General features: G+C 69.9%; 99 protein-coding genes and 3 pseudogenes (1 of these 102 running past the window's edge). 63 read left to right on the top strand and 39 right to left on the bottom strand.

The genetic code is table 11. The features are described 5' to 3' along the window. Positions 1-213 precede the first annotated feature (213 nt). Positions 214-738: pseudogene (locus RHM57_RS03985) on the bottom strand (DUF1003 domain-containing protein); the annotation flags it as partial. Further along, positions 725-2,056: a magnesium transporter MgtE N-terminal domain-containing protein gene (locus RHM57_RS03990; RefSeq protein WP_134449548.1), complete on the bottom strand. Its 1,332-nt coding sequence runs from the start codon at positions 2,054-2,056 to the stop codon at positions 725-727. The pseudogene RHM57_RS03985 and the gene RHM57_RS03990, both read right to left, overlap by 14 nt. A 54-nt stretch (positions 2,057-2,110) precedes the next feature. On the opposite strand from RHM57_RS03990, the gene RHM57_RS03995 reads away from it, so the two are divergent. Next, a complete protein-coding gene (locus RHM57_RS03995) occupies positions 2,111-2,758 on the top strand; it encodes a general stress protein (RefSeq protein ID WP_134449549.1) in 648 nt (215 codons plus the stop codon). 101 nt (positions 2,759-2,859) lie between these two features. Here the strand turns inward: RHM57_RS03995 and RHM57_RS04000 are convergent, their stop codons facing one another. Further along, on the bottom strand, positions 2,860-4,407 hold the full coding sequence (locus RHM57_RS04000) for an aminopeptidase P family protein (protein WP_174774611.1): 1,548 nt from the start codon (positions 4,405-4,407) through the stop codon (positions 2,860-2,862). A 105-nt stretch (positions 4,408-4,512) separates the two neighbouring features. Between RHM57_RS04000 and RHM57_RS04005 the strand changes: the two genes are divergently transcribed. Then, the gene (locus RHM57_RS04005) at positions 4,513-5,382 is read left to right on the top strand and encodes a PHP domain-containing protein (RefSeq protein WP_134449551.1); all 870 of its coding nucleotides are present in this window, start codon (positions 4,513-4,515) and stop codon (positions 5,380-5,382) included. Between the two features lie 171 nt (positions 5,383-5,553). Here RHM57_RS04005 and RHM57_RS04010 read toward each other — a convergent pair whose 3' ends face one another. Beyond that, complete coding sequence (locus RHM57_RS04010; protein ID WP_134449552.1) at positions 5,554-7,083, bottom strand: DEAD/DEAH box helicase; 1,530 nt, start codon at positions 7,081-7,083, stop codon at positions 5,554-5,556. 186 nt (positions 7,084-7,269) lie between these two features. On the opposite strand from RHM57_RS04010, the gene RHM57_RS04015 reads away from it, so the two are divergent. Further along, positions 7,270-8,016 carry a ferritin-like fold-containing protein gene (locus tag RHM57_RS04015; RefSeq protein WP_134449553.1) on the top strand — a complete coding sequence of 249 codons (747 nt, stop codon included), beginning with the start codon at positions 7,270-7,272 and terminating at the stop codon, positions 8,014-8,016. 104 nt (positions 8,017-8,120) lie between these two features. On the opposite strand, the gene RHM57_RS04020 is transcribed toward RHM57_RS04015, so the two are convergent. Both RHM57_RS04020 and RHM57_RS04025 read right to left on the bottom strand, forming a co-directional pair. Further along, the gene (locus RHM57_RS04020) at positions 8,121-8,429 is read right to left on the bottom strand and encodes a hypothetical protein (protein WP_134449554.1); all 309 of its coding nucleotides are present in this window, start codon (positions 8,427-8,429) and stop codon (positions 8,121-8,123) included. A gap of 7 nt (positions 8,430-8,436) precedes the next feature. Then, positions 8,437-8,661 (bottom strand): DUF3107 domain-containing protein, encoded by a 225-nt coding sequence (locus tag RHM57_RS04025; RefSeq protein ID WP_134449555.1) that lies wholly within the window; start codon positions 8,659-8,661, stop codon positions 8,437-8,439. Positions 8,662-8,759: 98 nt separating this feature from the next. Here RHM57_RS04025 and RHM57_RS04030 point away from each other — a divergent pair, with 98 nt between their 5' ends. After that, a complete protein-coding gene (locus RHM57_RS04030) occupies positions 8,760-12,185 on the top strand; it encodes an ATP-dependent helicase (RefSeq protein ID WP_322140717.1) in 3,426 nt (1,141 codons plus the stop codon). Next, a complete protein-coding gene (locus RHM57_RS04035) occupies positions 12,182-15,682 on the top strand; it encodes an ATP-dependent DNA helicase (protein ID WP_322189596.1) in 3,501 nt (1,166 codons plus the stop codon). Before RHM57_RS04030 ends, RHM57_RS04035 begins: the two co-directional genes overlap by 4 nt. A gap of 353 nt (positions 15,683-16,035) precedes the next feature. Here RHM57_RS04035 and RHM57_RS04040 read toward each other — a convergent pair. Then, a pseudogene (locus RHM57_RS04040) lies at positions 16,036-16,728 on the bottom strand (phosphotransferase); the annotation flags it as partial. 92 nt (positions 16,729-16,820) lie between these two features. Between RHM57_RS04040 and nudC the strand changes: the two are divergent. The 7 genes from nudC to RHM57_RS04075 all read left to right on the top strand — a co-directional run bounded on the left by nudC (position 16,821) and on the right by RHM57_RS04075 (position 27,734). Next, entirely contained in the window at positions 16,821-17,843 is a 1,023-nt protein-coding gene (gene nudC, locus RHM57_RS04045; RefSeq protein ID WP_134559129.1) for an NAD(+) diphosphatase, read from the top strand. Next, on the top strand, positions 17,834-19,549 hold the full coding sequence (locus RHM57_RS04050) for an ATP-dependent helicase (protein ID WP_134449559.1): 1,716 nt from the start codon (positions 17,834-17,836) through the stop codon (positions 19,547-19,549). Before nudC ends, RHM57_RS04050 begins: the two co-directional genes overlap by 10 nt. 933 nt (positions 19,550-20,482) lie before the next feature. Then, a complete protein-coding gene (locus RHM57_RS04055) occupies positions 20,483-21,970 on the top strand; it encodes an SDR family oxidoreductase (RefSeq protein ID WP_134449560.1) in 1,488 nt (495 codons plus the stop codon). Between the two features lie 9 nt (positions 21,971-21,979). Next, entirely contained in the window at positions 21,980-23,863 is a 1,884-nt protein-coding gene (locus RHM57_RS04060) for a DUF2207 domain-containing protein (RefSeq protein WP_322136172.1), read from the top strand. Further along, on the top strand, positions 23,863-24,192 hold the full coding sequence (locus RHM57_RS04065; RefSeq protein ID WP_241975349.1) for a DUF6804 family protein: 330 nt from the start codon (positions 23,863-23,865) through the stop codon (positions 24,190-24,192). The genes RHM57_RS04060 and RHM57_RS04065 overlap by 1 nt, the downstream gene beginning before the upstream one ends. A 226-nt stretch (positions 24,193-24,418) precedes the next feature. Continuing rightward, positions 24,419-26,599 (top strand): DEAD/DEAH box helicase, encoded by a 2,181-nt coding sequence (locus RHM57_RS04070; protein WP_134449561.1) that lies wholly within the window; start codon positions 24,419-24,421, stop codon positions 26,597-26,599. Between the two features lie 106 nt (positions 26,600-26,705). Further along, the gene (locus RHM57_RS04075) at positions 26,706-27,734 is read left to right on the top strand and encodes a 6-phosphofructokinase (protein WP_134449562.1); all 1,029 of its coding nucleotides are present in this window, start codon (positions 26,706-26,708) and stop codon (positions 27,732-27,734) included. 141 nt (positions 27,735-27,875) lie between these two features. On the opposite strand, the gene RHM57_RS04080 is transcribed toward RHM57_RS04075, so the two are convergent. Then, positions 27,876-28,130 carry a mycoredoxin gene (locus RHM57_RS04080; protein ID WP_134449563.1) on the bottom strand — a complete coding sequence of 85 codons (255 nt, stop codon included), beginning with the start codon at positions 28,128-28,130 and terminating at the stop codon, positions 27,876-27,878. A gap of 38 nt (positions 28,131-28,168) precedes the next feature. Between RHM57_RS04080 and RHM57_RS04085 the strand changes: the two genes are divergently transcribed. The 3 genes from RHM57_RS04085 to RHM57_RS04095 all read left to right on the top strand — a co-directional run bounded on the left by RHM57_RS04085 (position 28,169) and on the right by RHM57_RS04095 (position 30,361). Continuing rightward, complete coding sequence (locus tag RHM57_RS04085) at positions 28,169-28,642, top strand: 8-oxo-dGTP diphosphatase (protein ID WP_134449564.1); 474 nt, start codon at positions 28,169-28,171, stop codon at positions 28,640-28,642. A gap of 199 nt (positions 28,643-28,841) precedes the next feature. Further along, a complete protein-coding gene (locus tag RHM57_RS04090) occupies positions 28,842-30,032 on the top strand; it encodes an inorganic phosphate transporter (protein WP_134449565.1) in 1,191 nt (396 codons plus the stop codon). Beyond that, complete coding sequence (locus RHM57_RS04095; RefSeq protein WP_134449566.1) at positions 30,029-30,361, top strand: peptidase; 333 nt, start codon at positions 30,029-30,031, stop codon at positions 30,359-30,361. The genes RHM57_RS04090 and RHM57_RS04095 overlap by 4 nt, the downstream gene beginning before the upstream one ends. A gap of 181 nt (positions 30,362-30,542) precedes the next feature. On the opposite strand, the gene RHM57_RS04100 is transcribed toward RHM57_RS04095, so the two are convergent. Next, positions 30,543-31,820, bottom strand: coding sequence for a uracil-xanthine permease family protein (locus RHM57_RS04100; protein ID WP_134449567.1), 1,278 nt, complete (start codon positions 31,818-31,820; stop codon positions 30,543-30,545). Positions 31,821-31,878: 58 nt separating this feature from the next. On the opposite strand from RHM57_RS04100, the gene RHM57_RS04105 reads away from it, so the two are divergent. From RHM57_RS04105 to RHM57_RS04120, 4 genes are all read left to right on the top strand, one after another. Then, positions 31,879-33,501 (top strand): carboxylesterase/lipase family protein, encoded by a 1,623-nt coding sequence (locus RHM57_RS04105; RefSeq protein WP_134449568.1) that lies wholly within the window; start codon positions 31,879-31,881, stop codon positions 33,499-33,501. 137 nt (positions 33,502-33,638) lie between these two features. Continuing rightward, entirely contained in the window at positions 33,639-35,069 is a 1,431-nt protein-coding gene (locus tag RHM57_RS04110; protein WP_370294594.1) for an NCS2 family permease, read from the top strand. A gap of 113 nt (positions 35,070-35,182) precedes the next feature. Beyond that, positions 35,183-35,530 carry a hypothetical protein gene (locus RHM57_RS04115; protein WP_241975350.1) on the top strand — a complete coding sequence of 116 codons (348 nt, stop codon included), beginning with the start codon at positions 35,183-35,185 and terminating at the stop codon, positions 35,528-35,530. A gap of 72 nt (positions 35,531-35,602) precedes the next feature. Next, positions 35,603-36,532, top strand: a complete 930-nt coding sequence (locus RHM57_RS04120; RefSeq protein WP_322136171.1) for an alpha/beta hydrolase — start codon at positions 35,603-35,605, stop codon at positions 36,530-36,532. A gap of 106 nt (positions 36,533-36,638) precedes the next feature. Here the strand turns inward: RHM57_RS04120 and RHM57_RS04125 are convergent, their stop codons facing one another. The 3 genes from RHM57_RS04125 to RHM57_RS04135 form a co-directional block, all read right to left on the bottom strand. After that, entirely contained in the window at positions 36,639-37,382 is a 744-nt protein-coding gene (locus RHM57_RS04125) for a glycosyltransferase family A protein (protein WP_322136170.1), read from the bottom strand. Positions 37,383-37,461: 79 nt separating this feature from the next. Continuing rightward, on the bottom strand, positions 37,462-38,337 hold the full coding sequence (locus tag RHM57_RS04130) for a fumarylacetoacetate hydrolase family protein (RefSeq protein ID WP_134449571.1): 876 nt from the start codon (positions 38,335-38,337) through the stop codon (positions 37,462-37,464). 29 nt (positions 38,338-38,366) lie between these two features. Beyond that, positions 38,367-40,238, bottom strand: coding sequence for an AlkA N-terminal domain-containing protein (locus RHM57_RS04135; protein ID WP_322136169.1), 1,872 nt, complete (start codon positions 40,236-40,238; stop codon positions 38,367-38,369). Positions 40,239-40,410: 172 nt separating this feature from the next. On the opposite strand from RHM57_RS04135, the gene RHM57_RS04140 reads away from it, so the two are divergent. Together RHM57_RS04140 and RHM57_RS04145 are read left to right on the top strand one after the other, a co-directional pair. Beyond that, positions 40,411-41,631, top strand: coding sequence for a PrsW family intramembrane metalloprotease (locus RHM57_RS04140; RefSeq protein WP_134558835.1), 1,221 nt, complete (start codon positions 40,411-40,413; stop codon positions 41,629-41,631). A 211-nt stretch (positions 41,632-41,842) separates the two neighbouring features. After that, positions 41,843-42,214, top strand: a complete 372-nt coding sequence (locus RHM57_RS04145; RefSeq protein WP_166788266.1) for an FKBP-type peptidyl-prolyl cis-trans isomerase — start codon at positions 41,843-41,845, stop codon at positions 42,212-42,214. Between the two features lie 33 nt (positions 42,215-42,247). On the opposite strand, the gene RHM57_RS04150 is transcribed toward RHM57_RS04145, so the two are convergent. Further along, positions 42,248-42,532 carry a DUF167 domain-containing protein gene (locus RHM57_RS04150; protein ID WP_241975325.1) on the bottom strand — a complete coding sequence of 95 codons (285 nt, stop codon included), beginning with the start codon at positions 42,530-42,532 and terminating at the stop codon, positions 42,248-42,250. Between the two features lie 67 nt (positions 42,533-42,599). Between RHM57_RS04150 and RHM57_RS04155 the strand changes: the two genes are divergently transcribed. Beyond that, on the top strand, positions 42,600-43,007 hold the full coding sequence (locus tag RHM57_RS04155; RefSeq protein ID WP_134449574.1) for a hypothetical protein: 408 nt from the start codon (positions 42,600-42,602) through the stop codon (positions 43,005-43,007). Between the two features lie 28 nt (positions 43,008-43,035). Here the strand turns inward: RHM57_RS04155 and RHM57_RS04160 are convergent, their stop codons facing one another. The 4 genes from RHM57_RS04160 to RHM57_RS04175 form a co-directional block, all read right to left on the bottom strand. Then, the gene (locus RHM57_RS04160; RefSeq protein ID WP_134558836.1) at positions 43,036-43,881 is read right to left on the bottom strand and encodes an SDR family oxidoreductase; all 846 of its coding nucleotides are present in this window, start codon (positions 43,879-43,881) and stop codon (positions 43,036-43,038) included. Beyond that, a complete protein-coding gene (locus RHM57_RS04165) occupies positions 43,881-44,306 on the bottom strand; it encodes a pyridoxamine 5'-phosphate oxidase family protein (protein ID WP_134449576.1) in 426 nt (141 codons plus the stop codon). Before RHM57_RS04165 ends, RHM57_RS04160 begins: the two co-directional genes overlap by 1 nt. 153 nt (positions 44,307-44,459) lie before the next feature. Beyond that, positions 44,460-44,729 carry a protealysin inhibitor emfourin gene (locus RHM57_RS04170; RefSeq protein WP_134449577.1) on the bottom strand — a complete coding sequence of 90 codons (270 nt, stop codon included), beginning with the start codon at positions 44,727-44,729 and terminating at the stop codon, positions 44,460-44,462. Beyond that, positions 44,726-45,826 (bottom strand): M4 family metallopeptidase, encoded by a 1,101-nt coding sequence (locus RHM57_RS04175; protein WP_134561035.1) that lies wholly within the window; start codon positions 45,824-45,826, stop codon positions 44,726-44,728. The genes RHM57_RS04170 and RHM57_RS04175 overlap by 4 nt, the downstream gene beginning before the upstream one ends. 107 nt (positions 45,827-45,933) lie before the next feature. On the opposite strand from RHM57_RS04175, the gene RHM57_RS04180 reads away from it, so the two are divergent. Further along, positions 45,934-46,827 carry an LLM class flavin-dependent oxidoreductase gene (locus RHM57_RS04180; RefSeq protein WP_134563920.1) on the top strand — a complete coding sequence of 298 codons (894 nt, stop codon included), beginning with the start codon at positions 45,934-45,936 and terminating at the stop codon, positions 46,825-46,827. Between the two features lie 108 nt (positions 46,828-46,935). Here the strand turns inward: RHM57_RS04180 and RHM57_RS04185 are convergent, their stop codons facing one another. The 3 genes from RHM57_RS04185 to nirB are packed head-to-tail and all read right to left on the bottom strand — an operon-like array spanning position 46,936 to position 51,937. Next, positions 46,936-48,090 carry a uroporphyrinogen-III synthase gene (locus RHM57_RS04185; RefSeq protein WP_134449580.1) on the bottom strand — a complete coding sequence of 385 codons (1,155 nt, stop codon included), beginning with the start codon at positions 48,088-48,090 and terminating at the stop codon, positions 46,936-46,938. 40 nt (positions 48,091-48,130) lie between these two features. Next, entirely contained in the window at positions 48,131-49,246 is a 1,116-nt protein-coding gene (cobA, locus tag RHM57_RS04190; RefSeq protein WP_134558838.1) for a uroporphyrinogen-III C-methyltransferase, read from the bottom strand. A 3-nt stretch (positions 49,247-49,249) separates the two neighbouring features. Continuing rightward, positions 49,250-51,937 carry a nitrite reductase large subunit NirB gene (gene nirB, locus RHM57_RS04195; RefSeq protein ID WP_322140719.1) on the bottom strand — a complete coding sequence of 896 codons (2,688 nt, stop codon included), beginning with the start codon at positions 51,935-51,937 and terminating at the stop codon, positions 49,250-49,252. A gap of 224 nt (positions 51,938-52,161) precedes the next feature. Here nirB and nirD point away from each other — a divergent pair, with 224 nt between their 5' ends. The 22 genes from nirD (at position 52,162) to RHM57_RS04305 (ending at position 72,189) form a co-directional block, all read left to right on the top strand. Then, positions 52,162-52,506: a nitrite reductase small subunit NirD gene (nirD, locus tag RHM57_RS04200; protein ID WP_134449583.1), complete on the top strand. Its 345-nt coding sequence runs from the start codon at positions 52,162-52,164 to the stop codon at positions 52,504-52,506. An 81-nt stretch (positions 52,507-52,587) separates the two neighbouring features. Further along, positions 52,588-53,985 (top strand): MFS transporter, encoded by a 1,398-nt coding sequence (locus RHM57_RS04205; RefSeq protein WP_134449584.1) that lies wholly within the window; start codon positions 52,588-52,590, stop codon positions 53,983-53,985. A gap of 126 nt (positions 53,986-54,111) precedes the next feature. Continuing rightward, entirely contained in the window at positions 54,112-56,259 is a 2,148-nt protein-coding gene (locus RHM57_RS04210; protein ID WP_134561041.1) for a molybdopterin oxidoreductase family protein, read from the top strand. Next, positions 56,252-58,072, top strand: a complete 1,821-nt coding sequence (locus RHM57_RS04215) for an NAD(P)/FAD-dependent oxidoreductase (RefSeq protein ID WP_322140720.1) — start codon at positions 56,252-56,254, stop codon at positions 58,070-58,072. Before RHM57_RS04210 ends, RHM57_RS04215 begins: the two co-directional genes overlap by 8 nt. Positions 58,073-58,172: 100 nt before the next feature. Then, a complete protein-coding gene (locus tag RHM57_RS04220; protein WP_322140721.1) occupies positions 58,173-59,402 on the top strand; it encodes an AI-2E family transporter in 1,230 nt (409 codons plus the stop codon). A gap of 156 nt (positions 59,403-59,558) precedes the next feature. Next, the gene (locus RHM57_RS04225; RefSeq protein ID WP_134558589.1) at positions 59,559-60,416 is read left to right on the top strand and encodes a class II fructose-bisphosphate aldolase; all 858 of its coding nucleotides are present in this window, start codon (positions 59,559-59,561) and stop codon (positions 60,414-60,416) included. A 3-nt stretch (positions 60,417-60,419) separates the two neighbouring features. After that, on the top strand, positions 60,420-61,238 hold the full coding sequence (locus tag RHM57_RS04230) for an HAD-IA family hydrolase (RefSeq protein WP_134558590.1): 819 nt from the start codon (positions 60,420-60,422) through the stop codon (positions 61,236-61,238). Continuing rightward, positions 61,235-61,882: a dihydroxyacetone kinase subunit DhaL gene (gene dhaL / locus RHM57_RS04235; RefSeq protein WP_322136159.1), complete on the top strand. Its 648-nt coding sequence runs from the start codon at positions 61,235-61,237 to the stop codon at positions 61,880-61,882. Before RHM57_RS04230 ends, dhaL begins: the two co-directional genes overlap by 4 nt. A gap of 74 nt (positions 61,883-61,956) precedes the next feature. Then, positions 61,957-62,952 (top strand): dihydroxyacetone kinase subunit DhaK, encoded by a 996-nt coding sequence (gene dhaK, locus RHM57_RS04240; protein ID WP_322136158.1) that lies wholly within the window; start codon positions 61,957-61,959, stop codon positions 62,950-62,952. A gap of 27 nt (positions 62,953-62,979) precedes the next feature. Then, entirely contained in the window at positions 62,980-63,621 is a 642-nt protein-coding gene (locus RHM57_RS04245; RefSeq protein WP_134561029.1) for a maleylpyruvate isomerase N-terminal domain-containing protein, read from the top strand. Positions 63,622-63,724: 103 nt separating this feature from the next. Continuing rightward, the gene (rpsO, locus tag RHM57_RS04250; RefSeq protein ID WP_134449591.1) at positions 63,725-63,994 is read left to right on the top strand and encodes a 30S ribosomal protein S15; all 270 of its coding nucleotides are present in this window, start codon (positions 63,725-63,727) and stop codon (positions 63,992-63,994) included. A gap of 214 nt (positions 63,995-64,208) precedes the next feature. Beyond that, positions 64,209-64,511 carry a hypothetical protein gene (locus tag RHM57_RS04255; RefSeq protein ID WP_134561028.1) on the top strand — a complete coding sequence of 101 codons (303 nt, stop codon included), beginning with the start codon at positions 64,209-64,211 and terminating at the stop codon, positions 64,509-64,511. Beyond that, positions 64,511-65,494 (top strand): FAD:protein FMN transferase, encoded by a 984-nt coding sequence (locus tag RHM57_RS04260; protein WP_134449593.1) that lies wholly within the window; start codon positions 64,511-64,513, stop codon positions 65,492-65,494. Before RHM57_RS04255 ends, RHM57_RS04260 begins: the two co-directional genes overlap by 1 nt. Further along, positions 65,491-66,048, top strand: coding sequence for a ferric reductase-like transmembrane domain-containing protein (locus tag RHM57_RS04265; RefSeq protein WP_134561026.1), 558 nt, complete (start codon positions 65,491-65,493; stop codon positions 66,046-66,048). Before RHM57_RS04260 ends, RHM57_RS04265 begins: the two co-directional genes overlap by 4 nt. Then, a complete protein-coding gene (locus RHM57_RS04270) occupies positions 66,045-67,286 on the top strand; it encodes an NADH-ubiquinone oxidoreductase-F iron-sulfur binding region domain-containing protein (RefSeq protein WP_322136157.1) in 1,242 nt (413 codons plus the stop codon). The genes RHM57_RS04265 and RHM57_RS04270 overlap by 4 nt, the downstream gene beginning before the upstream one ends. Continuing rightward, entirely contained in the window at positions 67,283-67,543 is a 261-nt protein-coding gene (locus tag RHM57_RS04275; protein WP_134449596.1) for a ferredoxin, read from the top strand. The genes RHM57_RS04270 and RHM57_RS04275 overlap by 4 nt, the downstream gene beginning before the upstream one ends. Positions 67,544-67,607: 64 nt before the next feature. Next, positions 67,608-68,567: a DUF4232 domain-containing protein gene (locus tag RHM57_RS04280; protein ID WP_322140722.1), complete on the top strand. Its 960-nt coding sequence runs from the start codon at positions 67,608-67,610 to the stop codon at positions 68,565-68,567. Then, positions 68,564-68,791, top strand: a complete 228-nt coding sequence (locus tag RHM57_RS04285) for a hypothetical protein (protein WP_322136155.1) — start codon at positions 68,564-68,566, stop codon at positions 68,789-68,791. Before RHM57_RS04280 ends, RHM57_RS04285 begins: the two co-directional genes overlap by 4 nt. A 122-nt stretch (positions 68,792-68,913) precedes the next feature. Continuing rightward, entirely contained in the window at positions 68,914-69,342 is a 429-nt protein-coding gene (locus tag RHM57_RS04290) for a hypothetical protein (RefSeq protein ID WP_134561024.1), read from the top strand. Further along, on the top strand, positions 69,336-69,620 hold the full coding sequence (locus tag RHM57_RS04295) for a helix-turn-helix transcriptional regulator (protein ID WP_134449598.1): 285 nt from the start codon (positions 69,336-69,338) through the stop codon (positions 69,618-69,620). The genes RHM57_RS04290 and RHM57_RS04295 overlap by 7 nt, the downstream gene beginning before the upstream one ends. Continuing rightward, complete coding sequence (locus RHM57_RS04300; protein ID WP_134558599.1) at positions 69,617-70,594, top strand: NAD(P)-dependent alcohol dehydrogenase; 978 nt, start codon at positions 69,617-69,619, stop codon at positions 70,592-70,594. The genes RHM57_RS04295 and RHM57_RS04300 overlap by 4 nt, the downstream gene beginning before the upstream one ends. A gap of 62 nt (positions 70,595-70,656) precedes the next feature. Beyond that, positions 70,657-72,189, top strand: coding sequence for an amino acid permease (locus RHM57_RS04305; protein ID WP_134449600.1), 1,533 nt, complete (start codon positions 70,657-70,659; stop codon positions 72,187-72,189). 118 nt (positions 72,190-72,307) lie between these two features. On the opposite strand, the gene RHM57_RS04310 is transcribed toward RHM57_RS04305, so the two are convergent. Next, positions 72,308-74,014 carry an alpha-glucosidase gene (locus RHM57_RS04310; protein WP_322140723.1) on the bottom strand — a complete coding sequence of 569 codons (1,707 nt, stop codon included), beginning with the start codon at positions 74,012-74,014 and terminating at the stop codon, positions 72,308-72,310. Between the two features lie 157 nt (positions 74,015-74,171). Here RHM57_RS04310 and RHM57_RS04315 point away from each other — a divergent pair, with 157 nt between their 5' ends. The 4 genes from RHM57_RS04315 to RHM57_RS04330 all read left to right on the top strand — a co-directional run bounded on the left by RHM57_RS04315 (position 74,172) and on the right by RHM57_RS04330 (position 78,988). Further along, positions 74,172-75,167: a dihydroorotate dehydrogenase gene (locus RHM57_RS04315; RefSeq protein ID WP_322136154.1), complete on the top strand. Its 996-nt coding sequence runs from the start codon at positions 74,172-74,174 to the stop codon at positions 75,165-75,167. After that, positions 75,164-76,084 (top strand): dihydroorotate oxidase electron transfer subunit, encoded by a 921-nt coding sequence (locus RHM57_RS04320; protein ID WP_198413617.1) that lies wholly within the window; start codon positions 75,164-75,166, stop codon positions 76,082-76,084. The genes RHM57_RS04315 and RHM57_RS04320 overlap by 4 nt, the downstream gene beginning before the upstream one ends. A gap of 142 nt (positions 76,085-76,226) precedes the next feature. Further along, complete coding sequence (locus RHM57_RS04325) at positions 76,227-78,509, top strand: polyribonucleotide nucleotidyltransferase (RefSeq protein WP_134449603.1); 2,283 nt, start codon at positions 76,227-76,229, stop codon at positions 78,507-78,509. A gap of 143 nt (positions 78,510-78,652) precedes the next feature. Beyond that, on the top strand, positions 78,653-78,988 hold the full coding sequence (locus RHM57_RS04330; protein WP_134449604.1) for an ArsR/SmtB family transcription factor: 336 nt from the start codon (positions 78,653-78,655) through the stop codon (positions 78,986-78,988). Between the two features lie 30 nt (positions 78,989-79,018). Here RHM57_RS04330 and RHM57_RS04335 read toward each other — a convergent pair whose 3' ends face one another. The 7 genes from RHM57_RS04335 to RHM57_RS04365 form a co-directional block, all read right to left on the bottom strand. Continuing rightward, entirely contained in the window at positions 79,019-80,596 is a 1,578-nt protein-coding gene (locus tag RHM57_RS04335) for an NADH-quinone oxidoreductase subunit C (protein ID WP_322136152.1), read from the bottom strand. Next, positions 80,596-82,314 (bottom strand): proton-conducting transporter membrane subunit, encoded by a 1,719-nt coding sequence (locus RHM57_RS04340; RefSeq protein WP_322140724.1) that lies wholly within the window; start codon positions 82,312-82,314, stop codon positions 80,596-80,598. Before RHM57_RS04340 ends, RHM57_RS04335 begins: the two co-directional genes overlap by 1 nt. After that, positions 82,314-82,970 carry a hypothetical protein gene (locus RHM57_RS04345; protein ID WP_134449605.1) on the bottom strand — a complete coding sequence of 219 codons (657 nt, stop codon included), beginning with the start codon at positions 82,968-82,970 and terminating at the stop codon, positions 82,314-82,316. The genes RHM57_RS04340 and RHM57_RS04345 overlap by 1 nt, the downstream gene beginning before the upstream one ends. Before the next feature lie 8 nt (positions 82,971-82,978). Next, positions 82,979-83,977, bottom strand: a complete 999-nt coding sequence (locus RHM57_RS04350) for a respiratory chain complex I subunit 1 family protein (RefSeq protein WP_134449606.1) — start codon at positions 83,975-83,977, stop codon at positions 82,979-82,981. Continuing rightward, entirely contained in the window at positions 83,977-85,995 is a 2,019-nt protein-coding gene (locus RHM57_RS04355; RefSeq protein WP_134558602.1) for a proton-conducting transporter membrane subunit, read from the bottom strand. Before RHM57_RS04355 ends, RHM57_RS04350 begins: the two co-directional genes overlap by 1 nt. After that, entirely contained in the window at positions 85,992-86,477 is a 486-nt protein-coding gene (locus RHM57_RS04360; RefSeq protein ID WP_134561020.1) for an NADH-quinone oxidoreductase subunit B family protein, read from the bottom strand. Before RHM57_RS04360 ends, RHM57_RS04355 begins: the two co-directional genes overlap by 4 nt. A 107-nt stretch (positions 86,478-86,584) precedes the next feature. Continuing rightward, the gene (locus tag RHM57_RS04365; RefSeq protein ID WP_134449609.1) at positions 86,585-87,100 is read right to left on the bottom strand and encodes an Lrp/AsnC family transcriptional regulator; all 516 of its coding nucleotides are present in this window, start codon (positions 87,098-87,100) and stop codon (positions 86,585-86,587) included. Positions 87,101-87,286: 186 nt separating this feature from the next. On the opposite strand from RHM57_RS04365, the gene RHM57_RS04370 reads away from it, so the two are divergent. Then, positions 87,287-87,961, top strand: coding sequence for a VOC family protein (locus RHM57_RS04370; RefSeq protein WP_322140725.1), 675 nt, complete (start codon positions 87,287-87,289; stop codon positions 87,959-87,961). A gap of 7 nt (positions 87,962-87,968) precedes the next feature. On the opposite strand, the gene RHM57_RS04375 is transcribed toward RHM57_RS04370, so the two are convergent. Further along, positions 87,969-88,475: a glutathione peroxidase gene (locus RHM57_RS04375; protein ID WP_134558605.1), complete on the bottom strand. Its 507-nt coding sequence runs from the start codon at positions 88,473-88,475 to the stop codon at positions 87,969-87,971. A gap of 330 nt (positions 88,476-88,805) precedes the next feature. Between RHM57_RS04375 and RHM57_RS04380 the strand changes: the two genes are divergently transcribed. The 4 genes from RHM57_RS04380 to RHM57_RS04395 all read left to right on the top strand — a co-directional run bounded on the left by RHM57_RS04380 (position 88,806) and on the right by RHM57_RS04395 (position 95,002). Next, positions 88,806-90,494: a ribonuclease J gene (locus RHM57_RS04380; protein WP_322136145.1), complete on the top strand. Its 1,689-nt coding sequence runs from the start codon at positions 88,806-88,808 to the stop codon at positions 90,492-90,494. Positions 90,495-90,589: 95 nt separating this feature from the next. Continuing rightward, on the top strand, positions 90,590-92,695 hold the full coding sequence (locus RHM57_RS04385) for a transglycosylase domain-containing protein (RefSeq protein WP_166790621.1): 2,106 nt from the start codon (positions 90,590-90,592) through the stop codon (positions 92,693-92,695). A gap of 120 nt (positions 92,696-92,815) precedes the next feature. Continuing rightward, positions 92,816-93,418 (top strand): NADPH-dependent FMN reductase, encoded by a 603-nt coding sequence (locus RHM57_RS04390; protein WP_134449613.1) that lies wholly within the window; start codon positions 92,816-92,818, stop codon positions 93,416-93,418. Positions 93,419-93,559: 141 nt separating this feature from the next. Next, entirely contained in the window at positions 93,560-95,002 is a 1,443-nt protein-coding gene (locus RHM57_RS04395) for an HNH endonuclease signature motif containing protein (protein ID WP_322136142.1), read from the top strand. 36 nt (positions 95,003-95,038) lie between these two features. On the opposite strand, the gene RHM57_RS04400 is transcribed toward RHM57_RS04395, so the two are convergent. Further along, on the bottom strand, positions 95,039-96,676 hold the full coding sequence (locus RHM57_RS04400) for a peptide chain release factor 3 (RefSeq protein ID WP_134446920.1): 1,638 nt from the start codon (positions 96,674-96,676) through the stop codon (positions 95,039-95,041). 228 nt (positions 96,677-96,904) lie between these two features. On the opposite strand from RHM57_RS04400, the gene RHM57_RS04405 reads away from it, so the two are divergent. From RHM57_RS04405 to RHM57_RS04415, 3 genes are all read left to right on the top strand, one after another. After that, a complete protein-coding gene (locus RHM57_RS04405) occupies positions 96,905-97,975 on the top strand; it encodes an aldo/keto reductase (RefSeq protein WP_134446922.1) in 1,071 nt (356 codons plus the stop codon). Between the two features lie 81 nt (positions 97,976-98,056). After that, positions 98,057-99,412 carry a M16 family metallopeptidase gene (locus RHM57_RS04410; RefSeq protein WP_134446924.1) on the top strand — a complete coding sequence of 452 codons (1,356 nt, stop codon included), beginning with the start codon at positions 98,057-98,059 and terminating at the stop codon, positions 99,410-99,412. 69 nt (positions 99,413-99,481) lie between these two features. Next, a complete protein-coding gene (locus RHM57_RS04415; protein ID WP_134446926.1) occupies positions 99,482-100,084 on the top strand; it encodes a histidine phosphatase family protein in 603 nt (200 codons plus the stop codon). Positions 100,085-100,126: 42 nt separating this feature from the next. Here RHM57_RS04415 and RHM57_RS04420 read toward each other — a convergent pair whose 3' ends face one another. Beyond that, complete coding sequence (locus RHM57_RS04420) at positions 100,127-100,648, bottom strand: GNAT family N-acetyltransferase (RefSeq protein ID WP_134559764.1); 522 nt, start codon at positions 100,646-100,648, stop codon at positions 100,127-100,129. Between the two features lie 108 nt (positions 100,649-100,756). Here RHM57_RS04420 and dapB point away from each other — a divergent pair, with 108 nt between their 5' ends. Both dapB and RHM57_RS04430 read left to right on the top strand, forming a co-directional pair. Continuing rightward, the gene (dapB, locus tag RHM57_RS04425; RefSeq protein WP_134446930.1) at positions 100,757-101,590 is read left to right on the top strand and encodes a 4-hydroxy-tetrahydrodipicolinate reductase; all 834 of its coding nucleotides are present in this window, start codon (positions 100,757-100,759) and stop codon (positions 101,588-101,590) included. Continuing rightward, on the top strand, positions 101,587-102,030 hold the full coding sequence (locus RHM57_RS04430) for a tetratricopeptide repeat protein (protein ID WP_134559762.1): 444 nt from the start codon (positions 101,587-101,589) through the stop codon (positions 102,028-102,030). The genes dapB and RHM57_RS04430 overlap by 4 nt, the downstream gene beginning before the upstream one ends. A gap of 28 nt (positions 102,031-102,058) precedes the next feature. On the opposite strand, the gene RHM57_RS04435 is transcribed toward RHM57_RS04430, so the two are convergent. From RHM57_RS04435 to RHM57_RS04470, 8 genes and pseudogenes are all read right to left on the bottom strand, one after another. Then, positions 102,059-102,475, bottom strand: coding sequence for an ATP-binding protein (locus RHM57_RS04435; RefSeq protein WP_322140726.1), 417 nt, complete (start codon positions 102,473-102,475; stop codon positions 102,059-102,061). After that, positions 102,468-102,800, bottom strand: coding sequence for an STAS domain-containing protein (locus tag RHM57_RS04440; protein ID WP_322136139.1), 333 nt, complete (start codon positions 102,798-102,800; stop codon positions 102,468-102,470). The genes RHM57_RS04435 and RHM57_RS04440 overlap by 8 nt, the downstream gene beginning before the upstream one ends. Continuing rightward, positions 102,797-104,751 (bottom strand): annotated as a pseudogene (locus RHM57_RS04445) (glycosyltransferase). Before RHM57_RS04445 ends, RHM57_RS04440 begins: the two are co-directional and overlap by 4 nt. Positions 104,752-104,779: 28 nt before the next feature. Then, positions 104,780-107,329, bottom strand: a complete 2,550-nt coding sequence (locus RHM57_RS04450) for an OpgC family protein (RefSeq protein ID WP_322189597.1) — start codon at positions 107,327-107,329, stop codon at positions 104,780-104,782. Between the two features lie 207 nt (positions 107,330-107,536). Further along, the gene (locus tag RHM57_RS04455; RefSeq protein WP_134559753.1) at positions 107,537-108,427 is read right to left on the bottom strand and encodes a TIGR01777 family oxidoreductase; all 891 of its coding nucleotides are present in this window, start codon (positions 108,425-108,427) and stop codon (positions 107,537-107,539) included. A 15-nt stretch (positions 108,428-108,442) separates the two neighbouring features. Further along, on the bottom strand, positions 108,443-108,868 hold the full coding sequence (locus RHM57_RS04460) for an OsmC family peroxiredoxin (RefSeq protein WP_134446935.1): 426 nt from the start codon (positions 108,866-108,868) through the stop codon (positions 108,443-108,445). Positions 108,869-108,967: 99 nt separating this feature from the next. Beyond that, complete coding sequence (locus RHM57_RS04465; RefSeq protein ID WP_134559751.1) at positions 108,968-109,483, bottom strand: DUF4395 domain-containing protein; 516 nt, start codon at positions 109,481-109,483, stop codon at positions 108,968-108,970. Continuing rightward, positions 109,473-109,961: a thioredoxin family protein gene (locus RHM57_RS04470; RefSeq protein WP_322136137.1), complete on the bottom strand. Its 489-nt coding sequence runs from the start codon at positions 109,959-109,961 to the stop codon at positions 109,473-109,475. The genes RHM57_RS04465 and RHM57_RS04470 overlap by 11 nt, the downstream gene beginning before the upstream one ends. 84 nt (positions 109,962-110,045) lie before the next feature. On the opposite strand from RHM57_RS04470, the gene RHM57_RS04475 reads away from it, so the two are divergent. From RHM57_RS04475 to RHM57_RS04490, 4 genes are all read left to right on the top strand, one after another. After that, complete coding sequence (locus RHM57_RS04475) at positions 110,046-111,254, top strand: glycoside hydrolase family 26 protein (RefSeq protein ID WP_241975414.1); 1,209 nt, start codon at positions 110,046-110,048, stop codon at positions 111,252-111,254. Positions 111,255-111,302: 48 nt separating this feature from the next. Then, positions 111,303-112,280 (top strand): 4-hydroxy-tetrahydrodipicolinate synthase, encoded by a 978-nt coding sequence (gene dapA, locus RHM57_RS04480; RefSeq protein ID WP_322140728.1) that lies wholly within the window; start codon positions 111,303-111,305, stop codon positions 112,278-112,280. Positions 112,281-112,308: 28 nt separating this feature from the next. After that, positions 112,309-113,985, top strand: coding sequence for a ribonuclease J (locus RHM57_RS04485; protein WP_322136134.1), 1,677 nt, complete (start codon positions 112,309-112,311; stop codon positions 113,983-113,985). An 89-nt stretch (positions 113,986-114,074) separates the two neighbouring features. After that, positions 114,075-115,343, top strand: partial view of an FtsK/SpoIIIE family DNA translocase gene (locus RHM57_RS04490; RefSeq protein ID WP_134559741.1) — the 5' portion only. The gene runs 1,728 nt beyond the window's last position; only the first 1,269 of its 2,997 coding nucleotides appear in the window; its start codon is at positions 114,075-114,077; its stop codon lies off the right edge, out of view.

A 115,343-nucleotide genomic window follows, 5' to 3' on the forward strand; every position in this document is an offset into this window, starting at 1 on the left:
CCTGGCGGATGCCGGGGGTGAGGCGGGCGTTGCCGGTGCGGCTGATGGTGCGGGTACGGCTGACGCAGCTGGTGCGGTTGTGGGTTCGACGCCCCGTGCCGTCGCCTGCGCCGTGGCGGTTGCCCTGTCCTGGCCTGCCTCGCGGTCGTGGTCGTGGTCGTGGTCGATTTCCCGCTCGCGGTCGCCCTTGCGGGAGCGTTTGCGGCTGCGCTTCTCCTCGTCCTCACGCTGTTCGAGGTTCTCGAGCAGGGCGCGGAGTTCGCTGCGGAGGAAGTCGCGGGAGGCGAGGTCCTTCATGCCGAGGCGGAGGGCGACGACCTCGCGGGCGAGGTACTCGGTGTCGGCGAGGTTGCGTTCGGCGCGCTGCCGGTCCTGTTCGAACTGGACCCTGTCGCGGTCGTCCTGACGGTTCTGCGCGAGCAGGATCATCGGGGCGGCATAGGAGGCCTGCATCGAGAGCACGAGGGTGAGTGCGATGAAGCCGAGCGCGACGGAGTCGAAGCGCCATGCGACGGGGGCGAGGGTGTTCCAGCCCATCCAGAAGAGAACGAAAAGCGTGAGCCCGAGCAGGAACCACGGGGTGCCCATGCCGCGGGCGATGGCCTCTGTCAGCCGGCCGAAACGGTCGCTCGACGGCCGGTCGCGGTTGCGATTGCGGTTCCTGGTTCGCGACAGGGGAGCGACGCGCAGGCCCTTGGGCGAGTCGAGGCGTTGATCCGAGCGATCACTTCGGGCCATTGCCGGTCCTCCGTCCGTGTGGCAGCGGGATACTTCCCGTCTTCAGCTCGCTGCGGGCGGCTGCCCGGCGGCGTACATCGTCATTGCCGTCGTGACTTCGCCAGTCGTCTGGCAACAGGTAGTCGAGGACATCGTCAATTGTCACCACCCCGACGAGTCGGTGGTTGTCGTCGACAACGGGAACGGAGACGAGGTCGTAGCTCGCGAGGATCCGGGTGACCTCCGCGGCCGAGGTGTCTGCGGTGACGGGGTCGAGACCCTGGTCGAGCAGCGTGCCGAGGCGCTCGTGCGGCGGGTAGCGCAGCATCCGCTGGAAATGCACCATGCCGAGGAAACGGCCGGTCGGCGGCTCGTACGGCGGGAGGGTGACGCAGATCGCAGCTCCGAGCGCTGGCGCGAGGTCGTGGCGGCGGATCAGGGCGAGGCCCTCTGCGACGGTCGCGTCGGCGGAGACGATGATGGGCTCCGTCGTCATCAGGCCACCGGCCGTGTCCGGCGCGTAGGTGAGCAGGAAGCGCACGTCGTCGGCTTCCTCCGGCTCCATCAGGTCGAGCAGCTGCTCGCCGTGTTCCTCAGGCAGCTGGGCGATGAGGTCGGCTGCGTCGTCCGGTTGCATGTGGTCGAGCACGTCGGCGGCGCGGGCGTCGCCGAGCCGGGTGAGGATGGCGACCTGTTCGGTCTCCGGCATCTCCTCGAGGACGTCGGCGAGGCGGCCGTCGGGAAGCTCGCTCGCGACCTCGTGCATGCGCTCGGGCGGAAGGTCGAGCATCGTGTTGGCGAGGTCGGCGGGCTTGAGGTCGGAATAGGTCGCGATGAGCTGCTCGGCGGACTGGGCCTGGCCGACGGTGGTCTTCTCGCGGACGTCGCTCCAGGTGGCGAACGTCGTCGCGCCCTTCGCGAAGAGGGACACGCTCGCCTTGGGACGGCGGACGAAGAGCTGGGCGATCTCCCAGGCTCCCTGCTTGGTCTCCTCGATCGACACGTCCTCGACGGTCGCCTCGCCGGAGCCGTCGTTGAAGATGACCTCGCGGCCCAGGAGCTCGGCAATGACGCGGACCTCGCCGCCGCGCTGTTCGAAGCGGCGCACGTTGATCAGGCCGGTCGTGATGATCTGGCCGGAGCCGATGCTCGTTACCCGGCTCATCGACACGAAGACGCGGCGCTTGCCCGGGATTTCCACAATGAGTCCGACCGCGAGGGGCGGATCGTCTTTTCGGTAGACCACGAGCACGTCACGGACCTTGCCGACGCGGTCGCCCGCGGGGTCGAAGACGGAACACCCGGCCAATCGGGCGACGAAGACTCTGGTGGCAGTCACGTTACAAATGTAGGCCACCTGCGGCCCTTCGGCGTGCTGTGGAAGAATGGCGGCATGAGCAATCAGAACCCTTTTGGCAATCGCGGTCCGGCCCTGTTCCCCGTTTTACCCAAGGGCGAGGTGCTCGCGACCTATGAGACGTATGCCGAGGCGCAGGCCGCAGTCGACACCCTGGCGAAGGCTGATTTCCCGGTCAAGCAGCTCTCAATCGTCGGCAACGACCTCAAGACCGTCGAGCGAGTCACCGGGAAATTGACCTGGGGACGCGTCGCCCTCGCCGGTGCGGCCTCCGGCGCCTGGCTCGGAATCTTCTTCGGCCTGTTGTTCTTCATCTTCTCGCCGACCGGGGCTGGACTGCCCTTCGTCCTCGCTGCGGTGCTGATGGGCGCCGGATTCGGGATGCTGTTCGGTGTTGTGAGCTACGCGCTCAACCGCAGGCGCCGTGACTTCACCTCGACGATGCAGGTGATGGCGAGCAACTACCAGATCATCGTCGAGGCCGCGCTCGTGAACAAGGCGCGCAACCTCCTGCACGGCACAGTGGAACCCGTCGCGGTCAGGTCCGTCGATCCGGAGCCTGCCCAGCCGGAGCCCACGGCCCCGGCGGCCCGTCCGGACCAGCCTGCCCCGCCGTACGGCCAGTTCGCCCCTCCGGCGGTCACGCCCGCCCCGGAAGCCTCGCCCACCGCATCCACCGACTAGCCGCAGCTCCACAGCCCACGCAGGCTCGCGAAGGCGGGTGAATCGTCGGTTTGACCTCGTGAGAACGACGATTCACCCGCTTTCGCGGCGGGTGAGGCGGGTCAGGCGGTGAGAGAGGCGATCCAGGCCTCGACGTCGTCGGCGGTGCGGGGGATGCCGACGGACAGGTTTTCGGCGCCCGTCGCCGTGATCAGCACGTCGTCCTCGATGCGGACACCGATGCCGCGGAACTCGAACGGCACGGTGAGGTCGTCCGGCTGGAAGTACAGGCCCGGTTCGATCGTGAAGATCATCCCGGCCTCGATCACGCCGTCCAGGTACATGTCGCGCCTGGCCTGGGCGCAGTCGTGCACGTCGATGCCGAGGTGATGGCTCGTGCCGTGCACCATGTACCGGCGGTGCTGCCCGTTCTCCGGCTTGAGCGCCTCCTCGGCGGTGACAGGGAGCATGCCCCACTCCGCGGTCCGGCGGGCGATGACCGCCATGGCTGCGGCGTGCACCTCACGGAAGATCGCGCCGGGCCTGGCCACGGCGAACGCGGCATCCGCTGCCTCGCGCACGGCCTCATACACGCGACGCTGCACGGGGGAGAAGGTGCCGTCGACGGGGAGGGTGCGGGTGACGTCAGCGGTGTAATAGCTGTCGACCTCGATACCCGCATCGAGCAGGATCAGGTCGCCCGGGTTGAGCGGGCCGTCGTTGCGAGTCCAGTGCAGGATGCACGCGTGCGGGCCGGAGGCCGCGATCGTGTCGTACCCGACCGCGTTCCCGTCGGAGCGGGCGCGGGTGTTGAAGACGCCCTCGACGAGGCGTTCGCCGCGTTCGTGGGCGCTCGACCGGGGCAGGTCGCGAATGACGTCCTCGAAGCCCCGCCCGGTGGCCGCGATCGCGAGGCGCATCTGGGCGATCTCGTAGGAGTCCTTCACGAGGCGCAGCTCGGACAGGTCGCGGGCGAAACGGTCGTCCGTTTCGTGCTCGCCGTTGACCTCGAGGCTGAACGGAGTGTTCGTGGCGTTGTCGCCGAGCACCTTGTCCGCGGCGAAGCGGAGGCGGCCCTCGTCGACGGCCACGGTGAACGCCGGGTCTGCCTCGCGGATGACGAGCGTCTCGGAGTCGACGACCGTGAGCACAGAGTCGAGGTCGGCGATCCCGCGCACGGTGATGGCGAGGTCGCTCGCCACCTGGGCGATGGAGGGGCGCGGGCCGATCCAGAACTCGCCGATGTCCGCGTTGGCGTAGAACTCGTCGGAGTCGCGTCCGGCGCGCTCACGGAAGTACAGCGTCGCGTCGTGCCCGGTCGTCGTCGGCTCGAGCACGAGCACGGCTCCGGGCTCGGCGTCGCTGCCCCAGCCGGTGAGGTGCGAGAAGGCGGAGTGGGCGCGGAAGGCGTAGTCGGTGTCGTTCGAGCGCTGCTTGAGGCGGCCGGCCGGAACGATGAGGCGCTGCCCCGGGTACATCGCGGACACGCGAGCACGCCGTGCCGCTGCGAACGGCGCCTGCTCGCGGGCCGGCGGAAGCGTGTCGACGCGCTCGGCCCAGCCGCTGGAGATGTAGGACTTGAAGCCGTCCGACCCCGGCGTCGTCGAACGGTTCTCGTTCGGGCGGGGCTTGGCGGTGACGGTGGGCACGGTTTCGGTGGAATTGGCCATGGCCCCATTGTCCCATTGCCCGCTGGATCTTCGGCGAGAGCCGCCGGGGCGAGGGGAGGGCGGGCACCGGGCGGTGGGCGGTCCCTGCGCAACTAGCATGGGGTCATGGCAGGCGAACGGCAATTCAGGGGTCCCATCGACCTGCACGCGCACTCGAGCGTTTCAGACGGCACGGAGACCCCCTCCCAGCTGGTGCGGGCCGCTTCCGCCGCTGGTCTCGGCACCGTCGCGCTGACCGACCACGACTCCACGGCAGGCTGGCACGAGGCGGCCGCAGCTGCCCGCACCGCGGGCATCACGCTCATTCCCGGAATGGAATTCAGTACTCGGGTGTCGTCTGCGAGCGTGCACCTGCTGGCATATCTTTTCGACCCTTCGGACGCCGGAATCGTCGCGGAGACAGCGCGGGTGCGGCAGGCCCGCCTCGTCCGCGCCGAGGAGATGGTCGAGAGGATCGGTGTCGACTACGCCCTCACCTGGGATGACGTTCTCGCGCAGACCACACCGGATGCCACGGTAGGCCGCCCGCACATCGCCGACGCCCTGGTCGCCCGGGGCTTCGCCCTCACTCGGAGCGAGGCCTTCGCGGGCATCCTGCACTGGGAATCCGGCTACTACCAGCCGCACTACGCCCCCGACCTGCTGCGCGCCGTCGGCCTCGTCGTCGCGGCGGGGGGAGTGCCGGTCATCGCGCACCCCGCGACCCGCGGAGCGGGCGACGTCATCCCGGAGGCCAGGCTCGCCCGCCTCGTCGAGGCGGGGCTTTTCGGGCTCGAACTCGAGCACCGCGAGAACAAGACGGCCGCGAAGGCGCGGCTCTATTCGCTCGCGACCAAGTACGGTCTCGTCGTCACGGGGTCGAGCGACTACCACGGCGAGGGCAAACCGAACCGTCTCGGGGAGAACACCACGACGCCCGAGGTGCTCGACCGCATCCTGCAGCAGGCGACCGGCTCGGAGCCCGTCTTCGCCTAGGGCCCCGCGAGGTGTCGCAGATCGAGGTTCGCGCGCTGCGGGAACCTCGATCTGCGACACCTCAGCGAGCTACCCGCCGCGGATGCTGTCGGTCGCGGCACGCAGAAGGGCGCGCCCGCAGAAGCGGGCGCGCCCTTCTCTGTCGAAAGTGGCGGCTGGAGGCCGGAGCGGCTAGTTGACGCCGCCGGCCGCGGGAGCCGAGCGACGCGAACGGCTGCGTCGGCGCGGTGCGCTGTTGCCGTCGTGGTGCTGGGCTCCGCCGCCGTCGTGGGTGCCCGCTGCGGGGGTCACAGCAGGGGCGTCGGGGTTGGTGGACTGGCTGACACGGGTGCGGGTGCGTGCTGCACCGGAACGGCCGGCGTCTGCGGTGCGACCCGAATCCGAGCGTGCCCCGTCTCCGCCGCGGCCCGATCCGCCGGAGCGGCCGGCGCCGCCGGTGCGCCCGGCGCCACCGGAGCGACCGTCCGAACGGCCGGAGTCGGAGTGACCGCTTCCCGCGGCGTGCTCGCGCACGGGCGAGATGCGCAGGCGCCCCTTCGAGCCGACCGGGATGTTGAGGTCGGAGTACAGGTGCGGTGAGGACGAGTACGTTTCGACGGGGACCGGAACGCCGAAGTCGAGTGCGGTGTTGATCAGCGTCCACTTGTGCATGTCGTCCCAGTCGACGAACGTGACCGCGATGCCGGTCTTGCCCGCGCGCCCGGTGCGCCCGACGCGGTGCAGGTACGCCTTCTCGTCCTCGGGGATGGTGTGGTTGATCACGTGGGTGACGTCGTCGACGTCGATTCCGCGAGCGGCGACATCCGTTGCGATCAGGATGTCCTTCTTGCCTGCCTTGAACGCGGCCATGGCGCGTTCGCGCTGGTCCTGGTTGAGGTCGCCGTGGACGGCGGTCGCGTTGAAGCCGCGGTCGCCGAGTTCCTCGACGAGCTTGGCGGCCGCGCGCTTGGTGCGGGTGAAGATCACGGTCTTGCCGCGGCCCTCCGCCATCAGGATGCGGCCGATGACCTCGTCCTTGTCCATGCTGTGGGCACGGTAGACGATGTGCTGGATGTTGGCCTGCATGAGGCCTTCGTCGGGCTCCTGCGCGCGGATGTGGATGGGCCGGTTCATGAACCGGCGGGCGAGGGCCACGATCGGGCCGGGCATCGTCGCGGAGAAGAGCATGGTGTGCCTGGTCGACGGCGTCTGGGCGAAGAGCCGCTCGATGTCGGACAGGAAGCCGAGGTCGAGCATCTTGTCCGCCTCGTCGAGGACCATCTCGCGCACGTTGGCGAGGCTGAGCAGGTGCTGGCTCGCGAGGTCGAGCAGGCGGCCGGGGGTGCCGACGACGATCTGGGCGCCGGCCTTGAGCTGCTCGATCTGGCCCTCGTACGCCTTGCCGCCGTAGATGGACACGATCTTGGTGTTGCGGTTCTGCGAGGCCATCTCGAGGTCCTCGCTGACCTGCACACACAGTTCGCGGGTCGGGACGACCACGAGCGCCTGCACGCCGGGCTCGGGGTCGAGTCCGAGACGCTGGATGAGGGGGAGGCCGAAGCCGAGGGTCTTGCCGGTGCCGGTCTTGGCCTGGCCGATGATGTCCTGCCCGCTCATCGCGAGCGGGATGGTCTGGAGCTGGATTGGGAACGGCTCGAGGATGCCTTTGCTGGCGAGAGCGTCAACCAGGTCCTGGTCGATATTGAGTTCGGAGAAAGTCACGAAAGTTTGCCTGTCATTAGCTGGAAACGAAAGATGCGCCCGTCTTCTGCCTCGGGCACCAGCCACCGATCCACGCCGATGGCTTGTCTCACCTTACCGGGAGCTGTCTGGGAAGCAGCCGAAGCCACGCGGGCGCGGTCGGTGTCGGGCCGCGCGGATGCCGCAGCTCTGTCCTAAGCTGGGCTGGTGTTCTCCTGGTTTGATGGGCGCGCCAAGCGCGTCGAGATTATCCCCCGGCTCACCACCCGGGGGGAACGTCCATCGACCACGAAAGTGGACATCAAGGACCTCACCCCCGAACTGCTCCCGTTCCTGGGCCAGTCCGCATACTTCGAGCTCGGCGTCTTCGAGAGCCTCGCCCGCGCCGTCGCGATCGCGCCGGACCTCGCCGCCAAGCAGGCGCTCAGCACCGCCGCTGGGCGCGCGCTCTCCAAGCACCAGGGCCTCGTCGCCGAGATCCGCCGTCGCGGAGCGGAACCCGCCGACGTGATGGCGCCGTTCGTACCGGCCCTCGACGCCTTCCGTGCCGAGATCAGCGGCGCCGACTGGACCGAGCTGCTGCTGAGCTGCTACCTCGCCGGGGGCCTGCTCGACGACTTCTTCATCCGGCTCTCCGACGGGCTGCCCGGTGAGGTCGGCCCGCGGGTCGCGCACCTTCTCGGCGAGGATGCCGGGACCGCGATCCTCGCGACCCAGCTCGCGGCCGCGATCGCAGCGGATGCGCCGCTCGCCTCGCACCTGGCCCTCTGGGGCCGCCGGCTGGTCGGGGACACCCTGCTCATCGCCCGCTCCGCGCTCGCGTTCGCGGGCACGCCTGACCCGTCCGGCGTCGTTCTGGCAGCCGGTCCCACCGAGGAGCGCATCGAGCCGGTCTTCACCGAACTGATCGCCGCGCACACCCGGCGAATGGACGGCCTCGGCCTCACCGCCTGAGCATGCGGCGATGAACCCGCGTTCGAGCGCGGGCGGTTCGCCGCTGCGCGGGTGGCGCACCGCACGCGCAACGGCGGAACACTCGCGCTCGGCGCGAGGGAAGCCTAGGCGCGGCCCGGGCGACCGGTGCGCATCAGCTCGTGCAGCATCCGTGCGTCACCGTCGACGCGTGAGCGCGCGAGGGTCGTGCCTGCCGCGACGGATGCCCCGCCGGCGATGATGAGGGTGGCCCACCAGATCCAGCCACCGTCCCAGGCCCAGCCGAACCACGTGAGTGCGACCCAGACGACCATGGCGACGATCGTGCCGATCGCGGGCAGCAGCACGGCACCGTGGTTCGTGCGCCCGGGCAGCGCGTACCGTGCCGCGAGGCCGAGGACGGCCCCGCCGAGCGCGGCGAAGAGGAGTTCCATGCCGGTGTTACGCGACGAAACCGACGCGACGGGACTCCTCGGAGCCCAGCTCGACGTAGGCGAGGCCGATCGTCGGGACGATGAACACCCGGCCCTTGCTGTCGGCGAGCTTGAGGTACCCGGTCGAACCGGAGAGGGCGGCTGCTACCGCTTCCTCGACCTCGGTCGCGGCCTGCGACGTCTCGAAGCTGATCTCACGGGGAGAGTTGAAGATGCCAATGCGGATATCCACCAGATGCGCCTTTCGTTGCCTAAGCGCCCAGATTACGACAGAACGGCGGGGCAGCCGGACAACGTTCACTGTCGGCGCAACCCGCTAGCTTTGAAAACGTGACCAGCCCCGGAATTCCGACCCTCGACCGCGACGTTTCCGCGCCTCCCTTCCCCCTCGACGGTTCCCAGCGGGCTGCCCTCGAGCTGGCCGACGGGGTCTCCGCCGCGCTCATCGGCGCCCCGGGCACCGGGAAGACCACGACCCTCATCGAGCTCCTCGCCGAACGCGTCCTCGAGCGCGGGTACGCGCCGGGGGAGGTCCTCCTGCTCGTGCCGACCCGGGCGGGCGCCACCGTGCTGCGTGACCGGCTTGCGCTCCGCCTCGGCGTTCCGACCAACGGCCCGCTCGCCCGCACGGCGAACTCCGTCGCGTTCGAACTCGTGCGCGGAGCGGAGGCCGCGGCCGGCGGACCGGCGCCGACGCTGCTCACCGGTGGCGAGCAGGACCAGATCATCGCCGAACTCCTCCAGGGCGACCTTGACGACGGCAACCCCGTCGATGGCAGCGGCGACTTCGGCGGCGTGCGCGACCGTGACGGGGTCCGTGACGGCGACGGGGCGGGTCCGTCCGGCCCGGCCTGGCCGCCCACCCTCGACGCGGGCGTGCGCCGGCTGCGCGGGTTCCGCACCGAACTGCGCAACCTGATGATGCGGGCCGTGGAATACGGGATCACCCCCACCCGCCTCGTCGAGCTCGGTGCAGCGACCGACCGCCCGGAATGGATCGCGGCTGCCCGGTTCATCCGCGGCTACGACGAGGTCAAAGACCAGAGCCGGCCCGGCCAGTACGATTCCACCGAGCTCGCCGGCTTCGCCGCGGCCGTCGTCGCCGCAGCGGCTCCCGGGTCCGCGGGAGCCGCGACCCTCGGCACCCTTGCAGGCCTCCGCCTCATCGTCGTCGACGACGCCCAGGAACTGAACAGGGCCACCCTCACCCTGCTCGCCCAGTTCGCGGCGCGCGGCGTCGCGATCGTGGCGGCAGGCGACCCCGACATCACGACCGGCTCGTTCAACGGCGCCCACGCGGATGCCCTCGGCAGGCTCGCCGACTACCTCGCTCCGGGCGCACCACGCGTCACGACCCTCGTGCTCGACACCGTCTACCGGCATGGACCCGCCATCCGGGGCGTCGTGCGGGAGATCACCCACCGGATCGGGACCGCGTCCGCGGGCACCCAACGCCGGGCCGGGAGCGTCGAGTCCCCGTCCGACGTGCCCTCAGTCGAGTCCGGCACCGCAGACCCAGGAGCCGCAGAGTCGGGCGTCGCAAAGTCCGGCACCGACGCGGCCGGCACCGAAGCATCCGCCGCCTCTGTCGAAACCCTCCTCGCGGCGAGCCCCGCCGACCAGCTCGCGCTCATCGCCGGGCGGCTGAGGGAACGGCATGTGCTCGACGGAGTGCCGTGGGGCCGCATGGCCGTGGTCGCGCGGAGCGGTTCGGCCATCCCGGCACTCGCCCGCGGCCTCGCGGCCCTCGAGGTGCCCACCCAGGTGCCCTCAGCGCAGACCGCCCTCCGCGACGAATGGGCGGTGCGTGCGTTCATCCTCGCCCTCGACGTCACTCTCGGCCGCCGTCCCCTCGACGCCGAAGCGGCGACCGAACTCCTGCGCGGCCCCCTCGGTGGCCTCGACCCGATCACCCTGCGGCGCCTCCGCGCGGCGCTGCGCCAACAGGAACTCGGCCAACAGGAACTCGGCAAACAGGAGCCCGGCGAGCCGGCAACCGGCGCGACCCCGAGCGCCGCCCGTACCCGCAGTGCCGACGAGCTTCTCGCCGCCGTGTTCGCGACGCCGTCGCTGTTGTCGGCGATCGACAACCGCACCGCCCGCCGCGCGGCGAGTTGCGCGGAGAGCCTGCTCGCCGCATCCGTCGAATACGAGGCGGGGGCCACCATCGAGGAACTGCTCTGGGGCCTCTGGCAGCGCAGCGGCCTCGCCAGGGAATGGCTCGAGCAGTCCACCGGAATCGGCATCATCGCCGACGAGGCCAACCACAACCTCGACGCCGTCGTAGCCCTGTTCTCCGCAGCGCAACGCTACGTCGAACGCACCCCGGCGGCCCCGCCGGTGCTCTTCCTCGAACACCTCGTCGACACCGACGTCCCAGAGGACACCCTCGCCCCCCGCGCCCTCGGGGACGCCGTCACCGTCTCGACCCCGAACGGGCTGATCGGCCGCGAGTTCGACCTCGTCGTGATCGCGAACGTGCAGCAGAACGTCTGGCCGGACCTGCGCATCCGCGGCTCGCTGCTCGGTTCGGGCGATCTCGCCGCCCTCGCTTCCGGACGCGACCCCCGAGGCGGCGACGCGCGCACCGAGGTCCTGCACGACGAGCTGCGCATGTTCGCCCAGGCCGCGAGCCGGGCCCGGAGCGAACTCCTCGTCACGGCCGTCGACAACGAGGAGAACGAACCGTCGGTGTTCCTCAAGCTGCTGCCGCGGCCGACCCCGCCGGCCGGGGCTGACGGCACCGATCCCGCCGGGCGCTACCCGGTGTCACTCCGCGGTCTCGTCGGCCGGTTGCGCCGCGACCTCACCAGGGGCGTCGCGGCGGGCGCCCTGTCCGAACACCCCGAACGGTCGGAGCGCGCAACGGATGCCGCGGCAACCCTCGCGAGGCTCGCCGCGGCAGCCGTGCCCGGTGCTGACCCCGGCCAGTGGTACGGCCTCGCGGGCCCCAGCACGCTACAACCCCTCAACGACCCAACGGCCGGTGACGAGCCGGTGCGGGTCTCCCCGTCGAAGATGGCCGCTGTCGAGACCTGCCCGCTGCACTGGGCGATCGGCCGGCTCGGCGGCGGCAGCTCGAACACGGCCGCGAACCTCGGCACGATCATCCACGCGGTCATGGAGGAGTCGACCGACCGCCAGCCAGAAGCACTGTGGCAGGCGGTCGACGAGCGCTGGGGCGAGCTCCGCTTCGACGCGGAGTGGCAGTCCGAGGTGCAGCGCGCCGACGCGCGCGTCCTCACCGACCGGCTCGCCTCCTACCTGCTCGACTTCGAACACGCCGGCGGCGAACTCCTGAGCGCCGAGGGCAGCTTCGGGTTCGACGTCGACGGCGCGTGGCTCACCGGCACCGTCGACCGGGTCGAACGCCTCGCCGACGGCAGCGCCGTCATCGTCGATCTCAAGACCGGGCGCGGAGACCCCGTGAGCGACGCGGGCGTGGCGGAACACCCGCAGCTCGGCGCCTACCAGCTCGCCTTCCAGGAAGGCCAGATCGAGGGCGTCCCCGCCGGGACGCCCCTCGCGGGAGCCCGCCTCGTAATCGTCTCCTCCGGCACAGCTAAGCAGAACTACCGCAACCCCACCCAGACCACCTTCACCGCGGAACAGCTCCTCGCCTTCCGCACCAGGGTGGGTGCCGACGCGGCGCTGATGGGCGGGGCGACCTTCGTCGCCGAGCTCGCCACACACTGCCTCGACCCGCGCTCGCACGGGGCCTGCCGCATCCACATCATCGGGCAGGTCAGCTCGTGAGGCAGAACGGAACGCCCGTGCCGCACGACCCGCATCGTCCGCAGAACCCGGTCAGCGCCCTCGAGATCGCCGGCACGCTCGGCATGTTCCCGCCCACCCCGGAACAGCAGGCGGTGATCGAGGCCCCGCTCGCGCCGACCCTCGTCGTGGCCGGAGCCGGCAGCGGCAAGACCGAGACCATGGCCAACCGGGTGCTCTGGCTGCTCGCCAACGGCCTCGCCCGCCCAGACCAGGTCCTCGGCCTCACCTTCACCCGCAAGGCGGCCGGCGAACTCGCCGAGCGCATCGGCGACCGCATCGCGCAGCTCGACGCCAACGGACTGCTGCCCGCGCCGACTCCGGCCGCGGGCGCAGAGACCACCGGCGAGCTCGTCGACTCCGGCCTGTTCAACACCCCGACCGTGTCGACGTACAACTCCTTCGCGAGCCGTCTCTTCACCGACAACGCCCTCCTGCTCGGCCGCGAACCCGAGTCCGTCCTGCTCACCGAGACGAGCGCGTGGCTGCTCGCCCGCCGTGTCGTGATCGAACACGGCGACCACAGGCTCGTGCCCTGGGGCAAGAGCCTCGACGCCGTGACGGATGCCGTGCTCCGGTTCAGCCGCCTGCTCGCCGAGAACCCGCCTCCCCTTACAACGGGCCTGGCAACGACCGGCCTGGCAACGACCGGCCCGGCAGGCGCCCCCGGCCGCGCCGGGCACGATCTCGCCGGCCTCGCCGCCGGCTTCGCCTACCTCGAAGACCTTCCATACGGCAACCCGCGCAAGAAGGTCCCGTACACCTCCGTCGTCGACTCACTCGCCGCGGTCGGGCCGCTGCCCGTGCTCGCCGAACTCGCCGACTGGTACGACCGGGAGAAGCGCCGGCTCGGCCTGATCGAATTCTCCGACCAGGTCGCCCTCGCCCTGCAGGTGAGCCAGCGGGTTCCGCGGGTCGTCGCGGGGTACCGCGAACAGTACCGGGTGGTGCTGCTCGACGAGTACCAGGACACCTCCGTGCTCCAGACCGAACTCCTGCACACCCTCTTCGCCAGGCATCCGGTGATGGCCGTCGGCGACCCGCACCAGTCCATCTACGGCTGGCGCGGTGCGAGCTCCGCGAACCTGCTCGCCTTCTCCGCCGACTTCGACCCCGACGCCCGCTCGGAACGCCGGGTCACCCCGTCCATGTCGCTCTCCTTCACCTGGCGCAACCCCCGGTCGGTCCTCGACGCCGCGAACACGCTCGTCGCCCCGCTCAGCGAGGCCCTGCGCCGCCGGACGGACGGCATCCAGGTCGAGACGCTCAAGGTGCCGGACGGCACCCGGCCCGGCGCTGTCTCCGCACAGCTCGCCGAGACGGCCACCGACGAGGCCCAGGCCGTCGCCAGCTGGTTCGCCGCCCGGCTCGGCGCCGGCAGCGACAAGTCCGGCGCCATCCTCTTCCGCGCCCGGCGCGACATGGACTTCTTCGCCGGGGTCCTCCGCGCGAACGGCGTCCGCGCCCACGTGCTCGGCCTCGGCGGGCTGCTCTCCACCCCGGAAGTCACCGACGTCGTCAGCGTGCTCAGGGTCGTGCACGATCCCTCGGCGGGAAGCGAACTCGTCCGGTTGCTGAGTGGTGCCCGGTTCCAGGTCGGCCCGCGCGACCTGCAGCACCTCGCGGCCGTCTCGCGCTGGCTCGCCGCCCACGACTGGGCGCAGAAGGCCGTCAGCCGGGAGCTCACGGAGAAGCTCCGTGCGTCCGTCGCCGACGACGAGGGGGCCTCCCTCGTCGACGCCCTCGACTTCGCCGCGGCGGCGCCGCCCGGTCACGGCCAGCTCGCCGGCTTCACCGACACCGGCCGTGAGCGGCTGCGCGCAGCAGGCAAGCTGCTGGCCTGGTTGCGCTCGCGGGCCGGTCTTCCGCTGCTCGACTTCGTGCGCCTAGTCGAACAGGAGCTCCTCCTCGACGTCGAACTCGTCGCGAACGAGAACAACAGCCTCGGCCTCGCGAACCTTTACTCCTTCCACGACACCATCTCCGACTTCCTCGCGAGTGACGAGCTCGGCACCGCCGCGAGCTTCCTGCGCTGGCTCGGCCGGGCCGAACTCGCCGACGACAGGGGACCGCGCGCCGAGGTGGCCGAACAGGGCACCGTGCAACTCCTCACCATCCATGGCGCGAAGGGCCTCGAGTGGGACTACGTCGCGATCCCGAACCTCACAGACAAGAGCCTGCCGGCCCCCGCGCGCGAGGTCACCGGCTGGATCCGCTTCGGCGAGCTGCCGTACCCGTTCCGCGGCGACCACGCCGAACTGCCCCAGCTCGACTGGACCGGCCACGACAGCCAGCTGTCCTACGACCTCGCCTTCCAGGCGTACAAGGCGGACCTCGCCGGCCGCCACGACGACGAGGAACGCCGGCTGATCTACGTCGCCACCACCCGGGCCAGGCACGAACTCCTGCTGACCGGTTCGTTCTGGGGCTCTGGCTCGACCGTGCGCACCCCGAGCCGCTACCTCGTCGAGCTCGCGGAGGCCGGCCTCATCGACCCCCTGCCAGAGGAAAGCGCCAACGCCGAGAAACCGGCCCCGGAGGACGGCCTCACGCCGGCCTGGCCCTTCGACCCGCTCGGCACCCGCCGGGCCGTCGTCGAAGAGGCCGCTTCCGGGGTGCGCGCCGCAGCGAACGATCCGGACGCCCTGGCCCGCGAGACACGCTGGTCCCACGTCGTGACCCTGCTGCTCGAGGAACGCGCCCTCCGCCTGGGCGCAGGCACGGTCGCACCGCTGCCCGCCCGCATCCCCGCCTCGCGGTTCAAGGACTACGTCGACGATCCCGCCGGGGTCGCCGCACAGGTGCGCCGCCCCATGCCCGAGCGGCCGTACCGGGCCACCCGGCTCGGCACCCTCTTCCACTCCTGGGTCGAGCGACGGGCCGGCGGCCTCCTCGGCGGCGACCGGATCGACGCCGGGCTCTTCGAAGCAGACACCGACACGGATGCCGACGCCTTCGAACTCGACCTCGACCAGAACCAGCCGCTCGAGCAGGCCCAGCTCGAACGCCTCCAGGCGACCTTCGAACGGTCGCCCTGGGCCGGCCTCAAACCGGAGGAGGTCGAAATCGAGATCCATTACGTGCTCGCCGGCCAGGTCTTCATCTGCAAGCTCGACGCGGTGTACCGCACAGGGACGGGCTACCAGGTCGTGGACTGGAAGACGGGCCGGGCGCCGAAGAACGCAGCGGACCTCGAACTCAAGCAGACGCAGCTCGCGCTCTACCGCCTCGCGTACGCGACCTGGAAGGGGATCGACCCTGACGAGGTCGACGCGGTGTTCTATTTCGTCGCCGACGACACCGTGGTCGCCCCCGAGCGGCTCTACTCCGAGGCGGACCTCGTGGCGGCGTGGTCCTCGGTCGTGTCCCGCACCTCGGCGCCGGTGCCGGTGTCCGTGCCGTCGCCCACGACGTCGATCGCGCCGGTGGTGTCCGGTTCGTCGGCGAACTCGCCGGTCTCGAAGTCGGACAGCGTGTAGGCATCCGTGTGCATCGCGGCGGCCGGCGCGCGCTTCACCGCGGCGTACGGGGTCGCGGCGAGCAGGCTCTCGACCTCGGACACGTTCAGGATCGGGCCGGTCTTCGGGGACAGCGGGTGCGAGGTCGCGTGGTGCACGTTCTCGACGAGCCCGTCGAGCATCGCGACGGCGTCATCGACGATTCCCTGGTTGCGGGTGTCGGTGCCGTGCAGCAGCCAGCGTGCGAGCTCGAGCTCTGCGTAGAGCATCGCCCGCTGCGTGATGCGCGGGTCGTTGCCCTGGCGCACGCCGCCGTAGGATGCGATCGCCGCTTCGCCGGCGGCTCCCCGGGAGGCGAGCAACCAGTTCAGGTCCCTGGCCGGGTCGCCGACGCTCAGCGCCGCCCAGCCGAGCACGGCCGTCACGGAATCCTCGCCGATCAGGAAGGACTCCGCGGACAGTGAACCGTGGATGACGCAGGGCAGGAACTGCCAGAGCGCGTCGTCGTCGGTCGCGAGCTCCCAGCGGCGGAGCAGGGCCGCAGGCAGGTACCCGGTCGCCTCGGTGCGGCCGATCAGGTCGATCACCTCGGTGCGGCAGTCCTGGGCGCTGCGTTGCGTGAGCCCGGCATCGCTCACCACCGCGGTCGGCAGGCCGTGTATGGCCGCGATGGCCCGGCCGATCGACCCGGAGACCCCGGCGTGTCCGGTGAGGGCGTCCGCGTCGAAGGTGTCGCCGGGCAGGAACTCGTAGACGACGGCGCGCGTCCCGCTGAGCGGGGCCTGCCCGACGAACTGCGGAACGTCGAACGGCAGGCGGCTGCGATTGCCGACGGTCAGGGCGCGGAGCGCGACGAGGTCCGCGGACTGCTCGGTCTCCGCGGCCTGGGAAAGCGGCACCCGGATGATCAGGGAGCGTCCGTCGCGGTCCAGCAGGACAGCGGAATCGTATGCTCCGGGCGCGCCGGAGGAGCGCCCGCTGGAGCCATGGCTGCGGGCCTGGACGACGTCGAGACCGGGCACGGCTGAAGTGGCGAGCGCGGCTAGAGTGAGATGGGATCTGGCCATGCCTACTAGGTTAGGTCGACTTCCCCTCGGTGTGGTCGTTCGCCACGCCTCCACATAACTTCGGCAGTCACGCCAGAGTCCGAAGGGTCTTCATGCCGTTCACGTTCACCTCCCAACTGCCACTGTCGCGCCACGCCGTCGACAGGGACCACCTCACCCGGGCCATACCCGGACTCTTCGACGAGCTCCGGGCGGATGCCTCCACGCGCGTCCTCCCGCTCTGGCGCGGGTCCACCCTCCTGGCGGGAACGCCGGGTGCGGCCCCCGCAGGCACCCACGAGCTCGCCGCAACCGATACCGGAAGCCGCCGGCCCCGGCTGCGCCTGTTCCCGCCCGCCCTCGTCGCGCAGACCCCGATCGAGCTCTACCTCGGCAGGTCCCTCGCCGACGAGGGCGCGGAACCCGCGGGCACCCGCCTGGTCGCCGTTATCCTCGACGACGGCGCGGCCGCGACCCTCGAACCGGACGAGTCCCTCTGGGTGCCGCTCCGCACTGTCGCGAGCGCCCTCTCCGACCGCGACGCCGGCCTCTTCACCGAAGCGCTCGCGCTCGCGAACTGGCACGCCTCGCACGCGCACTGCCCGCGCTGCGGCGCCGCAACCGAGGTCGAGGGCGGCGGCTGGAGCCGCCGGTGCCCCGTGGACGGCAGCCAGGTGTTCCCCCGAACGGACCCCGCCGTGATCGTGCTGATCACCGATGCCGACGAGCGCATCCTGCTCGGGTCGAACGCCCTGTGGGAGAACAACCGCTATTCCCTGCTCGCGGGCTTCGTCGAACCGGGGGAGTCCCTCGAGGCGGCCGTCATCCGCGAGATGTTCGAGGAGTCCGGCCTCCGCGTCACCGACCCGGTCTACCTCGGCTCCCAGCCGTGGCCGTTCCCCGCCTCGATCATGTTCGGCTTCACCGCGCGCCTCGCCGACGGCCAGCAGCCGGACGGTGTCCTGCCTGACGGTGACGAGATCCTCGACCTGCGCTGGTTCAGCCGCTCCGAACTGGCCGCGGCCGGCGACAGCATCATCCTGCCCGGCCGCTCCTCGATCGCACGCGCGATCATCGAGCAGTGGTACGGCGGACCGATCGACTTCGGCCCCGACCTGGTCGCCGGATGGCGCTGACCCCCGAGACGCTTCTGGCCGGCCTCGACGACCAGCAGCGCATCGCCGCGGAGGCCCTCGTCGGGCCGGTGTGCATGCTCGCGGGCGCAGGCACCGGCAAGACCCGCGCGATCACCCACCGGATCGCCTACGGGGTGATGACCGGCGCGTACGCCCCGAACCGGGTGATGGCGCTCACCTTCACCTCGCGGGCCGCCGCGGAACTCCGGGGCCGGCTGCGCCAACTCGGCGCCGGCGGCGTCGCGGCACGCACCTTCCACGCCGCAGCGCTCTCCCAGCTCAACTACTTCTGGCCGCACGTCGTCGGCGGCCAGGCGCCGCGCATCCTCGACGGAAAGGGCCGGTTGCTCGGCCACGCCGCCGAACAGCTCAAACTCCGGCTCGACACCGCGACCCTGCGCGACCTCGCCGCCGAGGTCGAGTGGCGCAAGACCACCGGGCTCAGCATCGAGGACTACGCCGCCGGCATCGCCAGGCGCAGCCTGCCCGGCCGGCTCGACGCCGACCAGGTCGTGGCGATGCACGAACGCTACGAGCGGCTGAAGGATGAGCGCAAGCAGATCGACTTCGAGGATGTCCTGCTCGCGATGGCCGGGATGATCGAGTCCGAACCCTCCGTCGCCCTGCAGGTGCGCGAGCAGTACCGGTTCTTCGTCGTCGACGAGTATCAGGACGTGTCGCCGTTGCAGCACGACCTGCTCGCCCTCTGGGTCGGGCCACGCAGGGACCTGTGCGTGGTCGGCGACGCCAGCCAGACCATCTATTCCTTCGCGGGCGCCCGCAGCGACTACCTTCTCGACTTCCCCAAGCGCTGGGAGGATGCGACGGTCGTGCGCCTCGAACAGAACTACCGGTCGACGGGGGCGATCGTCACGACCGCGAACCAGCTGATGCGCGGCCGCACCGGGGCGCTCACCCTGCGCGCGCACTCGGCGGAGCCGGGGGTCGAACCGAGCGTGCACGAGTACGCGAACGACCTCGCGGAGGCACGCGGGGTCGCCCAGCAGATCCTCGAACTGATCGAATCCGGCATCCGGCCGGAAGACATCGCCGTGCTCTACCGGGTCAACGTGCAGGCCGCGGCGCTCGAGACCGCGCTCGGCGACCTGTCCATCAGCTACCAGATCCGTGGATCGAAGCGGTTCTTCGACCTCACCGAGGTCAAGCAGGCCGTGATGCAGCTGCGAGCGGCATCCGTTTCGATCGTGGGCGAGCCGCTGTTCAAGTCGGCCAGCGACGTGCTGCGCTCGCTCGGCTGGAGCCAGACAGCGCCGGAGGCCGCCGGTGCGGTGCGGGACCGCTGGGAATCGCTCAACGCCATCATGGGGCTCGTCGACCAGGCCGCGCCCGGAACGACGTTCCGCCAGTTCACCGACGAACTGATGGAGCGGCAGGCAGGCCAGCACGAACCGACCGTCTCGGCGGTGACCCTCGCGACGCTGCACTCGGCCAAGGGCCTCGAATGGGACGCCGTCTTCGTGGTGGGGCTGTCAGAGGGGCTCGTCCCGATCAGCTACGCGGGTACCTTCGAGCAGATCGACGAGGAACGCCGGCTGCTCTACGTCGGCATCACCAGGGCACGCCGGCGACTCGCCCTGAGCTGGTCCGCGTCCGGGCACCAGCAACGGGCACCGAGGGAACGATCGCGGTTCCTGACAGAGCTCGGCATGCGCAACGCTCGTGCGGCCGGTGGACGCGGCGCGTGATCCTTCCGCTCGCGGCGTCGATCGACAGGGAGACGCCCGCGAGCGCCGAGTGACCGGACAGCACCCGATCCTGCACGATCCCCGCAACCCGGACAGCGACCTCGAGGCCACGACGCGCTGACTCCGTCGGCGCAGGCCGGTGGGCCAGCTGGCTCGCCATCGCGGGCCAGGCCGGGTCGGCGTCGACCCTGGCCTGCTCGAGGCAGAACAGGCACGGGCCCAGCCCCGGCTCCACGAGCGGGCCGATCCGCACCTTCCGGTCTCCGAACACGACCGGCAGGTGCGGCACGTCGCGGTTCAGCCAGCGCCGGTAGCGTGCCGGCTCGATCGCGAACCGGCCGATGATCACCGCGAGGTCCGTGTCCGCGGGGGCGGCGGCATCCGCGCCGGTGCGGCTCGCGGTGCTGAAACGGATGCCGGTGCCGTAGCCGGAATCGTCGGCGACCCGTGCGCTTCCGCCGACACCGTCGTCGAGTTCGTGGGTGTCGAGCCCGAGGTCGTCGAGGAAGGAACGGAGCCGCGCGGCCGTCGTGCCGCGCCCGTCGACGGACACCCAGTGCCGGAGCGCCGGCGTCGAGGACTCCGGCCCGAGGTCGTCGAGCAGGACCGGGCGGAGCGCGGCGAGGAGGGCGGAGACGGATTCTGCAGTCGCCCCGCCCGTGCGGCCGAGCATGACGGCGCCGCTGCGGGGCACCCCGGACCGGAGCGCGTCGATGACGCGTTCGAGGCCGGGGCCGGGCACGCGGAGGCGGAGCGCCGGGTGGTCGACGCCGAGCTGGATGGTGTCCGGCGAGCGCCAGACGAGCGGATACCGGGGGTCGAGTCGAAGAGTCATGCGCCGATCCTGCCGGATTCGCATCGAGCGCGAGCGATTCATCCACAGGCCCGGCAGGCTCCCAGCCTCAGCGCCGGCATTCGCCCTAGGCTCTGACCATGACTGCCAGACGAGCACTCGTGACCGGGGCGACCGGCTACATCGGCGGGCGGCTGGTTCCGCTCCTCCTCGACGCCGGATTCGAGGTGACCGTGCTCGTGCGCTCGCCGCAGAAGCTCACCGACGTCCCCTGGCGGGACCGGGTGGACATCCGGGTCGGCGACCTCGCAGACGCCGACGCCGTGGACGCGGCGTGCGCCGGGATCGACGTCGTCTACTACCTCGTGCACGCGATGGGCAGTTCGGGCGACTTCGAGCAGGCCGAGGCGCGGGCCGCCCGCACGGTGGCGTCGGCAGCTGCGGCGGCCGGCGTCTCGCGGATCGTCTACCTCGGCGGGCTGCACCCGGACACCGAGACCCTCTCCCGGCACCTGCGTTCCCGGGCCGAGGTCGGACGGATCCTGCTGGCCTCCGGCGTGCCGACAGCCGCCCTGCAGGCCGGCGTCGTGATCGGGAGCGGCTCGACGTCCTTCGAGATGATCCGGCACCTGACCGACGTGCTGCCGTACATGCCCGCACCGAAGTGGGTGCGGAACAAGATCCAGCCGATCGCCGTGCGCGACGTGCTCTACTACCTCGTCGCCGCGGCGGACCTGCCCGACTCCGTCAACCGAACCTTCGATATCGGCGGTCCCGACGTGCTCCGCTACGGGCAGATGATGAACGGCTACGCCCTCGAGGCGGGACTTCGCCAGCGCCCGATCGCCTCATTGCCGGTGCTGACCCCGTGGCTCGCCTCGCAGTGGGTCAACCTCGTCACCCCGATCCCGCGCAACCTCGCCGTGCCGATCATCGCCTCCCTGCAGAACGACTGCGTGATGGGCGAACACGACATCGACGGGTACATCCCCGTCCCCGACGGCGGTCTCACCGGGTACCGCACGGCCGTGCGGCTCGCGCTCGGGCGGATGCGCGACGGCGACGTCGAGACCAGCTGGCGGAACGCCTCGATCGAGGGGGCGAGCAGCAACCCGCTGCCGAGCGACCCGGAGTGGGCGGGGCACCTCGTCTACACCGACGTTCGTACGAAGCACACCCCCGCGGCGCCCGCCGAACTGTGGCGCATCATCGAGGGCATCGGCGGCGACAACGGCTGGTACTCATTCCCTCTCGCCTGGGCCGTGCGCGGCTGGGCGGACAAGCTCGTCGGCGGCGTCGGGCTCCGCCGTGGCCGGCGCGACGCGGAACGGCTGCACACCGGCGACGTGCTCGACTTCTGGCGGGTGGAGAGCCTCGAGCGCGGGCGTTTCCTCCGGCTCCGTGCCGAGATGCGGGTTCCCGGGCTGGCCTGGCTCGAGATGACCGCCGAACCGGCCGCGGACGGTGGCTCCGTCTACCGGCAGCGTGCCGTGTTCTTCCCACGCGGCCTCGGTGGCCGGCTCTACTGGTTCTCGATCCTGCCGTTCCACGGGATCATCTTCAGCGGGATGGCCAACCGCATCACGGCCACGGCCGAAGCGACGTCTGCGCCCCAGCCCGCTCGCTAGAGTGGGGGCATGCGCCGATTGGCTCGATCCCTGTTCGTCACCATCCTGGGCGCGTTCGCCCTCCTCACCCTGTCGGTGCCCGCGGCGGCCGTCGCGGCCGCGCCCCTGGGGCAGCCCGCCGGCTCCGTGCCCGGCGGCGTCGACGACTTCAGCTTCGATTCGATGCACTCCGACTTCGTGCTCAGCCGGTCAGCGGACGGGCACTCCGCGTTGACGACGACGGAGACCATCGTCGCCCGGTTCCCGGACTTCGATCAGAACCACGGCATCCGTCGGTCGATCCCGAGCCACTACGACGGGCATCCGACCGGGATCGACCTTGTGAGCGTCACCGACGAGAACGGTGCCCCGCGGCCGAGCGACACGAGCGAGAGCGACGCCGGCGACTTCTTCATCGTGACGAGCGCAGCCGACGGCTACGTGCACGGCGCGCAGACCTATGTGATCACATACACGCAGCGTGACGTGACCCTCGTTCCGACGGATGCGCAGGATGAGGAGTTCTACTGGGAGGTCAACGGAACCGGCTGGGCCCAGCCCTTCGGCTCCGTCTCCGCGACGCTCACGGTCGACCCTGAGCTCACCGGCCGGCTGACCGGCCAGGCCAGGTGCCTCCAGGGATCGACGAATTCCTCGGCCGACTGCTCCGAGATCAGCACGGATTCGAGTGCGGCGGCGACGACCGGAACCCGGATCAGCGCGAGCAGCGGCAGCCTTGCCGCCCATGAGGGACTCACCCTGGTCGTCGGCTTCACCCCGGGTACCTTCGTGCCGAGGGACAACTCGTTCTTCGCGAGCCCGATCCCCGCCGTCGGCCTCGCCGGTGCCGTGCTCGCGCTCGTCTGCGCCGCCCTCGCGATCGCCCTGCGGGCGACCCGCTGGCGCAATGCGCCCGGCCGGCCCACGATCATCGCCGAATACCTGCCGCCGAAGGGTGTCAACCTGCTCCAGGCCGGCGAGGTGACCCGCACGTCCACGAAGGCCATCACCGCCCAGTTCCTGCAGTTCGCCGTGCGCGGCAACGTGCGGGTGCTCGAAGGCTCAGGGTCCAAGCACTACCTGCTCGAGCTGCGGGACACCCGGGGCGTCGACGCGACGGAGCTCTCCATGCTCGGCCACCTCTTTCCCGGGCTGAAACCGGGCACCCAGCGCGACCTCAAGAAGAAGAGCACCAGCCTCACCACCGCGCTTCAGGGCGAACTGCGGGCGACCCGCCGGGCGGCGATCCCCGCCGGTTTCCGTGAGAAGAAGGGCGGGTCCCTGCGTTCCGCGCTGCTCGGCCTCTCCGTTGTCGGCGGCCTCGTCGCCGTTCTCGGCGGCGTCGTCGGTCTCGCGCTCGAGATCGGCGGGGCGTGGCCGTTCCTGGTCCTCCTCGCCGGGCTGATCGGCGCCATCACGACCGTGTCACTCGCGTCGAGCATCCGCCCGCTCACCGCAGCAGGGGCGGAACTGCGCGATTACCTCGAAGGAGTCAGGTTGTACATCGGAGTCGCCGAGACCGACAGGTTGCGGGTGCTGCAGAGCCCCCAGGGCGCCCTGCGCTCGCCGTACCGCCCGGAGCCGGGGAGCCCGGAAATGATGGTCGACCCCGGGCAGCCGTTGCAGGTCCTCAAGCTCTACGAGCGCCTGTTGCCGTTCGCCGTGCTGTTCGGGCAGGAGAAGGACTGGTCGGCCGTGCTCGGTGAGTACTACGCGCAGAGCCGGTCCCAGCCGGACTGGTACTACGGCACCGGTGCGTTCAACGCCGGGTTCTTCGCGGCGAGCCTGAGCGGCTTCGCGAGCTCGACGACGTCGGCGTGGTCGGGCACCGCGTCCAGCTCCTCGAGTTCCGGGTTCGGCGGCGGCGGGTCCGTCGGCGGCGGAGGCGGCGGCGGCGGGGGAGGGGGCGTCTGATGGGCACCCCGGTCGCACCCACCTTTTCCCGGGCAGCTCTCGCGCCCGGCCTGCTCGGCGCCATCGCCCTGCTTGCCGGTCTCGCCCTGATCGACGCCGACAGTTTCATCATCATCCGGTACACCGTCAGCATCCTCGCCCTCATCCTCTGCGTCTTTGCCGTGCAGGGGAAGGCCTGGTGGTGGCTCATCGGCCTCGCCCCCATCGCCGTGCTGTGGAACCCGATCTTCGTGATCGGGTTGAACGGGCAAGGCTGGGTGGCCGCACAGTATGTCGCGGCGCTGCTCTTCATCGTGGTCGGGGTGCGCGTCAAGGTCCCCGTGCACTGAGCGTCGTGCGGGGTGTGTCATCGGGCGGATGCGCGGGCGTAGACTACAGGTGCGTCGAAACCCGGTCGTCGTCTCGACCTCCCCGGTGTAGTACCGAAGCGGTCTGCAGCACAATCGTTTCGTTGGCTCGGCCCGGTTCTTTCGATTGATCGCTCTGGTGTCCACGGATGCCGCACGACGTCGCGCGTGGATCACGCTGCCACAGCCGCTGTGAAGTTGGAGAAGAATGGCATACACCCGCCACCAGGCCCCAGGCTCGAACAACCATGCCCCGGCCGGAGGCCGCGCCAGGCAGCGCGCACGCTCGAGGGACGACGACGCCCCGATCATCCCGATCCTCGCCCGCAAGGTGCGCGAGGTCGAAGCCAAGGCCCAGTCGGGCACCAAGCTCGGGCCGACGAACCGCACGAAATACCAGGTCATCGCGCTCCTGATGCGCGAGGAACGCGCCAGGGTCAAGGGCGACCGCGAACTGACCGACGCGAACAGGGCAGAGCTGCTCAAACGCCTCGACGGCATCGCGCAGATCCTCGCGAAGACCGCGGCCCGCGACACGAGCCTGATCACCCTCCTCGAACCCGACGCCGGAGTGTCGACCGTCGCACAGCGCTTCCGCCGCGACTGGCTCCTCGAATCCGGGGCGGACCTGAGCCCGGACGAACTGATCATCACCCGCGAGCCCGAGGTCAAGCCCGATGAGCCGGAGAACCAGGTCGTCCCGCAGTCCGTGCGGGCGCGCCAGCTCGCGAACCCCTTCCTCGCCCCCGATTTCAGCGCCGTCCAGGCCGCTCCCGTCATCTCCGGGCGCCGCCTCGCCAACTGGGAACTGATCGGCCCGCTCTTCAAGTCCTTCGAATACGGCTCAGGCGGCCAGGCCGCGAGCATGGACCTGCCGGAGGCGCCCGTCATCGACCGGCTTTCCCCGCCCGGCATGGAACTCATGCGGCACCAGTCCCGCTTCATCGAGAGCGCACGGCTCGGCCATCGCAGTTACCTGCTCGCCGATGAGCCTGGTCTCGGCAAGACCGCGCAGAGCCTGCTCGCGGCATCCGTCGCCGGCGCGTACCCGCTGCTCGCCATCGTGCCCAACGTCGTCAAGATGAACTGGGTGCGCGAGGTCGAGATGTGGACGCCGCAGCGCCGGGCGACCGTCATCCACGGCGACGGCGACACCCTCGACGCCTTCGCCGACGTCGTCATCGTGAACTACGACGTGCTCGACCGGCACAGGGCCTGGCTCGGCACCCTCGGCTTCAAGGGCATGGTCGTCGATGAGGCGCACTTCATCAAGAACCTGCAGTCGCAGCGCTCCCGCCACGTACTCGCCCTCGCCGAGCAGATCCGCCGCCGCACCCCCGGCGGCAACCCGCTGCTGATGGCCCTGACCGGCACCCCCCTGATCAACGACGTCGACGACTTCCGCGCCATCTGGCAGTTCCTCGGCTGGATAGACGGCGACAAGCCGACTGCGAAGCTGATGGCCCGGCTCGAGGCCACCGGCCTCACCCCGGCGGATGCCGGTTTCTACTCCGAAGCCAGGGCCGCGGTCATCGACATGGGTATCGTGCGCCGCCGCAAGGTCGACGTCGCGACGGACCTGCCCGCCAAGCGCATCGCCGACCTGCCGGTCGAGCTCGACGACGACCTCGGGCGCTCGATCCGCCAGGCCGAACGGGAACTCGCAGCCCGCCTCGTCACTCGGTACCACGGCCTCGTGTCCGCGCGCCATCCCGGCCGCACGGCGCCCAGCCTCGACGGAGCCCAGCGGGCCGCGTTCATCCGCGCGGTCGCCCACGCCGAGCTCGAGGAGTCCAAGGGCCAGACCACGGGCGAGAACGTGTTCACCATGGTGCGCAAGATCGGCCAGGCCAAGGCCGGGCTCGCCGCAGACTACGCCGTGCAGCTCGCGCACTCGGTCGGCAAGGTCGTGTTCTTCGCCAAGCACATCGACGTCATGGACACCGCTGAGCAGATCTTCGCCAAGCGCGGCATGCGCTCCGTCTCCCTCAGGGGCGACCAGACCGCGCTCGCCCGCCAGGCCGCGATCGACTCGTTCAACAACGACCCGGGTGTCGCCGTCGTCGTCTGCTCGCTCAGCGCCGCCGGCGTCGGGGTCAACCTGCAGGCGGCCTCGAACGTCGTGCTCGCCGAGCTCAGCTGGACGGCCGCGGAGCAGACCCAGGCCATCGACCGGGTGCACCGCATCGGCCAGTCGGAACCGGTCACCGCGTGGCGGATCATCGCCGCGCACACGATCGACGCGCGCATCGCCGAACTGATCGGCAGCAAGCAGGGTCTCGCGGCCCGCGCGCTCGACGGGGTCGAGGGCGAGGCCTCGTCCGAGGACTCGATCCAGGCCAGCGCCCTCGTGTTCCTGCTCACCCAGGCACTCGACGGGGAGCTGTAGCCCGCACTCCCCGGCGCGGATTTGAGTCTGGCCCCGATTCGGGACCATCATTAGGGGTTGGTGCAGGCGCCGACATGAGTACTTGAGCATGAAGGAGCAGTCACAGATGAAAATTGGTATCCTCACGAGCGGTGGAGACTGCCCCGGGTTGAACGCGGTTATTCGCGGTTCCGTCCTTAAAGGTGTCCGCGTTCTCGATGATGAATTCATCGGAATCCGCAACGGCTGGCGCGGGCTGGTGCAGGGGGAGTTCATGACCCTCGATCGCCACAGTGTGCGTGGATTATCCCGTCAGGGCGGCACCATTCTGGGCAGCTCGCGCACGAACCCGTTCGAGGGCGAGAACGGCGGACCCGTTAACATCCAGAAGATGATGGATGCCGAGGGCATCGACGCCATTATCGCGATCGGTGGCGAGGGCACGCTGACCGCAGCCCGCCGCCTCACCGACGCAGGCATCCGCATCGTCGGCGTGCCGAAGACCATCGACAACGACCTCGAGGCCACCGACTACTCGTTCGGCTTCAACACCGCCGTCGAGATCGCGACCGAGGCCATCGACCGCCTCCGCACCACCGCAGAGTCGCACGGCCGCTGCATGATCGTCGAGGTCATGGGCCGCCACGTCGGCTGGATCGCCCTGCACTCCGGCATGGCCGGCGGAGCACACGCCATCCTCATCCCCGAGCAGAGCCAGACCATCGAGCAGATCTGCGAGTGGGTCCTCAGCGTCCGCGACCGCGGCCGCGCGCCGGTCCTCGTCGTCTCTGAGGGCTTCAAGCTCGCCGGCATGGAGGAAGCACTCTCCACCAAGGGCCTCGACGCGTTCAACCGTCCCCGCCTCGGCGGCATCAGCGAAATGATCGCCCCGATGGTCGAAGAGCGCACCGGCATCGAAACCCGCGCGACCGTCCTCGGCCACACCCAGCGCGGCGGCTCCCCGTCGGCATACGACCGCGTGCTCGCCACCCGCCTGGGCATGGCCGCCGTCGACGCGATCCACGCCGGCCAGTGGGGCTCCATGGTCTCGCTCAAGGGCACCGACATCGAGATCGTCAGCATCGCCGACGCCACGATCGGCCTGAAGACCGTCCCGCAGGCACGCTACGACGAGGCCGCCGTCCTCTTCGGCTAGAGCCGGCAGCATCACCCGATCGCATCCCTGAGGGGTCGCAGATCGACCTTCGCAGCACACGGGAAGGTCGAATTGCGACCCCTCAGCGTGTTACAAGGTCGATTTACGACCCCTCAGCTGGTGGAACCGGGGAGGAGAGGGTCAGGCGAGTTTGGCCTGGACCTGCGCGAGCGAGGGGTTGGTCGCGCTCGACCCGTCCGGGAACAGGACCGTCGGCACGGTGCGGTTTCCACCGTTCAGGCTCATCACGAGCTCACTCGTGCCGTCGACTTCTTCGACGTTGACCTCGGTGTAGCCGACGCCGGCCTTGTCCAGCTGGGACTTCAGCCGGGAGCAATAGCCGCACCAGTTGGTCGTGAACATGGTGATGGTGCCCGATTCGGGAACGAAATTCATAGGCGCAGCCTAACAAACCCCGCCGTTAAGCTGGGTCCATGACCCTGCCCCAGGTGTGCGTGTGCTACCTCACCCGCGAATCGCCCGCCGGAGGCACCCAGGTGCTCCTCGGCCGGAAGAAGAAGGGCCTCGGCCTCGGCAACATCGTCGGCCTCGGCGGCAAGCTCGAACCCGGTGAAACCGCGGTGGATGCCGCGGTGCGCGAAATCGAGGAGGAGTCCGGACTCTCCGTCGCGGCATCCGCTCTCACCGCCCTCGGGGTGCTGACCTACCTGTTCCCGCACCGGGAGGCATGGAGCCAGGAATCGTCCGTCTTCGTGTGCAGCGACTGGAGCGGCACTCCCCGGGAATCGGACGAACTCAACCCGGTCTGGTTCGACGTCGCAGCGCTGCCCCTCGACGAGATGTGGGACGATGCCAGGCACTGGCTGCCTGGCGTGCTCGCTGGCGTGCCCGTGCGCCGCACGTTCACCTTCGGCGCGGACCTGGCGACGGTGGTCGCGAGCAGCTGAGCGGGCAGCCGGGCAGCCGGGCGGGCGGCTGGGCGGGCAGGGGCCGCCGGTGAACGGCGTCTGAACGCGAGCAGTATTCCCGCTGAATTGACCTGACCTCCCGGGAGTGTCAGGATCGTTAGGTCGCTTGTCCGTCCGGCGTCCGGGAAGCAGCGCGGATTCGGCTGCACCCTGTTGCAGCCGAACAAGAAAGCCTCCGGTGGATCTCACCCTGATCGTCGCGCTCGTCATTGCGCTGTCCCTCGTCTTCGACTTCACCAACGGCTTCCACGACACCGCGAACGCGATGGCGACGCCCATCGCGACCGGGGCGATGCGGCCCAAGGTCGCCGTCGGCCTCGCAGCCGTGCTCAACCTCGTCGGCGCATTCCTCTCCACCGAGGTCGCGAAGACCGTGTCGGGGGGCATCATCCGCGAGGGCAACGGCGGGGTGCAGATCACGCCGCAGATCATCTTCGCCGGGCTCATCGGCGCGATCGTCTGGAACCTGATCACCTGGCTCCGCGGCCTGCCGTCGAGCTCGAGCCACGCCCTCTTCGGCGGCCTGATCGGCGCGGCCATCATCGGCATCGGCGTCCAGTCGGTCGACTTCACCGTCGTCTTCGCGAAGGTGATCCTGCCTGCCCTGATCGCACCGGTCACGGTCGGTGTCGTCGCGCTCGTCGCGACCAGGCTCGCCTACTTCATCACGCGTCGTGACGCAGGCAAAGCGGACGGCCGGGGCGGCTTCCGGTACGCGCAGATCTTCTCGTCCTCCCTCGTCGCCCTCGCCCACGGCACCAATGACGCGCAGAAGACGATGGGCGTGATCACGCTGACCCTCATCGCCGGCGGATTCCAGGCGGTCGGCAGCGGCCCGCAGTGGTGGGTCATCTGCACGTGCGCGCTCGCCATCGCGATCGGCACGTACACCGGCGGCTGGCGGATCATCCTCACGATGGGCAGGGGACTCACCGACGTCAAGCCCGCCCAGGGCTTCGCCGCGGAGACGAGCACGGCCGCGACGATCCTCGCCTCGAGCCACCTCGGCTTCGCGCTCTCGACCACCCAGGTCGCCTCCGGCTCCGTCATCGGTTCCGGCCTCGGCCGCCGCGGGGCGACCGTGCGCTGGGGTATGGCCGGCCAGATCGCGCTCGGCTGGCTGCTGACCCTGCCCGCCTCCGCGGTCATGGGCGCGTTCGCCGCAGGCTTCACCCTGCTCGGGCCGATCGGGCTCGTCATCGACCTGGTCCTCGGCTCGGTCATCGTCGCCCTGCTGTTCCGGCAGTCGCGGCGCACCCGCATCACCCACGACAACCTCCACGACATCGACGACGCCGCCCTCGTCGTGAAGATCAAGAAGACGCCCAGGCGAATCGCGCGCCGCGACCGGAAGAAGGTATCGCTGTGATCGACTGGGGCGCATTCTTCGTCGTCGCCGGGGCTTCGCTCCTCTCGTCGACCCTCGTCGTGAGCCTGTACTCCCTCGGACTCCGGCTGCTGACGAGTGCCGGCCGCGCGCTCGTGGTGGATCCGGCGTCCTTCACCGGCGCGATCACGGTGCTCACGCCCAAGCGGGCGGCCAAAGAGGCCAAGCGGCGGCGCAAATCGGCGACCGCGAACCCGCTGACCGTGTTCCAGAAGCGCCTCGCGCTCGTCGGAGCCTATGCCTGCTTCTCGGTCAGCGTCGCGGCCGTGCTGTACGGCGTCTACCTGATCGTGCCCGCGCTGCACCGCTGACCGGATGTCGCACGCACGGTCCGCGTGACCGGTCGCGCGTGCTCGGAGCGGCTCCCCGGTCGGGGCTCAGGCTCGGTTATGTCGGAGAATTTCGCGACCCGCGGCATCCGCTGCCCGGGGATGCGGCGTGTCGCGAAAAACTCCGACGTTGCGTCGAACGACGGTGTCGCGGGTCAGCGGGTCAGCGGTCGGTGCGGCGGAGCCGGCCGATCACGGTCATGGTGTGGTAGATCACGATCGCGGCGACCGTGCCGAGCGCGATGCCGTTGAAGCTCAGCGAACCGGCGGTGAAGGTGTAGTCGGCGATGCCGATGATGAGCGCGGTCGCGGCCGTGAACTGGTTGACCGGGCGGCTGAAGTCGACCTTGTTGTCGAGCCAGATCTTGACGCCGATGATGCCGATCAGGCCGTAGAGGGCGGTCGTGACGCCGCCGAGCACCCCGGCGGGGATGGTGTTGATGACCGCGCCGATCTTGGGGGAGAGGCCGAGCAGCACGGCGACGAGCCCGGCGACCCAGTACGCGGCGGTCGAGTAGATCCGGGTCGCGGCCATCACGCCGATGTTCTCGCCGTAGGTCGTCGTGCCCGATCCGCCGCTGAACCCGGCGAGCATCGTCGCGAGCCCGTCGGCCATCAGGGCGCGCCCGGTGAACCGGTTCACCTTCGCATCCGTCATCTGGGCGACGCCGCGGATGTGGCCGACGTTCTCGGCGACGAGCACGAGCACGACCGGCAGGAACGCGGGAAGCACCCCGAGCACGGCGGCGTTCTCGAAGGGGTTCGTCGGCAGCGTGAACGGCGGCAGCCCGATCCAGGCGGCGTCGTTGACCTTCGAGAAATCGACCTGGCCGGAGAGGACGGCGGCGAGGTAGCCGACCGCGACACCGATCACGATCGAGAGGCGACCGAGGATGCCGCGGAACAGCACGGTCGAGAGGATGACCGCGGCCAGGGTGATCACGGCGGTCAGGGGTGCGAGGGCGAAGTTGGCCTTCGCGACCGGGGCGAGGTTGAAGCCGATCAGGGCGACGATCGCGCCGGACACGACGGGCGGCATCAGCGCGTCGATCCAGCCGGTGCCGGTGACCTGCACGACGACGCCGATGATCGCGAGCAGCGCGCCGACGGCGAGGATGCCGAACAGGGCGCTGCCCATGCCCGCCGTCGTGACGGCCGCGGTGATCGGGGCGATGAAGGCGAACGAGCTGCCGAGGTAGCTCGGCAGCTTGTTCTTCGTGATGATCAGGAAGAGCAGCGTTCCGACGCCGGAGAAGAAGAGGGTGGTGCTCGGCGGGAAGCCGGTGAGCAGCGGAACGAGGAAGGTCGCACCGAACATCGCGACGACGTGCTGGGCGCCGATCCCGATCGTGAGCGGCCAGTTCAGGCGCTCACCCGGCCCGACCACGTCCCCGACCCCGACCGTTTTTCCGTCGCCGTGCAGGGTCCAGGGCAGTGCCATTGTCGCTCGTTTCGTAGTGGGACGTATTCCGATCGTAGTGAAGAATTAGGATCGGACAGTGACCCGAACCGTTCAGCCTGCCCACGACGACTCGCTTGACGCGGCACTGACGGTGCGGATCGGGACCGGCCTGGTGCGCGGGATCCGGGTGCGGGGCGTACGCGCCTGGCGGGGCATCCCCTATGCCGCTGCGCCCGTCGGACCGCTGCGGTTCCGGGCCCCGCAGCCGCCGGCGGCCTGGCCGGGCGTGCGCGACGCGACCGACTGGGGACCCGTCTCCCCGCAGAGCCACAAGGGACAGTTCAACGGGGCGCGCCCGGACATCCCGCAGGACGAGGACTGCCTCAATCTCAACGTGATCGCCCCTGACGCGCCCGTCGACCCGGGCGCACTCCGCCCGGTGATGGTGTTCATCCACGGCGGCGCGTACAGCGTCGGGTCCTCCCGCGAGGTGCCCACCCAGGGCGAAGGCCTCGTCCGGCGCGGCGGCATCCTCTACGTGAGCCTGAACTACCGGCTCGGCGCTCTCGGCTACCTCGACTTCAGCAGCTACTCGACGCCGGAACGCCCGTTCGAGAGCAATCTCGGGCTGCGGGACCAGGCCGCCGCCCTCGCCTGGGTGCGGGACAACATCCGCTTCTTCGGCGGCGACCCCGATGCCGTGACGCTCTTCGGCGAGTCGGCAGGGGGCAATGCCGTGACGACCCTGATGACCGTCCCGAGCGCCCACGGGCTCTTCCAGCGCGCGATCGCGCAGAGCGCACCGCCGAACGCGGTGTATCCGCCGGCGCTCACGGCGGAGTGGGCGCGCGACTTCGTGAGCATCCTCGCGGCACGCGCGACAGCGGACGGCATCGCACGCGTACCGGAGCACGCCGGCCAGGACGCGCTGGCGGACGCGCGCCCGGACGCACTCGGCCAATCCCGTGCGCTGCTGCTCGACGCGTCTCCGGCCCGGCTCGCCGCCGCGACGATGGAGCTCACCGTTCGGGCGCCCGACCAGTACCCCGGCACGATTCCGCTGTCGCCCGTCATTGACGGCGACTTCCTGCCCGAACGCCCGCTCGACGCGTTCCGGGACGGTCGCGCGGCCCGGATCCCGCTGATCATCGGCACCAACGCCCGCGAGGGTTCCCTCTTCAGTGGACGGATCGATATCCTCGCTTCGACGCCCAAGCGCATCCGTGCGATCTTCGCCAACACCAAGAAGAAGGCGAGGAAGGCGCTGAAAGCCCAGTACCCCGGCATCCCGGCGCTGCGCCCCGCCCTCGACTTCGGCGGCGACTTCTCGTTCTGGTACCCGAGCCTCAAGGTCGGCGAGCGCCATTCCCGCTACGCCCCCGTGCACTTCTACCGTTTCGACTTCGCTCCGCGACTCGTGCGGAGGATGGGACTCGACGCGACCCACGGCCTCGAACTGTTCCCGCTCTTCGACCGGCTGGACGGCTGGTTCGGCCGGGGCATGACGATCATCGGCGGCCGCCGTGAGTTCAAGGCGATCGGGGCGCGCATGCAGGGCTGGTGGCTCGGCTTCGCGACAACGGGCGAACCGGATGCCGCGTGGCCGCTCTACGACGAGACGCGCCGGCTGACCCTCATCATCGACGCGGCCGACCGGGTCGAGTCCGATCCGCTGGCCGAGCGGCGGCTGGCGTGGGGAGCCTTCGTCCCGCACGTCTGAGGTGGGAGGCGGTGGCGCATACCCGGGACCGCATCTCAACGCGCGTAAGCTGGAAGCTGAGAATCAGCCGCGACGGCAGCCTGGAGAACCCCATTCCTGTTACACAGACCGACACGCCCGCACCACTCCGCACCAGTGTGAAGGGGCGTATCGACCGCTACTTCGAGATCACGACCCGCGGCTCGAGCTGGGGCCGTGAAGTCCGCGGCGGCCTCGTCACCTTCGTGACCATGGCGTACATCGTCATCCTCAACCCCCTCATCCTCGGCGGTTTCAGCGCAGACCAGGCCTCGGTCGACGTCGTCGGCGGCTGGCTCCCGAACGCCCAGGTCGCCGCGGTCACCGCGCTCACCGCGGGCGTCATGACGATCCTCTTCGGCGTGATCGCCCGGCTGCCGTTCGGCTTCGCCGCCGGCCTCGGCATCAACTCCTACCTCGCCGTGAGCGTCGTCGGCCAGGTCACCTGGCCGGAGGCGATGGGGCTCGTGCTCATCAACGGACTCATCATCGTGCTCCTGGCCTCGACCGGGCTCCGCGAAATGATCTTCAACGCCGTTCCGCACCAGCTCAAGATCGCCATCACCGTCGGCATCGGCCTGTTCATCGCGTTCATCGGCCTCGTCGACTCCGGATTCGTCCGCTCGAGCGGGACCGCGAGCCCGCCCGTGCAGCTCGGCGACAACGGGTCGATCGTGACCCTGCCGACCACCGTGTTCGTGATCGGCCTGCTCCTGATCGGCGTGCTCGTCGCGCGCAAGGTCAAGGCCGCCATCCTGATCGGGATCGTCGCGACCACGGTCATCGCCGTGATCCTCGAGGCGATCTTCAAGGTCGGGCCGTCGCTCGGCACCAACGCGTACGGCTGGAACCTCAACGCCCCCGTGCTCCCGACGACCGCGGTCTCCCTGCCTGACCTGAGCCTGCTCGGCCACGTCAGCTTCGGCGCCTTCGACCGCATCGGCGTGCTCGCGGCGCTCATGCTCGTCTTCACCCTCGTGTTCACGAACTTCTTCGACGCAATGGGCACCATGACCGGCCTCGCGACCGAGGCAGGCCTCGCGGACAAGAAGGGCAACTTCCCCCGGCTGAAGTCGGCACTGATCGTCGAGGGTGTCGGCGCGGTGCTCGGCGGCGCGACGTCGGGCTCCTCCAACACCGTGTTCGTCGAATCGGGTGCCGGGATCGGCGAGGGAGCCCGCACCGGGTTCGCGAACATCATCACCGGGCTGTTGTTCCTCGCCGCGATGTTCTTCACCCCGCTCACGCAGATCGTGCCCCTCGAGGTCGCCGCCGCGGCGCTCGTGATCGTCGGCGCGATGATGGTCTCGCAGATCCGCTTCATCGACTTCAGCGAGTTCTCGATCGTCTTCCCGGTGTTCCTCACGATCATCGTGATGCCGCTGACCTACTCGATCGCCAACGGGATCGGCGCCGGCTTCATCAGCTGGGTCGTCGTGCGCTCGTTCTCCGGCAAGGCGCGCGAGATCAGCCCGCTGCTCTGGATCGTCGCGGTCGGCTTCCTGGTCTTCTTCGTGCGTGGCCCGATCGAAACCCTGATCGGCGGCTGACCCCCGACCGGTCCGGGGCTGATCCGGGGGATAGCCCCATGGTCGGCGAAAGGCCGGCTTCGTACTCTGGAAGAGAGCCGTGAACCGCGGCCGTATTCCAAGGAGAGTCCAGAATGTCCACCCTGCATCCCGACCAGACGACACCGCCCGCCGCGTACCCGGCCCCGCCGGCGTACGCGTACGCGCCGGCCGCGCCGGAACGACCAGCGAGCCCGCTCGCGCTGACGAGCCTCGTGCTCGGGCTCGTCTCGATCCTCGCCGGCTGGACCTTCGTGGCCCCGATCGCCGGCCTCGTGACCGGCGTGCTCGCCCTCGGCCGTGAACCGTACGCCCGCACCATGGCCCTCTGGGGCATCGTGCTCAACGCCGTGATGCTCGCCGGCGTGTTCCTGCTGTTGGTGCTCGGGCTCATCTTCGGGCTCGCGTTCCTGCCGTTCCTGCCCTTCGCCCTCGCCCTCTGAGCGCAGCCCGCGCTCTGAAACGGATGCCGGTCGCGGGCTTCGGGGACGACGGGGTCGCGCTACTGTGTCAGCGTGTCCATCCGGGAGAGACGCCGCGGGGTGCACCGGCCGGCCGGCGTCATCGAAAGCGATGCGCGCGACGATCCGGCAGCGGCGCTCGACCTGTCGCTCCCTGACCGGGACTGGACCGGCCTGCCGCCGGGGGCCAGGGCCTTCCGGTTCGAGGCGCCGAGCGGTTCCCTCGCGGCGCTCGCCTGGGGCGAGCCGGGGCATCCGCGGGTGGTGCTCGTGCCGGGTGCGACCGGTTCGAAGGAGGACTTCGTGCTGCTCGCCCCGCTCCTCGCCGGAGCCGGCTACTTCGTGGAGAGCTACGACCTCGCGGGGCAGTACGGGTCGGCCGGCGCGGGGCCTGGAGCGGGGCAGGGATATGACTACCGACTGTTCACCGCCGACCTCGTGGCCGTCCTCGACGCCGGGGCGACGCCCGCACACGTGCTCGGGTACTCCTTCGCCGGGATCGTCGCGGAGATCGCGCTCGCCACGCATCCGGAGCTGTTCGCGAGCCTCGTGCTCCTCGGCGCCCCGCCCCTGGCCGGCCAGGCCTTCCGCGGCGTGCGCTGGATCGGGCCGCTCAGCTGGCTGCTGCCCGCGCACACGATCGCGAGCCTGATGGTCTGGGGGCTCGTCACCAACCGCAACCATGCGCCACCCGGCCGGCTCCACCTCGTGCGGCTGCGTTTCGAGGACACGATCCGCCGGAGCGTCGACGAGATCATGGAGCTGATGAAGAACGCTCCCGACCTGCGGGCGGACCTCGCGCGGAGCCGGGTTCCGTTGCTTGTCGCCGTCGGCGAGCGGGACCTCTGGCCGCTCGAGCTGCACCGGGCGTTCGCCGGGCGGATCGGCGCCCAACTCCGCGTGTATCGCACCGGCCACAGTCCCTGCGAGACGACGCCGCACCAGCTCGCCCGCGACCTGCTCGCCCTCTACGCCCGCTCCTGAATCCCACCGGGCTCCTCGGATCGAGCGCGGGGCATCCGCCGGTGCGCGAGTGGCGCACCACAGGCGCAGCGGCGGAACTCCCGCGCCCGGCGCAGATGCACAGCGCTCAGGCTCGGATGCGGCGCGCCCAGGCCCGGCGGGCCAGCCGCAGCCGCCAGGGCGACCCGTCCGGCCAGTGCAGGGCAAGGGTGCGGCACGCCCAGTCCAGTCGCCTGGCCACGCCGCGCCAGGTGTCGAAGGGCCGGGCGGAGATCCCGACCCTGAGCGTGGCGTCGAACCGCACGGACACCGAGGGCGGCAGGTGCAGGCTCAGGTCGAGGTCGTCGTGCACGTCGTTCCGCTCCCGGTGCACGAGAGTGCGCACCTCGGCCCAGACCGTGCGCCGCATCACGAAGTTCGATCCGAAGATCGGCGGCTGCGCGAGCCACAGCCCGATCAGCCGGAAGTACCCGCCGAGGTACACGAACCGCCCGAGCGCGGCCACGAGCCGCGGGCAGTCGTAGAAATCACCCGGCCCCGTGACGACGTCGACGAGGGGCTCGAGCGTGAGGATCCGCTCGACGCGCTCGATCCAGTCCGGCGGTGGCACGGAGTCGGCGTCGAGCCGCGCGATCAGGTCGCCGGACGCCGCGTCATAGCCGGCGGCGGCGGCCGGCCAGATCCCCTGCACCGGTTCGACCACGAGAACGGCGCCGGCCGCGCGGGCGACGCGCGCCGAGGCATCCGTTGAGGCGTTGTCGACGACGATGATCTCGTCGGCCTGCCGGGTCTGGTCCCCGAGTGCGGCGAGGACCGCCTCGAGGAAGACCGCGTCGTTGTAGCAGGGGATCACGACCGAGACGCAGGTCACGGTGCCCCCTCTCGCCGCGCCGATTCGGGTCGGGTACGGACTCGCCGCACATGCTACTCCCGGCCCGCCCGAGGGGGCGTCAGAGGGTGCGGCAGTGCGTGGTCAGGAAGCCGATCTTGTCCACGGTGATCGTCACGGTCGAGCCGTCGTGCAGGAAGACCGGGGGAGTGCGGCTGTAGCCCGCGCCGCCGGGGCTGCCCGTGGAGATGAGCGTGCCGGGCAGCAGCGTCGAGGTCTGCGAGAGGTAGGACACGAGCTCTGCGACCGACCGCATCATGTCGCCGGTCGAGGCATCCTGCAGGATGCGCCCGTCGACGTGGGTGGTCAGCGTGAGGTCCTGCGGATCGGCGATCTCGTCGCGGGTCACCACGACCGGGCCGGTCGGGGTGAAGCCGTCGAAGGACTTGCACCGCGACCACTGCGCCTCGGAGAACTGCAGGTTGCGGGCCGTGATGTCGTTGACGACCGTGTAGCCGAACACATAGTCGAGGGCGTCACGCACCGACACGTTGCGGGCCGGGCGCCCGATGATGACGCCGAGCTCCGCCTCGTAGTCGACCTGGGTGGCGACCTCCGGGGCCCACGAGATCGTCGACTCGTGGCCGGTGAGGGAATTCGGCCAGAGTGAGAACACGATCGCGCCGGTCTCCGTCCGCAGCTTGAGCTCGTCGGAGTGCGCGGCGTAGTTGGCGCCGATCGCGATGATCTGCGGCGGCCGCAGCACCGCGGATGAGTAGCGCAGCTCCTCGAGCGGAGTGAGCGTCGCTCCGTGGGCGACCGCGTTCTCGCTGAGGGCGCGCACCCGGTCGTACTCGCCGCTGCCTCGTTCGATCAGGTCCTGCAGGTCGCGCGGGGCGTCCTCGAGGATCTCGTCGAGGAAAAGCGCGGATTCCGCGAACACCGCTGCCAGGCGGGGCGTGGACTGGCCATCAACTCTGAGGTGCGCAAACTTCACCTGCCTAGAGTAGCCGTCAATCGGGAGAGCTACGCCGCAGCCGGCCCGGGGAGCGCGGCGGCCCGCCAGAGGTGCATTCCGGCGTAGCTGCGCCAGGGCGCCCAGCCGGCGCCGTGGGCCGCGAGGGCGCGCGGGTCGCCGGGGAGGCCGAGCCGGGCTGCGCCCTGGCGGAGGGCCAGGTCGCTCGTCAGGAGGATGTCCGGGCTCCCGAGCACGCGCATGGCCACATAGCCTGCGGTCCACGGTCCGATCCCGGGCAGCGCGGTCAACGTCGCGGTCAGGGACTCCCGGGAATCCGCCGTCGACAGGGTGAGCTCTCCGGTCGCGAGCGCTTCTGCGACGCCGAGGATCGCAGCGATCCTCCTCGCCGGTCCGCGCAGCACGCTGTGCCCGTCGGCCGCGATGCGTTCGGCCGTCGGGAACAGCCGGTCCAGGCGCGGCGCAGGCTCGTCGCCGGTTGCGGGCGCGGACGGCTGCGCGGGCGCCTGCCCCGGCAGAGTCGCCTGCCCCGGCACGGAAAGCGGCAGGGGCGCTCCGAGCTCCGCGCACAGCCGCGCAAGCGCGGTGCGGGCGGACGCGACGGAGACCTGCTGCCCGAACAACGCCCGGAACAGGGTCTCCTCCGGATCCATGCTGCCGGGCAGGCGGATGCCAGGGACCGCGCGCACGGCCCCGGCCAGGAGCGGGTCGACGGAGAGCGCGTGGTCGATCGCCTGCGCGTCGGCGTCGAGGTCGAGCAGCCGCCGCACCCGGCTCACGAGCGGGGCGAGGTCGTCGAGGCTGTCGAGCCGCGCCGCGCAGGCCAGCTGGGGCGCGTCCTCGGTTCCGGCGAGGCTCAGCTCGACCGTCGCGGCCCCGTGCGGCAGGCGCAGCGTGCGCGCATAGGTACCTGGGCCGGCCACCTCGACCCCCGGGATGGCCCGGGCGCCGAGAAACGCCAGCACACCGGCACCGTCGAACGGAGCCCGCGCGGGCAGCAGCAGGCGGATGCCGGTGCCCGGCCCTGCGGGGATGCCGGGGTCCGCGGCGGCGCGGCCGGCGGCATCCGCCCGGTCGGTCACGAGGAACGGGGACCGCCCGGATGCGGTCGGTCCGGTCGCGTGCCCGTGCCCGGGCGCGGACCCGGCCGCAGCAACCAGTGGACCGGGGGACCGCGGGGCCTGGCCGTGCGCGGTGGCGGTCGCCTCGGCCGCGGTCGCCGCCCGGGCTGCGGCCCGGGGTGCGCCGGCGGTGTTGCCCGCACGCGGCGCGCGGGCAGAGCGGCGCAGCTCCCCGGGGGTGCGCTCGTAGACCGCGGCGATCGTGTCGTTGAACTGGCGAACGCTGCCGAATCCCGCGGCGAAGGCGACCTCGCTGATCGGGAGGGCGGTGCCGAGCAGGAGCAGGCGCGCGGTCTGGGCGCGGTGCGCCCTGGCGAGGGCGAGAGGACCGGCGCCGAGCTCGGCGACGAGTACCCGGGTGAGGTGGCGCGGGGTGTAGCCGAGGCGGCGGGCGAGGCCGGGTACGCCGTCGCGTTCGACGGTGCCGTCGTCGATCAGGCGCATCGCGCGCGCCGCGAGGTCGTCCCTGGTGTTCCAGTCAGGGGAGCCGGGCACCGCGTCGGGCAGGCAGCGCTTGCAGGCGCGCAAGCCGGCCTCGTGCGCCGCTGCGCTCGTCAGGTAGAAGGAGACGTTGCCTGGCCGGGGGGTCGCCGCCGGGCAGCTCGGCCGGCAGTAGATCCCGGTCGAGTGCACGCCCGTGATGAACTGGCCGTCGAACCGCGCGTCGCGGGAGCTCATCGCTCGGTACCGTTCGGCGAAGACCGGGTCGGCGAGGCGGTCGTCGCCGCGCTCTGCGACGCCGGAGCGGCCGGTCGTTCCGGATCGGCCGGGCGTGCGTCTCGTGGCGTCGGAAGGGTTCACCCCTCCAGCCTGCCATTCCCGACCCGACGTCGGTAGCGGAATTCGGACATCGCGCGCCCGCCCGACGGCCTCCCACGAACCCGGCACAAGCCCCGCGCGGGACCGCGTGGTCTGTCCGCGACCCCCGAATGCGGTCAGAACCGCAACCGCCCCGCCCGGTATCCTGTGGGTCATGACGCCTGAGCCCGCACCCGGTTCCGCCGCCCCACTCCTCGGCGGGCCGGTGACGCCCGTCGCCCCGGTGTGGACCGCTCCCGTGCGCCGTACCCCGGGCGGCCTGATCGCACTGACGATCATCGGGCTCGTCTTCGGGAGCCTGGCGCTCCTGCTCGTCCTCGTCTACCTCTCCACGTTCCTCGGTCCGTCCGCCCTCGTGCTCTGCCTCCTGCTCGCCCTCGTGCCCCTCACCGGCATCCTGCTCGTGGTGCGCTGGATCGATCGCTGGGAGCCGGAACCCCGACCCGCGCTCTGGTTCGCGTTCCTCTGGGGAGCCGGCATCTCCGTCGTCACGGCCCTCGTCTTCGACTTCGGCGTGCAGCTCGCGCTCGCCGCGGCGGGGAGCTCCCGCGCCGGCTCGGAGGCGGGCGGCGCGGGCTCGGGCACGGATGCGTTCGCCGCCGTGCTGCAGGCGCCCCTCGTCGAGGAGGGCGCGAAGGGCGTCGGGATCCTGGTGCTGTTCCTCGTGCTCCGGCGCACGTTCGACGGGCCCGTCGACGGCATCGTCTATGCGGCGACGATCGCGGCCGGTTTCGCGTTCTCCGAGAACATCCAGTACTTCGGCGTGGCCATGCTCGAGAGCGGTGCAGACGGGCTCGGTTTCACGTTCCTCGTCCGCGGGGTCTTCTCGCCGTTCGCCCACGTCACGTTCACCGCGTGCACCGGGATCGCGTTCGGCATCGTGAGCCGGCGCAGGGCCGGCGGTGCGCTCGGCCGGGTCCTCATCGTTCTCGCCGGATTCGCGCTCGCGGTCGCCCTGCACGGCCTCTGGAACGGCGCCGCCTACCTGCTCACGAACGACTCCGCGCTTCTCTTCTACTACCTGCTCGTGCAGCTCCCGCTCTTCATCGGGTACATCGTCGCCGTCGTGCTGCTCCGGCGCCAGGAGGAAAAGATCACCGTCGCCAGGCTCGGCGAGTACGCGGTGGCCGGCTGGTTCACGTCCAGGGAAGTCTCGATGCTCGCGACAGGACCCGGGCGGCGGCAGGCGCGCGCCTGGGCCGCCCGGCAGCCACGGGAACGTCGCCTCGCGATGCGCCTGTTCATCGCCGACGCGACCCGGCTCGCCTTCGCCAGGCAGCGGATGCTGAACGGCACCGCCGACCGGGTCGCCCGCGCCGACGAGGCCGAGCTTCTCGCTCTCGTCCAGGCGCACCGGGCGGTCGTGATCGGCTGAGGCCCGGCATCCGCTCTCAGAGGGCTGATGCCGCCCGCGGCCGGTCGACCCGCGGCCGGTTAACGAGTGAACTCGTCATCCGGTGGCGTGGCACTGCCGACGACTCTCCCGGATGACGAGTTCCTGCTGATATCGTGCGCCCTCCGGTGCCGTTCGCGCAAGGGGTAATTTCCAGCGTGCATGATGCCGGGAAATCCGATTGGATGGGTGCATGACTGATCTGAACACCAAGCCCGAACTCGACGCACCGGAGGGCCCAGCGCCCACGGAGCTCACCATTACCGACATCGTGGTTGGCGAGGGCGCCGAGGCGACCGCCGGCGCGACCGTCGACGTGCACTACCTCGGCGTCGAATACGACACCGGCGACGAATTCGACTCCTCGTGGAGCCGTGGCCAGTCGATCAATTTCCCGCTGCGCTCGCTCATCGCGGGCTGGCAGCAGGGCATCCCCGGCATGAAGGTCGGCGGGCGTCGCAAGCTCGTCGTGCCGCCGCATCTGGCGTACGGGCCCGCCGGCGGAGGACACCGCCTCTCCGGCCAGACCCTCATCTTCGTGATCGACCTGCGCGGCGTCAGCTAGGCCGCGCACTCACCCGCAACCCGTGCGCATCGATCACGACTCGTGGTCGATGCGCACGTGTTTAACCCGCGAGGTGTGTCCGCGCACGATCGTGACGGCGCTCTTCGAGACGGCGAAGTGCTTCGCGAGCAGCTTGACGAGGGCGTCGTTGGCGGCGCCCTCGACGGCCCGCTGCTGCAGGTAGACCGTGAGCGAGGCATCCGTCGGCGCGCTCGTCGCCGCGGGAGTGCCGAGGGAGTCCGGGTCGTCGACGGCGACGAGCGGGCCCTTGCGGCTGCCGGGCTTGACGTGCACCGTCAGGTTCACGGTTCGGGTCACGGACTGCCTCCTGAAAACTCTTCCTTTCAACGCTAGTGGTCTGCGATCGTCCGGACGAGAATGTCCCATGATCTCAATCGACTGCGCACGTGCCCTCGAAGCCGCCGGACTGGCCTGGCGGCCCGCCTCAGGCGACGCGTTCCGGATCGAAAGGGCCGGCTTCGACGTCGAGGTGTTCACGGTCAGCGAGATGACCATCGAACCGCATGAATTCGACACCGGCACCATCCTCGGCTTCAACGGCACGACCGAGTGGGCACTCGACTCGCTCGCCCTCGAGGACGCCCTCTGGCTCCCCCGGGAGGACCAGCTCCGGGAGATGCTCGGGGGTGCATTCCACTCCCTCGAGCGGCTCGGCGACGACGCCTATCGGGTCACCGCGCTGCTCGCCGGGGTGCTCGAGGCCGTCGAGGCGACCGACGCGGCGGATGCCTACGGGCTGGCGGTGCTCCGCCTCCTGCGCCTCAGCCGCTAGTCGAGCCTGCTGCCCGTCGAGCCTGCTGCTAATCGAGCCAGGCCGTGGTCATGCGCTGCACTGCTGAGCCGTCGGCATCGGCGAGTTTGACGCCGACGAACGCGCGCGCCGCGTCGGAGGTCTGCACCCGGAACGGCGGACGCTCGCCGTCGAGCAGCGCGGCGACGAAGGCCCCGGCGCTCTCCGCAGACTGCGCGGCACTGAATGACTGCGCGGCCCTGGCGAGGTACCCCGCTAGGGCGGATGCGTACGGATCGTTCGGCGGACTGGCGCGCGGGTCGAGGCCGACGTTGTCGACGAACGACGATGCGACCGCGCCGGGTTCGACGACCGTGACCGTGACACCGGCGGTCGCCGCGACGGGGGCGAGGCTCTCCATGAATCCCTCGACCGCGAATTTCGCCGCACAGTACGCCTCGCTGAACGGCTGGCCGACGACGCCGCCGACGCTCGTGACGGTGATCAGCCGGCCGCGGCTCTGCCGAAGGTGCGGCAGCGCCGCGCGGGTGACGCTCACGACACCGAAGAAATTGACCTCCATGACCGCGCGCACGACGTCGAGGCCCTCGTTCTCGATGGTGCCGACGTGGCCGGCCCCTGCGTTGTTCACCAGGGCGTCGATCCGGCCGTACCGGTCGAGCATGTGCGCGATGACCTCGGTGATCGACGCGGGCTCCGTCACGTCGAGGCGGCGGATGTCGAGGTTCACGCCCGCCGTTTCGCCCGCGCTGCGGAGGGCGCGGGCTCCCTCGAGGGTGCGCATGGTCGCGACGACGGTGTGTCCTGCGCGGGCGGCCGCGACCGCGGCCTGGAGCCCGATGCCCGAGGAGGTCCCGGTGACCAGGACGGTGCCGGGGACGGCCGGGCCGCTCATCAGTACCGTTCGGGTTCTGGTCCGAGCTGGAATCGGCGGCCGCTCACCGTCTCGGGAATGATCTCCACGTAGATGTACTTGAGCGTCGGGATGAGCGGGCGCAACGGCAGCTGGTCGGCGGCATCGATGTCGGTCTGCTGTTCCAGCACCCGTGCGTGGCCCCTCGCGACGACGCTCCAGGCCTCGTCGCGTCCGATTCCGTCCGTCTCGAAGGCGACCTTGTTGTTGACGGTGAGTTCGAGGAGCTTAGTTCCCTCCGCGGTGCGGAAGACCAGACGCCGGTCGGCGGCGACGAAGTTGACCGGGTAGATGTCCGGTTCGCCCGCGATGCTGAGGGCGAGGCGACCGAAGCTCGAGGAGATCAGGAGGTCCCAGCATTCCTCATCGTCGAGGACATGCACCGGATACAGGTCGTTGGTTTCCATGGTTCATATTCCCACGCAACCGGGTGCTCCGCCACCACCCTCCGCTGTCGACGTGAACTCACGGCAGACCCGAATGTCCCGGTCGGGCCGCACCGCCTCGAAACCGGGCCGACGCGACCCCCCGCGCGCAGCCGGTGCAGGGCCGTCCGGGCCTCAGTCGCGGTCGTGCGTGGTGCGCACCCGGTCGACGAGCTGCCGCCACGGGCCGGAGAGGTCCGGTTCCGCGAGCACGACTTCGTGGGGGGCGCACCGGATGCGGTACACGTAGCGGTCCGGTTCCGGCGCCCTCTCGACGACGTCGTCCCAGGGCAGGGACGCGAGAAAATCGGTCCACGCCGCCGCGTCGGCCTGCTCGTCGACCTGGACCTCCCAGGTGACCCGCACTCCGGCGATGCCACCGCTTCGCGAAACGATGACCTTCATGCCCGCGATGTTACTCCGCCGAGTCCCTTCCCGAGCCCGACACCACTCCAGCCGGCCACGACAGCGCTGTGCTCGCGGGAGCCGGGGCCGAATCGCCTGGTCGCGGCCGTCACGGTTGCGCGGGCGAACCCGGAGAAGTCGACGCGGGGCCGCAGCGTTCCGCTCGTGAGCGTGTCGTACCAGATCCGGCCGGCGCCCTCCCACGCGTTTCCGCCCAGCTCGGCGGCCACGAGGTAGAACGCCCGGTTCGGGATACCCGAGTTCAGGTGCACGCCTCCGTTGTCGTCCACGGAATCGACGTAGCCGCTCATGTCCGACGGTTGCGGGTCCATACCGAGCACGTCGTCGTTGTACGCCGTTCCCGGCGCCTTGAGCGAGCGCAGCGCCGCGCCCTGGACCTGGTCGGTGAAGAGGCCGGCACCGATCAGCCAGCTCGCCTCTGCGACGGACTGCCCGAGGGCGAACTGCTCGACGAGCGACCCGAACACGTCGGACACGGATTCGTTGAGGGCCCCCGACTGTCCCTCATAGGCGAGGTTGGCGCTGAACTGGGTGACCCCGTGGGTGAGCTCGTGGCCGATCACCGTCAGTGACGCCGTGAACCGGTTGAACACCTCGCCGTCGCCGTCGCCGAAGACCATCCGCTCGCCGTCCCAGAAGGCGTTGTCGTAGTTGCGGCCGTAGTGCACACTCGCCTCGAGGGGCAGTCCATGGCCGTCGATCGAGTCGTGCCCGAACCCGGTCCAGAACAGGGCATGGGTGTGGCCGAGGCCGTCCCAGGCCTCGTTCACCGCGACATCACCGACGGGGGCCTGGACCTTCGACCGCACCAGGCGACCGGGCAGGCGTTCGAGGCCGCCGGCATCCGAAACGGCCCTGTCGAGCTCACCGGGAGTGGCTGCCCCGCCGCGGGCGGCCGGGTGCACGGTCGGCGGATGCGTCGTGCTCCGTCGCTCGCGCAGCGGCGCGTCCCGCAGGAGCGAGTGCCTCGCCGCGTCAGCGGCGGCCGCGTACCGCGGGTCGTCGAGTCTCGCGAGCCGAACCAGGAGGTACGGCGGAACGATGGCGCATCGGATCCCATGCTCTCTGCTGCTCATGGCTCGAGTGTGTCACTGAGCGCAGACAAACGCACGGGTTCCGCGCCCCCGGCTGTGGAGAACACCGGGTCCGGGGGCCGAACAGAACACGCTCCTAGACTGTGACCATGCGCTACGGAATCGTCATCCTCCCCCAGGACCCCTGGCCGGAAGCCTCCCGCAAGTGGCGGGGCGCCGAACGTCTCGGCTTCGACCACGGCTGGACCTACGATCACCTGTCCTGGCGCAGCCTCGCCGACGAACCGTGGCACGCCACGATCCCGACGCTGACCGCTGCCGCACTCGTGACGCGTGACCTGCGGCTCGGGACCTTCGTCTCGAACCCGAACTTCCGGCATCCGGTGCCCTTCGCCAAGGAACTCGCGACACTCGATGAGCTGTCCGGCGGGCGGTTCCTGCTCGGCGTCGGATCGGGCGGCACCGGCTTCGACGCCACCGTGCTCGGCCAGCGGGCATACACCGGGCCGGAGCGGCACGCGCGGTTCACCGAATTCGTCACCCTGCTCGACCTGCTGCTCCGCGGGGAACCGGAGGGCAGCACGGCCGGCATCGACTTCACCGGCGACTGGTACACCGCCGTCGGCGCACGCATGGTCGGCGCGCCGACCCAGGCGCCCCGGCTCCCGTTCGTGATCGCGGCGAACGGGCCGAAGGGGCTTCGCCTCGCGGCGACCCACGGCACCGGCTGGGTGACGACGGGTCCCGACGGCGCGACCGGTGACGCCTGGTGGACGAAGGTCGCCGCGCTCGCCGAGCGCCTCGACGACGCGGCGGATGCCGTCGGCCGCGATCCTCGCTCGATCGACCGGTACCTCAACCTCGACAGCGGTGGCGGCTACTCCCTGCAGAGCGTGGGAGCCTTCGACGACGCCGTCGGCCGGGCCGAAGAACTCGGCTTCACCGACGTGATCAGCCACTGGCCGCGTGCCTCCGGTATCTACGCCGGCTCGGAGGACGTGCTCGAGGCCGTCGCCGCCGCCCGGATGCAGCCCAGCCCCTGACCCCCGGTGTGTTCCGAATTCAGGAGTTGAGCCGTTTTCGGCACGATTCCGGTCTGATTCTGTCCCGGAACGCGCTCAACTCCGGAATTCGGAACGAGGGAGGGCGGGTCAGACGTCGATGCGGTAGCCGCGCTTGATCACCGTCGCGACGAGGCCCGGCTCGGGGAGCGCCTGGCGCAGCCGGCTGATCGCGACGTCGACGGCGTGGTCGTCCTGCATCTCGGGCAGCGTCGCGGTGAGGCTCGCCCGGGAGGTGACCGTTCCGCCGGCGGCGAGCAGCACGCGCAGCAGCGTCAGTGAGCTCGGCGGCAGAGTGGTTTGGGCGCCGGCGAGGGAGAACAGCCGGCCGCGAAGCTCGACGGGCCCGAACCGGGTGTCGAGGCGCAGCACCCGCTGCTGCTCGAGGTGGTCGCAGACGAGCTTGATCAGCGCGCCCATCCGGAACCGCTCCGGCACGATCGGTGCCAGCCCGGCGGCGAGCAGGGGGCCGGCGGTGACGGGGCCGACGGCCGCGGCGACGACGGTCTCACTGAACGCGTCCTGCAGCTCCTCCAGACGGCCGATCGAGTCGGCGACGCCGAACAGGGCCATCACGGCAGGGGCGCTTGTGAAGGTGACCGCGTCGACGCCGCCCGCGCAGATCAGGTCGACGAGCCGCAGCACCCGTGCGGAGTCCTCCGGGAGCAGCCAGCGGTAGGGCGCGACGGTCAGCACCGTCGCGCCGGCGGCGACGAGGCGCTCGAGCTGGGGCTGGTCGGTGAAGCCGTGCAGCTGCACCGCGATCGTCTTCCCGGCGGCGCCGTCCCGCAGCACGTAGTCGACGAGGGACTTGGTGGTCTCCTCGTCGCTCATCCCGTCGTCGTCGAGGCCTGCCGCCCGCACGGCGCCGCGCGCCTTCGGGCCGCGCACGAGGATGCTGGAGTGCGCGAGGGTGTCGGTGAGTTCGTGGCCGACACCCGCGGCATCCGCCGCCTCGAACCAGCGCCGGATGCCGTACGAGGTCGTCGCAAGGAGGATGTCGGGCCGGGCGGCGATGATCGTCAGGGTGTCGCTCGTGATGCGGGCGTCGTCCGCCGCGGCCGCGATGCGGATGGCGGGCGCGTGGACGACCTCGGCGCCGCGGCGTTCGAAGGCGGCGATGAGGTCCTCGGAGCGCCGATCGCTCGTGACGGCGATGCGGAAGCCCTCGAGCTGGTCTGCGCGGAACCCGGGCTGGCTTGCTTCGGCGCTCGTGTCGTTGACGGTGTCTCCGGCTCGTTGGATGGTGGCAGGTGGCTGGGGGAAGCGGGGCGGATGTCCCCGGTCAGTGCTCGGCGTTCAGTGCGTGCTCGGCGTTGCCCGCGATGGCCTGCAACAGCTCCTCGCTGGCGGCGTCGTCGTGCTGGGACAATCGTACGACCTCACCGATCACGAGGACGGCGGGGGAGCGGGCGCCGAGTTTCGCGGCGAGCGGGGTGATCGTGTCGAGCCGGGCCTTCGTGGTGCGCTGGCGGGAAGAGAAGCCCTGCTCGATGATCGCGACGGGCATGTCTGTCCGCATCCCGTGGCGGGCGAGCCCCGCTGTGAGGTGCGGCAGGGTCCCGACGCCCATCAGGACCACGATCGTGCCGCCGAGCCCGGCGAGGTGGGCGAGCTCGTTCTCGCTGAGCGGCGCGTGGCCGGAGAGCACGGTGAAGACCCGGCTGAGTTCCCGGTGGGTGACCGGGATGCCCGCGGCGGCCGGCACCGAGATCGCGCTCGTGACCCCGGAGATGACGGTGACCGGCACGCCGGCCTCGCGGCACGCGAGTACCTCCTCGCCGCCGCGCCCGAACACGAACGGGTCGCCGCCCTTGAGGCGGACGACGGTGAGGCCGGCGAGGGCGCTGTCGACGAGCATCCGCTCGATGTCGGCCTGTGGGGTGGCGTGGTGGCCCGGCGTCTTGCCGACGTCGACGTGCTCGGCACCGGGGCACCACTCGTCGAGCCGGTCGTGCGGGCTGAGCTTGTCGTAGAAGACGATGTCGGCGTCGCGGAGCGCCTGGACACCGGCCATCGTGAGGAGACCGTCGTCGCCGGGGCCGCCGCCGACGAGGGTCACCCGGCCGAGCGGGGCGACGGACGCCGCGGGTTCGCGACTGAGCCAGACGCGCTGCGCGGCGCAGGCATCGACGATGATGCGCTCGGTGGACTCGGAGACCTCGACGAGCACGACCAGGTCGACCGCCGAGACGAGGTCACGCCAGCCGTGCGGGAAATGCGGGTATTCGACGGGGCGCACCTGCGGGTGCGGCCGTTCCGGCGGATGCCCGTCGACGGTGACAGAGGCGAGGTAGACGATCGCCTCTGCGGCCAGGAACCGGGCGAGCACCCGCCTGGCCGCGAGGGCACCTCCGAAGACGAGGACCCGGCGGCCGGCCAGGTCGAGGCTGATGTCCATGGTTCACACTCCCTGTCGCAGTTCGATGGCGCGTTCGGTGGTGATGGCGGTACCGGTGTCGGCGGCAGTGGTGTCACGGGGCCGGACCGGGATGCTCGGACCGGAGAGCAGCACGGCCTCGCGCTCCGCAGGCCGCGCCGGCCGGGGCTGGTCGCGTTCGATGACCTGCATGAGCGCGGGGTCCGCGGTTCCGGGGGCGTTGACGAAGGAGCGGAACCGGCGCAGGCGCTCCGGATCCTTGAGGGTCGCGGCCCATTCGTCTTCGTAGTGGCCGACGTGGGCGAGCATGGCGGCCTCGAGCTCCTCGGCGATACCGAGGGAGTCGTTGCAGACGACGTCGCGCACGTGGTCGAGCCCGCCCTCGAGGTCTTCCTGCCAGCGGGCGGTGCGTTGCAGCCGGTCGCCGGTGCGGATGTAGTACATCAGGTACCGGTCGATGTACTTGATCAGGGTCTCGTCGTCGAGGTCCTGGGCGAGGAGCTGCGCGTGGGCGGGCTGGAAGCCGCCGTTACCGCCGACATAGAGGTTCCAGCCCTGGTCGGTCGCGATGATGCCGACGTCCTTGCTGCGCGCCTCCGCGCACTCGCGGGCGCAGCCGGAGACGCCGAGCTTGAACTTGTGCGGTGCGCGGAGTCCCCGGTAGCGCAGCTCGAGGTTGATCGCCATCGCGACGGAGTCCTGCACGCCGAAGCGGCACCAGGTCGACCCGACGCAGCTCTTGACCGTGCGGAGGGACTTGCCGTATGCCTGGCCGGACTCGAACCCGGCCTCGACGAGGATCTTCCAGATGTCGGGAAGCTGTTCCAGGCGGGCGCCGAACAGGTCGATGCGTTGGCCGCCGGTGATCTTGGTATAGAGGTTGAAGTCGGCGGCGACCTCGGCGATGACCTTGAGCTTGGCCGGCGTGATCTCCCCGCCCGGGATCCGGGGCACGACCGAGTACGTGCCGTCCTTCTGCATGTTGGCGAGGGCGCGGTCGTTGGTGTCCTGCAGGGCGCCGCGGCCGCCGTCGAGGATGTACCCCGAGGTCTGCGTCGCGAGGATCGAGGCGATCACGGGCTTGCAGATGTCGCAGCCGAGTCCGCTGCCGAACCGGCCCATGATCTCGTCGAAGTGGGTGAGCTGCAGGATGCGGACGGATTCGAAGAGCTCGCTCCGGCTGAGCGCGATGTGCTCGCAGAGGGCGTGCGAGACGGCGATGCCTGCCCGGGTCAGTTCCGTCTCGAGGATCTTCTTGACGAGGGGAACGCACGAGCCGCACTGGGTGCCCGCGCGGGTGCACGCCTTGAGCGGGCCGAGTTCGGTGCAGGCCTCGGTGTGCTCGTCGCCGCGGATGGCGGAGCGCACAGCGCCGACCGAGACGTTGTTGCAGGAACAGAGCTGCACGTCGTCCGGCAGGTCGGTGTTCGCCGGCGGCTCGGCGCCGGCCGCGGAGAGGTAGGCGCTCGGTTCGGCGCCGAGCTCGCGGCCGAGCAGGGGCCGGAGCGCCGTGTATGGCGAGGCGTCGCCGACGAAGATGCCGCCGAGGAGGGTCTTCGCGTCTCCCGTGACGACGATCTTCTGGTACAGGCCCCTGGCCGGGTCGGCGTAGACGACCTCGAGGGAGTGTTCCGCGGCGGCGAGGGCGTCTCCGAAGCTCGCGACCTCGACCCCGGAGAGCTTGAGCTTGGTGGCGTCGTCGATGCCGGGGAAGACGGCGGCGCCGCCGTGCAGCCGGTCGGCGACGACCTCGGCCATCGCGTTCGCCGGGGCGACGAGGCCGACGCAGCTGCCGTTGACGCTCGCGACCTCCCCGATGGCCCAGATGTGCGGGATCGACGTGCCGCAGGCATCCGTGATCTCGATGCCGCCGCGCGGGCCGAGCTCGAGTCCCGCCGCGCGGGCGAGTTCGTCGCGCGGCGTGATGCCGATCGAGAACACGACGAGGTCGGCGTGCAGCTGGGTGCCGTTGGTGAGTGTGACGCCGAGGACGCGGCCGGTCGGGGAGGTGAGCACCTCGGTGGGCCGGTTGCCGAGGGCGAGGGTGATGCCCTGGGCCTCGATCAGCCGGCCGAGCGCCTGCCCTGCTCCCTCGTCGAGCTGGGCGCTCATCAGCCAGCGGCCGGAGTGCACGATCGTGGCGAGCCCGCCGAGGCGCTGCAGGCCGCCCGCGGCCTCGAGGCCGAGAAGGCCGCCGCCGACGACGACGACGTTCGCGGGCCGGCCGAGCCGCTCGCGGAGATGGGCGACCTCTGCGACGAGGAAGTCGACGTCCTCGATGGTGCGATAGACGTGGCCGGCTTCGGCGCCGGGAATGGGCGGCACGGTGGCGGACGATCCCGTCGCGAACACGAGCTCGTCGTAGGAGAGGGTCTCGCCATCGGCGAGGGTGACCGTGCGGCCGGCGGTGTCGACGCTGTCTACCCGGCTGCCGCCACGGTAGGTGACGCCGGGGGTCTCCCAGAGTGCCCGGTCGCCGAGGGTGAGGTCCTCGGAGTCGACGAGGCGGCGGGACAGGGCGACCCGGTCGTACGGCAGGTGGTCCTCATCGCCGAGGACGAGGAGTTCGCGGCCATGACCCGGGGTGGACCTGGCCTGCATGGCCTCGGTGAACCGGTGTGCGGCGGGGCCGCCGCCGATGACGAGGACGCGTCGGGGGGCGCCGGACGGCCCTGAGTGAGCCTGAGCGGCGTCGAACGTGACGTTGTCCATGGCGGAGCCTTCCGTAGGTGGTGCTGCCAGCCTAAAAGGGCCGCGTTTCCCCTCGGTTGCGCCCATGTAACAAGGTGTGACCGGGACCTCACCGGCCCGCCCGGGGAGGGTGAGGACTTCTTTACGCATTCGACGCGTCCGGCGCGGACCCGCGAAACGTGGCCGATTTAGCGTGAGGGAATCGCCCACCCGGCAGGCATACCTCACAGAAAGCGGGATCACTCGTGAACCACCCCGGCACCTGGATCCGCGTCTGTTCCCTCGACGAACTCGAGCCGCTCTGGGGCGAAGCCGCCCTCGTCGGCGATGAGCAGCTCGCCATCCTGCTGCTTCCGAACGGCGGCCTCTACGCCGTCGACAACCGTGACCCCGCAACCGGGTCGTTCGTGATGAGCCGCGGCATCGTCGGCTCGCGCGGTGACCGGTTCACCATCGCCTCGCCCCTGCACAAGCAGGTCTACGACCTCGAGACCGGCGAATGCTTCACCACCGCCGAGTACTCGCTGCGCACCTATCCGGTCAGGGTCGAGGACGGCGAGGTGCATGTGCACCTCTCCGAAGCCGCCTGACGTTTCCCCCGACGTTTCCCCTGACTCTTTCCCCGATCTTCCCCTGTCCGTCCCCTGCACACCCCTCCCGAGGAGAACACCATGACTGCAGTCGATACCCCCACAACCGGTCTCCGCACCGGCCCGAGCCTCGTCCACCGCCCCGGCCGATGGATCGACAACTGGAACGCCGAAGACACCACCCAGTGGAACGACGGCGGCAAGGCCATCGCCTCCCGCAACCTGAAGTGGTCGATCTTCGCCGAATTCCTCGGCTTCGTGATCTGGCAGCTCTGGAGCATCGTCGTCGTGCAGCTGCCCAAGGCCGGCTTCACCTTCGACACCGGCCAGATCTTCTGGCTCATCTCGATGCCGAGCCTCGTCGGTGCGACGCTCCGCTTCCCATACACGTTCATGGTGGCCCGCTTCGGCGGCCGCAACTGGACCATCATCTCCGCCGGCCTGCTCCTGATCCCGTCGATCGCCCTCGGGATCTGCGTCGGCAACCCGGCCACCCCGTTCCCGGTGATGCTCTTCGTGGCTGCTCTCGCCGGCCTCGGCGGCGGCAACTTCGCAAGCTCGATGTCCAACATCACCTACTTCTACCCGCAGAGCCAGAAGGGCTGGGCCCTCGGACTCAACGCGGCGGGAGGCAACCTCGGTGCCGCCGTCGCCCAGCTCGTCGTCCCGATCGTGATCACCATCGGTGCCGCCGGAACACTCAACCTCTCGCTCGCCGGCTGGTTCTGGGTGCCGTTCATCCTCGTCGCGATGTGGGGCGCCTGGAAGCACATGGACAACCTGTCGAGCGCCAAGGCCGACTTCGCCGGTTCGCTCGCCGCGCTCCGCGAACCGCACCTCTGGATCCTCGCCCTGCTCTACATCGGCACCTTCGGCTCCTTCATCGGCTTCGCGAGCGTCTTCCCGAAGCTCATCGCCGACCAGTTCCCGGCATACTCGACCTTCCACATCATGGCCGCGTCGATCTCCCTCGCCTTCCTCGGCGCCCTCGTCGGTTCCCTCGCCCGCCCGGCCGGCGGCAAGCTCGCCGACCGTTTCGGCGGAGCCCGCGTCACGATCGCGGCCTTCGGCGTGATGGCCCTCGGCGCGCTGCTCGTGATCGCGGTGCTCTCCCTCGGCAACTTCTGGCTGTTCCTCGCGAGCTTCCTGCTCATCTTCGTCGCGACCGGTGTCGGCAACGGGTCGACGTACCGGATGATCCCGAGCGTCTTCGCCGCCCGCAGCGGCGTCAGCGACGCCCACACCAACTCGGGCGACGTGAGCACCCAGCGGAAGACCGCAGCAGCCCTCGGCCTCATCTCCGCGATCGGCGCATACGGCGGATTCATCATTCCCCAGGTCCTCGGCAACTCGAAGATCGCGACCGGCAGCTACACCGGCGCGATCTACGGTTTCATCGGCGCCTACCTCGTGATGATGGCCGTCACCGCGTTCTTCTACCTCCGCCGCGGCTCCTCCGTGGCCGGGCAGCGCATCTAGCGCGCGCCCGTTCCCGCGCCATCACCGACGCCACCAGCAACAGGAGACCCCGTGACCGCACCCCTCGCATCCGCCGCCCGCCCGGGCGTCGACACGCACTGCCCATACTGTGCGCTGCAGTGCGCGATGACCCTGACACCGACGTATGCCGAGATCGGCATGCAGTCGGGTGGTGCCGGTGCTGGCACGGATACCGCGGCGCGGCCCGGTCTGACCGTCGCCGGCCGGGCGTTCCCCACCAACCGGGGCGGCCTGTGCAAGAAGGGCTGGACCTCCGCGGAACTGCTCACATCCCCGGAACGGATCCTGACCCCGATGCTCCGGCAACCGGACGGCGGCTTCGCCCCGGCGAGCTGGGCGGAGGCGCTCGACCTCGTGGCCGAGCGGCTCGCCGGGAGCCGGGCGCGGCACGGCGCCGACTCGGTCGGGGTGTTCGGCGGCGGCGGGCTGACCAACGAGAAGGCCTACCAGCTGGGCAAGTTCACCCGGGTCGCGCTCGGCTCTTCCCGGATCGACTACAACGGCCGGTTCTGCATGTCCTCGGCCGCGGCAGCGGGCAACCGTGCCTTCGGCGTAGACCGGGGATTGCCGTTCCCGGTCGAGGACCTCGACGCGGCGGACACCATCCTCATCCTCGGCTCCAACGTCGCGCAGACCATGCCGCCGTTCATCGGTCATCTCGAGGGCGCCCGGAGCGCCGGCGGCCTGATCGTCGTCGACCCGCGTCGCTCGGCGACCGCGCGCCTCACCGAGGACGGCGGTGGCATGCACGTCCAGCCGACGCCCGGCAGCGACCTCGTGCTCCTGCTCGGCCTGACCAACATCGTCATCACCGAACGCCTCATCGATACCGACTACCTCGAACGGCGCACGGTCGGCTTCGAGGCCCTCCGCCGCAGCGTCTCCCGGTGGTGGCCCGAACGGGTGCAGCAGCTCACCGGCGTTCCGGTGCCGCAGCTGCGCGAGCTCGCCCGCCGGCTCGCGGCCGGATCGGGCACATACATCCTCACCGGGCGCGGCGTCGAGCAGCACGTCGACGGCACGGACACCGCGACCGCCGCGATCAACCTCGCCCTCGTGCTCGGCCTCGTCGGCACCCGCCATTCCGGCTATGGAACCCTGACCGGGCAGGGCAACGGCCAGGGCGGTCGCGAGCACGGCCAGAAGTGCGACCAGCTCCCCGGCTACCGCAAGATCACCGACCCGGCCGCCCGCGCCCACGTCGCCGGCGTCTGGGGCGTCACGCCCGAGAGCCTGCCGGGGGCCGGCGTGCCCGCGATCGAGCTGCTCGACTCGCTCGGCGTGTCCGGCGGCGTCCGCTGCCTGCTCGTGCACGGCTCGAACGTCGTCGTGTCCGCCCCGGACTCCAACCGGGTGCGTGCCGGCCTCGAGGCTCTCGATTTCCTCGTGGTCTGCGACTTCTTCTTCTCCGAGACCGCGCGCTTCGCCGACGTCGTGCTGCCGGTCACCCAGTGGGCGGAGGAGGACGGCACGATGACCTCGCTCGAGGGCAGGGTCATCCGCCGCCGTACCGCGATCGGCGCGCCGGACGGGGTGCGGAGCGAACTCTGGATCTTCCAGGAACTCGCGCGCCGGCTCGGCTCCGCCGGCACCTTCAGCGCCGACCCGGCCGAGGTGTTCGACGAGCTCTGCCTCGCGAGCGCGGGCGGCCTGGCCGACTATTCCGGACTGAGCTACGGGCTGCTCGACACGGGGGAGGCCGCATACTGGCCGTACCCGGTCGGGTCGACCGGAACCCCGCGGCTCTTCCTCGACCGTTTTGCGCACGCAGACGGCCGCGCGCGCATCGTCGCCGTGCACGCGAGGGTGACGGATGCGCCGGCCCAACGGGACGGTACGGTCACGCTCATCACCGGCCGGCTCCTCGAGCACTACCAGTCGGGGGCCCAGACCCGCCGGGTCCCCGAGCTGCACCAGGCCCAGCCTCAGGCCAGGCTCCAGGTGCACCCGGCGACCGCGGCCCGACTCGGTCTCGTCGACGGTGGCGAGGTCGAGGTCGGCAACATGCAGGGAACCGTGACCTGTGTCGCCGAGGTGACCGGCGGCATCCGCCCAGACACCGTGTTCCTGCCGTTCCATTTCCCCGGTGCCCAGCGCGCGAACCTGCTCACCCTCGGGGCCACCGACCCCGTCTCGGGCATGCCGGAATTCAAGCGCACGACCGTGCGGGTGCGCGCGCTCGTGCGGACACCGGGGTCCGGGCCTGCCGGTCCCGTTTCCGTCCCGTCGATTCGAACGGATGCCCATGCCTGAGCCGATCCCCGCAGCACCCGTCGGGAGCGTTCCCGCTGCCGTTCCCGCTGCCGTTCCCGCAGCCGTTCCCGCTTCCCCGGCGCCGAGCCGGATCGTCCTCGTCGGCTACGGCCCGGTCGGGGCCCGCCTCGTCGAGGAGCTGCTCCCGGTCGTGCGGGCCGGCCTCGCCACCCTGACCGTCGTCGGAGCGGAGTCGGCGGACGCCTACAACCGGGTGCTCATTGCCGACTACGCCGTCGGCCGCTCCGACCGGGACACCCTCGAGGTGACGGACACCGACGCGGCCAGGGCGGCGGGCGTCGACATCCGCACCGGCGAGATCGTCACCCGGATCAACCGGGTGCGACGCACGGTGACCCTCGGCGACGGCACGGACCTCGGCTACGACCGGCTCGTGCTTGCGACCGGTGCCCGGGCCAACGTCCCGACCCTCGACGGGGTGACCCGGCTGCGCCGCACCCTGATGCGCCCGCCGACGGATGCCGGTGCACTCGACACCGCCGACGCGCCGTTGCCGCGCGGGGTCACCGCGCTCCGCGACCTCGACGACGCGGCGACGGTGCTCGAGACCGTCCGCTCCGGAGGCCGGATCGTCGTGCTCGGCGCCGGGGTGCTCGGCATGGAGTTCGCGCTCGCCGCGGCCCAGGCCGGGAGCGACGTCTGCGTCGTCTACCACGCCGACATCCCGCTGAACCGCAATCTCGACCGTGGCGGCGGAACGGTGCTCGCCCGCAGCGCCCGCAGGGCCGGCGTCACCATGGTCAGCCACGCCAGGGCCGAGAGCATTCTCTTCACCGTCGACGCCGACGGCCACGACCGCTTCGACGCACTCATCTGCGCCGACGGCAAGCAGATCCCCGGGGACCTGCTCGTGCTCAGCTGCGGCATCGGCGCCCGCACCGAACTCGCCGGCCTCGCCGGCCTCAGCGTGTCGACGGGCATCCTCGTCGACGAGTCCCTGCGGAGCTGGACGGACCCCGCCGTCTTCGCGATCGGCGACTGTGCGCACGTCGCCCCCCGGCCGGCCCCCGGCGCCTCCACGGCCACGCCTGCCGGAGGGCCCACCGGCCTGATCGGACCCGGCTGGCGCCAGGCCGACTGGCTCGCCGCCCGCTTCGCCGCGGAAATCGAGCACGATGCCCGGGCTGGGGCAGTCACTTCTCCTGCGACTGCCGCCGCCGATGTGGCTGCTCCCGCCGATTTCGGGCCGGCGCTCGCCGTGCAGGCGCACGGCGTCGTCATGCTCAAGGCGGAGGGCATCGACGTCGTCGCCGCCGGCGACACGAGCGCTGACCCCTGGGACATCGACCCTGCGCACCCGGACGACGGCCACGGGGCCGCCGAGCCCGTTCACGGCAGGGACTGCGCGGCGGCACCGGGCGCGACCGCGCCGCGCCTGGGCGTGTCGCAGTGGTCAGACCCCGAGCACGGCCGCTACGTGAAGATGGTCACGCGCGGCGGCATCCTCACCGGCTTCATCTGCGTCGGGATGCCGCGCACCGGTGCCGAACTCACCCTGCTTTTCGAGCGCGGCAGCGAACTGCCCGCCGACCGTTCGCTGCTGCTGCGCTACGACGGCCCCGACGTCGACCCGGCGGGCGGCGGCGACGCCTTCGCCCTCGACGCGACGGTCTGCTGGTGCAACGGGGTCACGGTCGGCGCGATCACCGCGTCAGCGGCGGCCGGAAACACCGACGTCGCCTGCATCGGCTCGGCCACCCGCGCCGGAACCGGCTGCGGCGGGTGCCGAGGCCGAATCGGCGAGGTCCTTGAGCGTTTCGCCCTGACGAATTCGACGGAGATTGTGGGCTGAACACCCCGAAAATGTGCCTCCCACAGGTGTGAAACTCAAAAACTCCGTCGAATTGGTGAGGTTCGGGGACGGCGGCCCGACCCGGCCTACCATGGGACGCATGCGAGCGAAGCCCGAGCGAACCCCTCAGCAGGCACAACGGCAGACACCACGGCAGACTCCGGCTGAGTCCGCCGGGTCCGAGCACTCTGGCGCCAGGGACAGCACCCTGAAGTCGCTGCTCGTCGACCGGCTGGGGTGGCTGAGCATCCGCAGCGCCCAGCTGATCGTCGTGATCGTGCTGGGAATCGGCGTGGTGTTCGCCCTCGTGCAGCTCAAACTCGTCGTGATCCCCACGCTCGTCGCACTCATCCTGGCGGCGGCGCTCAGCCCACTCGTGCGCTGGCTGCGCGCCCGTGGAGTTCCACGAACGCTGGCGACCTGGCTCACCCTGCTCGGCGGGGTCGTCGTGCTCGGGGGCATCGTGACCCTGATCGTCTTCGCCGTGCGCAACCAGTGGTCCGAGCTCGTCACCGCGGCCTCCGACGGCCTCGACCAGTTGCAGGGCTACCTGACGACCGGCCCGCTGTCGCTCGATGCCACCCAATTCGAGGCCGCCAGGAACGCCGTGATCGGCTTCGTGACGAGTGCCGAGTTCGGCAGCGGCGCACTCGCCGGGGTGTCCGCCGCGGCCGAGGTGCTCACCGGAGCCGCCCTCGTCGTCGTCATCCTGTTCTTCTTCCTCAAGGACGCCGCGTCGATCTGGGCCTTCTTCCTGACGCCGTTGCGCGGCTCCGCCCTCGCGCGCGCGCGCCGCATCGGCACGACCGCACCGACGGTCCTCGGACAATACGTGCGCGGGACCGCGACCATCGCGCTCTTCGACGGCGTCGTCATCGGCGCGAGCCTGGCCATCCTGCAGGTGCCGCTCGCCCTGCCGCTCGCGGCGATCGTCTTCCTCACGGCATTCATCCCCTTGATCGGCGCGACGATCGCCGGGATCCTCGCCGCGCTCGTCGCCCTCGTCTTCAACGGGCCGATCGTCGCTCTCATCGTCGTGGTCATCGTCGTCGTGGTCAACCAGCTCGAAGGCGACCTGCTGAACCCGATCGTTATGGCCGGCGCACTCAAGCTGCACCCCCTCGTGATCCTCGTCGCCCTCACGGCGGGCACCGTGCTCGGCGGCATCGCCGGCGCGGTGCTCGCGGTGCCGCTCGTCGCCGTCGCGTGGTCGATCGTGCGCGTCTGGGACCACCCCGTCGCCCCGAGCCCGCCGCCGCGCCGATTCTTCCGCGGAAAGTCCGGTGCCGGCGGCACGTCGGCCGCTGCCCGCGTCCAGCGCGACGGCTGACCCAGGGACAGGATCCACCTCCTCCGGCCGTGAGGCCTGAGAGCAGAGGCCATTGTCGGGGCCGGGGTTGCAGCCTACGATGTCGGCATCCGGCTGACGGCGACCCGGTGACACCCGGGCCCGGACACCGGCCCCACTCCGGCGAGGAGGCCTGGAATGTCGGTGTCCACCCTGAAATCGGTCGTCGACCGCGCGTTCGCGGAACGCTACGGCGTGCCGGCGATCAACATCGTGAACGACCTCACGATGGAGGCCGTCCTGGCCGGGGCGGTCGAGGCGCGGTCACCGGTGATCGTGCAGACCTCGGTCAAGACCGTGAAGTCGATCGGGTCGCGTGTGCTCTTCAGCATGTGGGAATCGATGACCGCCGGCATCGACGTGCCGGTGGTGCTGCACCTCGACCACTGCCCCGACCGGGCGGTCATCACCGAATGCCTCGAGTGCGGCTGGAACTCGGTGCTCTTCGACGCGTCCCGGCTCCCGGTCGCGGAAAATCAGCGGCAGACCATCGAGGTCGTCGCGGAGGCCCGCACCTTCGGTGCGCACGTCGAGGGTGAGATCGAGTCGATCACCGGGGTCGAGGACGGCATCGGCTCGGACACGGCATCCGCGAGGCAGTCCCTCGAGATCTCCCTGCGCTTCATCGAGGAGACCGGCGTCGACGTTTTCGCACCCGCGATCGGCAACGCCCACGGCGTCTACACCCGGGAACCTGTCCTCGACTTCCGGCGGGTGAGCGACATCGTCACCGCGCACCCGATCCCGATCGCCCTCCACGGCGGGAGCGGCCTGAGCCCGGGCCAGTTCGCCGAACTCATCGCGCTCGGATGCGCCAAGGTCAACATTTCCACGGCGCTCAAGATCACCTTCATGCAGTCGAGCCTCGCCTATCTCAAAGACGCGGAGGCGCGCGACAAGTGGGACCCGCCGTCCTTGTTCGGGCAGGTTCGTTCCGACATCGTCGCGCTGACCCGTGGACTCGCCGAGCAATTCGGCAGCGCAGGGAAGGCCTGACGGATGCCGGCCCTCATCTTCGACTGCGACGGCGTCCTCGCCGACACCGAGCGCGACGGCCACCTGCCGGCGTTCAACCAGACCTTCCGGGAATTCGCCGTCCCTGTACGGTGGAGCGATTCCGACTACGCCGTCAAGGTCAAGATCGGTGGCGGCAAGGAGCGGATGCGGAGCGCCGTGACGCCCGCGGTCGCCGCCGTCATCGGCCTTCCGGACGATCCGGGCGCCCTCGACGAGGCCGTCGCGCGCTGGCATCGACGGAAGACCGCGATCTACACCGACGCCGTGGCGCGCGGCGCACTCCCCGGCCGCCCCGGCATCAGACGGATCACGGCGGACGCGGACGCGGCAGGCTGGACGCTCGCCGTCGCATCCACGTCGGCTGAGGCATCCGTCCGCGCCGTGCTCACCGAGGCGGTCGGACCCGACCTCGCCGCGCACTTCCGGGTCTTCGCGGGGGACATCGTCGCGGCCAAGAAACCAGCCCCCGACATCTACCTCCTCGCCCTCCGCGAACTCGGTGTCCCGGCAGCCGAGGCCCTCGTCATCGAGGACAGCGCCAACGGCCTCCAGGCGGCGCTCGCCGCGGGTCTCCGCACGCTCATCACCGTCAGCGGCTACACGGCGGCCGAGGACTTCACCGGCGCCTCCCTCGTCGTCACCTCGCTCGGCGACCCCGGCGGCCCCACCGCGATCACCCTGAAGGACCCGCTGCGCCTCGACGTCGGCCGCACCGTCGAACTGACCGATCTCACCGCCATCCTGGCCGCACCAGGACCGATCACACCAGGACCGACCTCCCCGGAACCGGAGACCCCATGACCCACAGCAGTCTCGACGACACCGAATTCGTCGTGCACAGCATCGCCCAGACCGCGGTCGACAACGAACGCGAGTTCGGCGACCTCGACGCCGTCGTCGGCGACGGCGACTTCGGGTTCTCCCTCGCCCGCGGCTTCGAGATCGTCCTCGCCGACTGGCCGGAATTCGACCGCAGTTCCCCCGCCGACTTCCTGAAGAAGATCGCCCTCGTCATCTCCGGACGGATCGGCGGAACCTCCGGCCCGCTCTGGGGCACCGCGTTCCTGCGGGCATCGGCGGCCGTCGCAGGCAAGACCGACCTCGACGGCGACGACGTCGTCGCCATGCTCCGGGCAGCGACAGAGGGCATCAAAGCGCGGGGCAAGTCCGATCTCGGCGACAAGACCCTCCTCGACGCCCTCGTCCCGGCAACGGATGCCTTCGAGGCCGAAATCCACGCCGGGAGTGCCGGCACGGTTGCGCTGGCCCGTGCCGCCGTCGTCGCGCGGGAACGCGCGGACGCGACGAGCTTCCTGCAGGCCCGCCGCGGCCGGGCGAGCTACACGGGGGAACGCAGCATCGGTTCCCCAGACCCGGGGGCCGTCGCCGTCGCCGTGATCTTCGAACGGCTCAGCCGGGAATGGGCCGCGCGCGACGACCTCTGATCCACACGACCTTCCGCACGCTATTCCGCACGATCTGCTGCACGTTCCGGACCACCCACGAAGGAGATGGACACATGAAGAAATTCGTCAACGACCCGAAAATGTACGTGCCGGACATGCTCAAGGGCATCGCCCTCGCCAACCCGGACACCCTCCGCTACGAGCCGAAGTACAACCTGATCATGCGCGCGGGCGGCCCGAACCCGAACAAGGTGTCGATCATCCAGGGCTCCGGTTCCGGGCACGAACCCGCCCACGTGATGACCGTCGGCCGGGGGATGCTCGACGCGGCCTGCCCCGGCGACGTGTTCGCCGCCCCGCCGATGGACTACGTCTACGAAACCACCAAGCTGATGGCCTCGCCCAAGGGCGTGCTGCTGCTCGTGAACAACTACACCGGCGACCGGATGGCGTTCGAAATGGCCCAGGAGATGGCCGCGTCCGACGGCATCAACGTCAAGACCCTGTTCATCGACGACGACGTCGCCGTGCAGGACTCGACCTGGACGGTCGGTCGTCGCGGCGTCGCGGGCAACTTCTTCGTGATGAAGGCCGTTGGAGCGGCCTCCGAGGCCGGCGCCTCCCTCGACGAGCTCGTCCGGATCGGCGAGAAGGTCGACAGCGTCACCCGCACGATGGGCATCGCCCTCACTTCCTGCACCCCGCCCGCGAAGGGGTCACCGCTCTTCGAGCTCGGCGAGGACGAGATCGAGGTGGGCGTCGGAATCCACGGCGAACCCGGCCGCCGGCGGGCCAAGCTCACGACCGCTGACGAGATGACCGACGAGATGCTTGAGGCCGTCGTGAACGACCTGCCCTTCGTCGCGGGCGACCGCGTCGCTCTCATGATCAACGGGCTCGGCGGCACCCCGATCAGCGAGCTCTACATCCTCTACGGGCACGCGCACGACGAACTGACCCGCCGCGGCATCATGGTCGGGCGCAGCTACGTGGGGGAGTACTGCACCTCCCTCGACATGGCCGGGGCTTCGCTCACGCTCGTGCGTCTCGACGACGAGATCGAGGGCCTGTTGGCCGCGCCCGCCGAGATCGCCGCCCACGTGTTCTAGCGGATGCCGCCGCTCTAGAATGACGCGATGACCAGTTGGAATGAAAGCCGGGCCGCCTACCGGGATGCCGCGGGCTGGTTCGCCGGAACCACCGCGACGATCACGGACCAGTGGGAGCGGGTCGCGCTCGGGGAGTGGACCGTGCGCGACCTCGTCGGCCATACCAGTCGCTCGCTCCTCACCGTGGAGAGTTATCTTGCGGCCGGGCGCGAGGTGTCCGTCGACCCGGAGCACCCGCCGGAGGTCGAGATCGGGAGCGCTGTCGACTACTACGGCGTGATCGGCGTCGGGGCCGGCGATCCTGCCGCGGTCGCGGAGCGCGGCAGGGCGGCCGGACGGGCCCTCGGGGCCGAGCCCGCGGTATCCGTCGCCGGCATCGTCGGACGCGTGCTCGCCGAGGTCGACCGCGCGACCGGCGACGAGTTCGTGCTGACGCCCTTCGGCGGGATGTTGCTGGCCGACTACCTGCCCACGCGCGTGTTCGAACTCGCCGTGCACGGCTGCGACCTCGCCGCGAGCCTCGGCATTCCGCCGACGGTGCCGGAGTCCGCGGTGTCGATCGCCGTGCACCTGCTCGGCGACCTCGCCGTGCGCGGAGGCAAGGGCCCGGAGCTGCTTCTCGCCGGCACGGGGCGTGGACCGTTGACCGACCGGTTCAGCGTGCTCTGAATTCTGCTAAGCTCTCTAGGTTGCCGTCCAACGGCCGCGGAACAAGAGAGCCCAGGCATTCGGCCCACGGGCACCGCGCAGTGAGAGAAAGGGGATCCCATCTATGGCACTCGAAGCTAATGCTAAGAAGGCGATCATCGAAAAGTACGCTACCCACCCAGGCGACACCGGGTCCCCCGAAGTACAGATTGCCATGCTCACGCAGCGCATCCTCGACCTCACGGAGCACCTGAAAGAGCACAAGCACGACCACCACTCCCGTCGTGGCCTGCTTCTCATGGTTGGTCAGCGTCGCCGTCTGCTCGGCTACCTGTCCGACATCGACATCGCCCGCTACCGCTCGCTCATCGAGCGTCTCGGACTGCGTCGCTAGTCAGGCACGAAACCGGAAGCCGCGTCGATATCGCGCACTTCTGAAGCTGAACTTCAACGAAACGGGCCGTCACCTTCGGGTGGCGGCCCGTTTTGTCTGCCTGCGCGTGGACCTGTGAGCCTCCGCAGTGCGCCTCTCCCTAACACCCTGTTCCCTCAAGGTGGCTGCATAGGAAACCCATAGAGTCCGCTGGCACCGTAGTTAGTGTCAACGAATGAAGGGTGGCACGGAGATGAATGCTCACGAACGCGGTAAGAAGCTCAGCCGGATCGTGACCGGCACGATCGGACTCCTCGCCGTCGTCGCAGCCTCTGCGCTCGGCCTGCACGACTGGGCCGACTCGCTCGCCACGCAGGACGCCTCCGCGACCACGACGACCACGACGACCTCGGGCGACTCGGGCACGACGTCCGGGAGCACGACGACCCAGGCGACCGCCGCCCCCGCGGCGCCCGCTGCGCCGAGTGTGTCCTCGGGCAGCGGAACCAAGGTGCACGCCAAGACGAGCGGGTCCTGATGGCCGCCGTCGCGACCGTCGCGACCGACGACTGGAGTCTCTGGAGCACGAGCGCCCGCCTCGTCGTGACCGACCCCGCGCTCCTCCCGGAGGCCCGCCGGATCGCCGACGCCGTGCTCGAGCGCGTGGAACTCGCCTCGAGCCGGTTCCGCCCGGACTCCGAGATCCTGACGAAGGCCCCGCTCTTCCCGGTCGGTGCCCTCGTGAGCGACACACTCGCCGAACTGATGCGCCTCGCCCTCGCCTCCGCGGCGGAGACCGACGGCGATGTCGACCCGACCCTGGCCAACGCCCTCGGCGCGATCGGCTACGACCACGACATCCGCCTGATCCTCGACGACGGCGTCCCGGTGCGCGCGATCGCCTCACCCCGGCCCGGCTGGGCGAGTGTGCGCCTCGTCGGCAACCGCCTGACCGTGCCGGCCCACCTCGGCATCGACCTCGGAGCGACCGCGAAGGCCGCCGCCGCCGACCAGGTCGCCGCCCGTATCGTCGCAGAACTCGGCTGCGGCGTGCTCGTGAGCCTCGGCGGCGACATCGCGACCGCAGGTCCGGCGCCCGCGGGAGGCTGGCAGGTCCTGGTCCAGGATGCCCCGCTCGACCCGAGCGCCCACGTGACCCTCGCCGAGGGCCTCGCCCTCGCGACCTCGAGCACCCAGAAGCGCCGCTGGACGAAGGCCGGCCGCCCCCAGCACCACATCCTCGACCCCGCCTCCGGGCTGCCCGCCGAACCCGTCTGGCGCAGCGTCACGGTCGCGGCCGGGACCTGTCACCGGGCCAACACGCTCAGCACGGCCGCGATCGTCCGCGGCCACAAGGCCGTCGCCTGGCTGCGCGAACTCGGCGTTCCCGCGCGCCTCGTCGACGCCGAGGGTGTGGTCGTCTCCCTCGGCGGCTGGCCGGACGACAACCGGTCAGAGGCCCTGGAAACCTCGGAAACCCCGGCTGCAGCCGACGCCGAAGCCGAAAGGTCGTTCCTGTGAACGAGGCGCTCTGGGCGCTCGGTCGCGGGACAGGGGTCGTCTCCCTCGCCCTCTTCACCGTGTCCGTCCTGCTCGGCATCCTGAACCGGTCCGGCAGGCCGCTCTTCACGTTGCCCCGCTTCTCTGTCGCCCTCGTGCACCGCAACGTTGCTCTGCTCGCGACCGCGTTCCTCGCCATCCACCTCGTCACGCTGTTCGGGGACTCCTACGCCCAGCTCCGGCTCGTCGACTTCGTCGTGCCGTTCCTCGGCGCGGCCAAGCCCTTCTGGCTCGGTCTCGGCACCCTCGCCGTCGACCTGATGCTCGCGATCGTGATCACAGCACTCCTCCGCGGTGTCGTCGGCGTGCGGGTCTTCAAGGCCGTGCACTGGCTCACCTACCTGATGTGGCCCGTTGCGCTGCTGCACTCCATCGGCAACGGCACGGATGTCGGCCAGACCTGGTTCATCGCCTTCGCCGCGACCTGTTCGATCGCCGTGGTCGCCGCGCTCGTCTGGCGCCTGAGCCGCGGTTTCATCGAGTACCAGAACGTCAGAGTCGAGAGGGCCTCATGAGCAGCACAGCGGACACCTGGCTGTTCCCCGCCGTCCAGGCCCCGGTCGGCACCGCCCGGCTCACGGCCGCCCCTGCCGCCGACTACGCCACCCACCAGTCGACCTTCGGCCCGCTGCCCGCCCACGCGGATTCGGCGGCACTCCTCGCCGCCCTCCGCGACTCCGGTCTCGAGGGCCGCGGCGGCGCTGGCTTCCCGGCGTGGCGCAAGCTCGCCGCCGTCCCTGCCCGCGAACGAGCCCGCCGCCGCCGCGTCGTCGTGATCGGCAATGCCGCGGAGGGCGAACCCCTCAGCCAGAAGGACGCGACCCTGCTGCTCCGGTCGCCGCACCTCGTCATCGACGGGCTCCTCACCGTCGCCGGCGCCCTCGGCGCCCACTCCGTCTACCTTTACGCCCAGGCCTCGGTGATCGAGTCCGCCACCCGCGCCCTCGCCGAGCGGGCGGATGCCTCCGCGATCGAACTGCGGGAAGCGGCGGACACCTTCATCTCGGGTGAGGCATCCGCCGTCGTCAACGCCCTCGCCGGCAGGGCGCCGATTCCCCAGGACCGCACCGTGCGGCTGACCGAATCCGGCCTCGGTGGCCGGCCCACCCTGCTGCACAATGTCGAAACCCTCGCCCACATCGCGCTGATCGCGCGCTTCGGCGCCGCCTGGTTCCGGTCGGTGGGCACGACGGGGGATCCGGGGACGCGACTCGTCACGGTCGGCAGCGACGGGCATCCGTCGAGGGTGCTCGAGGTCGCAGGCGGGTCCCGCATCGGCGACGTGCTCCGGTTCACCGGAGTCGACACCGGGAGCCTTTCGGCAGTGCTCGTCGGCGGTTACCACGGCGCCTGGCTGCCGGCGTACGCCCTCGAGGCCCGCCTCGACCGCGCCGACCTCGCCGGATTCGGCGCGAACCCCGGCGCCGGCATCCTGATGGGGCTCGGCGAACGGCGCTGCCCGGTCGCGGTCGCGGTCGCGGTCGCCAGCTACCTCGCCGGCGAGACCGCCGGCCAGTGCGGCCCCTGTGTCAACGGGCTCCCGGCGATGGCCGCCGTGCTCGGGCGTCTCGCCACCGGGGACCGCGACCCGGGGCTCCCCGGGGAGGTACGCCGTCTCGCGGCCATCGTCACGGGGCGGGGCTCCTGCAACCACCCGGACGGCACCGCCCGGTTCGTGCTCAGCACGCTCACGGTGTTCGCCGATGACGTCACCGCGCACCTGAACGGGCACTGCCGAAAGGACCACCGATGAATCTGCGCACCCCAGAGGCCCGCGGCCCGGCCGCCGCCCTCCTGCACATCGACTGGACGAGGTGCGACGGCCGCGGGCTCTGCACCGAGATCCTGCCGGAACTGCTGGCCCGCGACGACTGGGGCTACCCGCTCGCCTACGGCTACGGTTCTGCCGGCGCCGGCTCGAACGTGCCGGTCCCGGACACCCTGCTCGCCGCGGCAGCGGATGCCGTGTCCCTCTGTCCACGCCAGGCGCTCACCCTCGTCGACCCCTAGTTCCTCGCCGGTCGCGCCAGCGCAGAGAGGGCCCGTCGACGGGGGAGTGACGTAGGCTCGGATGATGACAAGGCCCGGCCACAGCCCATTTTTCTGGATTCCCGCCCTCGTTGCCTCCGCATGGTGGGTCGTGTGCGCCGGCGCATTCGGCTTCCTGACCTGGTTCGGCCTCGTCCCGACCGCCTTCGTGAAGCACCTCCTGCCTGAGACGATTCCGAGCAACGTCTGGTTCTGGTCCTGGCCGTGGGTCGGCCTGGCACCGCTCGCCTCAGCGGCGGGCGTCTTCGTGGTCTACCTGGTCCTGGCGCGCCTGATCGTGGACAGGACGGACGGATCCCGCGCCGCCCGGTTCTTCGCCCTCTGGTTCGTGGCCGTGCTGACCGGCTTCCTTGCCACCCTCCCGTGGGTGATCAGCGCGATCATCTCCGCATTCCCGCCGTCGCGCGCGGCGTTCGTGCTCGATCCGGCCGGCGAGTCCATGCTCCTCAGCGGATACTGGGGGATCGCCTGGGGCTGGTTGCCGGCCCTGCTCGCCCTGCGCCGGGTCCGGGTGCCCGCCTCCGCAACCGGGTCGACCGCGGATGCCGCCCTTGCGCCCGTCGCGACCGGCCCCTTTCGCAGGCACCCGCTCGCCGTTCTCTGTGGCATCATGGTCGCCGTCCTGGTCCTCTCCGGCCTCGGGGCGGGATTCGGAAGCCGCGCCGAGCGACTCCACGCCGCGGCGGAGAACGCCCTCGCCGACGGCAACACCCTCGGCGCCGTCCCCGATCCGGATGTCCAGGTCACGCCCCCGCCGACCGTTGCTCCCGACGCGGCGGTGGCTCCCGTCGGATGGTGCACGAAGGAAGACACGGCGGTGCTGCTCGGGGATCCCGATGCCGCGACCGGACACCGCACCGTGTCGATCCAGGCCATGAACTTCAGCGACGTCCCGTGCACGCTCAACGGCTACCCCGATCTCGCCTTCGCGGACCAGGCCGGCTCCTACCTCCCGTCACGCTCGTGCACGGCGGCTCCTTCATGACCACCGACGACGGCCCCCATCCCATCGAAGTCCCGGCCGGCGGATTCGCCATCACCCGACTCGGCTGGGATGCCATGGCGACCGCAGACGTGCCCGTGACCTACACGCTGTACGCGGCCCTGTATCCCGGGCTCGATCGGGGCTCCTGGCCGAGCACCCTCGACATCGTCGCCGGCGGAGAGGTCTCCGTCACGGCGTGGTCCCTCACCGGGGCATCGGACTGAGCCGGCGCGAACCGGGGGCCGGCAACGAAGATGTAGCTTTTCCTTGACACGAAGTATGATTTTCTTTACATTGAGTCATGTCAGCTTTACTTCGCACCGTTTCACGGCCCTCAAGGAGTCCGATGTCAGCCCTGGAAAAGCGAGCCTGGATCAGGCTCGGCACCGCGATCGCCGCGTACGCGACCTATCTCGGCTTCATCCTGATCCGGGAGGACGGCATCCCTCTCCCTGAGGTGCCCTACGTGCCTGCGCTGCTCTGGACCATCGGCGGCGCCATCGTCGTGTCGATCGTGCTCGACATCCTGGTCTCGATCCTGTCGCCGCGGGACGCCGGGCAGGCTGACCAGCGCGACCGCGAGATCGCCCGGTTCGGCGACACCGTCGGCCAGTCGTTCGTCGTGATCGGCGGCGTCGCCGCCCTCCTGATGGCCCTGCTGCAACTGCCGTACTTCTGGATCGCCAACGCGGTGTACCTCGCGTTCGTGCTCTCGGCGGTCCTCGGCGGAATCGCGCGGCTCGTCGCCTACCGGAGGGGCCTGCCCCAATGGTGAGGCCGGCGAAGTCAGCGACCTCCGCGAAGCCGACCCGGGTCACCAACGACATGAGGCGGCTCCGCTTCGCCCACGGCGAGATGACCCAGGCCGATCTCGCCGACCGCACCGGCGTGACCCGCCAGACCATCATCGCCATCGAACAGGGCCGCTATTCGCCGTCGCTCGAGCTGGCGTTCCTGATCGCCCACGCCTTCGGCGTCCCGCTCGACGACGTGTTCCAGTACCCGACGCCATCCCTCACCCCGCCCCTCACCCCGTCAGGAGAAGAATCATGAAGGCCCTCGTCCAGAATCAGTACGGTTCCGCAGACGTCCTCCACCTCGAGGACATCGACGAGCCGGAGGTCGGAGCCGACGAGGTGCTCGTCCGGGTCCAGGCCGCCGGGATCGACGCCGGCGTCTGGCATCTGATGGCCGGGCGTCCCTACCTGCTCCGGCTGTTCGGTTTCGGGCTCCGGGCCCCGAAGCTCCGGGTGCGCGGGCGGGATGTCTCGGGAACGGTCGCGGCCGTCGGGGCCGGCGTGACCCGGTTCCGGGTCGGCGACGAGGTGTTCGGCACCTCGCTCACCGGATCGTTCGCCGAGTACACCCGGGTCCCGGCCGACCGGCTCGCCCCGAAACCGGCGAACCTCGGGTTCGTGGATGCCGCCGCCGTTCCCGTCTCGGCGTGCGCCGCCCTGCACGCCCTCCGCGACGCCGGGAAGGTCGAGGCGGGCCAGAGGGTCCTCGTGATCGGCGCCGGTGGCGGCGTCGGAACCTTCGCCGTCCAGCTCGCCACGGCGCTCGGCGCGACGGTGACCGGGGTCTGCAGCACCGGCAAGGTCGACCTCGTCCGGTCCCTCGGAGCCGCACAGGTGATCGACTACACCCGCGAGGACTTCGCGGACGGAAGGAACACCTGGGACCTGATCCTCGACATTGCCGGAAATCCCACCCTGTCCCGGCTCCGCCGGGCGCTCACCCCGACCGGCACCCTCGTCATCGTCGGCGGAGAGGGCGGTGGCGCCGTGTTCGGCGGGATCGACCGCCAGCTGCGTGCCCTCCTGCTGTCCGGCTTCGTGAAGCAGACCCTGCGCGGGGTCGTCTCCGCCGAGGGCGCCGACGACCTCGAGACCCTCGGGAAACTGCTCGAGGCCGGCACCATCCGGCCCGTGATCGACCGGACGTTTCCCCTCGCGGATGCGGCAGACGGCATCCGCTACCAGCACGCCGGACAAGCCAGGGGGAAGGTCGTCGTCACCGTTCCGTGAGACCCCGGACAGGGGGAGTCGTAGGCTGGGCGGGTACCCAACGAAATGGATATCCCCCTGTTATGAGCATTTGGCGCACCAAAAGCATTGAGGCCTCGATGGCCGACTCCCTCGAAAAGGGCCACAATCTCAAGCGCACCCTCGGCACCTGGGACCTCATGGTCATGGGTGTCGCCGTTGCCGTCGGCGCCGGGATCTTCTCGGTCGGAGCAAAGGCGGCCGGCAGCTACGCTGGCCCGTCGGTGACGCTCGCGTTCCTGCTCGCCGCCCTCACCTGCGCCCTCGCGATCATGTGTTACGCGGAGTTCGCGTCGGCGGTGCCGGTCGCCGGCTCGGCGTACACCTTCACCTATGCGACCCTCGGCGAGCTCCTGGCCTGGATCATCGGCTGGGACCTGATCCTCGAGATGCTCACCGCGGCCGCCGTGATCGCCAAGTACTGGGGCATCTACCTCTCGAGCGTCTTCGAACTCCTGCACTGGAACGTGCCGGCGACCATCAACATTCTCGGCCTCGACGTGAGCTGGGGCGCCTTCGTCATCGTCGCGATCTTCACGACTCTCCTCGTGCTCGGCACCAAGCTCTCCGCGCGGGTCGCGAGCGTCTTCACGATCCTCAAGGTCGCGATCGTGCTCTTCGTCATCGTCGCCGGCGCCTTCTTCATCAACCCGGCGAACTACTCGCCGTTCATCCCCGCCGCTATCCCGACGACGGGTGGAGACGGCGACGTCTGGATGCAGTCCCTCTTCTCCTTCATGACCGGTGCGCACCCGGCCCAGTACGGCCTCTTCGGCCTGCTTGCGGGCGCCTCCCTCGTCTTCTTCGCATTCATCGGCTTCGACGTCGTCGCCACGAGCGCCGAGGAAGTCAAGAACCCGCAGAAGACCCTGCCGCGCGGGATCTTCGCAGGGCTCGCGATCGTGACCGTGCTCTACCTCGGCGTCAGCCTCGTACTGACCGGGATGGTGCCGTACACGGTGCTCGCGCAGGACCCGAACGCCTCCCTCGCAACGGCCTTCGTCGCCGTCGGAGCCGGCTGGGCCGCCGAGGTCATCTCGGTCGGCATCCTGATCGGCCTGACGACCGTGATCATGGTGCTGCTCCTCGGGCTGTCCCGGGTGCTCTTCGCCATGAGCCGTGACGGCCTGCTGCCCCGCGGCCTCAGCGTCACCTCGGCGAAGCGCGGCACGCCGGCGCGGGTGCAGATCATTGCGGGCACGGCGGTCGCGCTGATCGCCGGCCTCACCAACGTGGGCGTCCTCGAGGAAATGATCAACATCGGAACGCTCTCGGCGTTCGTGCTCGTCAGCATCGCCGTGATCGTGCTGCGGAAGAAGCGGCCGGACCTCAAGCGCGCCTTCAAGGTGCCCTTCTCCCCGTACCTGCCGATCCTCTCGGCCGTGCTGTGCTTCTGGCTGATGCTGAACCTCACAACCCTGACCTGGGTGCGCTTCGCGGTGTGGCTCCTGATCGGCCTCGCCGTGTACTTCGCCTACGGGCGCCGCCACTCCGTGGTCGGCATCGAGGCCAAGCGCGTGTTCGACGAGACCGTACGCACCGAGGCCGTCCGAGAGGAGAACTCGCTCCGCGACTGACCCCTCCCGCGACGAACCCTTTCCGCCAATCCGTTCCGCGAGAGTACGAATTCGGCCCTCTCCGTGCGGCTGAAGGGGCCATTTTCGTACTCTCGCGGGCCGGGCGGGGGCAAGACGCCTAGGGGAGGCGGTAGAGGGTGGCCTCCCAGGGGCGGAGGGTTGCCGACTCCTGGGGCGGGTAGTTGCCGAGGAGGAGGGTGGCCGTCGCGAGTAGAGCGGCGACCGAGGCGGGCAGTGGCGCGGCGAGTGGGGCATCCGCTGCGTTGGCCAAGACGAGGAGCGTCTCACCGGCCAGCGACCGGGTGAAGGCGTAGAGCTGCCCGTGATCGGGCTCGAGCAGCCCGAAGTCGCCGAGGGCGACGACCGGGTTCTCGTGCCGGAGCCGGATCAGTTCCTGGTAGAACCGGAACACGCTCCTCTCGCCCGAACGGTCGGCGGCGACGTTGATCCCGGTGTGGTTCGGGTTGACCGCGAGCCACGGCGTTCCCGTGCTGAAGCCCGCGTTCGGCGACGCATCCCACTGCATGGGCGTTCGGGCGTTGTCGCGGCCCATCGCGTGCACCCCGGCGAGAACGCCTGAAGGTGACCGGTCGAACTCCTCGACGGCCTCCCGGTAGTGGTTGAGCGTTTCGATGTCGCGATAGTCGGCGATGGAGTCGAACCGCACGTTCGTCATCCCGATCTCCTCACCCTGGTAGATGTACGGGGTACCGCGCTGCAGGTGCAGCACGAGCGCCCAGAGGGTGGCGGACTCGTAGCGGTACTCGGCGTCGTTGCCGAACCGGGACACCAGACGGGGCTGGTCGTGGTTGTTCAGGTAGAGGCTGTTCCAGCCGGTCTCCGCGAGGTCGGTCTGCCAGTGCGCGAGGTTCCGCTTGAGCGCGGGCAGGTCAAGGGGGAGGGCGTCGAACTTGTTCGCGCCCTGGTCGAGGGAGACGTGCTCGAACTGGAAGATCATGTCGACCTCGTGCCGGGCAGGGTCGGTGAACAGCACGGCGTCCGCCGTGGTCACCCCCGGCATCTCGCCGACCGTGAGGTGCTCACCGGGGCGCCCGGCGAACACGGCCGCGTGCATCTCCTGCAGATAGTCGTGGATCTGCGGGCCCATCGGGCAGGAGGCGTCCCGCGACGGGGCGGGCCCGTCGACGAGCTCGACCCGCTTGGCGATGAAGTTGATCACGTCCATCCGGAAGCCGTCGACGCCGCGGTCGAGCCACCGGTTCATCATCGCGTAGACGGCCTGCCGCACCTCGGGGTTCTCCCAGTTGAGGTCGGGCTGCTGCACCGCGAACAGGTGCAGGTAGTACTCGCCGGTCGCCTCGTCGAGGGTCCAGGCCGGGCCGCTGAAGAAGCTGCCCCACGCGTTCGGCGGACCGTTCGAGGCGTTCGGCTCGCGCCACCAGTACCAGTCCCTCTTCGGGTTGGTCAGGCTGCTCTTCGACTCGAGGAACCAGGGGTGCTCATCGCTCGTGTGGTTGACCACGAGATCCATCACGATCCTGATCCCTCGCTCGTGGGCCTCGGCGACGAGCATGTCGAACTGGGCGAGGTCACCGAAGACGGAGTCGATGTCCTCGTAGTCCTTGATGTCGTAGCCGTTGTCGTGCTGCGGAGACGGGTACACCGGGGACAGCCAGAGGGCATCCACCCCGAGCTCTGCGAGGTAGCCGAGCTTGCCGCGGATGCCGGCGAGGTCACCGATCCCGTCACCGTCGGCATCCGCGAAGCTGCGCGGATAGACCTGGTACACGACACCCGAGGTCCACCAGGGGGCTCCTCCCTCGGGGCCGGCAATCGAATCGGTCACGGGTGTGGGGCTCGTCACGACTGGATCCTTTCCTCGCGCCGGGTGACCGGCGCTGGGGTCGAGCCTAGACCGCGCGGCTGGGGAGGACGAGGATGGCGGCGGCGAACGGCTGATTTGAACATCCACGGAAACGCACGCGATAATTGGACCGCGGAACGGGACGATATTCCCTCCCGTGGACCCGAAGGCAGGCCAGTTGAGCGAGACCCCGCGGCCGACGACGGATGCCCGCCGCACCTTCTTCGCCGCCCGCCCGGCCCCCGTCGCCACGGTCGACCTCAGCGTCAGCATCGGCGGCCTGCGGCTCAGGAACCCGATGATGCCCGCCTCCGGGTGTTTCGGACCCGCCCTCGGCCGGCTCATCCCCGTCGACGAGCTCGGCGCCGTCGTGACCAAGACCGTCTTCGGCGTGCCGCGCGGCGGCAACCCGGCGCACCGGCTCACCGAGATCCGGGCCGGCATGGTCAACAGCGTCGGCATCCCGAGCCGCGGCGCCGCCGGCTACCTCGCCGAACTGCACCCGCGCTACGCCGCCCTCGGCCCGCCCGTGATCATCAGCGTCGGCGCGCACCGGCCTGCCGGGTACGCCCCCGTCGTGCGCGACCTCGGCACGGCAGGCGACGCCTTCGAGCTCAACGTCTCGTGCCCCAACCTCGACCGCGACGGCACCGACATCGGCTCGGACCCGGACGCCATCGAGAGCGCGGTCGCCGCGGTGCGGCTCGAGACCGACAAGCCGATCATCGTCAAGCTCCCTGTCCTCGCCTCCTCGATCGCCGAGTGCGCCCAGGCGGCCCAGGCAGCAGGCGCAGACGCCGTCTGCGTCGCCAACTCGATCCCCGCCCTGCCGCTCGAGGCGTACACCCGCGCCCCCGCGATCGGCAACGTCATCGGCGGCCTCTCCGGGCCGTCGATCCGGCCGATCGTGCTCCGGCTGGTCTGGCTCGCCGCCCGCTCCGTCGACATCCCGGTGATCGCCTGCGGCGGCATCGAGACCGCGGACGACGCCCTCGACTACTTCTCGGTCGGTGCGTCCGCCGTGCAGGTCGGCACCGCCAGTTTCGCCCGCCCGTTCGCGATGGTCGAGATCGTGCGCACCCTGCAGCAGCGCTGCGCGGACGACCGGGTCACCGGCATCCGCGATCTCATCGACCTCTGGAGAGCCCAATGAGCCCGATGAAGACCCCGCCGACCGCTGCGGAGACCCGGGCGGCGCTCGCCAGGCAGGCCGCCTTCGCCGCAGCGGATGCCGCAGCCCTCGACGGCCTGTTGTCCGTGCGCCCCGCAGAGGCCGGGCCCCGCCCCGAGCCGGTCTGGGACGAGGCGACGGTTGTCAATCACGAGGTCGTGCGCGAGCGCTACCACCGGCTCACCCTGTCCTGCGGCACGATCGCGGCAACCGCGCTCGCCGGGCAGTTCCTGATGATCACGGTCCCGCCGCACGGTGGAGAGCGGATCCTGCTGCCACGCCCGATGGCGATCCACCGCCGGAACCCCGAGCGAGGCACGATCGAGGTCATCTACGGCGTCGCCGGCCGCGGCACGACCGCACTCGCCGCGGTCAACCCGGGGCAGCGGCTGCTCGTGACCGGGCCGCTCGGCCGCGGCTTCGAGTTCCCGTCCGGAACCCGCCGGGCGCTGATGATCGGCCGCGGCGTCGGCGTGTGCGCCGTGATGGGTTCGGTCGAGGATGCGGCGGCCCGCGGCATCGAGGCGACGCTCGTCGCGAGCGGACGCACCAGGGGGAGCCTCATCGGCTCCGCCGAATGCGCCGAACTCGGTGCGCGCTTCATCCCGGTCACCGACGCGGAGGGCACCGCCGACCTTCCCGCACTCGGGGCTCTCCTGCGCCGCCAGTTCGCCGCCGGTCCGCCCGACGTCGTCTTCGTCTGCGGCGCCGGCGTGCTCACCCGGCTCGCCGCAGAACTCGGCGCCGAATGGGGCGTGCCCGTGCAGGCCTCCCTCGAGGCGCACATGGCGTGCGGGCTCGGCTACTGCCACGGATGCGCGGCCCCGGTCCGCACGGATCCCGCGGTCGAGGGTCCCCTCGTCTGCGTCGACGGCCCGGTCTTCGACGCCGCCGTTTAAGCGCAGATCCGGAGCAAGAGCGCTCTGTTAGACTTGGCGAGGCCAATCTATGGATTGTCCGCACGCCTTGCGCGCCATACGGGTGCGCAAGTCTTCATCGCCGGAATGGCGAGAAGCAAACACAAAAGGAGAGAACCCCCATATGGAGGGTCCAGAAATCACGTTCGCCGAAACCGTTATTGACAACGGCAAGTACGGCACTCGCACGATCCGCTTCGAGACCGGCCGTCTCGCCCAGCAGGCGCAGGGTTCTGCCGCCGCATACATCGACGAAGAGACGATGCTGCTGTCCGCCACGAGCGCGAGCAAGCAGCCCAAGGAAAACTTCGACTTCTTCCCGCTGACCATCGATGTCGAGGAGCGTATGTACGCTGCCGGCCGCATCCCGGGCAGCTTCTTCCGTCGCGAAGGTCGCCCGTCGACCGAGGCGATCCTCACCTGCCGCCTGATCGACCGGCCGCTGCGCCCGTCGTTCGTCGACGGACTCCGCAACGAGATCCAGGTCGTCGTCACCGTCCTCGCCATCGCGCCGGACGAGTACTACGACGTGCTGGCGATCAACGCCGCGTCGATGTCGACCCAGATCGCCGGCCTGCCGTTCTCCGGCCCGATCGGTGGCGTCCGCGTCGCGCTCATCCCCGACCAGAACGGTTCCGGCCAGTGGGTCGCGTTCCCGAAGCACTCGCAGGTTGAAGAGGCCGTGTTCAGCATGGTCGTCGCCGGCCGCGTTGTGACGGATGCCGATGGCAGCGAAGACGTCGCGATCATGATGATCGAGGCCGAAGCCACCGACAACGCCTGGACCTTGATCCAGGGCGGCGCCATCAAGCCGAACGAAGAGGTCATCGCCGAGGGCATCGAAGCCTCGAAGCCCTTCATCAAGCAGCTCATCGAGGCGCAGCAGAAGGTCGCAGCCGCGGCCGCGAAGCCGACAGGCAACTACCCGGTGTTCCCGCCGTACGTGCCCGCCACCTACGACGCCGTTGCCGCGCTCGCCTATGACGAGCTGAAGAACGTCTACCAGATCGCCGACAAGGTCGACCGTCAGAACGCCGACGACGCCCTCAAGGCGAGCGTCAAGACGGCGATCGCCGCAAAGATCGAAGCCGGCGAGCTCGACGCGAGCGCAGCAGGCCAGGTTTCCGCCGCGTACAAGTCGGTCACCAAGCTCGTCGTGCGCTCCCGCGTGCTCAACGAGGGCATCCGCATCGACGGCCGTGGGCTTGCGGACATCCGCCCGCTCGACGCCGAGGTCGCGATCATCCCCCGCGTGCACGGTTCGGCGATCTTCCAGCGCGGCGAGACCCAGATCCTGGGTGTCACGACGCTGAACATGCTCAAGCTCGAGCAGACGATCGACTCCCTGAGCCCGGTCACCAAGAAGCGCTACATGCACAACTACAACTTCCCGCCGTACTCCACCGGTGAAACCGGCCGGGTCGGCACGCCGAAGCGTCGCGAGATCGGCCACGGAGCGCTCGCTGAGCGTGCCCTGGTCCCCGTGCTGCCGTCGCGCGAGGAGTTCCCGTACGCCATCCGTCAGGTCTCCGAGGCGCTGAGCTCCAACGGCTCGACCTCGATGGGTTCCGTCTGTGCGTCCACCCTGTCCCTGCTCAACGCCGGTGTGCCGCTGCGCGCCCCGGTCGCGGGCATCGCGATGGGCCTCATCTCCGACACCGTTGACGGGAAGACCCGCTACGCGGCCCTGACCGACATCCTCGGTGCGGAAGACGCCCTCGGCGACATGGACTTCAAGGTCGCAGGCACGAGCGAGTTCGTCACCGCGATCCAGCTCGACACCAAGCTCGACGGCATCCCCGCCTCTGTGCTCGCCGGTGCGCTCACGCAGGCCAAGGATGCTCGTACGACCATCCTCGCCGTGCTGAACGCCGCCATCGACAAGCCCGACGAGATGGCACCGACCGCGCCCCGCGTGATCAGCGTCCAGATCCCCGTCGACAAGATCGGAGAGCTGATCGGCCCGAAGGGCAAGACGATCAACGCGATCCAGGACGAGACCGGCGCAGACATCTCGATCGAGGAAGACGGCACCGTGTACATCGGCGCCGTGGACGGCCCCTCGGCGGAGGCCGCCCGTGCCCAGGTCAACGCGATCGCGAACCCGACCAACCCGGAGGTCGGCGAGCAGTTCCTCGGAACCGTCGTGAAGATCGCCGCGTTCGGCGCCTTCGTCTCGCTCCTCCCCGGCAAGGACGGCCTGCTGCACATCAGCGAGGTCCGCAAGCTCGCCGGTGGCAAGCGCGTCGAGAACGTCGAAGACGTGCTCGGAGTCGGCCAGAAGGTCCTCGTCGAGATCACCAAGATCGACGACCGTGGCAAGCTGTCGCTCGCCCCGGTCCTCGAAGACGAGTCGGCGTCCGCCGAATCCGTCGTCGAGGTCGCATCGGTGTCCACCGAGGCGTAGTCTTAGGGTTCTGCCGACAACCTCTCGCCAGGTTAGTCGGTTAGACGGAAGGCCCGTTCTGCTTCGGCAGGGCGGGCCTTTTCCGTACCCAACCCCACCTATTTGAGAACATTATAAATTGGCGATATAATCAAACGGTGCCGATGACCGGATTGCCCATGGCCCAGCTCAAGGCCGAATTGTTCAAGTCGCTGGGGCATCCGCTGCGCGTGCAAGTGCTCGAACAGCTCGTCGGCGGCGAACGCTCGGTCGGCAGCCTCGCGGAGGTGCTCGGCTCCGAGCTCTCCAACCTCTCCCAGCAACTCGGTGTGCTGCGCCGCGCCGGCGTGGTCGTCACCCGCCGTGAGGGCAACACCATCTTCTACGCGGTCCGTGACGCCGGCGTCGCCGAACTGCTCACCGTTGCGAAGCGGATGCTGGTCGCGAGTCTCGAAGACTCCCACGCGCTCCTCCGCACGATCGAGCAGGACGAGCGCTAGCGGCATCCGCTTCGCGACGGCGGGCGGGTATCAGAGGTCGTTGCCTGCGTAGGACTGGTTGAAGCTCTTGTTGACGAGCGGGAAGTCGGGCACGATCGTGTCCGCGAGCGCGACGGGCAGCGCCGGCCAGTTGAAGAACGAGGGGTCGACGATCTTGACCCGGCTGAGCACACCGCCGGCTCCGAGCTCGACCCGGTGGCAGATGCTTCCGCGCCAGCCCTCGACGAAGGCCAGCCCGGTGCCGGGCCCGGCCGGGTCGACCGAGGTGCCGCTGCCGAGGTGCTCGCCGAGGCGCGCCACGAGGTCGATGACCACGGCCATCGAGACCGCGAATTCGCCCGCGCGCACCCGGTACCGGGCGAGCACGTCCCCGCCGGTCTCGGTGACGACGTGGAACGCCGGGCCGAGGTCGACGAACGGGTGGTCCCTGCGGGAGTCCGCGTCGATCCCCGACGCCCTCGCGACGTAACCGAGGGTGCCGATCGCGCGGGCCTGGGCCCCGGACAGCGGCGCCGTTCCGGTGAACCGGTCGCGCACGATCGCGTGGCCGAGGGTGATCGCGATGATCTCCTGCATGTCTGCGGCCACGCCGCGGAGCACCTCGGGGTCCGGCAGGCTGAGCACCCGGGCGCCCCCGATCCGCAAGCCGCCGCGCAGGAAGCGCTGGCCCGTGACGGTCTTGTTGAGTCGCAGGAGCGTCTCACGCAGCCGCTGGGTGTGCGAATGCACGATCCCGAAGCCGACGTCGTTCGCGAGCGAGCCGAGGTCGGAGACGTGGTTGTAGATCCGCTCGAGTTCGAGCAGGAGGGCGCGCAGCAGCCGGTCGGTCTCGCGGACCTCGATGCCCGCCGCGGCCTCGACGGCCATGCAGTATGCGAGGGAGTGCCCGACGACGGTGTCCCCGGTGACCTGCTCGGCGAGCTCGAGGCCGTCTGCCGGCCTGCGGCCCTCGAAGAGCCGCTCGACGCCGCGGTGCATGTACCACTGGCGGGCCTCCATGCGCACGATCGTCTCGCCGACGACGGAGAACCGGAAGTGGCCGGGGTCGATGATCCCGGCGTGGATCGGGCCGACGGCGATCTCGTAGACGCCGGGTCCCTCGACCTCGACGAAGGGGAAGGACTCGACGTCCGGCTCGAACCGGGGGGTCACCCGCGCGCCGCGGCGCATCGGGTACCAGCCGCGCGGCCAGTGCCCGTGCCGCACGAGCCGGTACGGCTGCGGGTGGTCGGCCGGGCGCACGCCGTACAGGTCCCGCATCCCGCGCTCGAAGTTGCCGGCCGGGTAGGACAGGTCGGCGATGCTCGGCACCCAGGCGTCGGTGTACGGCACCGGAACGACGAGGTCGACCTGCCGGCGGGGAAAGACGCCCGCGAACGAGTAGACGACGCGCAGGGCGTCTCCGTCGTCATGGCAGGCGATCATCGCGAGCCGGTTGCCGCTGTCGAGCAGGGCGGACGCCTCCTGCCGCAGCCGGTCGCGGACGAGCACCCGGATCTCGGGCCGGGCCGGGGCCGCCGGCATGACCGGAGCGTGGGGGACCGGAGCGTGGGGGACCGGCGGGCCGGGCGTCGCCGAATTCAGGTCAGGCGTGTCGCGGTTGGTCATCAGTGGGCTCCTCCCAGTACGGCGGCGGCGCGCACGAGCAGCACGCCGACCGGGTTCGCGATGAAGGGAACGACGGCGCAGGTGGCGAGGGCGAGCACGAGGGGGAGCAGCGGGCCGTGGGTCGAGCGGTCCGGCGCGACGACGACGTCGACGACGGTCACGGCGACGGTGTCGGGGAACGGAGCGGCCACGCGGATGTTGGAGGTCATCGGGAACGGTTCAGGACCGTTCCCGCCGTCAGCGACGTCAGCGACACCGTTCACGACTCCGGCACCGTCGATCCCGGCCTCCGCCTCGCGGCGGGACAGGACCGTGGCTTCGCGGTCCGCGTCCGATTCGTCCCCCGGCGCGGTCGCGCGCGGGGTCACCTGCTCCGGCAGGATCGGCGGGGTGTGGTCGAGGGCGTCGTGCGGGGAACCGATGGTGAGCGCGACGGTGAGCCGGGTGAGGCTCGCGAAGATCACGAGCAGGAGGACGAGGGCGATGCCGACGACGACGCCCATGCCTGCGGACCAGCCGGTGAGGATGATGCCCACCTCGGAGAAGAAGATGCTGAAGGGGGGAAATCCGACGAGCGCCGCCATCGCGACGAGCCACGGGATCGCCAGCCCTGGGCGGCGCACGAGCAGCGCCCGGACGTTGGCGATCGTCGGTGTGCCCTCGACCTCGAGGATCCGGCCGGAGACGACGAAGAGCGTCGCCTTCACGAGTCCGTGGCCGAGCATGTAGAGCAGCACGGCCGGCAGGGCGGCGGCGCCGACCGCGGCGCCGATCGCCATCAGGCCCATGTGCTCGATGCTCGAGTATGCGAGCATCCGCTTGAAGTCGCGCTGGCGGATGAGCAGGGCGGCGGCGACGAACAGGGAGAGCAGGCCGGCCACGCTCAGCATCGCCCGGAGGAAGTCCGGGCCGATCACGGCGTCCGTGATGGTCTGCACCCGCAGGATCGCGTACAGGGCGACCGCGAGCAGCACGCCGCTCATCAGGCCGGACACCGGCGCGGGCGCCTGGCTGTGGGCATCCGGCAACCAGCTGTGCATCGGTGCGAGGCCGGCCTTGGTCGCGAAGCCGAGCACAGCGAGGGCGCCGCCGGCACGGACGAGTGCGGGGTCGAGGGGCAGGCCAGGCTGGCTGAGCACGAGCCAGGACAGCGTCGCCTCGCCGGTGGCCCGGGAGGCTGCGTAGATCAGCAGGATGCCGAGCAGGGCGATCGCGACGCCGACGGAGCCGAGGATCACGTACTTCCAGGAGGCCTCGAGGGACTTGCCGGTGCGGTGCGCGCCGACCAGGAACGCGGTGGTGATCGTCGTCGCCTCGATCGAGGCCCACATCAGGCCGATGTTGTCTGCGACGACGGCGAGCGACATGGCGGCGAGGAACACCGAGATCAGGCCGTCGTAGGAGCCCGCCCAGCGCGCGGGAGTCTGGGAGTGGCCGCCGCCGCCGAGTCCGCCCCAGGTCGAGACGAGGCCGATGGCTCCGACGACCGTGAGCAGGTAGGCCGAGAGGGCGTCGGCGCGGAGCACGCCGCCGAGAGTCGGCACCTGGTCGTGCAACACGGCGACGACGAGGATCACCCCGGAGGCGAGCACGGCCAGGCTCGAGGCGATCGGACCGAGCCGGCGCAGCCGCGGGGACGGCACCGTGAGGCTCAGGAGCGCGAACAGCACCGGGAGGGCGAGCGGGGTCCAGAGTGCGAAGGACAGGGACGGGGCCATCAGTCATGCAACTTTCTCAGCTGGTCGATGTCCGTGTTGCCGAACTTGTTGTGCATCCGCCCCGCGAAGACGTAGAGGATCATCACGACGAGGAGCACGTCGAGGGAGATGCCGAGCTCGAGCACGAGCGGGACGCCGCCGCTCGTCAGGAAGGCTACGGTCGCGATGCCGTTGTCGAGCACGAGGAAGCCGATCAGCTGCGACCGCGCCTGCCTCCGGGTGACGAGCAGCAGGAAGCCGATCAGCACCATCGCGAGCCCGATCGGCGCGGCGTGCGCGGACACGCTCGTGTCCCTGGCCAGCACCCGGCTCGAGACCACATAGGCGAGGATCGTGAGCAGGGCCACGGTCAGGAGCGAGGCCGTCGGGTTCAGGCGCGGGGCCTCATCCGTTCGGGTCGTCGCCTTCGACTCGTGGGCGAGCACCCACGGCAGGCCGAGGCCCTTGACGAGCAGCACGAGCACGGCGACGAGGATGACCTCGAGCTCGCCCTTCTGCACGCCGATCACGGCGACGAGCGCGGCCAGGGCGAGGCCCTGTACGGCGAGCAGGCGGATCGAGGCGAGCATCGAGTGCCGCCAGACCATCAGCGCGCTCGTGAGCAGCAGCGTGCCGGTGCAGAGGCCGATGAGTTGCGGGTAGGTGGTTTCGAACACGGATGCTCCTAAGCGACCAGGTAGGAGGCGGTGACGGCGAGCAGGGCGAGGGCGAACGACCCCGCGAGCAGCTCGGGCACGCTGAACAGGCGCGCCTTGGCGAGGAAGACCTCGCCGACGCTCAGCGCGGTGCCCAGGGCGAGCACCTTGGCGGCGACTGCGACGGCGCCGAGGAGGAGACCGGGCACGGTGAAGTCGGTGAGCACGCCCCACGGCACGATGAGGTTGCCGAGCAGGCCGAGCAGGGCGGCGAGCTTGAGCCAGGAGCCCAGTTCGAGCCAGGCCAGGTCGCGCCCGGAGCTTTCGAGCACCATGGCCTCGTGCAGCATCGTGAGTTCGAGGTGCGTCGAGGGGTTGTCGATGGGCAGCCGGCTCGTCTCGGCCATGATCGCGATCGCGAGGGCGACCATCGCGAGCAGGCTCACGGGGGAGATGATCACGGCGGGCGTCTGGAGCCGGGTCTGCACGATCAGCGACAGCGTCGAACTGCCCGCCGGGATCGAGAGGGCGTAGATCGAGAGCAGCAGGGTCGGCTCGACGAGGGCGGCGACCGTCATGTGCCTGCTCGAGCCCATCCCGCCGAACGCGGTGCCGCCGTCGAGCCCGACGAGGGCGAGCGCGACGACGCCGATCAGCATGACAGAGACGATCACGAAGAGGTCGCTCGGGATGAGCGGGAGCGCGAGGGTGCCGACGAGGGGGAGCAGCACGCAGAGCAGCAGGCTCGAGACGAGCAGCACGATCGGGCCGACCGACAGCATCCAGCTCGAGTCCGCCGCGTGCACAGGCTCCTTGGCGAGGAGCTTCCGCACGTCGCGCCAGGGCTGCCAGATTCCGGCTCCCGCGCGGCCCTCGAGCCGGGCGCGCACCTGGCGGATCACGCCGATCAACAGCGGGGCCAGGAAGACGAAGAGCGCGAGTTGCAGCACGGCCATCAGGATCGGGGCCCCGATGCCGGCCCAGGTCAGCTCAACCGCGTGCGCCGCAGCGCCCGTGCCCACGCGCATCACAGCGACACCGCGATCAGCACGACGAGCAGGGCGGCGAACGAATAGCCGAGGTAGCGGTGGATGCTGCCGTCCTGGGCGCGCCGGGCGGCGAGGCCGAAGCGCTGGGCCGCGTTCAGGACCGGCCGGTAGAGCCGGGTCTCGATCACGTCGGAGACGGTCTGTTCGACGTGCACCTTCTCGACGAGGTACCTGGACTCGCCGACATGGGTGACCTCGACGTCGCGCGACGGACGCAGCACGTCGTCGAAGACCCGCACGAGTGGTTCGGCGTATGAGGTCGCGGTGTACTGCATCCGGGGCCGGAGCCTCGAGCCGCCACCGGCCCAGGGCAGCGGGTCCACCCGGGTGGGGTGGCGCCGGGCGCCGAGGGCGACGATGACGAGGATCGGCACGAGGACGAGTCCCGCGAGGATGACGAGGGTGCCAGGGTCGAGCACGGCGTCGATTCCGGAGAGGCTGACGCCGGCGAGGCCGACGGTGTGCACGTCGGGAACGATGACGGGGCCGACGGCCGCGGCGATGGCCGCGGCGAGCGGGCCGGGCATGAGCCCGAGGCCGACGACGGCGAGGGCGCCGAGCACGAGGGGGACGCGCATCACCCAGGGCACCTCGCGGGCGATGCTCGCCTTCCGGGAGCGCGGCCGGGCCAGGAATGCGATGCCGTATGCCTTGACGAAGGTCAGCAGTGCGAGTCCCGCGGTGAGGGCGAGCACGGCGACGGCGAGCGGCATCGCGATCGACGCGGCGACGGAGACGACCTCACCGTCGAGCCGGGCACCGTGGATCAGCGCCTGCAGCAGCATCCACTCGGCGACGAAGCCGCTCGTGATCGGGAGCGATGCCGCGCCGAGACTGGCGAGGCCGAACGTGCCTGCCGTCCACGGCATCCGTTTGCCCAGGCCGCCGAGGCGGTCGAGGTTGAGCTCGCCGGTCGCGTGCGCGACGGCGCCGGCACCGAGGAAGAGGGTCGTCTTGAAGGCGGCGTGGCTCACCATGAGCAGAAGGGCCGCGACGAGGGCGGCGTCGGCGGCGGCCGTCGCGTTGTAACTGCGCAGCAACACGGATGCCCCGAGGCCGAGGAAGACGAGCCCCATGTTCTCTGTGGTCGAGTAGGCCAGCAGCACCTTGAGGTCGCTCGCGACGGAGGCCTGCAGGATGCCGTACACGGCGGACACACCGCCGAGCACGAGGATGAGCACGCCCCACCACGGCGGGCCGGAGGGCAGCAGGCGCACGCAGACGAGGAGCGCGCCGTAGACGCCGATCTTGACCATTGCGCCGCTCATCGCCGCGGCGACGTGGCTCGGCGCCTCTGGCAGCACCCGGGGAACCCAGACGTGCAGCGGGACGAGCTCCGCCTTGCCGCCGAAGCCGAGCAGGAGGAGGACGAACGCGAGGTTCGCCGGCCAGGAATCGGCCGGCACGGTCGCGAGCGTCTGGAAGCCGGTACCGCCGGTGGCGGCCACGAGCACGCCGAAGCCGGCGAGCACGAAGAAGAAGCTCAGCTGGGACATCGCCGAGTACCAGATCGCGGCGGAGTAGACGGTGCTCCGGCTCGCGTGGTCGGCGAGGAGGAGCACGGTGGAGCCGAGGGTCATGATCTCCCAGAGGAGCAGGAAGGACACGACGTCGGTCGCGGCGGGAACGAGCTGCATGCCGCCGAGGAAGACGGCCATGGCCGCCCAGGAAGTGCGTGAGGCCTCCGCGCCGCGGGCCGAGCCGATCCCGAAGAGGGAGACGAGGGCGCCGACCGCGGAGACGACGATCATGAAGAGGCCGCCGAGCCGGTCGGGGGAGAGCACGAGGGGATCGATCGGGAGAGCGAGCGGGATGGTCAGGGTGCCGTTCGCCCCGCCGAGCGCTGCGGCCCCGGTGACGATGCCGGCGAGGCCGAGGAGGGCGCAGAGCGCGCCGGTCGCGCGGGACCGCCACGAGACGGGACTGAGCAGGCCGGTCGCAACGGCGGCGAGCGCGAGCAGGGCCTGGACGACGAGGCCGGACTGGACGGCGTTCATCGCCCGGTCATCCGTCGGAGGGCTTCGACGATGGCGGCAGGTTCCGGCGGGGTACCGGGGACAACGAGGTCGACGTGCACGAAGTCGGACACCGGGCCGGCGACACCGTAGCCGTCGGCGAAGACGCCGCCCGTGATCGCGCAGTCGCCGACGGCGACGACGAAACGGGGGGTGGGGGTCGCGACGACCGTGCGCCGAAGCGGTTCGATCATGTTCCTGGTCACCGAACCGCAGATCAGCAGCACGTCAGCATGACGAGGCGAGGCGACGAGCCGCACGCCGTAGCGCTCGACGTCGTAGACCGGGCCGAAGGCACTGGCGACTTCCTGGGCGCAGTCGTTGCAGCCGCCGGCATTGATGAAGCGCACCTGGATGCTGCCGCCGAAGATCCCGGCGCCGGGGAACAGGGCGGGGGCCTGCGGGGCCTGCTCTGCGATCCGCCCGCTGCGACGGATGAGGGAGGTCAGTCTGGTGACGCTCACCGGGGGTCTACGCCACTAAACATCATTACTTCTTTATATACCTATATGATGAATTTATCAAATAGATTGTGGACACTGCGCGGTGCGGGGCGGTCGTTCCGTCGGACTCAGGCCTCGTCGTCGATATCGACGTCGGCGCGGTTCGCCGGGCCGCGCTCCCGGGTCACCCGGTCGAGCAACGGGGTGATCCGGTACGGGATCAGCTCGCCCATGGCGAGCGAGGTCTCCGTGCGATCGACGCCCTCGCACGCGAGGATCGTGCCGTCGATGCGGAACAGGTCGTCGGCATCCGTGCACACGACGAGGACGAGCAGGTCCGTCGACCCGCTCATTCCGTGGGCCTGAACGATCTCGGGGATCTGGTTGAGTTCTGCGACGATCTGGCTGAGCCTCTTCTGCTGCAGGTGCACCTGGATGAACGCCGTCAGGGGGTGGCCGAGGGCGATCGGATTGATCCGGCGATCGAAGGCCAGGAACGCGTTGGATTCTTCGAGCCGCGCCATCCGCGCCTGCACGGTGTTCCTGGACAATCCCAGCCGCTGGGCGAGGGCCACGAAGGTGCTGCGCGGCTCTACGCAGAGGGCGCGGAGGAGTTGGAGGTCGACCCTGTCCAGACTGTGCATAACGCATGAGATTAGCACGCAGGAGGCCCGCAGAATAGGGCAAAGTGATTAGTGTTACGCCCCGCGAGGGCGCATCCGTGAAGGACGCGTCGGGAGGGTCACCGCGGCGGTCCGCCGCGCTTCCCGCCGGCTTTCGCAGGCCTCATTCTCTTGACCGCCGGCGGGCGCCGGAGCAGAGTGAGGTACATGAGCGCAACCGGTTCGATCCAGAGTCCCGTGCAGACCGGCCCCGTGCTCGCGGGCGGCCCGTTCGTACACCTCGATGGAGCGTTGCACGCGAGCTACCGCACGAGCGATTTCGCCTCTGCGGTGCGCTTCCTCGACCGCGTCGCCGAGGCGGCGGATGCCGCAGGCCACCATCCCGACGTCGAACTCGGCTATGGGACGGTCGCCTTCCGGCTCCGCTCGCATGATCTCGGCGGCGTGACCGAACGCGACCTCCGGCTCGCCCTGCAGATCCAGGCGCTCGCGAATGAGCTCGGTGCGGAAGGCACGGCCGTGACGCCCGCCCGGTACGACGTTGCGATCGACTGCACGGACGCCGACTCGATCCGGCCGTTCTGGCGCGTCGGCCTCGGATATGTCGAGCTGCCGGCCGACGGCGACGGCGACGGCGACGTGGAACTCGTCGACCCGCGGGGTCATGGGCCGAGGGTCTGGTTCCAGCACATGGAGATTGCCCGCACCGACCGGAATCGTATCCATCTGGACGTCTACGTTCCGGGTGACGACGCCGAGGAACGCGTCAGCGCGATCGTCGAGGCCGGCGGCACGCTGCTCACTGACGAGCACGCCCCCGAGTGGTGGGTGCTCGCCGATGTCGAGGGCAACGAGCTCTGCGTCTGCACCTCGAGCTACTGAACCCGGGTCAGGCGGCGGCGGAGGCGAGCGTCTTCTCGATCGCGCCGACGAGCTCTGGTGACTCGGGTTCGACGGTCGAGGCGAAGCGGTCCACGATCTGGCCCTCTGCGTTCACGAGGAACTTCTCGAAATTCCACTTGACGAGGCCGGGCAGCAGGCCGGACTTGAACCTGGTGAGCTGGGCGTAGAGCGGATGCTGGTGCTTGCCCCGGACATCCACCTTCTCGGTCATCGGGAAGGTGACACCGTAGTTCAGCTGGCAGAACGCCTCGATGTCGGCGGACTCCCCGGGCTCCTGGCCCATGAACTGGTTGCACGGCAGGCCGAGGACGACGAGGCCGTCGTCCTTGAAGCGCTCGTAGAGGGCCTCGAGGCCCGCGTACTGGGGCGTGAAGCCGCACTTGGATGCGACATTGACCACGAGAACGGTCTTGCCGCGGTAGTCGGCGAATGTCGTCTCCGTGCCGTCGATGAGGGTGAGCGGGGCGTCGTACAGGGGGGAAGAAGAAGGCATAATCGCAGGCTATTAGCGAAGTCTCCGAGTCGGCTGGGGACGGCGGGAGAACCGCCGGGGGAGCTGGCGGCCCGCATGCGGTAGAATTGGGCGTTGACAGCGCGATTCAACGGCCATCCACAGCTGCGCTTTCACGCTCTGCGGTTCCACACACCCGGATGGCTTTCCACGGCTTCGCCCAGTCGAATGAGGCTCACGGCCTCGCGACCTGACGCGCGCATCACCTTCTGATTTGCATAACCCCGTCACCACGGCTGCCGGATAGACCCGGCGCCGGCTATGAGACCGGTTGCCCTGTGCGCGGTTTCGCCAAGAAATGAGTTTATTTAATTGACTAAGCACGAACTCGACCTGAACAGCCCGCCGTCCCTCATCAAGCGGGGACTGCGCATCGTCCCCCTCGGCGGCCTCGGCGAGATCGGTCGCAACATGACCGTCTTCGAACACAAGGGCAAGCTGCTCATCGTGGACTGCGGGGTGCTGTTCCCCGAGGAGACCCAGCCCGGCGTCAACGTGATCCTGCCCGACTTCTCCTACATCCGCAGCCGGATGCAGGACGTCGTCGCCGTGGTGCTGACCCACGGCCACGAGGACCACATCGGCGGCGTTCCGTACCTCCTCCGCGAGCGCGCGGACATCCCCGTCGTCGGCAGCGAGCTCACCCTCGCCTTCGTGAGCGCCAAGCTCGAAGAACACCGGATCACCCCCAAGCTCCAGCAGGTCAAGGAAGGCCAGCGTCGCAGCTTCGGCCCGTTCGACCTCGAATTCCTCGCGGTGAACCACTCCATCCCCGACGGACTCGCCGTCGCCATTCGCACCGAAGCCGGCCTCGTGCTCGCGACCGGTGACTTCAAGATGGACCAGTTCCCGCTCGACAACCGCCTCACCGACCTCCCCGGCTTCGCCCGTCTCGGTGAAGAGGGCGTCGACCTCTTCATGACGGACTCGACCAACGCCGAGGTTCCCGGCTTCACGATGACCGAGGAAGACATCCGCCCGGCCATCGACTCGGTGTTCCGCACCGCGCCGCGCCGTATCATCGTGTCGAGCTTCGCGAGCCACGTGCACCGCATCCAGCAGGTCATCGACGCGTCGGCCAGGCACAACCGCAAGGTCGCCTTCGTCGGCCGCTCGATGGTGCGCAACATGGCCATCGCGGAGAAGCTCGGCTTCCTGCACGTGCCGAAGGGCCTCATCGTCGACGTCAAGGCGCTCGAGCGGATGAAGGACAGCCAGGTCACGATGATCTGCACCGGGTCGCAGGGCGAGCCGATGGCAGCCCTCTCCCGGATGGCGAACCGCGAACACACGATCAAGATCGGCGAGGGCGACACCGTCCTCCTCGCGAGCTCGCTCATTCCCGGCAATGAGAACTCGATCTACCGGGTCATCAACGGCCTCACCCGCTGGGGCGCCAATGTCGTGCACAAGGGCAACGCCAAGGTGCACGTCTCCGGCCACGCGAGCGCCGGCGAGCTCGTCTACTGCTACAACCTCGTCAAGCCCAAGAACGTCATGCCGATCCACGGCGAATGGCGCCACCTCAAGGCCAACGCCGAGCTCGCGATCCGCACGGGTGTCCCCGAGGCGCAGGTGCTCGTCGTCGAAGACGGCGTGGTCGTCGACCTCATCGACGGCGTCGCCAAGATCGTCGGCCGCGTTCCGGCCGAGATCGTCCTCGTCGATGGCATGACCGTCGGCGGTGTCGCCTCCGAGGAGGCCCTCGCCGACCGCGTGCAGCTCTCCAACGACGGCGCGGTCACGATCCTCGGCATCCTCGACACCCGCACCGGCGCGCTCGTCGAACCGGTCGAGTTCATCGCCCGCGGCTTCGTGCAGGACAACGCCTGGATCCAGGGCGCGACGAAGTCCATCGACGACGCTCTCCGCGCGGCGAACAAGGTCAAGATCGTCGACGGGCCCGAGCTCGAAGAGATCTTCACCCAGAGTGTGACACGGTGGATGCAGCGTAAGTACCGCCGCATCCCGGTGATCACCTCCGTCGTCGTCGACGCCTAGCAGCCACTCGAAGGCGGATGCCGGTGGACCCGCGGGTCCGGCGGCATCCGCCTTCTTCGTACCACTCGTCCAGAAATGAAAGCCATAGTCGTACCATGACAATTTCGCCGCCCAGCAGGAAGAAGGGCCGTCGACTCCGCCGTCGTTCCATCGTCCTGATCGCAATGGGTGTCGTCGTGGCCGTCATCGCGACCGTCGTGACCGTCATCGCCGTGAACCTGCCCGACGACCTCGAGATCGGCCGGCTGTCGCAGAAGAGCAACCTCTATGCGACCACGAGCGCGGGAACCCCCTACCTCCTCGCGTCGTTCTACGACCAGAACCGCGTCGAGGTCGCGTTCGACGCGATCAGCCCGTTCGTGAAGGATGCCGCGACCTCGGGAGAGGATCCGGGCTTCTACGACCACGGGGGCGTCGACATCTGGGGCACCGTGACCGGCATCGTCTCGACCGTCTTCACCGGCACAGCCAGGGGCGGCTCCTCGATCACCCAGCAGTACGTGAAGAACGTGCTCGTGCAGAAGTGCGAAGCGCTCACCGACGAGACGGAACGCGCGGACTGCTACAACACGGCCACCGAGGCGAGCCCCGACCGGAAGCTCAAGGAGATGAGCCTCGCCATCGGCCTCGAGAAGAAGTACTCCAAGGACGAAATCCTGCGCCAGTACCTGAACATCACGGGCTTCGGCGGCTCCGTCTACGGAATCGAGGCCGCGGCAAGCTACTACTTCAACACCACGGCGGCCAACCTCACGTTGCCACAGGCCGCGAGCCTCGTCGCGATCGTCAACAACCCGGTCAAATTCCAGCTCGACAAGCCGGACAGCGCGACAAACGGTGCGGCCAACGGTTATGCCGACAACAAGGACAGGCGCGATTACATCCTCGATGCGATGCTCGAGCACGGCAAGATCAGCCAGGCAGATCACGATGCAGCGATCAACGCCCCGATCGAACCGACCATCACCGAGCCGAGCACCGGGTGCCAGACAGCAGGCGGCAGCGCCTACTTCTGCGACCTCGTCATGCAAACGCTTCGCAACGACCCGGCATTCGGGGCGGATGCCGAGACACGGCTGGCCAACGTGCGACTCGGCGGGTACAACGTCTACACGACCCTAGACCTCGATCTGCAGTCCGCCGCCGAGACCACAATGAAGGCGAACGTGCCTGCGACGTATCCGGGCTGGGACGTCGGCGGGGTCATCACGAGTGTGGAGGTCGGAACCGGGCGAGTCCTCGACATGGCCCAGAACAAGGACTACAGCCAGGATCCTGCCGTTCAGGCGACCGGAGACAACTTCAGCGGCATCAACTACAACACCGACCTCGGCCAGGGCGGCTCCAACGGGTTCCAGACCGGGTCGACGTACAAGGTCTTCACCCTTGCCGAGTGGCTCAACGAAGGCCATTCCCTCTCCGAGTCCGTGAGTTCCCGGCCCCGGTCGAACTGGGGGACGTTCGAGGACAGTTGCAACGGGCCGCAAAGCTACGGGGCGGCGTTCAACCCGAAGAACGATTCCTCGTCGGAGAACGGCTCGTACAGTTCGGCGTTGCAGTCGACCATCCAGTCGATCAACACGGGTTTCATCGGTATGGCCAAGGAACTCGACCTGTGCGGCATTCGCAAGACGGCCGAAGCATTCGGCGTGCACCGTGCCGACGGGAATGCGCTCGAGCAGGGCGCGGCATCCGTGCTCGGAACAAACGAGATCGCGCCCCTCACCATGGCGGCCGCCTATGCCGGGATCGCAAACGACGGCGTGACGTGCACGCCGATCCTGATCGACAGGATCACCGGGCCGGATGGTACGGAGATTCCCGCGCCGACGTCGAACTGCACCCAGTCCGTCAGCACGGACGTCGCCGCGGGGATGAGTTATGCGATGCAACGGGTCATGACGAGCGGAACGGCGGCGGCCTCCTACCGAGCCACCACGCCCCGGGTGCCGATGATCGGCAAGACCGGCACCACCGACGACAACAAGGACACCTGGATGAGCGGGGCCAGCACGAAGGTCGCCACCGTCGTCGGGGTCGTGAACGTGTCCGGCGACGGCCAGGACCAGCGGACGACGTACTTCGACAGCGGCCAGGCCGCGACCGCCCGGCACCGGATGTGGCCGGATGTCATGAGCGTCGCCAACGAGAAGTACGGCGGGGACAGCTTCACGGTGCCGCCGCGGAGCATGACCCGCTGATCCGGACTGTGTGGCTGATCACGACTGTGTGATAGGACGGAGGAGTCGGCTCATCACACAGGAGATGCCGGGGACAGTCGTTTGACGTGGCCGTTCGGGCGCTCCGGAAAGAACACGGAAATGACGTCACACACGATCGGCTACTTCGTCGGAAGCCTGTCCTCCACCTCCATCAATCGCACGCTCTCCCGGGCGCTGATCCGGCTCGCCCCGGAGAACCTGCACTTCACGGAAATCCCCATCCGGGACCTTCCCCTCTACAGCCAGGACTTCGACGCCGACTATCCACCGGAGGGGCGCGCCCTCAAAGCTGCCATCGAAGGCTCCGACGGGATCCTGATCGTTTCGCCCGAATACAACCGGTCGATACCGGGGGCCCTGAAGAATGCCATCGACTGGGGTTCGCGGCCCTGGGGGACCAACTCCTTCGCGCGGAAGCCCACCGGAATCATCGGCGCCTCCGTGGGTAATATCGGCACCGCCGTCATGCAGTCGAACATGCGCAGCGTGCTGAGCTTCCTCGATGCCCCCCAGTTGAACTCCCCGGAGGCGTACATCAAGTTCGATCCGACGGTCTTCACGGGCGACGGCGAAATCACCGATGCGGGCACCAGGGACTTTCTCCGGCACTACATGGATGAGTACGGTGCGTTCGTCCAGCGCGTCCTGGACGTCACCGCGCCGGGCCACATCGGAGACTTGCACGCGAGCTCGAAGAAGTGACGCGATAGCCGTCGGCCCCGAGCGCTAGCGCCTGTCAGAGAATTTCTCCACAAAAGTGCTCCTTGACCGGGTTATCCACAGGTGATTCATGGGCGCGCGGATGCCGGTGGAATGTCGGTGGTCCTCCGTAGAGTGACCGGCATGACAGCTGAAGAACCCTCAGAAGTTCGCTCGGAAAGCACGGCGGAGCCCCCGCCCGGGACCCCGCCCGGGACCCCTCCCGACCCGTACCTGAACCCCCGGCATCTGAGCCTTGTGGATCCGCCCCTGTCCGAGGTGTATGACGCGATCCGGGACGCGGACCGGGAAATCAATCAGGCCACCGCTCGCCGGGCCGCCGCGGTCTACACCGCCCAGCGGGTGCTCGCCGATGTCGGGCGGGCCCGTGCGGAGGCCGCTGAACGCGCCGGTGGGCCTCGCCCGCCGTGGTCTCCGGAGGAAGCCACGAAAGAGGAATTCACCTGCGAGGTCGGCGCTCTGCTGCGGCTCCCGCGCCGGACGGCGGAGACCCTGATCGAAGCCAGCCGCACCCTCGCGGAGGACCTCCCCGTGACCCGGGAGGCCCTGGCCTCCGGGGCGATCAGTTACCGGCACGCCCAGGTGATCATGGAGCAGGCCTGGGGCATCCGAGTCGATGATGACCCGGAAGCGGCCGCGCGGGCGCGTGCGGTGTTCGAGGAGGTCCTCGTGCCCGACGCGGAAGTGCTGACCGTGGCGAAGCTCGCCGATCGGGCCCGGAGGGTGCGGGAACGCACCCGCCCGGAAACCATCACCGCGAGGCACCAGAAGAGTGTGGAGGACCGGCACGTGGTGTTCCAGGCCCTCAACGACGGCATGGCCTCCCTGTATCTGACCGGGAATGCGGAGAAGGTGCAGGCGGCCTACCACCGCACCCTCGACACGGCGCTGACCCTGCAGGGCCCGGAGGAAACCCGCACGCTGACCCAGCTGGCGGCGGACGTCCTCACCGACGTCCTGATCGGCGGGGTCACCCCGGACGGACTCGGTGCCGGGGTGGCCGCGCAGGTCAACGTCACCGTTCCGGTGCTGACCTTGCTGGGGAAGAGCGAGGAGCCCGGGTATCTGTCCGGGTACGGGCCGATCGACCCCGACACCGCGAGGCGTCTCGCGGCCGGGGCGCCGAGCTTCACCCGGCTGCTCACCCACCCGGAAACCGGGGTCGTGCTCTCGATGGGACGCGACACCTACAAACCACCCGCCGCGCTCAAGAAGTGGCTCGAGGTGCGCGATGAAACCTGCACCTTCCCGGGCTGCCGGCGCTCCGCCAAGCGGTCCGATCTGGACCACAGTGTGGAGTGGCAGCACGGCGGGGAGACCGACGCGATGAACCTCGCCCACCTCTGCCCGTATCACCACGCGGTGAAGAGCTACACCCGGTGGACGCCGAGACACCTCGGCGATGGTCGCATCGAATGGACCTCCCCGGCCGGGTACAGCTACATCGTCGAACCCTCCGCCGATATGAGACCACCCCGGAAACCGAAACCCGCACCGAAACCACCGGTCCCGATCGTTGACGTCTGGAACCTCGACCCCACACCCGACGACCCCACCCCGTTCTGAACGAGGCTTCCGGTGAACGATACCGCCGGGGGAGGACTAGGCCGAGGGCGCCGGCTCCAGGGCGCCGGCGGCGAGGTCTTCGAGCATCAGCTCCGGGTGGTCGCGGACCGTGTTGCGCAACCGCCACGGGGTGCTGAACAGGGCGAGGAGTGTCCCGTCTGAGCGCATCAGCACCTCGACCTGCCGGTCGTGGCCGAGGATCTCGGCGCTCTCCCGGTTGGTGCGGCGGGCGATCTGGTAGGGGAGCGACTCCGAACGGATCGCGGCGCCGAAGTCGTGCGTCATGCGTTCCTCGACGACCTCGAACTGCATCGGGCCGACGGCGCCGAGCACCGGGGCCTGGTCGCCGCGCAGGTCGCTGCGGAGCACCTGGATGACGCCCTCGTGGTCGAGCTGGTCGATGCCGCGCCGGAACTGCTTGTGCTTGCTGCTGTCCGCGGAGCGCACAGCACGGAAGTGCTCGGGCGCGAACATCGGCAGCGGCGGGAACTCGACGGGTTCGCTCTCGAAGATGGAGTCGCCGACCCGGAGTGCCGACGCGTTGACGAGCCCGACGATGTCGCCGGGCCAGGCTTCGTCGGCCACTTCGCGTTCGCGTCCGAAGAGGTGCTGGGCGTACTTGGTCGCGAAGGGCCGGCCACTTGCGGCGTGGGTGACGATCATTCCGCGACGGAACTGGCCCGAACAGACCCGCACGAAGGCGACGTAGTCCCGGTGCGAGGCGTTCATGCCCGACTGCACCTTGAATACGAAGCCGGAGAACGGTGAGGCGACCGGGCGGTGCCCGCCGGCCGCGTCGACACGCGCCTCCGCGGCAGGGGCGAAGTCCACGAGGGTGTCGAGGATGTGCTGCACGCCGAAGTTGAGCACGGCCGCGGCGAACAGCACGGGGGTGGTCTGGTTGGCGAGGAACGTGGCCTCGTCGTGGTCCTGGCCTTCCTCGCCGAGGAGTTCGGATTCTTCGGTCGCGGTGACCCAGGCCTCGCCTTCCTCGGTCGCGGCGACCTCGAACGGCACCCGGTCGCTGTCTGCGGCGGTCGCGCCGCCGGCCGTGCGGGTGAAGCGGATGAACTCTTCGGTCGACCGGTCGATGACGCCGCGGAAGTCGCCGGCCACTCCGACCGGCCAGGTCAGGGGTGTCGGGAGCAGTCCGGTGCGGGTGCGGATCTCGTCCATCAGGGCGAGAGCGTCGAGGCCGGGCCGGTCCCACTTGTTGATCACGGTGATCACGGGCAGGTTGCGCTGACGGCAGACGTCGAAGAGCTTCATGGTCTGCACCTCGAGGCCCTTGCTCGCGTCGACGAGCATCACGGCGGCGTCGACCGCGGACAGGACCCGGTAGGTGTCTTCGGAGAAGTCGGCGTGGCCGGGGGTGTCGACGAGGTTGATCACGCTGTCGCGGTATTCGAACTGGATTGCCGCGCTCGTCACCGAGATGCCACGGGCCTGCTCCATCGCCATCCAGTCGCTCACGGTCCCGCGGCGGCCGGCCTTGCCGTGGGTCGCGCCCGCCGTCGTGATGGCGTGCGCGTGCAGGAGGAGCGCCTCGGTGAGGGTCGACTTTCCCGCGTCGGGGTGGCTGATCACGGCGAAGGTGCGCCGCCTGCGCGCCTCTGCGGTGATCTCGGTCGCGGGTGCGCCGGTCGTCGGCACGCCGGTGGTGGGCTGCGTCATGGATCCTTCTTTCGCGGCTGATTCGTTCGGGCTCACGCCTGCTCAGAAGGCCGTAACCGGAATCGTTCCCGTACAACTCTATCCGGCGTGGCGCGGCGACCTCGCGGCAGACGCCCAGCATCCGTTTTGATAACGGTTCGGGCGTGTCCTTTCCGTGCGCCGATTCGCGGGTTACTCTCAGTTTTGGGGCCACACCCAGCAGTCGCGGTAAGCAGTAAGGAGTGACGGATGATCCAGTCAGGCATTCAGGATTCCGAGCGTGCTCTTCACCCGGCCTCTGCCCACGTGACCGCGCACCCGCTCCAGGGGCCGCCGCCGATCTCCGTCTCGATCCCGGTCCAGCCGGACGGGCGCCTCCCTCTCGTCGGCGCCCGGCGCACCATCGCGGATACAGACCTCTCCGTGCACCCGGTCGCCCTCGGCTCGAGCGTCTTCGGCTGGACCGCGGACGGCGAGACGAGCCACCGTATCCTCGACCGGCACCGTGCACTCGGCGGCAACTTCCTCGACACCGCGGACAGCTACACCTCCGGACGGAGCGAAGTGATCATCGGCTCCTGGCTGCGTTCCCGCAAGGCGCGCGACAGCACCGTGATCGCCACCAAGATCGGCAAGAACCGGGACAACCCCGGACTGTCCTCCCGGAGTATCATCGGCGCGGTCCAGGCGTCCCTCGACCGGTTGGGCACCGACTACATCGACCTGCTGCACTTCCACTTCGACGATCCGACCGTGCCGCTCGAGGAAAGCCTCGGCGCCGTCGACGTGCTGATGCGCAGCGGCCAGGTGCGGTACCTCGCCGCCTCGAACTTCTCCGGGGAGCGCCTGATGGAGGCCCGCATCCTCGCCGCGAACGGCCTGCCGCGCTTCGTCGCCCTGCAGACCGAGTACAGCCTGCTGCAGCGCAGAGGCTTCGAGTCCTCGCTGTCCCTCGTCACCCGGGCCCAAGGCCTCGCGGTCCTGCCCTACTTCTCCCTCGCGCACGGCTTCCTGGCCGGCCGGTACCGCTCCAAGGCCGACCTGCACAGTACGACGAGGGATGCCCGCGCCGCGAAGCACCTCAGCAGGCCCGGGCTGAGGGTTCTCAGCGTGGTGGACCGGATCGCGGCCGACCACGACACCGGGGCCGCATCGATCGCGCTCGCGTGGCTCCTCGCGCAGGCCGGGGTCACGGCGCCCGTCGCAGGGGCCAGCCAGCCCGACCAGGTGGATTCCCTCATCGCGGCCGCCGGAATCCGGCTCACCCGCAGCGACATGGTCGACCTCGAGCGGGTGACGGGGCTCGCTGCCGGCCGCTGACGCCGACGCCGCCCGCCGCTCGAATTCGGTTCCGCGAGGCACCCTGATGCCGTCGGTGCCGTGACGTAGGGTGGTGGTGTCATGAACAGCGCCGTTGAATTTCCCCTCACACTCGCCGAGTTGTCCTTCCGAGCCGCCGGCGAATCCGTCGTGCGCCGGACCGTCCTCCCGAGCGGTGTGCGCATTCTCAGCGAGCACGTCCCCGGCAGCCGGAGCCTGACGATCGGCTACTGGGTCGCCGTCGGTTCCCGCGACGAAGCGCCCGGGCATTACGGCTCCACCCACTTCCTCGAACACCTGCTCTTCAAGGGCACGGCCAAGCGCAGCGCCCTCGACATCGCGATTGCCTTCGACTCCGTCGGCGGCGAGCACAACGCGATGACCGCGAAGGAATACACCTGTTACTACGCGAAGGTCCGCGACCGCGACCTGCCGATGGCCGTCGAGGTGCTCACCGACATGCTCACCTCGTCCACAATCGACCCGGTCGAATTCGAGACCGAACGCGGCGTGATCCTCGAGGAACTCGCCATGGCTGACGATGACCCGGCGGACGTTGCGAACGAGCGCTTCTTCGAGGCCGTGATGGGCAAGCATCCGCTCGGACGCCCGATCGGCGGCAACCCCGACACGATCAGGGCGGCCACCCCGGAGGCCGTGCTCGCGCACTACCGCGCCAACTACCGCCCGCAGGACCTCGTCGTCACGGTCGCGGGCGCCGTGGACCACGACGTGCTCGTCGCAGACGTGACCCGGGCGCTCTACTCCGCAGGCTGGGACCTGGGCGAACACGCCGCCCCCGTCGGGCGTCGCAACGGGCGACCCGCCGAGATCCACCAGGGCAGCGCGGTCACAGTCGTGCGCCGCCCGCTCGAGCAGGCGAACCTGCTGCTCGGGTTCCCCGGACTCCTCGCGACCGACGATCGCCGCGTCACGATGAGCGTTCTGACCTCCATCTTCGGCGGCGGCATGTCGTCGAGGCTCTTCCAGGAGGTGCGCGAGAAGCGCGGGCTCGCGTACTCCGTCTATTCCTTCGCCCCCGGCTACTCCGACGCGGGCCTCTTCGGCATGTACGCCGGCTGCACCCCGGCGAAGGCGGGCCAGGTCGCCGAGCTTCTCCTGAGCGAACTGCACCGGCTCGCCGAACACGGTGTCACCGCGGACGAGATGAAACGCGCCAACGGGCAGCTCTCCGGTGCCTCCTCGCTGGCCCTCGAAGACTCCGACACCCGGATGTCCCGGCTCGGCCGCGCCGAGATCACCCTCGGTGAGTTCGTCGACCTCGATGAGGCGCTGCGCCGGCTCGCCCTGGTCACCGCGGACGACGTGCAGGCCCTCGCCGTCGACCTCGCGGCCGGCCCGCTGTCCATCGCCGCCGTCGGCGCGCTCGACGACGACGTCTTCGCGGGAATCGTGCCTCCAGGCGTCCGGCCCTGATCCAACGGGTCACCTGGCCCTGTACCGCCCGGCCGTCCGGCCGAACGCCCCGAACCGAAAGAGAACCCGTTGCCCCACTACATCTACCTGGTTCGTCACGGCGAGCAACAGGATGCCGAACACGGCCTGCCCGACGGGCCGCTCTCGGCGCGCGGCAAACGGCAGGCGCAGCTGATCGCGGAACGCCTCGGCGGCGTGCCGTTCACCGACGCCTGGCACTCGCCCCTGCAGCGCGCGGCCGAGACCGCAGAGATCGTCGCCGGGCGGCTGCCCTCGCTCACCCCGGTTCCCTCCCCGCTGCTGTTCGACTGCATCCCGACCGGCATGGCGCCGGAGACGCCCGCGGCATACGCCCCGTTCTTCGGTGCCGTCACCGAGGAGGAGATCGAAGCCGGCCGTGCGCAGATGGACGACGCCGTCGCCGAATTCCTGCAGCCCCGCAGAGGCGAGCGCCACGAACTGCTGATCACGCACAACTTCGTCATCGGCTGGTTCGTGCGCGCAGTGCTGGGTGCTCCGGACTGGCGCTGGATCAGCATCAACCAGGCCAACTGCGGCCTCACCGTGCTGTTGCAGAAGCCGGGCCGCCCGTGGACGCTCGTCACCCACAACGACACCGGGCACCTGCCCGTGGAGATGCGCACCGGACTGCCTGACCCGCTGCTGTACTAGGCGCGAGCGAGACTCTCTCTCAGGCGCGAGCGGGGCTCTGTACTAGTCGCGAGCGAGGCCCTTCCGGTACCAGTTGGTGGCGTTCGGGTTGTCGTTGTACGGCGGGCAATCCGCAAAGCCGGCGCTCCGGTAGAGCGCTCCGGCGGCCCGCAGGCTCGCGTTCGTGTCGAGCACGAGCTCGGCGGCGCCGAACAATCGCGCCCGCCGCTCGAGTTCGGCGAGCAAGGCCCGGCCCCAGCCCCTCCCGCGTGTGCCCGGCTGCAGCCAGAGGTGCTTGACCTCGTAGCGGGCGCCGCCGCCCGGGGTGTCCCCGATCCGACGGATGCCGCCGCACCCGACCCAGGCCTGCTCCGGGTTCCCGCTGGGTTCGCCGACGAGCAGGAAGACACCGTTCGGCGGCAGGAAGTCCCCGGCCACCGGGAAGGTCGTTCGGTAGGCACCCTGCTCGACGGGGAAGCTCGACTGCCGATCGCTGAAGTAGGCCGTCAGGAGGGCGAGGGAACCGGCATCCGTCACGGATACCTCGCGGAAGACGGGGCCGGGTGCTTTCGGGGTGGCTGGCATGCCACAAGGCTACGTCGGGGAACCCGGTGAGCCCAGTTCGCGCCGGGTCGTGCGGGGCCCGTATGCCGGATGCCGGATTGCCGGATTGCCGCTTGGTAGATTAGTCGTATGACAACACGGGTGGCCATCGTCGGCGTTACGGGCACGATGGGCCGACTGATCAGCGGGCTCGTCGAGGAGACCGACGGGTACGAGTTGCACGCCGGCCTCGACTCGCGCAGCCCGCTGTCCGACATGCTCGGGGCGGATGTCGTCGTCGACGTCACCCTGCCCGGCGTGAGCCAGAGCGTCGTCGACTTCGCCGTCGACAACGGCATCCGGGTGCTCGTCGGCACCTCCGGCTGGTCCCAGTCCCGCATCACGACGCTCGAGCGCCGGATCCGCGGCCGGAGTGACACCGGCGTCGTGATCGTGCCGAACTTCTCGATCGGTTCCGTCGTCGCGACCGCCGTCTCGGCCATGCTCGCCCGGCTCTTCGACTCGATCGAGATCGTCGAAACGCACCAGGCCGCCAAGGTCGACTCTCCCTCGGGGACTGCGGTCCGCACCGCCGAGCTCATCGGTCTCGCACGCACGGAGCTCGGCCCGGTGTCTGCACCGCACAACGACCAGCGAGCACGCGGGCAGCAGGTGTCGAGCGTGCCCGTGCACAGCCTGCGCCTCGACGGCGTGCTCGCCCGGCAGGACGTCATCTTCGGCGGCGCGGGGGAGACGGTCACGATATCCCATAACACGCTGTCCGCCAACGCGTACCGGCGCGGCATTCTGCTCGCCCTCGACGCTGCCCGCACTGCCGTCGGCGTGACCGTCGGCCTCGACCAGGTCGTCGACCTCGGCCTCGGCGCGCCCCCCACCCCGCCGGCGGCGATCGTCGCGATCGCAGCGGAGCCCGACCTCGACAGCGTCCCCGAGATCGACGCCGACTCCGAGATCTTCGAATGAAGGGCCGCATCGGCGCCGGCATGATGGCGATCCTGCTCGCCTTCTACCTGGTGCTCGTCGGGTGGCGGGCGGTGCTCTTCCTGCAGAGTGGCGCACCCGTCGGCATCGCGATCGGCGTGGCGCTGCTGGTTCTGCCCCTGATCGGGATCTGGGCGCTCGTGCTCGAGGTCACCTTCGGATCCCGCTCGGCCAGGCTCGTTCGCCTGCTCGAGGCGAGCGGAGAACTCCCGGTCGAGACCCTGCCGATCCGCGCGAGCGGCCGCCCGGTCAGGGACGCGGCCGACGCGGACTTCCCGCAGTACCGCGACGCGGTCGACGCGGCACCGGAGGACTGGAAGGCCTGGTTCCGGCTGGGCCTCGCGTACGACGCCGCCGGGGACCGGAAACGCGCCCGCGGCGCCATCCGCACAGCGATCACGCTCGAGCGCGCCGCAGCCTGACTCTCGCCCGAAGACTCCGTCTGATTCGTCAGGGCAGCGGATGCCTGGCGCGGGAGATGGTCCAGACGTTGCGGTCTCCGACCCGTTCGAAGTGCACGGAATCGACGAGCATCTGGATGAGCGCGAGCCCCCTGCCCGACTCCGCGAGGTCGTCGGGGAGCACAGGTCCGCTCAGCGTTACCGCTCCGGCCGTTCCGGTGTCGCTGATCCGGGCGCTGAGCTCGTGGTCGTCGGCGTGGATCGACAGCACGCAGGTGATGCCGGTTCCCGCGGCGGCGTGCTGGATGACGTTCGACGCCAGCTCGACGAGGGCCGTCTCGAACGCGAACCGGTCGATGTCGACGATGTCGGGGTGGGGCTCGAGCACGCGCTGGACGAAGTCCTGCACGGTGTCGATATCGTCGGGCGGAGTGCTGAGCGCCAGGGTGGTGTCGGAATCAGTCACGGTATGCGGTCTCTGCGGTCGCGTGGTTCTGCAGGATGCGGTCGAGATGGGTCAGATCGAACACGAGCGCGACCTGCGGCGTCGCACCGGCGATGCGGAGGTCCCCGCCGGCCTGCCTGGCGACCTTCAGGCCGCCGATGAGGGCTCCGAGCCCTGACGAATCCATGAAGTCGACCCCGCTCAGGTCGACGACGATCCGCACCGTCCCCGCGGCGATCGCTGCGGACACCACCTCGCGCAACAGCGGCGCGGAGACCATGTTGAGTCGGCCGTCCGCGCGAATGGCCGCCACGTTGCCGGCTATCGTTTCAGTCCGGAAATTCATTGCTCTGGGTGCTCCTCTGGTGCGGCCTCAGGGGTGAAGCCTTGGTAGGTGGCCGCCTTGAACAACACGCTCAGGACGACGAGGTCGTAGACGGCCCAGCCGATGTTGACCCCGGTGCCGATCGGTTCGGCGCCGTTGACGAACAGGCGCACACAACCGACGATGATCGCGACGACGAGCATCACCATCACCGTGATCTGCGGCTTGATCAGGTGCCACTGCGGTCCGGTGTGAGCCTGCCTTGTCTTCGGCGTCACGGCGAAGTTGAGCGGGATGCCGAGCACGACGTTGTTGAAGGCGGTGGTGCAGGCGTCGATCCACACCGGGAACAGGGCGAGGCTGTACTGCTGGCCCCGCCAGGTGGGGATACCCCGCGCGGCCACGAAGAACAGGAGCTGGTTGGCGATCATGAACGGGATGAACCTCAGGAAGAAGTCCCAGGCATTGGTGGACACCGGCAGGATCCCGAAGACGAGGAACACGATCGGCGCCGCGAAATAGATGACCGCCGCATAACCGGAGAGGTAGCTCCACATCGTGGCGAAGTACATCAGGCGCTGTGGCAGGCTCATCTTCCACTGCAGCAGCGGGTTCTCCCTGAGGAAGACCTGCATGGTGCCCTGGCCCCAGCGCAGCCGCTGGGTGAGCATCGTGCCCACGTCTTCGGGGGCGAGCCCGTCCGCGAGCAGCTCGTTGTGGTAGACGCTCTTCCAGCCGAGGCCGTGCAGCCGCATCGACGTGGCCATGTCCTCGGTGACCGAGATGGTCGCGAGCGGCATCACCGGCTGGGCCTCGTGGCCGCGGTCGATCGCGATCGTGTCGAGGGCCGAGCGTACGGCCTCGAGCGCCTTGAACGGTGAGAGCTCGCGGGTGGCGAGCCTCGCGACCGTCTCATCGATGTCGAGGAGGTACGGCGACTCCGGTGTGCCGGCCAACTCGCTGATCTCGCGCAGGTCGTCCGCGAGCGACGTCACCTCGCCGACCACAATGCCGGCGGCCGCGGCATCCACCCGCTCGTGCAGCACGAACGTGACTTCGGCGAGCGGCTCGTCGCGCCGGATCGCGGCACGCGCCTGCCTGATCGCGTGGGTGACTTCCGTGAGGGCGTGCGCGACCGCGGGGTTGCGGGCGGCCGGATGCCGGCGGGCACCCCGCACCACACGGCTCGCGTCGCGGAGCGCGGTGCGCACGGAACCCTCCACCTCGCGCACGTACCCTAGAATGCCGAGGTGCATCAGGGCCTCGCGGCGCAGCACGGCGTTCGATCCGCAGAAGAAGGCGGCATTCCAGCCGTCCTTGCCCTGCTGGATCGGGCCGTAGAACAGGGGCGCCTGGCTGCCGAGCGGGTCCTCGACAGTGACGTTGCTGAAAACCTGCGGGGTTTGCACGAGCGCGACCTTGTGGTCGGTGAAGTAACCGAGGGTGTGGTCGAGGATCTCCGGCCGGGGGATCTGGTCGGCGTCGAGGATGAGCAGGAATTCGCCCTGGGTCTCCATCAGCGCGTTGTTGACGTTCCCGGCCTTCGCGTGGCGCGGCCGGTCGATCCATTCGGTTCCCCGCGAGAGGTAGTCGATGCCGGCTGCCGCCGCCGCCGCTGCGAGCTCCGGCCGGGCGCCGTCGTCGAGCACCCAGGTGCGATGGGGGAAGGTGATCTCCCGCGCGGCGAGTGCCGTCGTCATCACGAGGTCGATCGGCTCGTTGTACGTGGCGATCAGCACGTCGACGGTCGCGTCCGCGGAGGCGCCGGCGGTGCCGGGCGGGTGTACGCGCGCCACATCATCATGCCGAAGAGGCTGACGTCGATCAGGCTGTACGTTTCGGCGGCGACGAGGGCGACGGCGATCCACCACGCGTCCCAGTTGAGCGAGAACATCCAGCGCCACGCCACGTAGTTGATACCGAGCGCGAGCGTGAGCACGACCACGATCCGCAGTGCCAGCATCCGGCTCATCGGAGCACCCCTCTCATCGCGGCACGATTCATCGCGGCACGATCCGGAACAGGAATTTCGTCCTGACCATCACCCAGAGCAGCGCCAGGATGACGACGTATGCGCCGGTGTTCAGCCACACGTTCCCGTCCTGGAGCGCCGGGATGTTGGCGGCGATCAGGGCGAAGAACACGTGCATGATGAAGACGTAGAGGGTGGCCTGCCCGAGCGGGATCAGGAACCAGCCGAGGGCGCGCCGGATCGGACGCCAGTATGCGCTGACCAGGGCGTAGAGGCTGACGACCACGAGCATCACGTTGAGGAGACGACCGGGCTCGAGGTTGGTGCGCCCGAAGAATGCGCCGTAGATCGAGCGGAAGAGCGCGTCAGGAACGAGTCCGAGGCGAACGGAGAAGGCGCTGGGGAGATACGGGTTGCTCCAGGAGAACAACATCAACGCTGTCGCGAGCAGCACGATCACCGCAGCGGCCACGAGGCCCCACCGCGAGGCGAACCAGCGGAGCAGGGCGACACGGTGGTACCCGGCCACGATTCCCGTGACGAAGAGCACCTGCCAGGTCAGCAGCGGGAACGAGTCCTCGAACTCGGAGGGGAACAGACGCACCCCCGCGAGCGCGTTGAACAGGTACAAGCCCCAGCTGAGCGCGAGCACCGGCACCCACCACCGCTTCGACAACGCCCACAGCACGAGCGGGCAGACCAGGAGCAGCACGACGTACAGGCCCATCACGTTGAACTGCCACGGCCCGAGCCGGAGGAGTGCCAGGTCGAGGAGGATGTGCGGGTTCACCGGGTAGGTCAGCAGTTGCCCGGCGTTGGCATAGAGGTCGTAGACGTGGCCCGACGCCGAACTGCCTCGCGCCCCGGTGCCCTGGTCGGTGAACGTCGTGAGGTAGCCGGCGTTGACGAAGGGCAGCAGGCTCACCGCGAAGATCAGGATCACTACGGCGAGGGCGGTGTAGTACAGCTTCCAGGCGCGCCGGCTGGTTCGGATGACCACCTCGCCGATGCCGCTCATGGCGATCTTGGGCCGGTAGACCATGCCGAGCACGACGCCGGCGAACAACACGAACAGCTCGGCGCCGGAGACGATTCCGATGGCCTCCTGGGTGATCTCCTGGAACAGGGAGACCAGGCCGATGTGGTTGACCACGACGAACACGATCGCGAGGCCGCGCAGCAGGTCGATGCGCAGGTCCCGGTCGGTCGGGCCGTCATAGCTCAGCGCCGACCGGCCGCGCCGCGCGACCGCGAGCGCGAAAAGCAGCGTGACTGCGGCGATCACGAGCGCGGCCACGAGCCAGGCCCACCAGCCGCCGATGGTCACCCCCGGTCCGGTGGCAGATGCCCCGGCCTCGTTCGTCGTCGTCGGCGCGAACAGCGGGCCGAGCGTGAGGTCGCTTGCGGCAAGGTCGGCAGCGAAGGCGGCCCGGGTTTTGTCGCCGAGTGTCACGCTCCAGTCGACGAAGGTCCCGCCGACGACCGCACGGGTCGCCGTGGTGTCCTGCCAGAGCACGGCCTTGAGCGTGGCGTATCGCGGGTCGGCGACGGCGGCGAAGACCTGGCGCCACCAGTTCTGCTTGATCGCGAGTTCGCCGGGGCCGCCCGCTGAGGGACTGTAGAACGCCGCGGTCTCCAAGAGGAACGGCGTGCCGGTCGCCGTCGAATACCGGCCGAAGAAGTCGTCGTCGCCTGCGGCGTCTGCGGCGGGGGAGCCGAGGCGGGCGAGCAGCTCGCCGTCGCGCGGAACGGTGTTGCGGGCGTCGCCTCCCGCGGTGTCGTCGTGGTACACCGAGAGCCCCACCCAGTCGGCGACGGCGCCGGGATAGTAGGGGGCGTACGCGTCGTCGCCGCCGTCGACGGAGCCGTCCCGGTTGGTGTCGAGCTCGCGGAGCGTGTCGGTGTCCGCGGCCCGGGTCCCGGTGAACGGATACCCGCCTCCCCAGTTCGGCGACCACACCATCACGGCCCCGGGCAGACGGCGGTGCACGACGTCGGCGACGGCGGCGAAGGCCTGGCGGTATGCGGAGGGCTGCTGTCCCCAGGACACCCAGGTGCTGTTCATGTCGGGGGCGAAGCGCAGGTACAGCGGGGCGGTGCTGGTGCCCCGCGCGGCCGCGATGCCGTCGACCAGCCGCGTCGCGGCATCCGCAGTGATCGCCAGAAGGCTCGTCGTCGGTCGGATGGTGAGTAACGGGAGGGAGCCGGCACCGTTCGTCTTCTGCAGGAATTGGGCGCTGTAGCTCGTGTCGGCGTCGGACATCGGCATCGAGACGGAGTGCTCGTAGAAAGCGCTCGGGGAGCCGAGGCGGGACGCCTGCTCGGTGGCGCTGTCACCGCTCCAGTCGAGGATCGACCCGAAGTACGCTCCGGCGGTCGGCTCGAGGCTGACGGGAGCGCCGTCCGTCGCGGGCGCCGGCGTCACCGTCACGGCGGGCGTCGGCGCAGGTTCCGGCGTTGCCGTTGCCGTTGCCGTTGCCGATTCCGTGGCCGTAGCGGTGGCGGTGGCCGAGGTTGTGGGGGTGGCCCGTGCGGCCGTTGCCGGCGTGGCCAGGGGAAGCGCCAGCGCCAGAACCATGGCAAGCACTGCGGCCACCCGTCGAACACGGGATCGGGAGCCGCGTGCTCTGGAAACCTGCACCTGCTACCCCCGACGTCTGGCCTGACGGCCTCCCTCGACGGTGGTGCGACCTGTGCCTCAGCGTAGCGGAAAACGAGGCAATATCACCCCCGGATGAGGGTGGGGCGTGGCGGCGACATCACTCGGTGGAGCCGCGCAGCCGGGTCACGCCTCGGCGAGCATCGCGTCGACGGCCTCGGCGACCGTGCCGTGCCGGAACACGAAGCCGTCGCCCTGCAGCAGGGCGCTGCTCACCCGTTGGTCGGCGAGGAGCAGCTGGCGGGCGGCGTCACGGAGCGCGAATGTCAGCGCGAACTCCGGCACCGGCAGGAGGAACGGGCGGTGCAGGGCGACCGTGACGGCCCGGATCACGTCGTTCGCCGAGGCCGGGGCCGGTCCGACGAGGTTGACCGGGCCGCTGAGGGTGGAGCCGAGCAGGTGCACGATCGCGGCGGCCTCGTCGTGCAGGCTGATCCACGGCCAGTGCTGGATGCCGCGGCCGAGCGGGCCGCCGAGGCCGAGCCTGACGAGGGGGAGCAATGGTTTCAACGCCCCGCCGCGCGCGATCACGAGCCCGGTGCGGAGCAGGACGACCCGGGTCGGCGCCGGTGTGCGCAGGGCCTCGGCCTCCCAGGCCTCGACGACGGCAGCGAGGAAATCGTCGGCGGGAGCGGACCGTTCGGTGAGGATCTCACCGGGCCGGTTGCCGTACAGGCCGACAGCCGAGCCGCTCAGGAACACGGCCGGCGGGGTGGGAGTCCTCCTGATCGCCTCGACGAGGGTGCGGGTCGCGTGGGTCCGGGAGGCCAGGATCTCGGTCCGGTAGCCGTTCGTCCACGGCAGACGGGCGAGCGAGGCCCCCGAGAGGTTGACGACCGCGTCGACCCCGTCGAGGGCTGCAGGGTCGATGTCGAAGACGGCGGGGTTCCAGGTCACCTCGTCCGGCCCGGTGGCCGGATGGCGCACGAGCCGGGCGACGGTGTGCCCGGCTTCGCCGAGCTGGCGGACGAGTTCGGTTCCGATGAGCCCGGAGGCTCCGGCGATCAGTACGCGCATCGGGCGCTCCTGCGCCTAGGCCAGTTCCGCTTCGATCGTGATCGGGATCCCGGCGAGGGCCTTCGACACCGGGCAGTTCGCCTTCGCGTCCTCGGCGAATGCCGCGAACTGTTCCTCGGTGAGGCCGGGCACGCTCGCGCTGACGAGCAGGTGGCTGCCGACGATGCCGACTCCGGCCTCGAAGGTCACGGCAGCGGTCGTCTGGATGTTCTCCGGCGTGTGCCCGGCCGCGCCGAGCCCGTTCGCGAGGGCCATCGAGAAGCACGCGGCGTGCGCGGCGCCGAGGAGCTCTTCCGGGTTGGTGGTGTTCGGGCTCCCGACACTCCGTGCCTTCCAGGTCACCGGGAACTCGCCGGCGTGGGAGGAGTCGAGTGAGACGGTGCCATGGCCGGACTTGAGGTCTCCGGTCCAGACGGTTGACGCTTCGCTGGTCAGTGCCATGGTGTTACCTCCTGGGTGTGAAAGCCCCAGCCTAACCGGGCATCCACTCAGAGGGACAGGCTCAGTCTGGGAGTTGACAGGGAGCCCGGTCCACGCGCGTCAGGCCGCGGCGGGGGAGCGACTGAGGATCCGGGCGCGCACGAGCAGGAGGTAGAGCTGGCAGCCGAGGCAGTAGTCGAAGACCGAGTTCAGGAACGCCGCGATGAACGCGAAACCGGCGGCGATCCCGACTGCGGGGGCGAGACCGAACAGTCCGAGAACGACGCCGATGACGGTCACGAACAGGCCGACGCCCTGGGCGAAGGTCGGCGGAGCGGCGTCTTCGAGTTCGGCGGGCGGTGCAAGGCGGGGACGTACGAATCGCTTGAACAGCAGGCCGTACGGGTGCCGGCCGACGCCTGCGAATGCTCCCCAGGCGAAGAGCGCCGCGATCGCGGCGAGCAACACGAGAGCGGCGACGGATGCCCCGGTCAGGGAGAGGAAGATCACGACGAGCAGGAGCACGGCCGTGATGGCGGCGCTGAACCGCGGGCCTCGGGGGTCGACGGGCGCGCGACGGGGCGGAGCGGCGGGGCTCGGCGTGGTTGCGCGGTTCGCGGAGGAATCACTGGGCATGGGGGCTCCCTGGCAGGTGTGACGCGGTGAGGGGGTTCGCCGATTCGGGCCCGGCGAGATGGTCGAGGTGACGGAGGACATCCGCCCGGTGCGGCGCGCCGCCGACGCGGGCGTGCACGCGACCCGCGCCGTCGAGGATGAGCGTCGTCGGGGTCTGCAGCACACCGAAGCGGTTCGCGAGGTCGGCCCGGTGCGTGAGGTCGACGTCGACGTGGGCAACGCCGGGACGGCCATCGGCGATCTGGCTGAGGAGTCGGTGGGTGCCGGGGCAGTGGCTGCAGAACTCCGTGGAGAACTGCACGAGGGTGGCCGCGGGGCCGAAGGGGACCTGGCTGCCGACATCCGCAGGGGTCAGCACGGTCGTTTCGGTGTCGGCGACGTCGCGGAACAACCCCTGGCGCGAGCGGTAGACGAGGCCGAGCACGGTCGCGACCGCGACGAGGGCGACCACGACGAGTGCGGCGCCGAAGGGGTTCATGGGGTCGACGTTACGCGGGACTCGAGCGAGGAATCTTCGTGTGACGAGAGATTACGGACGGCACCCCCCGTTAGGGTGGGACCCGTGCCTCACAATTCCCGGGCGCGTCCCTCCCGCGCGCTCCGCCATTCCGCCGCTGTCGGCGCAGTCGTCAGCGTCGTAGCGCTCCTCGCCGGCTGCACAGCGGCACCGGGCTCCGCGTCTCCGACGGTCTCGTGCGCGGTCACATCGACGGCCGACCTGGTTCCACACACGGGGGTTCTGTTCGGGGTCAACCTGGACTGGGGCGCCGAGACCCTCGCCGAATTCAGCGGTAGCGGCCTCCGTCCCGCGGTCGCCGTCTCCTTCTCCGGCCTGCCGATGAGTGCGGACGACCGCGCCAACGTCGGGGCCGCAGCGGGCCAGGTGCTCGCCAACGGCGGCGAACTCCTGCTCACCCTCGAACCTCGCGCGGGTCTCGCCGCCATCACCCCTGCCGTTGCCGACAACCTCGGCGCCCTGCTCGGCGGACTCAACAACCGCGGCGTACCCGTCGTCGTGCGCTTCGCCCACGAAATGAACGGGTCCTGGTACGAGTGGGGCCAGCAGCCGACGGAGTATGTCGCGGCGTTCCGCAGGGTCGCGGACGCCGTGAAACGCGATGCCCCTGGTTCGGCGATGATGTGGGCGCCGAACTACGGCGGCGGCTATCCCTTCGCCGGTGGAGTGTACGCGGCGAAGCCCGGCACGCCCGATTTCACCGCCCTGGACACAGACGGCGACGGCACGCTCACCATCAGGGACGACCCCTACCTGCCGTACTACCCCGGAGACGACGTGGTGGACTGGGTCGGCATGTCCCTGTACCACTGGGGATCCGCATACCCCTGGGGCGAGGACGAAGTGCCGGAGCCCGGCAAGTTCGCCGCCCAGCTCACCGGAACCTACGCAGGGCTCGCCGGCGACGAGACCGCCACGCCCGACTTCTACGGCGTCTACGGCGAGGGGCACGGCAAACCCGTCGCGATCCCGGAAACCGCGGCGCTCGTGGTGTCCGGGGGAGATCCGGCCCAGGAACTGGCGATCAAGCGGGCGTGGTGGCGCCAGGTGTTCTCGGCCGACACGGCGACGAGGTTCCCCAGGCTGCACATGATCAACTGGTTCGAGTGGGAGAAATACGAGACCGAGATCGGGGCGCGCGTCGACTGGACCCTCGCCCGCAGCGCCGCGGTACGGTCGGCCTTCCTCAGCGATCTTCCGGGCTGGCTGATCTTCGGGCATCCCGACGAGTCGTGCGCCCAGAAGGCCGGTTAACGCGGCCGGGACTGCCGCCGGACGCCGGCAAGGCGATAGCCTGTCCACGTGTCTATGTCTGAGAATCCGTTCGGCCAGGTCCTCGTCGCCCTGGTAACCCCCTTCACCGCCGACGGTGAGGTCGACTGGGCGGGCGTGGCGAAGCACATCGACGACGTGATCACGGCCGGAGCAGACGGCATCGTCGTGACCGGAACAACGGGGGAGACCTCGACCCTCACCGACGCGGAGAAATTGCGCCTCGTCGAGGTCGGCAGGGACGTCGCGGCCGGCCGCGCGAAGATCATCATGGGCGGTGGCTCGAACGAGACCGCGCACGCGATGCAGCTGGCCAGGCAGAGCGAGAAGGCCGGCGCCGACGGCAACATGATCGTCACCCCGTACTACAACAAGCCCACACAGGCCGGCATCCTCACCCACTTCCGCATGATCGCCGACGCGACCGACCTGCCGGTGATCCTCTACGACATCCCCGGCCGCACCGGCGTCGCGATCGCATACGAGACTCTGCTGCGCGCCGCGAAGCACCCCAACATCCTCGCCGTCAAGGACGCCAAGGGCGACCTCGCCCAGGTGAGCCGCGTGCTCAACCAGACCGACCTGCTCTACTTCTCCGGCGACGACCCCAACGTGCTCCCGCACCTGTCGATCGGCGCGACCGGACTGATCGGCGTGACCGCGAACATCGCGGCGACCCCGTACCGGCAGATGGTCGACGCGGTCAACGCCGGCGACCTCAAGACCGCAACCGCCGCACACAAGCAGCTCGAGCCGCTCGTGCGCGCCGTGATGACCCACGTGCCCGGAACCGTCGCCGCCAAGTACATCCTGCACGGCCTCGGGCGCATCACGAGCCCCCGCGTGCGGCTGCCCCTCGTCGGCCCGGAGGAATGGGAAGCCGCCGAGATCGAGGACGAGATCGACCTCGTCAAGAACATCCCCGGTGTGGACTTCTCCAACTTCCGCCCGGACCGCAACGCCGCCGCCGGCGGGGCCCTGCCCAAGATCGCCGGAACCACCCGCTAGTCAGCACACCGAACCACGAGGAGGGCCCATGCCCATCGACGTCTACGAACCGGCCACACTCGAACCGGGAACGCTCCGGATCATCCCGATCGGCGGCCTCGGCGAGATCGGCCGGAACATGACGTCGTTCGAGATCGACGGCAAGATCCTGATCGTCGACTGCGGCGTGCTCTTCCCCGAGGAGCACCAGCCGGGCGTCGACCTGATCCTGCCCGACTTCAGCCCGATCAGGGACCGCCTCGACGACATTCTCGGCGTGGTGCTGACGCACGGGCACGAGGACCACATCGGCGCCGTACCGTACCTGCTCAAGCTGCGGGCGGACATCCCCCTGATCGGTTCGGGGCTCACCCTCGCGTTCATCGAAGCCAAGCTCAAGGAACACCGGATCGTGCCGTACACGCTCCAGGTCGCCGAGGGGCAGACCGAGCGGCTCGGCCCGTTCAACCTCGAGTTCGTCGCGGTCAACCACTCCATCCCGGATGCCCTCGCCGTCGCGATCAAGACCGCGGGCGGCACCGTGCTGCACACCGGCGACTTCAAGATGGACCAGCTCCCTCTCGACCACCGGCTGACCGACCTGCGCGAGTTCGCCAGGCTCGGCACTGAGGGAGTCGACCTCTTCCTCGTCGACTCCACCAACGCGGATGTCCCCGGCTTCACCGCCTCGGAGCGGCTGATCGGTCCCGTCCTCGACGACGTCATCGCCCGGGCTCCGCGCCGCGTCATCGTCGCGAGCTTCTCCAGCCACGTGCACCGGGTGCAGCAGGTGCTCGACGCCGCGCACGCCAACGGACGCCGGGTCGCCCTGCTCGGCCGCTCCATGGTGCGCAACATGACCATCGCAGCCGATCTCGGCTACCTGACCGTGCCGGAAGGGGTGCTCGTCGACTTCAAGAAGGCCGGCAGCATCCCCGACGACAAGATCGTCTACATGTCGACCGGCTCCCAGGGCGAACCGATGGCCGTGCTCGCGCGGATGGTCAACCAGGACCACCAGGTCGAGGTCGGCCCCGGCGACACCGTGATCCTCGCGAGCTCACTCATCCCCGGCAACGAGAACGCGGTCTACCGCATCATCGACGGCCTGACCAAGCTCGGTGCCAACGTCGTGCACAAGGGCAACGCAAAGGTCCACGTCTCCGGCCACGCCGCCGCGGGCGAGCTCACCTACTGCTACAACATCCTGAAGCCCAAGAACGTGCTCCCGGTGCACGGCGAATACCGGCACCTCGTCGCCAACGCGAAGCTCGCCGCCGAGACCGGGGTGCCGCCGGAGAACGTCATCCTCGCCGAAGACGGCACCGTGTTCGACCTCAAGGACGGCGTCGTGCGGAAGGTCGGCCAGCTCGACCTCGGCTACGTCTACGTCGACGGCTCCACCGTCGGCGAGATCACCGAGGCCGACCTCAAGGACCGGCGCACCCTCGCAGAGGAGGGCTTCATCTCGATCATCATCGTCGTCGACGCCAAGACCGGCAACGTCATCGTCGGCCCGGAGATCCACGCGAAGGGCTTCGCGGAGGACGACTCTGTCTTCGATGCGGTGCTGCCCAAGATTCGCGCCGCCCTCGGCGAGGCCGCCGAGAACGGGGTCCGCGACCCGCACGCGCTGCAGCAGATCGTGCGCCGCACGGTCGGCCGGTGGGTCAACGTCACGTTCCGCCGCCGCCCGATGATCGTGCCGCTCGTCATCGAGGCCTAGGGTCGCCGGAGGCGCTCGCGTGTGCGGCGCCACGACCAGGACCGCGTGGGCTCACGCGGAATCGGTGGCTCGGCGGTACCGTGGACTTCATGGCCACGAGCACTAAGTCGACCGGGCGCGCCCGCACCACGCCGGCCCGCGGTACGCCCGCGCGCAAGCCGGCTGCCCGCACCACAGCACAGAAGACGGTCAAGTTCGCCGCAGCGGAGGCCGAACCCGGCCTCTTCGTGCGCTCCTGGCTCGCCCTCGCCCATGTCGCCGGCGCCGCCGCTCGCGCACTCGGCCCGGAAAAGCTCTCCAAAGAGGAACGCCGCGACGGCCTGCCGTTCTTCCTCGTGCTGCTCGCCGTTGCCGGCGCGGTCGTGGAATGGTTCCTGATCGACAACGCGATCGCCCGCAACTTCGACGCCTGGACCTTCGGCGGGCTCTTCGGCCGGGTCGCGTTCGCCCTGCCGGTGATCCTCTTCGTCTTCGCGATCTGGCTGTTCCGCAAGCCCAGTTCTGTGCACGACAACGGGCGCATCGGCATCGGCCTGAGCCTGCTGCTCGTCTCCGTCTCGGGGCTCTGCCACGTCTACGGCGGCCAGCCGACGCCCACCCAGGGCATGAACGTGCTCGCCCTCTCCGGCGGCGTGATCGGCTGGATGATCGCAGCCCCGCTGATCGCCCTCACGACAGCCATCGGCGCCACCGCCATCATCATCCTGCTGCTCGCCCTGAGCCTGCTGATCATCACGAAGACCCCGCCGAACCGGATCGGCCAGCGTTCGCGCGAGCTCTACGCCTGGCTGTTCGGCGCGGAGCTCTCCACGGAGGACGAGCGCGCGGCGGCGAAGACCGCGAAGATCGAGCGCGCCGAGAAGACCGCCCAGGTCGAACTCGACGGTCTCGACGGCGAGCCGGACGGCAACAGCGCCCTGCCCTGGTGGCGTCGCAACAACAGCAAGCGCGAGGAAGACCCTGACTTCGGTGGCGCCCTCGTGTCGGATGCCGGCGCTCACGGTTCGAAGGCGGGCGACGGCCCGTCCGGGGCCGGCGACGATCCCCTCAGCACCCTTCTCGGCGGCGACGGCCGCGGCGGCTTCGACAGCGCCATCGCGCCCGCGGACGGGTCCCCGGTGCCGACACCGGCCACGCCGTTCTCGGTCGGGCTGTCCGGCGGCGGTTCCGGCGGCGACCACTACGGCACAGAGGTACTCGAGGACCTGCTCCGCGCCGAGGACGCCATCAAGCGTTTCACCGGCGAGATCGATGTGCCGCGCGGCTCGGACTTCGGCCTGCACGACGACGAGGCGACCGGCGGCCCAGGCTCGGCCGCGGCGGCGGGACTCACCGAGGTGCTTCCGGGACTCGACGGC

It is taken from the genome of Cryobacterium sp. 10S3 (assembly GCF_034344045.1).
Classification (GTDB): Bacteria; Actinomycetota; Actinomycetes; order Actinomycetales; family Microbacteriaceae; genus Cryobacterium; species Cryobacterium glucosi.

Excerpts from the sequence above, each read along its gene's own strand:
- RHM57_RS03995 (WP_134449549.1), top strand. The coding sequence starts at position 2,111 with ATGAGCAATCAGAACCCTTTTGGCAATCGCGGTCCGGCCCTGTTCCCC.
- RHM57_RS04000 (WP_174774611.1), bottom strand. The coding sequence starts at position 4,407 with ATGGCCAATTCCACCGAAACCGTGCCCACCGTCACCGCCAAGCCCCGC.
- RHM57_RS04005 (WP_134449551.1), top strand. The coding sequence starts at position 4,513 with ATGGCAGGCGAACGGCAATTCAGGGGTCCCATCGACCTGCACGCGCAC.
- RHM57_RS04020 (WP_134449554.1), bottom strand. The coding sequence starts at position 8,429 with ATGGAACTCCTCTTCGCCGCGCTCGGCGGGGCCGTCCTCGGCCTCGCG.
- nudC (WP_134559129.1), top strand. The coding sequence starts at position 16,821 with ATGCCGTTCACGTTCACCTCCCAACTGCCACTGTCGCGCCACGCCGTC.
- RHM57_RS04050 (WP_134449559.1), top strand. The coding sequence starts at position 17,834 with ATGGCGCTGACCCCCGAGACGCTTCTGGCCGGCCTCGACGACCAGCAG.
- RHM57_RS04055 (WP_134449560.1), top strand. The coding sequence starts at position 20,483 with ATGACTGCCAGACGAGCACTCGTGACCGGGGCGACCGGCTACATCGGC.
- RHM57_RS04060 (WP_322136172.1), top strand. The coding sequence starts at position 21,980 with ATGCGCCGATTGGCTCGATCCCTGTTCGTCACCATCCTGGGCGCGTTC.
- RHM57_RS04065 (WP_241975349.1), top strand. The coding sequence starts at position 23,863 with ATGGGCACCCCGGTCGCACCCACCTTTTCCCGGGCAGCTCTCGCGCCC.
- RHM57_RS04070 (WP_134449561.1), top strand. The coding sequence starts at position 24,419 with ATGGCATACACCCGCCACCAGGCCCCAGGCTCGAACAACCATGCCCCG.
- RHM57_RS04075 (WP_134449562.1), top strand. The coding sequence starts at position 26,706 with ATGAAAATTGGTATCCTCACGAGCGGTGGAGACTGCCCCGGGTTGAAC.
- RHM57_RS04080 (WP_134449563.1), bottom strand. The coding sequence starts at position 28,130 with ATGAATTTCGTTCCCGAATCGGGCACCATCACCATGTTCACGACCAAC.
- RHM57_RS04085 (WP_134449564.1), top strand. The coding sequence starts at position 28,169 with ATGACCCTGCCCCAGGTGTGCGTGTGCTACCTCACCCGCGAATCGCCC.
- RHM57_RS04100 (WP_134449567.1), bottom strand. The coding sequence starts at position 31,820 with ATGGCACTGCCCTGGACCCTGCACGGCGACGGAAAAACGGTCGGGGTC.
- RHM57_RS04115 (WP_241975350.1), top strand. The coding sequence starts at position 35,183 with ATGTCCACCCTGCATCCCGACCAGACGACACCGCCCGCCGCGTACCCG.
- RHM57_RS04140 (WP_134558835.1), top strand. The coding sequence starts at position 40,411 with ATGACGCCTGAGCCCGCACCCGGTTCCGCCGCCCCACTCCTCGGCGGG.
- RHM57_RS04145 (WP_166788266.1), top strand. The coding sequence starts at position 41,843 with ATGACTGATCTGAACACCAAGCCCGAACTCGACGCACCGGAGGGCCCA.
- RHM57_RS04155 (WP_134449574.1), top strand. The coding sequence starts at position 42,600 with ATGATCTCAATCGACTGCGCACGTGCCCTCGAAGCCGCCGGACTGGCC.
- RHM57_RS04160 (WP_134558836.1), bottom strand. The coding sequence starts at position 43,881 with ATGAGCGGCCCGGCCGTCCCCGGCACCGTCCTGGTCACCGGGACCTCC.
- RHM57_RS04165 (WP_134449576.1), bottom strand. The coding sequence starts at position 44,306 with ATGGAAACCAACGACCTGTATCCGGTGCATGTCCTCGACGATGAGGAA.
- RHM57_RS04170 (WP_134449577.1), bottom strand. The coding sequence starts at position 44,729 with ATGAAGGTCATCGTTTCGCGAAGCGGTGGCATCGCCGGAGTGCGGGTC.
- RHM57_RS04175 (WP_134561035.1), bottom strand. The coding sequence starts at position 45,826 with ATGAGCAGCAGAGAGCATGGGATCCGATGCGCCATCGTTCCGCCGTAC.
- RHM57_RS04180 (WP_134563920.1), top strand. The coding sequence starts at position 45,934 with ATGCGCTACGGAATCGTCATCCTCCCCCAGGACCCCTGGCCGGAAGCC.
- cobA (WP_134558838.1), bottom strand. The coding sequence starts at position 49,246 with ATGGACATCAGCCTCGACCTGGCCGGCCGCCGGGTCCTCGTCTTCGGA.
- nirB (WP_322140719.1), bottom strand. The coding sequence starts at position 51,937 with ATGGACAACGTCACGTTCGACGCCGCTCAGGCTCACTCAGGGCCGTCC.
- RHM57_RS04205 (WP_134449584.1), top strand. The coding sequence starts at position 52,588 with ATGACTGCAGTCGATACCCCCACAACCGGTCTCCGCACCGGCCCGAGC.
- RHM57_RS04210 (WP_134561041.1), top strand. The coding sequence starts at position 54,112 with ATGACCCTGACACCGACGTATGCCGAGATCGGCATGCAGTCGGGTGGT.
- RHM57_RS04215 (WP_322140720.1), top strand. The coding sequence starts at position 56,252 with ATGCCTGAGCCGATCCCCGCAGCACCCGTCGGGAGCGTTCCCGCTGCC.
- RHM57_RS04220 (WP_322140721.1), top strand. The coding sequence starts at position 58,173 with ATGCGAGCGAAGCCCGAGCGAACCCCTCAGCAGGCACAACGGCAGACA.
- RHM57_RS04225 (WP_134558589.1), top strand. The coding sequence starts at position 59,559 with ATGTCGGTGTCCACCCTGAAATCGGTCGTCGACCGCGCGTTCGCGGAA.
- RHM57_RS04230 (WP_134558590.1), top strand. The coding sequence starts at position 60,420 with ATGCCGGCCCTCATCTTCGACTGCGACGGCGTCCTCGCCGACACCGAG.
- dhaL (WP_322136159.1), top strand. The coding sequence starts at position 61,235 with ATGACCCACAGCAGTCTCGACGACACCGAATTCGTCGTGCACAGCATC.
- dhaK (WP_322136158.1), top strand. The coding sequence starts at position 61,957 with ATGAAGAAATTCGTCAACGACCCGAAAATGTACGTGCCGGACATGCTC.
- RHM57_RS04245 (WP_134561029.1), top strand. The coding sequence starts at position 62,980 with ATGACCAGTTGGAATGAAAGCCGGGCCGCCTACCGGGATGCCGCGGGC.
- rpsO (WP_134449591.1), top strand. The coding sequence starts at position 63,725 with ATGGCACTCGAAGCTAATGCTAAGAAGGCGATCATCGAAAAGTACGCT.
- RHM57_RS04255 (WP_134561028.1), top strand. The coding sequence starts at position 64,209 with ATGAAGGGTGGCACGGAGATGAATGCTCACGAACGCGGTAAGAAGCTC.
- RHM57_RS04260 (WP_134449593.1), top strand. The coding sequence starts at position 64,511 with ATGGCCGCCGTCGCGACCGTCGCGACCGACGACTGGAGTCTCTGGAGC.
- RHM57_RS04270 (WP_322136157.1), top strand. The coding sequence starts at position 66,045 with ATGAGCAGCACAGCGGACACCTGGCTGTTCCCCGCCGTCCAGGCCCCG.
- RHM57_RS04275 (WP_134449596.1), top strand. The coding sequence starts at position 67,283 with ATGAATCTGCGCACCCCAGAGGCCCGCGGCCCGGCCGCCGCCCTCCTG.
- RHM57_RS04280 (WP_322140722.1), top strand. The coding sequence starts at position 67,608 with ATGACAAGGCCCGGCCACAGCCCATTTTTCTGGATTCCCGCCCTCGTT.
- RHM57_RS04285 (WP_322136155.1), top strand. The coding sequence starts at position 68,564 with ATGACCACCGACGACGGCCCCCATCCCATCGAAGTCCCGGCCGGCGGA.
- RHM57_RS04290 (WP_134561024.1), top strand. The coding sequence starts at position 68,914 with ATGTCAGCCCTGGAAAAGCGAGCCTGGATCAGGCTCGGCACCGCGATC.
- RHM57_RS04295 (WP_134449598.1), top strand. The coding sequence starts at position 69,336 with ATGGTGAGGCCGGCGAAGTCAGCGACCTCCGCGAAGCCGACCCGGGTC.
- RHM57_RS04300 (WP_134558599.1), top strand. The coding sequence starts at position 69,617 with ATGAAGGCCCTCGTCCAGAATCAGTACGGTTCCGCAGACGTCCTCCAC.
- RHM57_RS04305 (WP_134449600.1), top strand. The coding sequence starts at position 70,657 with ATGAGCATTTGGCGCACCAAAAGCATTGAGGCCTCGATGGCCGACTCC.
- RHM57_RS04320 (WP_198413617.1), top strand. The coding sequence starts at position 75,164 with ATGAGCCCGATGAAGACCCCGCCGACCGCTGCGGAGACCCGGGCGGCG.
- RHM57_RS04325 (WP_134449603.1), top strand. The coding sequence starts at position 76,227 with ATGGAGGGTCCAGAAATCACGTTCGCCGAAACCGTTATTGACAACGGC.
- RHM57_RS04330 (WP_134449604.1), top strand. The coding sequence starts at position 78,653 with ATGACCGGATTGCCCATGGCCCAGCTCAAGGCCGAATTGTTCAAGTCG.
- RHM57_RS04335 (WP_322136152.1), bottom strand. The coding sequence starts at position 80,596 with ATGACCAACCGCGACACGCCTGACCTGAATTCGGCGACGCCCGGCCCG.
- RHM57_RS04340 (WP_322140724.1), bottom strand. The coding sequence starts at position 82,314 with ATGGCCCCGTCCCTGTCCTTCGCACTCTGGACCCCGCTCGCCCTCCCG.
- RHM57_RS04350 (WP_134449606.1), bottom strand. The coding sequence starts at position 83,977 with ATGCGCGTGGGCACGGGCGCTGCGGCGCACGCGGTTGAGCTGACCTGG.
- RHM57_RS04355 (WP_134558602.1), bottom strand. The coding sequence starts at position 85,995 with ATGAACGCCGTCCAGTCCGGCCTCGTCGTCCAGGCCCTGCTCGCGCTC.
- RHM57_RS04365 (WP_134449609.1), bottom strand. The coding sequence starts at position 87,100 with ATGCACAGTCTGGACAGGGTCGACCTCCAACTCCTCCGCGCCCTCTGC.
- RHM57_RS04370 (WP_322140725.1), top strand. The coding sequence starts at position 87,287 with ATGAGCGCAACCGGTTCGATCCAGAGTCCCGTGCAGACCGGCCCCGTG.
- RHM57_RS04375 (WP_134558605.1), bottom strand. The coding sequence starts at position 88,475 with ATGCCTTCTTCTTCCCCCCTGTACGACGCCCCGCTCACCCTCATCGAC.
- RHM57_RS04385 (WP_166790621.1), top strand. The coding sequence starts at position 90,590 with ATGACAATTTCGCCGCCCAGCAGGAAGAAGGGCCGTCGACTCCGCCGT.
- RHM57_RS04390 (WP_134449613.1), top strand. The coding sequence starts at position 92,816 with ATGACGTCACACACGATCGGCTACTTCGTCGGAAGCCTGTCCTCCACC.
- RHM57_RS04395 (WP_322136142.1), top strand. The coding sequence starts at position 93,560 with ATGACAGCTGAAGAACCCTCAGAAGTTCGCTCGGAAAGCACGGCGGAG.
- RHM57_RS04400 (WP_134446920.1), bottom strand. The coding sequence starts at position 96,676 with ATGACGCAGCCCACCACCGGCGTGCCGACGACCGGCGCACCCGCGACC.
- RHM57_RS04405 (WP_134446922.1), top strand. The coding sequence starts at position 96,905 with ATGATCCAGTCAGGCATTCAGGATTCCGAGCGTGCTCTTCACCCGGCC.
- RHM57_RS04410 (WP_134446924.1), top strand. The coding sequence starts at position 98,057 with ATGAACAGCGCCGTTGAATTTCCCCTCACACTCGCCGAGTTGTCCTTC.
- RHM57_RS04420 (WP_134559764.1), bottom strand. The coding sequence starts at position 100,648 with ATGCCAGCCACCCCGAAAGCACCCGGCCCCGTCTTCCGCGAGGTATCC.
- dapB (WP_134446930.1), top strand. The coding sequence starts at position 100,757 with ATGACAACACGGGTGGCCATCGTCGGCGTTACGGGCACGATGGGCCGA.
- RHM57_RS04430 (WP_134559762.1), top strand. The coding sequence starts at position 101,587 with ATGAAGGGCCGCATCGGCGCCGGCATGATGGCGATCCTGCTCGCCTTC.
- RHM57_RS04440 (WP_322136139.1), bottom strand. The coding sequence starts at position 102,800 with ATGAATTTCCGGACTGAAACGATAGCCGGCAACGTGGCGGCCATTCGC.
- RHM57_RS04450 (WP_322189597.1), bottom strand. The coding sequence starts at position 107,329 with ATGGTTCTGGCGCTGGCGCTTCCCCTGGCCACGCCGGCAACGGCCGCA.
- RHM57_RS04455 (WP_134559753.1), bottom strand. The coding sequence starts at position 108,427 with ATGCGCGTACTGATCGCCGGAGCCTCCGGGCTCATCGGAACCGAACTC.
- RHM57_RS04460 (WP_134446935.1), bottom strand. The coding sequence starts at position 108,868 with ATGGCACTGACCAGCGAAGCGTCAACCGTCTGGACCGGAGACCTCAAG.
- RHM57_RS04465 (WP_134559751.1), bottom strand. The coding sequence starts at position 109,483 with ATGCCCAGTGATTCCTCCGCGAACCGCGCAACCACGCCGAGCCCCGCC.
- RHM57_RS04470 (WP_322136137.1), bottom strand. The coding sequence starts at position 109,961 with ATGAACCCCTTCGGCGCCGCACTCGTCGTGGTCGCCCTCGTCGCGGTC.
- RHM57_RS04485 (WP_322136134.1), top strand. The coding sequence starts at position 112,309 with ATGCCCATCGACGTCTACGAACCGGCCACACTCGAACCGGGAACGCTC.